Origin of the sequence: Bradyrhizobium sp. CCBAU 45321, from assembly GCF_028128975.1 — a bacterium.
GTDB classification, from domain to species: domain Bacteria; phylum Pseudomonadota; class Alphaproteobacteria; order Rhizobiales; family Xanthobacteraceae; genus Bradyrhizobium; species Bradyrhizobium yuanmingense.
The window spans coordinates 344,601-458,900 of record NZ_LFKZ01000129.1 but is presented as its reverse complement, the minus strand read 5'-3'; the positions used below and the strand labels follow the sequence as shown (position 1 = coordinate 458,900).

The following is a 114,300-nucleotide window of genomic DNA, read 5'->3' as shown; positions in this document are numbered from 1 at the left end:
CCTTAAGGAGATCGGCGCCGCCGTCTCCGACGAGATGGGCGCGCCGCTGCCGATGGCGGAGAAGCTGCAGGCCGGCGCCGGCCTCGGCCATCTCATGACCACGCTCGACGTGCTCAAGAACTATCATTTCGAGGAGCCGGTCGGCACCGCCATGGTGCTGCGCGAGCCGATCGGCGTGGTCGGCATGATCACGCCCTGGAACTGGCCGCTGAACCAGATCGCCTGCAAGGTCGCGCCCGCGCTCGCCGCCGGCTGCACCATGATCCTGAAGCCCAGCGAGTTCACGCCGACCTCTGCGCTGATCTTCGCGGAGATCCTGCATGAAGCTGGCGTGCCCAAGGGCGTGTTCAACCTCGTCAACGGCCTCGGCCCCGAGGTCGGCGCCGCCATGAGCGAGCACCCCGACATCGACATGATCTCATTCACCGGCTCGACCCGCGCCGGCATCGACGTTGCGAAGCGCGCAGCGCCGACCGTCAAGCGCGTCAGCCAGGAGCTTGGCGGCAAGTCGCCGAACGTCATCCTCGAAGGCGCCGACCTCACGAAGGCGGTGACCGGCGGCGTGATGCACATGTTCAACAATTCCGGTCAGTCCTGCAACGCGCCCTCGCGCATGATCGTGCCGCTGTCGAAGATGAAGGAAGTCGCCGCGATCGCGAAGGCCGTCGCCGACAAGACCAAGGCCGGTGATCCCCGCGCCGAAGGCACCACCATCGGCCCGGTGGTCAATCGCGGTCAGTGGGACAAGATCCAGGGGCTGATCAAGAAGGGCATCGACGAGGGCGCAACGCTCGTCGCCGGCGGCCCGGGCCTGCCCGAAGGCGTCAACAAGGGCTTCTATGTCCGCCCGACCATCTTCGCCGACGTCACCCCTGACATGACGATCGCTCGCGAGGAGATCTTCGGGCCGGTGCTGACCATCATCGGCGCCAAGGACGAAGCCGACGCGGTCAAGATCGCCAACGATACGCCGTATGGCCTCGCCGGTTACGTCACCGGCCCGACGGTCGAGGACGCCAAGCGCGTCGGCCGCCAGATCCGCGCCGGCAATGTCAACCTGCAGGGCGTACCCAACGACCGCACCGCGCCGTTCGGCGGCTACAAGCAGTCCGGTAACGGCCGCGAGTGGGGCAAGTTCGGCCTCGAGGACTTCCTCGAAGTGAAGGCGGTCGCCGGCTTCAACGCGGCGTAGTTCATACGGCGCTTGCGCCCCGAGGGGATGCCGGCTTCCAGGGAAGCCGGCATCTTTGCTGTGAGACCAGCCGCTTCACGGCGACAACAGCCCGTCAAATCAATAAAAGCAAAGGGACGGAACGTGAGAAAACTGATCATCGCATTCGTTGCGCTGCTGACGCTGTCAGGCGCTGCGCAGGCCCAGACGGTGAAGGGTCTGCTCAACACGCTCAGGGCGAAATGGAACGAACCGACCGAGCCGTTCAAGATCGTCGACAACGTCTACTATGTCGGCACTAACGGCCTTGCGTCCTACCTGATCACGTCGCCACAGGGGCATATTCTGGTCGATACCGTGATGCCGGAATCGACGTCCCAGATCACGACGAGCATCGAGAAGCTCGGCTTCAAGATCAGCGACATCAAGTATCTCATCAACACCCACGCCCATATCGACCACACCGGCGGCTTTGCCGAGTTGAAGCAGGCGAGCGGCGCGCAGATGGTCGCGGGCGAGGCCGACAAGCCGTTGCTCGAAGGCGGCTATTATCCGGGTGCGCAGGAGGAGAAGGCGCTCGACTTTCCGCCGGTGAAAGTCGACCGCACGGTGCGTGAGGGCGACACCGTCGCGGTCGGCAGCGTCACGCTAACGGCGCGCGAGACGCCCGGCCATTCGCCGGGCTGCACCAGCTGGGCCTTCTCGGTGAAGGATGGCGATGCAACACGCTCGGTGTTGATCTTCTGCAGCGGCACCGTCGCGCTGAACCGGCTTGTCGGCAGCCCGACCTATGCCGGCATCGTCGACGACTATCGCAAGACCTTTGCGCGTGCCAAGGACATGAAGGTCGACATCCTGCTGGCTCCCCATCCCGAGATGTACAAGATGGCCGAGAAGCGCGCCAAGCTCGCCGGCGGCGGGCCCAGTCCGTTCGTCGACCCGGGCGAGTTCAAGGTCTATGCGGCATCGCTGGAAAAGGCGTTCGAAGAGGCGCTCGTCAAGCAGACCGCGACGGCACAGGAGAAGAAGGGGTAGAGACGGTCGGTGGTTGGGCGCGCTGTGGAGCCTATCCCCCTACCGCACCCTGCGTGTTCACATACAGCGCGTAGATCGACTGGCTCGCGGCCATGAACAGGCGGTTGCGCTTGACGCCGCCGAAGCAGACATTGGCGCAGCGCTCGGGCAGGGCGATGCGGCCGATCATGACGCCGTCGGGTGCGAACACCACCACGCCGTCGAGCTCGGGATCGCCCATGCCCCAGCCGCACCAGAGATTGCCGTCGATGTCGCAGCGCATGCCGTCGGGCGTGCCCGGGCCGGCATCGATATGGACGCGCTTGTTTGCGATCGTGGTGCCCTCGGGCGAAACGTCATAGGCGAGGATTTTTCGGTTCGGCACGCCCCGCGATTCCACGACATACAGAATTTTCTCGTCCGGCGAGAAGCACAACCCGTTCGGTCCGAGCACGCCTTCGGCGACGATGGTCGCCTTGCCGGTCTCGGGATCGAGTCGATAGACGTTGGGCTCGATCTCGGGCTCGGCCTTGTAGCCCTCGTAATTGCCGAGCAGGCCGAAGGTCGGATCGGTGAACCAGATCGAGCCGTCCGATTTAACAACGACATCGTTCGGCGAGTTCAACCGCTTGCCGTTGAATTGATCCATCAGCACGGTGATGCTGCCGTCATACTCGGTGCGCACCACGCGCCGGCCGCCGTGCTCGCAGGTGATCAGCCGGCCCTGCCGGTCACGCGTGTTGCCGTTGGCGAAATTTGAGGGCTTGCGGAACACGCTGACCGCACCGGTCTCTTCCTCCCATTTGAGGATGCGCTGGTTCGGGATGTCGCTGCACAGGAGATAACGCCCATCGCCGAACCACACCGGCCCCTCGGCCCAGCGCAGGCCGGTCGCCAGCCGCTCCACCGCCGAAAGCTTCAGCCAGTATTTTTCGAAGCGAGGATCGAGTGCCCTAATCGCGGGATCGGGGTAATAGGTCGCCGGCTGCCAGCCTGGCCGTTCCTCCGTGTGGGACGATGCCTCATTCATGCCGGTTCTCTCGTTTCGTTCCCTCTGGACAATCCTGCTATCATTAGAGACACGTGATCGCAAATTCGGTCACCAACGGCGAGGGACGACATGCCGCGTATTCTGATGACGGGAGCTTCGGGCGGGATCGGCACCAGCCTGCGGAAGCTGTTGCCGCCGATCTACTCGGATCTCCTACTGTCCGATATCAAGCCGCCGGCTGATCTCGGCTCCGATGAAAAATTCAAGGCCGCAGACCTCGCCGATCTCGCGCAATGCGAGGCGATCTGCGAGGGCGTCGACGGCATCCTGCATTTCGGCGGCTATTCGGTCGAAGGCACCTGGGATCAGATCCTCCAGGCCAACATCATCGGCGGTTACAATCTGTTCGAGGCGGCCTACCGCAAGGGCGTCAAGCGCGTGGTGTTCGCCTCGTCGAACCACGCCGTCGGCTTCTATCCGCGCCACCACAAGATCGGCACCGACGTCACCCCGCGCCCTGACGGCCGCTATGGCGTCAGCAAGGTGTTCGGCGAGGCCGTCGGCGCGCTCTACGCCGACAAGCACGGGATGAAGGTGACCTGCCTGCGCATCGGCAATTTCGGCGACATGCCGCTGGACAAGCGCCGGCTCTCGATCTGGCTCAAGCCCGATGACCTCGTGCAGCTCTGCCGCATCGGGCTCGAGCATCCCGACATCCATTTCGAGATCTTCTACGGCGCCTCCTTCAACGAGCGCGCCTGGTGGGACAACCACCGCGCCTACGAATTCGGCTATCGCCCGACAGGCCGCGCCGAAGATTTCCGCGAGCACGCCATGGCCGAGCAGGCCAAGCTGAAGCCGGATCCGGTTGGCGATTATTTCCAGGGCGGCACGTTCTGCAGCATGGAGTTCGATGCTGATCCGAGCCGGATCATCGACTGGAATAAGCGGTAGTGATCGTTCACCGGCCGAGCGTCAACAGCGGCTTGCCGGTCTCGACAATGTAGGTCGCAAGCTCCGCGGCGTTGCCGCTGCCGACATTCTTCACTGCATGATGCACTCCGTGAGGAATGAGCAGCACGTCGCCGGCCTTCAGGATCAGCGGCGGCCTGCCGTCGAGCCGATATTCCAGCTCGCCTTCGATCAGATAGACGAGCTCTTCGCCCGGGTGACTGTGCCTGGCGGCAACGACGCCCGGAGGAAAGTCGACGCGAACCTGGACGACCTCGCGCCCGGGCGCGCTCAGTGCTTCCTTCATGAGATGTGTGCGCTTGATGTCTCCCAGTCGTGGCTCTTCGGATCGTGCCGAGAGCGAAGCTAGGCTGGTTGCGACGATCAGCGCCGCCGCAACCACGATCCCACGTTTAGTCATGTGAATGTCCTTTCGAGTTATGCAGGATGTTGTGGGGGAGCATCAGCCGGCGGCAGCCGCCGGGGTTGCGCGAAAGCTGATGGCCATGCGGTTGTAGGCGTTCATCAGGCTGATCGCGATCGTGAGGTCGACGAGCTCGCGCTCCTCGAACACGACCCTTGCGGCCTGGTATGCCTCGTCCGGCACGCCCGTCTCGGCAACCCGCGTCACCGTCTCTGCCCAGGCCAGCGCAGCCCGTTCGCGTTCGTCGAAGAGATTGCCGGCCTCGCGCCATGCCTGCAGCAGCGCGATCTTCTCGACCTTCTCTCCCTTCTTGAGCAGGTCGCGGGTGTGCATGTCCAGGCAGTAGGCGCAATTGTTGATCTGGGAGATCCGCAGATAGACCAGCTCGATCAGCGTGGCAGAAAGCCGGCTTTGCAGGACGTAGCCGTAGACGCCGCCGAGCGCCTTGATGCCGGCCGGCGCGATCTGGTTGTAGTCGAGACGCTTACTCATGTTTCTCTCCTTGATGGTGTTTCTGCTGGACGGCAGTGGTCAGTTCCTTCTCGCCGCTGTCGACGACGAATACTGCGAGCAGGCTTGCGGGCTCGGACCGGCTCGCATTGCGGCTGACAGGATGCTTGGAGCCCGGCGGCTCGTAAAAGCTCTCGCCGGCGCGATAGACCCGCCTAGGTCCATCGTTCACCTGTGACTCGATTGCGCCTGACAGCACGTAACCAAAGATGAAGGCCGACTTTGCGTGGATGTGCGAAGGCGATCTTCCGCCGGGTTCATAGTTCACAACCAGGGCCACAAGTGACTTGCCCGGGATGTTGGGGATCGATTGCTCGAAATGGGGCGTGACCGTTTCGCCGATGCCGTGGGCGGCGCTGGGCGCCGCACTCGCAATGGAAATGGCAACGCAAGCCGCAGCGAGAATGGATGGCACTTTCATGGAGGATCTCCTGTTTAGAGTTCGTGTCTGTTGTGCTGTGGTGCCTTTGTTCAGCTGCGGATGACGGCCTTCAGCGAGTCCGTGAACACCCAGAAGGAAGCGGCGAGCAGGCCGACGTCCTTCAGCAGGAACTGTCCCGGAGCGACCGTGATCGCGGGGGCCCCGAGCTCCGGCACGACGACGCCGGGCGTCGAGATCATGAAGCTCAGCGTGGTGACGAACAGCCCGGCCGACAACAGGCCGCCGGCCGCGGAGTAGATCGGGCTGGACAGGCGGAGCGCGATCAGAACCCCGATGCTGAGTTCGACGAAACCGAGAAAGGTCGAGAAGCCGCGGACCGAGAACAGCGTGTAGAACCATCGCAGCAGCGGGCTGTTCTCGACCAGGGGCACCAGCCCCTGTGCTTCGTAATCGGTGAATTTCATGCCGCCGAACCAGGCGTAGATGATTGCGAGCGACGCGTAGAGACCGATTCGGCTGATCGGTTCGGCGTAAGCAAGCAGGCGTTCAGACTGTTCGCGCCAACTGATCGTGCGGCGCAGGGCGATGGTTGAGGTGGACGCATGGCTGATGATGCGTGACATGGTGATCTCCGTTTGATGCCGGTTGTTCGCTCACGCACTCACGTGCGTGTGCAGGTTGTAGCGAGGGGCGGGAATGGTGCTCGAGAGCTTGTTCGTCATGGCAAGCCGCGCGCTCTCGTGGCGATCCCACTCCGACTTGTCGGCCAGCGCCGGGATCGTCACGACTTCGCCGAGGTCGAGACCGGCGAGGGCGGCGTCGACCAGGTCGTCGGCCGACATGACGATCTCTGCCGGCAGCTGGTGAACCGGCGTGCCCGCGATGTCCCAAAACTCCGTCGCAGTGGCGCCCGGCAGCACGGCCTGAATGCGGATGCCCTTCCCGGCGAGCTCGTGAACGAGTGACTGGGTGAATGCGAGCACGAAAGCTTTCGAGCCGCCGTAGACGCCGTTGAGCAGCTCCGGCGCGATCGCGACGATGGAAGCGATGTTGATGATCGTGCCGTGGCCGCGGGCGATGAATCCGGGCACCGCTGCGTAGGTCAGGCGCGTCAGTGCACCGACGTTGAGACGGATCATGTCCTCCATCTTGTCGATGTCGGAATCGATCAGCGGGGCCGAGGCGCCGACGCCGGCGTTGTTGACCAGCACCGAAATGTTGCCGTTGGTTCTGATGAGTTGCTCGACGCGGCGGAGGTCGGCAGGGGATGTGAGATCGGCTTCCACCGTTTCCACCTTGCGGCCAGTTTCGTTGCCGAGCCTGCGCGCGAGCGATGCGAGCCGCTGCCTGTTGCGCGCAACGAGGATGAGGTCGTGGCCGCGCTTCGCCAGGCGATCGGCGTAGATCGCGCCGATTCCGGTCGAAGCTCCGGTGATGAGGGCAGTGCCTTTTCTGGTCTGGGTCATTTTCGTCTCTCCTTCGGTTGGGTGCGGAGAGGAATAGGCACTTCCGGAAATGGTGGGTATCTGGCAAAATCGGGATCTTTCCTTCCAGAATATGGAAGTGTCCTATGGATCGTCTCGAAAGCATGTCGGTGGTCTTGGCGGTGGCGGAGGCGGGCAGCCTGTCTGCTGCCGCGCGCCGTCAGAAAATGCCGTTGGCAACGGTGAGCCGGAAGGTTTCGGAGCTCGAGGAGCACCTCCAGACCAAGCTGTTTCATCGCTCGAGCCGCGCGCTCGTCCCAACGGACGCCGGCCGCTCCTACATCGCCGCGGCCAAGCGAATTCTCGCCGATCTCACCGAAGCCGAGCGCGTTGCCTCCGGCGAATACACCACGCCGCGTGGCGATCTCAGCATCACGACGCTGGTCGCGCTCGGTCGGCTATGCTTGCAGCCGATCCTTGCCGAGTTCCTTGCGGCATTTCCGGAAGTGGATGTTCAGCTCATCTTGCAGGACCGGACGCTCAACCTTCTGGACGAGAACATTGACGTCGCGCTTCGTGTCGGCGATCTCGCCGACAGCGGCCTGATCGCCGTGCGCGTGGGGGAAATTCACCGCGTCGCCTGCGCCAGCCCGTCCTATCTGAAGCTACGGGGAACGCCGAAGGCTCCCGATGATGTCTCCGCCCACGACTGCATCAGCTATCCTCCGCTTCAATCGCCGGGCACGTGGAGATTCAAGCGAGGGCAGACCGAGTATGCAGTGCCGGTTCGGTCGCGCTTCATTGCGAGCAATCTGGAATCGGCCATCGATGCCGCGCGCGCAGGCATCGGGATCACCGTCGTGTTCTCCTATCTGGCGTCGGATGCGCTGAGGTCTGGAGAGCTCGTTGCGGTCCTGCAGGACTTTCAACCGCCGCCGCAGCCGGTCAGCTTCGTCTACTCGCCCAACCGCTTCATGCCGGCGAAGCTGCGCGCGTTTCTCGACTTCGCAGGGCCGCGCCTGAGGGCGCGCTTGGCCGACAGTCCCGGAAACGTTGCGCCGCGGAGGCCGCGGGCGTAGCTGCGGGCCCGCACATCAGAAATGCAGGTTGAGCCGCAACAGCGCCTGGTGCCGCTCGAACTGATCGAGGTTGAGGCTGCGAACGTCGCCGATCGCCTGGCCGGCAACCTGCATCTGCCAGGTGCCGGAGATGCCGACCTCCTTCGAGATGTTGTAGGAGAAGGTTGGGCCAGCAAAGACTGCGTCTCCCAGAAAGCGGTCGAGGCCGCCGCCGTCATAGGCCCGCGCGTAGCGTACGCCGAGGCCAAACACGAGGTCGGGCTGCACTGCGTACGAGATCGCGGCCTGTAGCTGCATCTCGGAATCGTGTCGCCAAAGATTGGTCGAGATCTCGCGGGTTCCGCCGGTCCCGTACCAGACGTTGAAGGCGGCGAACAGCCTGTCCTTGACGAGCTCGCTGTCGAACAGCGCGGCAAACTCTGCGCCATATTGCGCGATATGCATGCCGCTGGCGTCGTCGATCCGGCTCCAGCCGGGCTGGGCATGGAGTGTCAACCCGAAGGGCGCGACGGCACGATCGATCAGCTTGTAGCGCAGTTCGAGCGCGACGCCGCCGAAAGCGAGGTCGCGATGATCGGCAAGACCCGGAACGCCACTGATGTGCTGTCCGGTCAGTGCAAATCCGGGTGCTATCCGGAAGTTGTCCGAGACCGTGTATTTGACCTGATTGAGATTGGCCCAGGCTGCGTAAGTGCCGGAGCGCTTGCCGAACGCGCCGACATTCTCGAACTCGATCTCCATTTCGCCGGGCTTGCCGATGTCGGAGCCCATGCTGAAACCGAAGATGTGCTCGGTGTCGATCTCCGAATGAGCCGACGGCAAACCTCCCGTCAGCTTGCTGACGACGGGGGCCGGTGCGGAGCCAGCCCAGGCATAGGCGAGGCCGCGTGGACCGTCGTCGGCAGAGGCGGAGACGCAACTCGCCAGATGACCGGCGACGACAATTGCAGCCGCTGTTGCGCCCCGGAAGTTCGACTTTCTCAGCACGACATCCACCAACCCACGCGAACCAAGGGCACTAATCGAGCAAGGAGCTTAGTTCACGCGCAGCCCCTGCGATTGCAAGTCATTCGCAACAAAGATTCCACAGAATGACCGGCTGTGCAACTACTTGCTAATCATTCTTAGTTGCGTTCAATGGAGTTACGGCGGGCTGGCGGGCCGGAGACGCCCGCGCCGCAGAGCTGGAAGCGGGAGATGCCGTGCGCGTCGGGCGCCGTCGCGTGCGGCAAGGCCGTGCGATGCTCGGGACCGCCCCGAAAACCAAGCGTCAGGCCTGCAAGTCGAGTTATTGACAATCAGGGGGCTGGCCTTACCACCACGACAAAAGCTGAAGGGAGCGCCCTGATGACGAGTGGCTTGCGCAAGGGTCTGACGAGCTATGGCGATGCCGGCTTCTCGCTGTTCCTGCGCAAGGCGTTCATCAAGGCCATGGGCTATTCCGACGACGCGGTGGAGCGCCCGATCGTCGGCATCACCAACACCTATAGCGACTACAATCCCTGCCACGGCAACGTCCCGCAGATCATCGAAGCCGCCAAGCGCGGCGTGATGCTGTCGGGCGCGATGCCGTTCGTGTTCCCGACCATCTCGATCGCCGAGAGCTTTGCGCATCCGACCTCGATGTACCTGCGCAATCTGATGGCGATGGACACCGAGGAGATGATCCGCGCCCAGCCGATGGATGCGGTGATCGTGATCGGCGGCTGCGACAAGACGCTGCCGGCGCAGGTGATGGCCGCGATCAGCGCCGACCTGCCGACTGTGGTCATCCCTGTCGGGCCGATGGTGGTCGGTCATCACAAGGGCGAGGTGCTGGGGGCCTGCACCGATTGCCGTCGTCTCTGGGCGAAATATCGCGCCGGCGACATGGACGATGCCGAAATCGAAGCGGTGAACGGCCGGCTGGCGCCATCGGTCGGCACCTGCATGGTGATGGGCACGGCCTCGACCATGGCCTGCATGATCGAGGCCATGGGCCTGTCGCTGCCGATGAGCGCGACGATTCCCGCGCCGCATGCCGAGCGTTTCCGTCTCGCCGAGGCCAGCGGCAAGGCTGCCGCGGAGATGGCCAAGGCCAAGGGCCCGAAGCCGAGCGAAGTGTTGACGCCGGCCTCGTTTAGGAACGCGCAAGTCGTGCTGCAGGCGATCGGCGGCTCGACCAACGGCTTGATCCATCTGACCGCGATGGCGCATCGCTCGCCGCACCGGCTCGACCTCGCAGCGTTCGACCAGATCGGCCGCGAGGTGCCGGTGCTGGTCGATCTCAAGCCATCCGGCGAGCACTATATGGAGCACTTCCACCACGCCGGCGGCGTGCCGAAGCTGCTGGCGCAGCTCGGCGATCTCGTCGATCTCGATGCCAGGACCATCAGTGGCCAGACGCTGCGTGAGATTGCGGCGAATGCGGAGGACGTGCCGGGCCAGGATGCCATCCGCTCGCGCGACAATCCGATCAAGAAGGAGGGCGGCCTCGCGATCCTGCACGGCAATCTCGCCCCGCGCGGCGCGGTCATCAAGCAATCGGCCGCGAGCCCGAAGCTGCTGCAGCACACCGGGCGCGCCGTCGTGTTCGAATCCGTCGAGGACATGACCTTGCGGGTCGACGATCCCGATCTCGACGTCACGGCAGAGGACGTGCTGGTGCTGCGCAACGCCGGCCCGAAGGGCGCGCCGGGCATGCCGGAAGCCGGTTATCTGCCGATCCCGAAGAAGCTCGCGCGCGGCGGCACCAAGGACATGGTGCGCATCTCGGATGCGCGCATGAGCGGCACCGCGTTCGGCACCATCGTGCTGCACATCACCCCGGAATCCGCCGTCGGCGGACCGCTGGCGCTGGTTGAGAACGGCGACATGATCCGCCTCGACGTGGCCAAGCGCAGCATCGAGCTCTTGATTGACGCCGCCGAGCTGGAGCGGCGCCGCGCTGCGTTGAAGCCGGTGGCCGCGCCGGAGGAGGCACGGCGGGGCTACGCCTGGCTGTTCAACGAGACCATCCTGCAGGCCGACGAGGGCTGCGACTTCGACTTCATGCAGAGGACGGGCCCCGCGAAGGGCTGAGTCACCGACCGCAGGGCTATCGCCATTTGAGAGCCTTCCCTGCGGCCATCCTTCGAGACGCCCGCTCTAGGCGGGCTCCTCAGGATGAGGACGGAGTGCGGCAGCAGTTTCAACGGGCACTGACGCTGATGAGCCTCATCCTGAGGAGGCGCGTTTGCGCCGTCTCGAAGGACGAGGCGTGCGCGCAGACCGCCGCCACGGGTCATATGCGATAGACCTGTGACCGGTCATGTGGCCGCTACTTTCCCTTGCTCGTGAACTTCTTCACGGCGGTGCGGAACGCTTCTGTGTTCATCGCCATGATGATCTTGTGCTCCTCGGCATCGAGCTGCTGCTTCACCGGCGTGGTCGCCGCTTGATAGACCAGCTGCTTGGTGCTGGCGATCGAAGCCGGCGGGTTCTGCGCGAGACGCTCGGCAAGTTTTCGCGTCGCGGTCTTCAGCTCGGCGGCAGGAGCGACCTTCGCGACCAGGCCCCATTCATAGGCCTGCTGCGCGGTAAAATTGTCCTCGGACAGAAAGATCTGCAGCGCCCGGCGGGAGCCGACCGTGCCGACGATGCCGACCGTCGAGCCGCCGTCCGGCGACACCCCGATCTTGGCATAGGCCGGCGTGAACTTGGCATCGTCAGCGGCGATGCAGAGATCGGTGACGAAGGCGAGGCCCATGCCGGCGCCGGCGGCCGAGCCGTGCACGCTCGACAGCGAGATCTTCGGCATGCGCCTGATGATCTCGATGAAGGCGTGATAGTGCTTCAATAGCTCGCCGACGACGGGCGTCACCGTGCCGGCTTCGGCGGCGGCCCCGATCGTCTGCAGATCACCGCCGGCGCAGAACGCGCGGCCTTCACCCTCGAGCACGACGACGCGGATGTCGTCGGCGCCTTCGAGATAGGCCGCGAGCTGCTCGAGCTTCTGCGCAATTGCAAGGTCGATTGCGTTGAACGCGGCAGGGCGGTTCAGCGTGATGGTCGCGATCGGGCCGTCGATCCGCAGCAGGGCGGGATCGTCGGGCTTTGAGACGGGAGCGGTCATCTGGATTTCTCCGGCAGGAGGTCGAGGCTCGAACTAAATCGCAGAAGGGCAGGGGTGACAATCCCCGAACCACCGCTCTTGCGCCGGGCGGAATGATAGGCTCAAATGGAGCCGCTTTCGCCAAGGGACGGACACGAGCGCCGGCTCCTCGCAAGGCCAGCAAGCAAAATCAGCGAGAGAGGAGGCGGCATGGGTCACGCTCGTGTCTTCCGGAAATGGGCTGTCCGATGACTGGCCCGGTGATCATCGTCGGTGCCGGCCATGGCGGCTACCAGATCGCGGCATCGCTGCGCCAGGCCGGCTTTGCCGAGCGCATCTGCCTGATCAATGACGAGCCGCATCTGCCCTATCAGCGGCCGCCGCTGTCCAAGGCCTACATCAAGGGCTCCGCGGGTCCGGAGAGCCTGATGTTCCGGCCTGAGAAGTTTTACCAGGACCAGACCATCGAGCTGATCGCGGGCCGCGCCGCCTCGATCGACCGCTCCGCGCGTAAGGTGCATCTCGCATCCGGCGAGACGCTGGACTATTGGCACCTCGTGCTGGCGACCGGCGCGCGCAATCGCCTGCTCGATCTGCCCAATGCCAATCTGCCCGACGTGAAATATTTGCGTATCCTCGACGACAGCGAGGCGCTGCGCGCGATCATGCCGTCGAAGACGCGCGCCGTGATCATCGGCGCCGGCTTCATCGGCCTCGAATTCGCCGCGACCGCCCGCATCAAGGGCCTCGAGGTCGACGTGCTCGAACTCGCCCCGCGCGTGATGGCGCGCGCGGTGACGGCGGAGGTCTCCGAATATTTTCAGGCGCGCCACCGCGAAGCCGGCATCCGTATCCATCTCGGCGTGCAGGCCACCGCGATCGAGGCGGAGGGCGGCAAGGTCACCGGCGTGTCCTTGAGCGACGGGCGGCATCTGCCGGCCGACCTCGTCGTGGTCGGCGTCGGCGTGCTGCCGAACATCGAGCTCGCGGCCGAGGCGGGGCTGCCGGTCGCCGCCGGCATCATCGTCGATGAATATCTGTCGACGGCTGATCCCAACATTTCGGCGATCGGCGATTGCGCGCTGTTCGCAAGCCCGCGCTTCGGCGGATCGCTGCGGCTGGAATCGGTGCAGAACGCCACCGACCAGGCCCGCTGTCTCGCCGCAAAGCTGACCGGCGACAAGAAGCCGTACGACAGCCATCCCTGGTTCTGGAGCGACCAGGGCGACGACAAGCTCCAGATCGCAGGTCTCACCACGGGCTACGACCGCGTCGTGCTGCGCGGCGATCCCGCCAAGAAGGCGTTTTCGGCGTTCTGCTATCACGGCGACAAGCTGCTCGGCATCGAATCGATCAACCGCGCCGGCGATCACATGTTCGGCCGCCGCTTGCAGAGCATGGACCGCACGATCACGCCGGAGCAGGCCGCGGACGAGAGCTTCGACCTCAAGAGCGCGCTGGCGTGAAGTTCTTCTCCCTCTCCTCGTTCTTACGGGGAGAGGGTCGGGGTGAGGGGCTTTCTCTGCGCATACGATGGCAGTCGGACTCGCGGAGAGTCCCCCTCACCCGGAATTTGCTCTCGCAAAATTCCGACCTCTCCCCGCAAGCGGGGAGAGGCGAAGAGGCCTCTACAGCACCGCCGTCACTTCGGCCGCCGTCGGCATCGACGGTCCGGCGCCCATCCGCTGCACGCTGATCGAGGCGGCGGCGTTGGCGAATCTCAGCGCGTCGCGCAAGGCTGCGCCGTCCGCGAGTTGCGCGGCGAGCGCGCCGACGAAGCAGTCGCCGGCGCCGGTGGTGTCGAGTGCCTTCACCACACGGCCGGCAACCGAGATCTCCTCGCGCCCGGCGAGCGCGAGCACGCCGCGCTTGCCGAGCGTGACGCAGATGGTCTGGTCCTCGCGCGCCTGAAGTTTTCGCGCGACGTCGATGATCTTCGCGGCCTCATCGTCGTCCGACAGCTCGCTGCCTGCGAGAAAACCGAGCTCGGTCTCGTTCAGGACGAGGATGTCAACCAGCGCCAGCAGCTCGACCGGCATCTTCTGCGCGGGCGCCGGGTTCAGCACTGTCACCGCCCCCGCCGCGCGGGCGCGGTGGAAGAACGCAGCGATCGTCGGCAGCGGAATCTCGAACTGGCTGACGGCGACGTCGCCCTTCAGCAGCGGCACGACGCTGACGTCATCGGCGCCGACCAGCCCGTTCGCCCCGGGCACGACGACGATGGTATTGTCGGCCTCGGCCACCGTGATGATGGCCGTCCCGGTGTGCGCCTCGGCCGTCTCCACGACATAGCCGAGGTCGATGCCCTGCGCGCCGAGAAAGGCCTTCAGCTCGGCGCCGAACGAATCCCCGCCCAGCCGTCCGATCAGCGTGGTCCGTGCGCCGAGCCGTGACGCCGCCACGGCCTGGTTCGCACCCTTGCCGCCCGGAAAATACAGTACCTGGCGGCCGGCGACGGTCTCGCCGATTCGTGGATGGCGATCGGCCGTGGCCACCACATCCATGTTGATGCTGCCGGCGACGAAGACGCGCCCCATCTCTTTCTAGACCCTGACCTCGAACTCGTGCCTGACCTTGGCGATATCGACCAGCGTCGGCAAGCCGGCCTCGTTGCCGAGGCGCTGGATCTTGAAGGTGGAAGCGGCGCGGGCAAAGTCGAAATGCTCGCGCCAGCTTTTGCCGGGATGCGCGAGGTAGGAATAGACATAGGCGCCGTGGAAGACGTCGCCGGCGCCGTTGGTGTCGATGACGCGCTCGCGCGGGATCGGCATCGCCGGCATCACCTGCACCGTGCCGGTTTCGTCGTACCAGAACAGGCCCTTCTCGCCCATGGTGACGCCGCCGATCTTGCAGCCGCGGCTCTTGAGATAGTCGAGCATCTTCTCCGGCGTCAGATCCATCTGCTCGCACAGGCGCTCGGCGACGATGGCGACGTCGATGAATTCCAGCAGCTCATGGGTGTTGGTGCGCAGGCCGCCGCCGTCGAGCGAGGTCAGGATGCCGGCCTCGCGGCACACCTTGGCGTAGTGGATGGCGGCATCCGGCTGGTGGCCGTCGACATGCAGCGCGCGGCAGCCGCCGAGATTGAGCATCGGAAAGGGGTGGATGTGCTCGTCGTCGCGGCAGCGGACGATGGCGCGCTTGCCGTCCTTGGGCATGATGAAGGAGAGCGAGGACTGGTTGACCTTGCGCCCATGCAGCGAGATGCCGTACTTCGCGCACATGTCCTGGAACATGCGCCCCAGCCAGTCATTGGCTGCGGTCGCGATCAGGTCCGGCACGATGCCGAGCTTGGCGCAGCAGAACGCCGCCGTCACCGCATTGCCGCCGAAGGAGACCGCGTAGTCACGCGCCACGTGCTTCTCGTCGCCGGTCGGCATGTGGTCGGTGATGAAGACGACGTCGATATAGGTCTGTCCGATGAAGAGAGCCTGCATTGCTTGTCCGTGATGCGCTTGTGGTCCCGGCCGGCGAGATTACTCTAGCACCGGTTCCGCTCCGGAGGGACGCTGAAATTATTCGCAAAACTGCCGCCCGAAGCGCTTGAGGTCAGCATGGTCCGGGAATACGACCATCACTGGCCCATGCCAAGCCCGGACAAACGCCGTCTTCCGCTCCCGGGGTTCCCGGTCCACAAAAAGGGGTGCAGAATGATCACCGGCCTCGATCACATCGTCGTTCTCGTAGGCGATATCGGCGCGGCCAAGGCGGCCTATCAGACGCTGCTCGCCCGCGCGCCGGCCTGGCAGAACTCGGGCGAGGGCGCCGACCGGGTGCTGTTCACCCTCTACAATATGACCATCGAGCTGATGGCCCCTCACGGCTTCAGCGTCACCGCCGACCGCATGCGCGCACTGCTCGGCGACCAGGAGGGCGTGCTTGCCAGCCTGTGCTTTCGCGTCGCCGACATCGGCAAGATGCACCGCCGGCTGGAGCGGGTGGCCCTGAGGCCGGACCCGGTCGCGGAGGTCGAGAGCAGCGACGCCGGCACCGACGCCGTGCTGCACTGGAAGCGCACGCGGGCCGCCACCGAGCTGACGCGCGGCGTGCGCATGTTCTTCCTGGAGCTGGCCGACGAGCGTCCGAAGTCCGCCGTGACCGACATCGCGCCGATCGAGGGGCTCGACCACGTCGTCGTCACCACGGAGGATTCCGAGCGCGCCGCCGCGCTCTACGGCGCCCGGCTCGGCCTTGATCTCGCGCTCGACCGCTCGCACCAGGACTGGGGCCAGCTGATGTTCTTCCGCTGCGGCGACCTCATCGTCGAGGTGGTGCGCCGCCCGGTCGCGGGCGGCGATCCCGCGCATGACCGGCTCTGGGGCCTGAGCTGGCGGGTCGGCGACATCGACGCCACCCGCGCCCGCCTGATCGCGAGCGGACTCGACGTTTCAGAGGTCCGCACCGGCCGCAAGCCGGGCACGCGCATCATGACCGTGCGGAGCGGCACCTGCGGGATTCAGACCGTGCTGCTGGAGCGCTCGCCGAAGCCGGTGGATTGATTCTGTCATTCCGGGGCGATGCGTAGCATCGAACCCGGAATCCATTTCGCGACTGACTCTGCCGCCAAATGGATTCCGGGCTCGCGCCAAGAGGCGCGCCCCGGAATGACGAGACGTTCTCAAACGCACGCTCGCGTGCTACACGCGTCTTGTCAGCACCCAGCGAGCACCCGGTTTGGCGAAGGCAAAGCGAACTCTGAAATGGCAGCGCGACCCCGAGGGGATGCGGCTGCGCATTCTCGAAGCCGCCAAGCAGGAGTTTTCCGCCCATGGTCTTGCCGGCGCACGCGTCGACCGCATCGCGGCCAAGGCCGGCGCCAACAAGCGCATGCTCTACTATCACGTCGGCAACAAGGACGAGCTCTATCTCGCCGTGCTCGAAGGCGCCTATGACAAGATCCGCAGCGAGGAGCGGGGGCTCGACCTCGAACATCTCGATCCCCCCGAGGCGATCCGCCGCCTGATCGAGTTCACCTGGAACTACTTCCTGCGCAATCCCGAATTCCTGTCGCTGCTGCAGACCGAGAACCTCGCGCGCGCAAAGCACCTGAAGAAATCGACCAAGGTCAAGTCGATGCACTCGCCCTTCGTCGAGATGATCCGCACCGTGGTGCGCCGCGGTGTCGAGAGCGGCGATTTCCAGGTCGCGGTCGATCCGGTGCAGCTCTACATCTCCATCGCGGCGCTCAGCTTCTTCTATCTCTCCAATTCGGCAACGCTCAGCGTGATCTTCGGCCGCGACTTGCTGGACAAGAAAGCCAAGGACGAGCGGCTGGCGCATATGGTGGGCCTTGTGCTGGCCGCGCTGACGGGGCAATCCGCGGCGCTGTTCGAGATCGCGAAGACGCCGAAGTCGCGCGCCGCGATCGTGCAGGCGGTGTAGCTCGTAGCCATGATGGGGCGCCTTGCTCCGTCATTGCGAGCGCAGCGAAGCAATCCAGACTGTCTCCGCGGAAAGTTTCTGGATTGCTTCGCTGCGCTCGCAATGACCACGTGGAAGCGGCGTGCACCTCACTCCGCCCCCGTGCCCCGGACGCAGCGCAGCAACGCTTACATTGCAGCGCGTCCGGGACACGGAAGGCGATAGTCCGGTCCCCAAAAGCTCCCGGAACCTCGAGCACAAAACGTCACAGGGAAAGCTCTGGACAGTATTTATCCAACGGGTTAATTTCTCCCCATAATGAAGAAGACTGCCGGGAGTGAAAATTGGCCGAGCCGAAGCCGCAAAACGCTGTTTCCAAGCTGCTGAATGCAGCCTGGGTTCGGCCGTTCTTGTTCCTGGTCTTCATCGTCGTCGCCTGGGATCTCGCGATCCGGCTGTTCAGAATCCCCGCGTACCAGATCCCGGCGCCGCTCGACGTCGTCGCCGTGCTGCGCACCGAATGGCCGGAGCTGCTGCGCCAGTCCTGGCCGACCACTTATGCGACCGTCTGCGGCTTCCTGCTGTCGGCGCTGTTCGGCATTCCCGTCGCGATGCTGATCGCGGGCTCGAAGACGGTGGAGAGCTATATCTATCCACTGCTGGTGTTCTCGCAATCGGTGCCGAAGATCGCGATCGCACCGCTGTTCGTGGTCTGGTTCGGCTTCGGCATCATTCCGAAGGTGATCTCGGCGTTCCTGCTCGGCTTCTTCCCGGTGGTGGTCTCCGCGGTGCAAGGCTTCAAATCGGTCGATCCCGATATGGTCGATCTCGCCCGCGCCATGCAGGGCAGCCGCTTGCAGGTGTTCCGCGCGGTGAACCTGCCGCATGCGCTGCCGGCGATCTTCTCCGGCCTCAAAGTGTCGGTGACGCTGGCCGTGGTCGGCGCGGTGGTCGGCGAGTTCGTCGGCTCCAATTCCGGCATCGGCTACGTGATGCAGCGCTCGATCGGCACCTTCGACCTGCCGACGATGTTCGCGGCGCTGGTGATCCTGGCGCTGCTCGGCGTGGTCCTGTTCTGGATCGTCGACCGCATCGAGAAGCTGGTCATTCCCTGGCATGTCAGCCAGCGCGAGGACGTGATCTTTGCATCCTGACTAAAGCAACGAGCGGCCGCCAACGGCCGACGCAACAACGGCAAGGGAGAGAAACGATGAAGCGGTTGATTGGAGCTGCATCCGTAGCACTGATGGCGTTCGCAGCCATGCCGGCGCAGGCAGCCGACAAGGTCGTGCTGATGCTGAACTGGTACGTCTATGGCGAGCACGCGCCGTTCTATTACGGCAAGGCCAAGGGCATCTACGCCGCCGAAGGCATCGAGCTCGAGATCCAGGAAGGCCGCGGCTCGGCTGCGACCACGCAGGCGGTTGCCGCCAAGACCGCGGACTTCGGCTATGTCGACGTCCCCACCATGATGCGCGCCGCGATCAAGGGCGCGCCCGTGGTTGCAACCGGCGTGCTGCTGCAGACCTCGCCGATGTCCGCCATGGGCTTCGCCGACAAGAACATCAGGAAGCCCGAGGACATCAAGGGCAAGACGGTGGCGATCACGCCCGCGGACTCCATGACCCAGATCTGGCCGCTGTTCCTGAAGAAGACGGGCCTGAAGGAGAGCGACTTCAAGACCGTCGCCGGCGACGGTCAGACCAAGCTCAACGCCGTCATCAACGGCCAGGCCGATCTTCTGCTCGGCTACGTCATGGACCAGTCGATGAAGATCAAGGACGCGACGGGCAAGGAGGTCTACCCCATCAAGTTCGCCGATTACGGCATCAACATGGTCTCCTCGGGCGTCATCGCCAATACCGACTATGTGAAGGCCAATGCCGATCTCGTCCGCCGCTTCATGTCAGCGACCACGAAAGCGGTCGAGGCCGCCGAGAAGGAGCCGAAGGCGGCGGCGCAGTCGATCCTCGATGCCAACCCCAAGGGCGGCAAGATCGACACGCTGACGCAGGGTTTTGAGCTGACCATCCCGCTGTACCGGACCGCGGAGACCAAGGGCAAGCGTCCGTTCCAGGTCACCGACCAGAACATGACCGAGACCGTCAACCTGCTGGTCGAATATGGCGGCCTCGACGCCAAGGCCAAGGAGAACCCGAAGGCTTTCTACACCAGCGATTACCTGCCGAAGAGCGGCTCGTGAAACCTGCGACTGTCATGAGTGAAACCGCGCAGTCGGCCGCTCATCTGAGACTGGTGAGCGACCGGGCTGCCGGCGATGCGTCGGGCATCAAGCTGTCGGGCGTGTCGAAGACCTACCGGACGCGCGACGGCGATGTGCCGTCGCTGCGGCCGCTCGACTTCCACATCAATGACGGCGAGTTCTTCGTCGTGGTCGGACCAAGCGGCTGCGGCAAGTCCACGCTGCTCAAATTGATCTCGGGCCTGCTGGCGCCGACCACGGGCGAGATCCTGGTCGAGGGCCAGAAGGTGACGACGCCGCACGGCAATGTCGGCATCGTGTTCCAGAACGCGCTGCTCTTGCCCTGGCGCAACATCCTGGGCAACGTGATGCTGCCGATCGACATGAAGCGGCTGCCGCGGCAGGAATATCTCGACCGCGCCAAGTCGCTGCTGAAGCTGGTCGGCCTCGAAGGCTTCGAGAAGAAGCTGCCCTGGCAGCTCTCCGGCGGCATGCAGCAGCGCGCCTCGATCTGCCGCGCGCTGGTGCACGACCCGAAAATCATGCTGATGGACGAGCCGTTCGGCGCGCTCGACGCGCTGACACGCGAGCGCATGAATGTCGAATTGATGCGGATCCAGCGTGAGACGAAGAAGACCGTGCTCCTGATCACGCATTCGATTCCGGAAGCCGTGTTCCTCGCCGACCGCGTGCTGGTCATGACCGAGCGCCCCGGCGCGATCGCCGCGATCTACGACGTGCCGCTGCCGCGTCCGCGCTCGCTCGACGCGATGGCAGACCCGGTGTTCACCGAGCTCGTGCAGCGCATCCGCAAGCATTTCTTCTCGCAAGGGGCGTTGGATTGACGGCCGTGGGACTCTCGTCGATTGCGGCAAGCACAGTGCGCTTCCTCCCCCGCCTGCGGGGGAGGGCTGGTGAGAGGGTGTCTCCACATCGGGACACTCCCCCAGAGGAGAAAACCCTCACCCGGCGCTGCACGCCGACCTCTCCCGCAAGCGGGAGAGGTGCACCGCCGCCTGCGCGACATCTCGGAAGCCAGTTAACACCATGTCCTCCCGCCTGAAGCTGCGAGACATCGCCTTCTTCGAACGTCCCGTGCAGTTCGCGCGGCCGTTCCGCTTCGGTGCGATCACGATCAACGCGACGCCGCAGCTGTTCGTGCGGGCCGAGATCGAGGTCGAGGGCAGGGGAACCGCGGTCGGTGCCAGCGCCGAACTGCTGGTGCCAAAATGGTTCGACAAGCGGCCGGAGCTGTCGCCGGCGCAGACGGTGGACGGTCTGCGACGCTCGCTTCAGATCGCGCGAGGGCTCTATCTGGCACGGACCGGATTCCAGACGGCGTTCGATCTGCATGCCTCATGCATCGGTGCCCAGGTCGCAATCTGTGCGAAGGAGAACATTCCGGCCCTTGCGGCGGCTTATGGCCCCGCTGAGATCGACAAGGCGATCCTCGACGCGCTGCTGCGCGGTGCGGAGGCCAACTTCTTCGACGGCATGGCCGGCAACATCGCCGGCATCGATGCGCGACTATCTCCTGACGTGAGCGAGAGGGACATCCGGACGTTCCTCGCCGGCCGGGGGGCGCTGGCGCGCGTTGCCGTCAGGCACACCGTCGGCCTCGATGATGTCGTGGAAGGGACCGGCGGCGTTGCCGATCGCAGCGAGAACGGCGGTGCGCGCTATTTCAAGCTCAAACTATCGGGCGATCCCGCAGCCGATGCGGCACGGCTTGCCCGCATCGGCAAGGAGCTCGCGACGCTCGAAGACGACACCAGGGTGACGCTCGACGCCAACGAGCAATATGCGGACCTCGCCGCGTTACAGGCGCTGATGGACGGGCTCAATCGCGACGCCGCGCTACGCCCGATTGCCGCGCGCCTGCTCTATGTCGAGCAGCCGATGCCGCGCGACATCACGCGGCGATCGCCGCTCGGCGCGCTGGGCACACGTGGCTTCATCATCGACGAAGCCGACGATTCCTACGACGCGTTCCCGGCAGCACGGGCGCTCGGCTATCGCGGCATCTCCTCGAAATCCTGCAAGGGATTTTACAAGTCCATCATCAACGCCACGCGCGCAGCGAAATGGACCGCGGAGGGCGAGACCTTTTTCGTCACCGGCGAGGATCTCACCTGCCAGGCGGGCCTTGCCCTGCAGCAGGATCTTGCGCTCGGCGCCTTCCTTGGCGTTCCCCATGCCGAACGCAACGGCCACCACTACGTCGATGGCTTTGGTGAAACGCCCATAGCAGAAGCTCAGGCCTACGCCGCCGCGCATCCCGATCTCTATGCCGATGCCGGGCGGGGCATCCGCCTCTCCATTCACGACGGCGATCTCCTGACGGGATCGCTTCATTGCGCGGGCTTCGCCTCGTCGGTCCATCCGGACTGGTCGGCATTGCGCCCGCTCGCCCAGCCAAGATCTCAGGAGCAATTGGCATGACCACGCAACGCCTCGGCCTCATCATGAACGGCGTCACCGGCCGCATGGGGCTCAACCAGCATCTGATCCGCTCGATCGTCGCGATCCGCGACCAGGGTGGCGTCCGCTTGAAGAACGGCGACCGCGTCATGCCCGATCCGATCCTGGTCGGCCGCAGCGCCGACAAGGTCGAGGCGCTCGCCAAGCGCTTCAACATCACGCGCTGGACCACCGATCTCGATGCCGCGCTCGCCGACAAGAACGACACCATGTTCTTCGACGCCGCGACCACGCAGGCGCGGCCCGGCCTGTTGACCCAGGCCATCAACGCCGGCAAGCATGTCTATTGCGAGAAGCCGATCGCGACCAATTTCGAGGAAGCCGTCAAGGTCGTGAAGCTCGCCAATGCCAAGGGCGTCAAGCACGGCACGGTGCAGGACAAGCTGTTTCTGCCGGGCCTGAAGAAGATTGCCTTCCTGCGCGATTCTGGCTTCTTCGGCCGCATCCTCTCGGTGCGCGGCGAGTTCGGCTATTGGGTATTCGAGGGCGGCTGGCAGGAGGCGCAGCGGCCGTCCTGGAACTATCGCGATGAGGATGGCGGCGGCATCATCCTCGACATGGTCTGCCATTGGCGCTACGTGCTGGACAACCTCTTCGGCAACGTCCAGAGCGTGAGCTGCATCGGCAACACCGATATCCCCGAGCGCTATGACGAGCAGGGCCAGAAGTACAAGGCGACCGCGGACGATTCCGCCTACGCCACGTTCCAGCTCGAAGGCGGAATCATCGCCCACATCAACATGTCCTGGGTCACGCGCGTCTATCGCGACGACCTCGTCACCTTCCAGGTTGACGGTACGCTCGGCTCGGCGGTCGCGGGACTCACCGATTGCATGATCCAGGCGCGGCAGGCGACACCGCGCCCGGTGTGGAATCCCGACGAGAAGCGGCTGCACGATTTCTACGGCGACTGGCAGAAGCTGCCCGATAACGTCACCTACGACAACGGCTTCAAAGAGCAGTGGGAAATGTTCATCCGCCACGTCTACGAGGACGCTCCTTACAAGTTCACGCTGCTCGAAGGCGCCAAGGGCGTGCAGCTCGCCGAATGCGCGCTGAAGAGCTGGAAGGAGCGGCGTTGGATCGACGTCGCCCCCATCAAGGTTTGAGGTCAGTCGGATAATCCCGATGTCTACTGAGCCGTCATTGCGAGCGAAGCGAAGCAATCCAGAATCTTTCCGCGGAGGCAGTCTGGATTGCTTCGCTTCGCTCGCAATGACGAGGAGAGGTTCGAAATCATGAACAAGCCAGTCCAACCGATGTCGTCTTTGTCGCTGAAGCTCCCCAAGCCCGATCGCTCGATCGAGACCTATCGGCTCGCGGCCTCGCGCACCTTTCCCGCAAAGCTCGAAGGGCCGCTGAACCGCATCGCCTTCTCGGCCGTGCACACCGTTGCCGATCCCTTCGCCGACAACGATCCCTGGCTGTCGGCCGCGGTCGACTGGGACAGGACCATCGCCTTCCGCGAGCACGTCTGGGACCTCGGTCTCGGCGTTGCCGAAGCCATGGACACCGCGCAGCGCGGCATGGGGCTGGACTGGCCGACCTCGCTGGAGCTGATCACGCGCTCCGTCGCCGCCGCCAAGCGCCGCAACGCGCTGGTGTTCTCCGGTGCAGGCACGGATCATCTCGCAGTGGAGGACGCGAGAAACCTCGACGACGTCATCCGCGCCTATGAAGAGCAGATCTCGGCGGTGGAGAAAGTCGGCGGCCGCATCATCCTGATGGCCTCGCGGGCCCTCGCAAAACTCGGTCGCAATGCCGACGACTACGCCAAAGTCTATGATCGCGTGCTTTCGCAGGTCCGTGAGCCCGTCATCATCCACTGGCTCGGCGACATGTTCGATCCGGCGCTGGCGGGATATTGGGGCACGAGGGATCTCGACAAGGCCATGGACATTGCCGTCGCCATCATCAACGGCAACGCCGCCAAGGTCGACGGCGTCAAGGTTTCGCTGCTCGACAAGCAGCGCGAGATTGACATGCGTCGCCGGCTCGACAAGCGCATCAAGATGTACACCGGCGACGATTTCAACTACGCGGAGCTGATCGCCGGCGACAGCGAAGGCTTTTCGCACGCGCTGCTCGGCATCTTCGATGCCATCGCGCCGGCGGCGTCCTACGCGCTGTCGCGGCTGGCGGCCGGCGACGAGGCTGGCTTCCATGACGTGCTGGGCCCGACGGTGCCGCTGTCGCGTCATATCTTCAAGGCGCCGACGCGGTTCTACAAGACCGGCGTCGTCTTCATGGCCTACCTCAACGGCCACCAGGATCATTTCACCATGGTCGGCGGACAGGAGAGCACCCGCTCCACGCTGCATCTCGCCGAGCTGTTCCGTCTCGCCGACAAGGCCGGCCTGCTCGCCAATCCTGAACTCGCGACGCAACGGATGAAGACCGTGCTCGCCACCCACGGTATCGAATCCTGATGCGCGCTTTTTCGTCCGATCACCGCTGGCTGTCGCTGAACACGGCGACGGTCCGCAAGCAGGGTGACCTCATCGAGATTATCGATGCCTGCGCACGTCACGGCATCCGAGCCATCGATCCCTGGCGTGACCAGGTCGCGAACGTCGGTCTCGACCGCGCCGCGCGCGCGGTGCGCGAGACTGGCCTTGATCTCTCAGGCTATTGCCGCGGCGGCATGTTCACCTCGGATGTCTCGCGCCGGGGCGAAGTGCGCGACGATAACAGGCGCTGTGTCGATGAAGCCAAGGCACTAGGCGCGCCCTGCATCGTCCTCGTCGTCGGCGGCCTGCCGCAATATTCGCGGCCGGGCAGTGAGGCTTCGAAGGATCTGGTGGCAGCGCGCGGGCAAGTCGAGGAAGCGCTCGCTGACATGCTCGACTACGCGAGGCAAGCCAAGCTGCCGCTGGCGATCGAGCCGTTGCATCCGGCCTATGCGGCCGACCGCGCCTGCGTGAACACAACCAAGCAGGCGCTCGATATCTGCGACCGGCTCGATCCCGGCCGCACCGGCATGCTCGGCGTCGCGCTCGATGTCTATCACATCTGGTGGGATCCGGAGCTGATGGACCAGATCGCACGCGCCGGCCGGGACCGCCTGCTGGCGTTCCATGTCTGCGACTGGCTGGTGCCGACAAAAGACATCCTCAACGACCGCGGCATGATGGGCGACGGCGTCATCGACATCAAATCGGTGCGCGCGGCCGTCGAAGCGCAGGGCTTTGCCGGCTATTCCGAGATCGAGATTTTCTCCAACGACTGGTGGGGCAAGCCGATGGACGAGGTGCTTCGCACCTGCATCACGCGGCATAGAACGGTGGTGTAGTTGCCTCGAGTGTCTCGTGAAAAGTCAGACGATTGCGCTATCATCGATTTTTCCGTTGAATCCCGAACTATCACTCGTCAATTCGATCTGCGAAGCTCTGACGACACAAATGCGCTTGCAACCAAGCAGGCGCGGAGGGAGGTTCGCAGTGGAGAAAGTGCGACGCTTGCGTGCGATGAGCTCACTGTGCCGTCAACAGGCCGCGTACAACAGCATGAACAAATGGAAGCTGCTCGCAGAGGCAGAATACTGGGATCATCTGGCTGACCTCGAGCTATCTTCCCATTTCCAACAATGCAACGCCATCGTCTTGAATGAGGTAGAGCAGCCTCAAGCGATCACAGATGCGAAGTGCTGAGCGGAAGACGATTTCCGCCGCGTGAGGAAAGGCCGTGTACTCATAAAATCACGCAAGTAGAGGGTTGCCGTATCACCCGTGTGCTCGCTGTACGGCAACGTCTGAAGCTTGAAAAGGCGCGCGATCATGATTGGGAAAGCTCCTCCATGAGCGCCTTGGCGGAACGAAGGTCCGGCGTTTCGAAGCCTTCCGTAAACCAGCCGTAAACCGAGCCAAGAAGGCACCGCGCGTCGGCTATCCTACCCTGGTCGCGCCAAAGCCGAGCCAAATGCATTGCGGCACGTAATTCAAAGGACTTTGCGCTCTGGCTTTGGGCGACCTTGAGTGCAGTTTGCAAATACCCCTCGACCTCGTCAGCTGGAGCACCGCGAATTCGGTGCAGTTCGCCATCGATGCATGCAAGTTCTGCCTCCCACATATGCTCGTCGCTGCGGGCGGCAAGGACCTTTGCTTCGGCAAGGGCAGCGACGCCGTTGTCGTGGTCACCTAAGTGGAGGTAGGTGGCCGCGAGCATCCATAAGTACCGAACCTGGTACCAACTGGCTCCGAGCCTGTTCCGCTCGTTGAGACTGAGGCGCATGAGCGCCAGGCCGCCCTCCACGTTGCCCTCTTGGGCCATGGCCCAGCCCCGCAGGATGAGGCCGCTCTCGCGCCAATAGTTCAAGCTGTTCTGATCGGCGAGATCGATGATGGCCTCGGCGTGCGCTTTGACGGCCGCCACGTCACCCATTAGCTCCGCAGTGGCCGCCCCGCCATAGACCTGCACATGCGCGGTAAGGTTCGTCTGATTCAACTCAATAGCGTATTGAGATGCGGCACGGCTAGTCCGCTGAGCCTGTTCGGGGTAACCCAGAACCCAAAGCACAATCGCCAAGTAGGGTAGCGCCGAGGCCTTTGGGTCATGTACGTAGTGCACAGGTGGCGGCCGATGCGCCTCCGGCTGATAGCGACTCAAGATCGTTTCGAACTCCGAGCGTGCGGTCAGAAAATCACCGGCATGCATGGCGGTGAGCGCGGCCAGACGATGCACAGCTAGTTCCAGCGCTGTGTCACTGGTGCGCTCGGCGGCGCGCTGCGCCTCGGCAACGAGGCTCTGCATGGCAGCAAAGTCGCCGCGCACGAAGTGGAAGATGAATTTGCCGCTAAGGGTGGAAAACAAGGCGCCCGTGTCGTCGAGTTCATAGCAGAGCGCATGAGCCCTGCTGAAGGCTGTGCCAAGCTGCGGAGCCGTGTATCCGTGAATGGCAATCAGTGGACCTCCGATTGCTGTTTGCAGAGCGAGCTCCTGGCGATCGCGCTCCGGCCCTTGTGGATTGGACCTGAGTGCCTCCAGCCCCCTTGTGAGATGAGTGATCGCTTCGAGATTTGCGGAACGCCCGGCCGCAATGCGGCCGGCCCGCAGCCAATAATCCACCGCCTTTCCTGCCAGTCCACCCTCGGTGAGATGCAGAGCGATTGTCTCCGGCTCCGCCTCCGCACGGGCAGGGTAATGTTGTTCGAGAGCTGCAGCTATGCGGGCATGGATCTGCTGCCGCTTGCTCTTTAGAAGACTCTCGTGCGCGATGTCCTGCACCAGCGCATGTTTGAAGCTGTAGCCGACATTCGGAGGTACGCCACGACGGAATATCAGTTCCGCGGCCAATAGGTCATTGAGAGCATGCTGGAGCGCGTGCTCGTCGAGCGCCGTTACAAGGCGCAGAAGATCGTGTCCGAATTCGCGTCCGATGCAAGCTGCAATCTGGGCAACTTCCTTGACCGGCGCCAATCGATCAAGCCGGGCCATCAAGGAGTCCTGCAGCGTCGTCGGGATCGCCAGCGGCGGTAATGGGCCGATCAGCTCATAACGGCTGCCGTGGTCTTTGAGCAGACCGGATTCGACGACGGCTTTGGTGAGCTCCTCGACGAACAACGGCACGCCGTCGGTCTTGGCCAGAATCTGCTCAAGCACCTCCTGAGGGAGTGTTTTGCCGCCCGTGATCCGGTCAACGACTGCCGCCCCTTGCCGACGTCCCAGCCGGCTTAGAAAGAGCGCTGTCACGTGTCCATGACCCGTCCAGCGCGGAATGAACTCGGGCCGGAAGGTAACGATCATCAAAATCGGAAGTCGCTGCACCTCGTCGACAAGCCGATCGAGGAATTCGAGCATAGTAGGGTCCGCCCAATGGACGTCCTCGTAGACGGCAAGCACTGGCTGTCTTGCCGCTAAGCCTTGTATCTGTTCCAGAAGGGCCTGGAAGGTTCGCTCCTTCTTCTGGTGCGGACTGAGTGCGAGGGGCGGGTATCTCTCCCCGGTCGGGATTGCCAAGAGATCCGCGAGAACCGGCGCGCTCTCATGCACATCGTCCGCACCAAGCGCGAGCATGGCCTCGAGTTTATCGAGCTGTTCGTCGGAAGCGTCCTCCCGCCGTATTGCCGCTGCCCGTTCAAGAAGGCCAACGACGGGATACAGAGCGGTGTTGGTATGAAATGGTGAACAGAAATGGCTCAGCGGCGTGTGCGGCACACGGGCGACCTGGTCGCGTAAGGCTCGCACGAGCCGCGACTTGCCAATGCCGGCTTCGCCGCCGAGCAGGACGATCTGTCCTTCCCGCTCTTTCGCCCGCTCCCAGCGATCCAGGAGCAATGCAAGTTCTTCATTCCGTCCGACCAGTGCGGTCGTTGCCAAGCCATGCCGGGCCTCGAACCTGCTCTCTGCCGCGCCTTCACCAATGACAAGCCACGCCTGCACCAGTTCCGGGAAACCTTTGAGAGGCACCGTGCCGAGGTCGTGGTACGTGAAAGCTTCGCCGAGTAGGCGGCGGGTCGATTCCGCAATCACCACATCACTTGGGTTGGCCAGATCTTGCAGTCGGGCGGCTAGGTTTGGTGTTTCGCCGATGACTGCGCGCTCGCGAGCCTCTCCCTCGCCAATCAGCTCGCCGACCACGACCAGACCGGTTGCGATGCCGACGCGAGCGGCGAGCGCTGCACCACCCGGTTCGGTAAGGGATGCGACCGCCTTGGTCACTCGAAGCCCGGCGCGAACGGCGCGCTCCGCCTCATCTTCGTGCGCCCGCGGCCAGCCGAAATAAGCGAGAACGCCATCGCCCAGGAATTTGGCTATGTGGCCTTCGAATCGGTCGATCTCGCCCACCACGGTGTTATGGTAGGCCTGCAAGAGGTCACGCAACTCCTCGGGATCCCGCCCTGAAGCAAGTGCCGTCGAGCCGACCAGGTCGACGAACATGACTGTGAGCTGTCGACGCTCCGCGTCCGAAGGGATCGATGGCTTCGCGTAGTCGGCAGGTCCATTGGCGTTGACAGCCACCGGGGCGATCGGCGGAGCGAGTGCATGGATTGCCTTTAGCACAGCCTTGCGTGGGCCGAGTGGCAAGCCAAGCTCCCGCAGGTCGGCTTCGGTCAGTTCTGGCAAAATTTCGGACGTGATTTCAGCGTCACAAAAGGTCTTTATGTAGCGCTCCAGCCCGAGACCGCAAAGCCATTGCGCGATATCCACGACAAGCCTCCTCGTGCCGCATCAGGCAACGGTCAGCTCAATTGAACGTATGCAACTTCAGCTTCAGCGAACCATCTGCCTGACGCTCAAACACGTGGGTTGCGATCCCGCCTGCAGGTTGGCTGGCGCCATCCGCTGTCTTACCGTTGGCGCTCCAATGGGCCGTGCCGTAGACGATCTTCTCATCTCCGCCGGCGTCGATGACGACCAACCTGTGATCGGTGAATCCGCTTGAAAACAGCCCAGCAAAGAAGCTCTCGATCTCTGTCGGACCGGATATCACTTGATGCGTTGGCGGCAACAATTTGGCGTCTGGCACGTAAGTCGCCGCGATAGCCCTGGCATCTGCCTTGTTGAATGCTGAATCCCACGCGGCGTACGCCGCAGCAATGTCGTGTTTTATGGAGGAAGCTAAGGCTGTCATGATCCCTCCCTCAATCGCGGGCTTGCTTTCGTTGGAGAACGATTGCGTCACCCCGCTTGGTCGACCGCTGCGTAAATTGAACCGAGAGAACGCGACGCCCTCATTGGCCTGCGACCTGTTGCAGCCTGTTGAAGCGCGCCTTCTGCTCGCTGCTCAGCGTGGCATAGAACTCGTCCAGGGCGGGTTCGACCAGCTTGGCGGCGGTCAACATGGCCTCGAGCCGATGCTGCATCGTCTCCAGCCGTCCGACAGGTGTCAGCGGGGCATCGTTCGGACAGGCTGCCTGTAGGCTTTCAACGCCCTTCGCCGTCGCTTCACTGAGGCGGTCGAGCGCCTCCTTCTGCTTGCCGGCCGGGTGGAGCACAGCCTCGATCCTCTGGATCGGCAACTGCGTGAGCCCGGACTTCGGATCGCCACAGCCCTCGCTACTCGCCTCCTGCTGCTGCGGCGAGCGCTCGCCGACATTGGGGCCAAGCGCGTTGAAGCGGGCCTGCTGCTCGTCACTGAGCGAGTTGTAGAAATTCTCCAGTGCCGGACGAACGATCTTGACGGCTTCAAGCGTCGCGCTGATGCGGTTCATCATCGCGCGCAAGCGGCCAGGGGGAGTCAGTGCATAAGTCTCCGCGCAGGAATCCTTGAACACACCGGCAGCGTTGGCCGCCGCCGTCTTCAGCTCATCCAACAATGCGCGTTGCTCCGGCGTCGGCCGCACCGCCTGTGCGATATCGGCAAGCGGCCAGGCGGTCACGCCCTTGTCCGGCGTGGCACACAATTGCTGAAGCGTCTGCGGGCTCACGCTGGCACGCTGGCGCGCGCGGTAGCCGCCGCCGGCTTGCGGAGTGTCATACGGGTTGGTGCTAGCATAAGCGGAGTAAGGGCCGTCACCGCCCCAGAACACGGTGTCGACGAAGTCGTCATAGGCGTACGCCCAATATCCGGGCTCGTAGCCATAGGACCAGAACGTGTAGTTGAAGATGTCGGAATAGGCGTAAGGCCAGAACACGGGCCCAAGCCAAGCCACGAACACCGCGGGATGACGGTGACGCCAGGCCTGCCGGGGTGCCCAGCCGCTTTGGCGCGTGACGAGAGCCGCTTGGGTCAGCGCAGTGGACTGCTCGCGGAAGCGTTCCGCGAACCGTCCGCGCTCGGCGGCCTGCGCAGCGGCTGCAAGTGCCGGAGCGCGCTCCGCCGGAGCCTGCAGCCCAAGCCGCTGCTGGCGCGCCAGGTCAATTTGCTGCGCGCGCTGCTCTCGGCCAAGCAAGCGGTTTTGCGCCTGGAGCATTCGCTGCTGCGCCCGTTGCGCTTGCACGCCTTCCGGCTTTTGCGACTGCAATTGCTGCACCCGCTGCTGCAGGCGTTCGATGCGGGCCTGGCGCTCCGTTGTTTGGCGCGACAGCATGTCGCGCTGCCGTTGCTCCACCTGCTGCGAACGCTGTTGCACGCGTTGCTCGCGCTCCAGAAGACGGCTCTGCGACTGCAGCAACCGTTGCTGCTGTTGCTGCGCCCTTGCGCCTTCCGGCTTCTGCGATTGCAATTGCTGCACGCGCTGCTGCAAGCGGTCGATGCGGTCTTGGCGTTCCGCGGATTGGCGCGAAAGCATCTCACGCGGCGGTCCCGATCGCTCGCTCACGGCCGGGGGGGCACTTGGGCGCGAAGGGGCGGCGATATGCGGCGCCGGCTGCGGCGCCATCGCCGGACGTTGCGGCGCTGCCGGCGGGCGCTGGAATTCGCGCCGGGGCGCTGCCACCTGCGGGGCGGCTCGGGGGGCACTGATTTGTGGGGTCGGACGCGGTGGCGGTGAGGCGATGTGCGGCGCCGGACGTGGCGCCATCGCCGGTCGCTGCGGCATGGCTGGCGGCGCGGCCGGACGCGCCATGGCTGGCGGAGCCGCCGGACGCGCCATGGCTGGCGGAGCGGCCGGACGTGCCATCGCTGGCGGTGCTGCTGGCGGTGCGGCTGGACGAGCCATAGCCGGTGGTGCTGCCGGGCGTGCCATGGCCGGTGGTGCTGATGGCGGCGCTGCGGCTGGTCCTGGTGGTCCTCCACCCCGTCCGTGTCCGTGAGGTCCCTGAGCCGACGCGCTCGTCGTCAGCATCGAGACGCCAACCAAAACAGCCGTCAGGCAAACGCCACGCGGAAGCATGATCCTAGCTCCCAACTCGTAATGGCCCACGACTTTCAACGCACAGACCGTGGAATCGTTCGTCCTTGGCCACGGCTGGCATTGCGATCTTCCGACGCAGCCAGTCTCAAGAGAAATCCTGCGTCAGGATCGCGGCGAACCGCTCCAGCGCCCAGTCGACCTGGTCGCCGGTGATCACCAGCGGCGGGGCGATGCGGATCGTATGCTCATGGGTATCCTTGGCGAGGATGCCCTTGGCCTGGAGCGCCTCGCAATAGCGGCGTGCCCGTCCGGCCTCGGGATGCAGCTCGACCGCCAGCATCAGGCCGCGCCCGCGCACGTCGCGGATCGTATTGGCGCGAATGTCCTTCAAGCCCTCCAGAAAGCGCGCGCCTTGCCTCGCCGCGTTCTCGATCATGCCTTCCTCGACCAGCACGCGCATCGCCGCGCGAGCTACGGCGCAGGCAAGCGGGTTGCCGCCGAAGGTCGAGCCATGCTGCCCGGGCCGCAAAGTCCCGAGCACGTCGTTGTTCGAGAGCACGGCCGAGACCGGATAGAAGCCGCCGGACAGGGCCTTGCCGAGCAGCGTCACGTCCGCCTCAATTCCCTCGTGCTGTTCGGCGAGCAGCTTGCCGGTGCGGCCGAGCCCTGTCTGGATCTCGTCGAGCACCAGCATCACGTTGTTGGCGGTGCAGAGCTCCCGGACCTCAGTGAAATAGCCGGCCGGAGGAATGACGACACCGGCTTCGCCCTGGATCGGCTCGACCAGAAAGGCGACCGTGTTTGGGTTGATTGCTTCCGCAAGCGCCGGGGCGTCGCCGAACGGGATGACCTTGAAGCCCGGCGCGAACGGCCCGAAGTGTCCGCGTGTCTCGGGGTCGGTTGAAAAGCCGACGACGCCGAGCGTGCGTCCGTGAAAATTGTTGGCACAGACGATGATTTCGGCCTGGCCGTCCGGCACGCCTTTCACCTCGTAGCCCCATTTGCGGACCGACTTGATCGCGCTTTCGACCGCCTCGGCGCCGCTGTTCATCGGCAGTACCTTGTGGGAACCGGTGAGCGCGGCGATCTCCTCGTAGAACAAGGCGAGCTGGTCGTTGTGGAAAGCCCTCGAGGTGAGCGTCAACCTGTGCGCCTGTTCGACCATCGCCGCCAGGATCTTGGGGTGGCAGTGGCCCTGGCTGACCGCCGAATAGGCGGACAGGCAATCGAGGTACCGGTTGCCTTCAGTATCCCAGACCCAGACACCTTCGCCACGCGACAGGACGACCCCGATCGGCTCGTAATTACGGGCCCCGAAGCGTGCTTCTGTTGCGATGAAATCAATGACCGACGCGCTCATCTGTCGTCACTCCATTGCAGCGTGGGGGGCGTCAATCGACTGCACCGGCGGGTCGCGCCCAAATGAATGTGGGTATCAGTTTGTCAGCTCGGAAGCCTTGATGCGCCGATGGCGCGGCGCGGCCTGATAGTCCCGAAATGTCAGGTGGTTCTGCCGGGCCACAGGGCACCGTTCCGCGACCCAGGCTCTACTGTGCATGGGGTTGTTTTCGCAATTTGGTTGCCGGCCCCTCAGCCAAGCGCGCAGGGCACGCTCAAGAAGCCGCGGAACCGGACCCGTCCGCCGCGCACGGGCGGGCCGCTCACGGCATAGTTCGGAAAGCGCGCCAGGAAGCGCGAGATCGCAATCGCCCCTTCCAGCCGCGCCAGGGCCATGCCTGCGCATTGATGCGCGCCTGTGGCGAACGCGAGGTGCCGGTTCGGCGTGCGCGCGATGTCGAAACGCTCAGGGTCGGGAAACTGCGCGGGGTCGCGGTTGGCTGCGCCAATGCACAGCGTCACCGACGTGCCGGCATCGAGCATGACGCCGCCGAGCTCGACCTTCTCGGTGGTCATGCGGTTGCCGAGCTGGTTCGAGCTCTCGTAGCGCAGCACCTCCTCGATCGTGGTCTTGATCATGTCCGGGTTCTCGATCAGGCGCTGCTTCTGGTCGGGATGCCGGTCGAGCGCCACGAGGCCGTTGCCGATCAAATTGGTGGTGGTCTCGTGGCCGGCATTGAGCAGGAAGATGCAATTGTGCAGCAGCTCCTTCTCGGTTAGCCGCTCGCCGTTCTCTTCCCCCTGGATCAAACGCGTCAGCACGTCGCGCTCGGGATTGCCCGGCTTTGCGCGCCGCCGCGACACCAGCGTCTGCAGATAAGCGAGGAAGTCCGCCACCGCCTTGTTGCCGCGCGCAGCTACTTCGGGCGACACCACGGGTTCGAGAGCACCCAGGATCGCCAGCGACCAGTCGCGCAGCGGCCCGCGCTCCTCGTGAGGCACGTCGAGCAGATTGCCGATCACCTCGATGGGAATCGAAGCGGCAAAATCCTCGATCAGTTCGCAAGCGCCCTTGGCTTCGATGGCATCGAGCAGGCCGTCGACCAGCTTGATGAGGTCCCCCTCCATGCTGGCGATCGCGCGCGGCGACAGCGCGCCCATGATGAGGCGGCGCACGCGAGTGTGCGACGGCGGGTCGTTGAAGACGAGGCTGGTGGTGTGGTGCTCGTAGAGCGGGGTGTCGCCGTATTTCGGCGCGAACTCGCGCTTCTTGTCCGAGCTGAACGACTTCGTGTTCTTGTAGGTGGTGACGAGATCGTCGTAGCGGGTCAGGAACACGGTGCCGCTGCGCAGGCGCTTGACCGGCTCGTTCTCCCGCAGTGCACGATAGGTCGGGTAGGGGTTGTCGTAGAACTCCGGCGTCAGCTTCTCGAGGTCGAAGCTTGCCGCCAGCGCCTTCGCATCTGCGTTCATCCCGTTATACTCGCCGGTTAAAGCCGATATGCCGTTTTTGTTGTTCTGGTAGGCGCATGCCTGCGTCTACAGTCTTTGCAGCTTTAGTCTTGGCACACTGCTAGCCGACCGGACAGGAAAATGCACGCACGCGCTGACGCTGCCGACACGGCGCCGAACTGGCCCGACGATATTTTCGCGACCTTGCAGCGCTTCGACGTCCGGCAGGTGCCTTATGTGCCGGACGCCGGTCATTCCACGCTGATCCAGCGCGTGCTGGGCTCCTCCACCATGCGTGGCATCGCGCTGACGACGGAGGAGGAGGGCGTGGCGCTGCTCGCCGGCGCCTGGGCCGGCGGACAGCGCGGCGTGCTGCTGATGCAGTCGAGCGGCGTCGGCAATTGCATCAACATGCTGTCGCTGATCCCGATCCTGCGCTTTCCGTTCCTCACGCTGGTGACGATGCGTGGCGAGTGGGGCGAGTTCAATCCATGGCAGGTGCCGATGGGCTCGACCACGCAAGGCGTGTTCGAGCTCTCCGGCGTCAAGGTGCTGCGCGCATCGCACGCAGCCGAGGTGCCGGCCGTGCTGGAGGCCGCCGCAGCCCAGGCCTACAACGCGCTGACGCCCACCGCCGTCCTTCTGTCGCAGCGCCTGATCGGCGCCAAGGTTTTCACCAAATGAGCAAGGCCAATCTCCTCGACCGCCGGAAGGTGGTGTCCACGCTGCTGGCGAACCGCAAGGACGTCGTCGCGATCGGCGGCCTCGGTGCGTCCACCAACGACATGTGCGCCGCCGGCGACCACGCCCGGAACTTCTACCTCTGGGGCGGCATGGGCGGTGCCGCGATGATCGGGCTGGGTCTGGCGCTGGCGCAGCCGAAGCTGCCGGTATTGGTCATTACCGGCGACGGTGAGATGCTGATGGGCATGGGCAGCCTTGCCACCATCGGCCTGCAGAAGCCGGCCAACCTCTCGATCGCAGTGCTCGACAACGAGGCCTATGGCGAGACCGGCGGCCAGACCAGCCACACCTCCGCCGCCGCCGACCTCGTCGGCATCGCCAAGGCTTGCGGCATTAACGACAGCCGGGCCGTCACGACCATGGCCGAGGTCGAGGCCTTCGCCAAAGTCGTCCATGACGTCTCCGCGGGTCCGCGCTTTGCCAATGTGAAGATCGACAGCGCCGGCCTGGAGCGGATTCTGCCGACGCGGGACGGGACCTACATCGTCAACCGGATCCGTGCTGACCTCGGCTTCCAGCCGATCTAGGCGGTCCCTCAATCCCTTGCCGAACGCCTGCACGCGGGCCGTGCAGGCTCGACCAATTTCCATTGATTCTAGGTCGCATGCAGGTTGCGATGCAACATAGTGCTTGACTCCTGCGTGGGTGAGTGCTTACTCACCCAGCATGAGCTCATTGCGTATGACGAGCGACCTGAGGCGTCAATTGATCCTCGGCGCCGCAAAGCGCTGCTTTGCCCGACACGGCTATAACGGCACCACGACCAAGAGCGTGGCGGCCGCCGCTGCCATTTCTGAAGCGCTGCTGTTCAAGCATTTCCCGTCCAAGGCGGCGCTCTACGCCGAGATCCTCAGCGACGAATGCGAGGCGGATCCCGCTCTGATGGAGCTGCTCGAGCGCGAGCCGTCGACGGCTACGCTGGTCGAGGTGATCCGCGGCATGGTCGAACACTTCCTCCAGATCGCCGACGGTCCCGATCAGGAAGAGGCCCAGCGCCTGCGGCTAATGGCCACGAGCCATTTGGATGACGGCGAATTCGCCCGATTGCTGTATGCCAAGATCGAGACGCTGATCGGCGCTGTCTTCGTCGCCTCGCTCGAGCGTGCGGTTGCGAGCGGTGACGCGCGGCCCTGCTCTGGCGATCCGCTCAACCTGTTCTGGTTCGCGCATCATGCGGTGATGACCGCGGCGCTGACCAGGCTGCCGGCCACGCCCTGTCTTGCTTATGGCAGGGCGACCGACCTGGAGCGGCAGCTCTGTGAGTTTCTCCTGAGGGGTATCGGACTTAACGACGCCGCAATTGCTTCGCATCTGGGCCGCAATCAGGCCGCGGATGCGAACCGGGCGGCGATTGCAGAAAGTGCATGACATGAACATCGTGGCCGAAAACAAGATTTCGGGGCAACCGATCGACAACAAGGCTCCCAAGCGTCCGGTCCGGCCAGTGCGCTGGTTCATCATCGTTGGCACGCTTCTGGCCGTGCTCGTCGGAGGGCTCGTCTGGTTCAATTACTTCCGCGGCCAGATGATCAAGCAATTCTTCGCCAACAACAAGCCGCCGCCGACCGCTGTCAGCGCGGCCGAGGCGAAGTCCGAGGTGGTGCCGAACCTGCTCACCGCGGTCGGCAGCCTCGTCGCCGTGCATCAGGTCGACGTCAGCGCCGACGTCAACGGCCGTGTCACCGCGATCAAGTTCGAGCCGGGCACGCGCGTCGAGGCCGGCACGCCGCTGGTGCAACTGTTCGACGCGCCCGAGCAGGGCGATCTCGCCAATTACAAGGCGCAAGCGACCGTCGCGCAGCTGTCGCTTGAACGCGCCAAGCAGCTGGCCTCGCGCCAGTTCGGTCCGCAGGCGACCGTCGATACCGCGCAGGCTGCCTATGACCAGGCGCAGGCGGGCATCGCCAAGACCGAGGCGTTGATCTCGCAGAAGCTGGTGCGCGCGCCGTTCGCCGGCGATCTCGGCATGCGCAAGGTCGAGGTCGGCCAGTATCTGACCGCCGGCACGGCGATCGTGTCGCTGACCGATCTGTCCGAGCTGTGGGCCAACTTCACGGTGACGGAAAAGGATTCCGGCAGCCTCAAGGTCGGCCAGGTCGTGCGGTTGAAGGTCGACGCCTATCCGGGCCGCACCTTCGAGGGCAAGATCACCACGATCGAGCCCCAGATCTCGACCGATACTCGCAACATCCGCGTGCAGGCCACGATTGCCAATCCGGAGAAGATCCTGAAGCCCGGCATGTTTGTCACCACGACCGTGGTGCTGCCGGAGAAGCCGGCCGTGATCACGGTGCCTGAAACGGCAGTCGATTACACGCTGTACGGCGACTCGGTGTTCGTGATCACCGAGAAGAAGGAAGAAGACGGCAAGACCAGCCTGTCGGCGGTGCGCACCTTCGTGCAGACCGGCAACCGGGTCGAGGGTCGCGTCGAAATCGTCAAGGGCCTGAAGGTAGGCGACAAGGTCGTCGCTCTCGGCCAGCTCAAGCTGCAATCAGGCGCGCCGGTATCGATCTCGACCGATCCGGCCCCGCAGATCCCGGCGCAGCCGCCGCGCTACTGACAATATCCTCGCGTGATCCGGCCCGGCCGGATCACGCGTCTTGAAAAAAGAAATCGAGATCGCCCGCGATGGCCTTTACCGACATTTTCATCAAACGACCGGTCCTGTCCGTCGTCGTCAGCCTGCTGATCCTGCTGATCGGCCTGCGCGCGGCAATGGTGCTGCCGATCCGGCAATATCCGAAGCTGTCGAATACGGTCATCAACATCACGACCGTCTATCCGGGCGCGTCCGCAGACCTGATCCAGGGCTTCATCACCACGCCGATCGAGCAGGCGGTCGCGTCCGCCGAAGGCGTCGACTACATCACCTCGTCCTCGGTGCTCGGCACCTCGACGATCCAGGTCTACATCAAGCTGAACTTCGATCCGAACCAGGCGCTCACCGAGGTGCTGGCGAAGACCAATTCGGTGAAGTATCTGATTCCGAAGGAATCCAACGACCCGATCGTCACCAAGACCACCGGCCAGACCACGGCCGTGATGTATCTCGGCTTCTCCTCGGACGAGCTGTCGGGCTCGGCCATCTCCGACTATCTGACGCGCGTGGTGCAGCCGGTGCTGTCGACCGTCGACGGCGTCGCCTCGGCCGACATTCTGGGCGGCCAGACCTTTGCCATGCGGCTGTGGCTCGATCCGGTGAAGATGGCGGGCCGCAACGTATCGCCGGCTGACGTTGCGGCGGCGATCCAGGCCAACAACTTCCAGTCCGCGGCGGGTCAGACCAAGGGCTATCTGATCGTCTCGAACGTCTCGACCAACACGGGCCTGACCAACGTCGATCAGTTCAAGAAGATGATCGTCAAGGCCAAGGACGGCGGCTTCGTGCGGATGGAGGACATCGCCACCGTCGAGCTTGCAGCCCAGAGCACGGATGCCAGCGTCGCCTTTAACGGCGAGCGCGCGATCTTCATTGGCGTGCAGGCGACGCCACAGGGAAATCCGCTGACGCTGGTCAAGGGTGTGCGCGCGCTGTTCCCCGAGCTCGAACGCAACCTCCCGCCCTCGATGAAGATGAAGGTCGCCTACGACTCGACCAAGTTCATCCAATCTTCGATCGACGAGGTGCGGAATACATTGGGCGAAGCCGTCATCATCGTGATCGTGGTCATTTTCCTGTTCCTGGCCTCGCTGCGCTCCGTCATCATTCCCGTCGTCACCATTCCGTTGTCGATGATCGGCGTCTGCACGATGATGTTGGCGCTGGGCTTCAGCTTCAACCTGCTGACCCTGCTCGCGATGGTCCTGGCGATCGGCCTCGTCGTCGACGATGCCATCGTCGTGGTGGAGAACATCCATCGCCATCTGGAGGAGGGCAAGACGCCGGTCCAGGCCTCGCTACAAGGCGCGCGCGAAATCGTCGGGCCGGTCATCTCTATGACCATCACGCTCGCCGCCGTGTACGCGCCGATCGGGTTCCTCGGTGGCCTCACCGGGTCGCTGTTCCGCGAATTTGCCTTTACCCTCGCAGGCTCGGTCATCGTATCAGGCGTGATCGCGCTGACGCTGTCGCCCATGATGTGCTCGGTGCTGCTGAAGAACACCGAAGAGGGCCGCTTCGCCAAGTTGGTGAACCGGGTGTTCGGCGCCATGACGCGGTGGTATGGCCGCAAGCTCGACCGCTCGCTCGACTACAAGGCCATCACCGGCCTGTTCGCCGTGACGATCCTGGGACTCGTCGGCTTCCTCTACATGAACACTTCGAAGGAGCTGGCGCCCGAGGAAGATCAGGGCATCGTGTTCGCGGTGACCAAGGCGCCGAAATACGCCAACATCGACTATGTCGATTTCTACGGCGAGAAGCTCGACAAGGAATTCCAGAAATTTCCCGAGACCGATCTGCGTTTCGTGCTGAACGGCATCAACGGCCCGCAAGGCGGCATTGCCGGCATGCTCTTGAAGCCCTGGGACGAGCGCACACGCTCGTCGATCGCCTTGAAGCCGCTGGTGCAGGCCGAGCTCTCCAAGATCGAGGGCGTGCAGGCGTTCGCGTTCAACCTGCCGCCATTGCCGGGCGGACCCGGCGGTCTGCCGATCCAGATGGTGATCAATTCCACGGCCAGCTTCCAGACCGTCTATGAGCAGATGGAGAAGCTGAAGGAGGCTGCACGCAAGAGCGGCATGTTCATCGTCTCCGATAGCGACCTCGCCTACAACCAGCCGAACGTCGAGGTGACGATCGACCGCACCAAGGCTCAGGACCTCGGCGTCAACATGCAGAACCTCGGCTCGACGCTCGCGGTGCTGCTCGGCGGCAATTACATCAACCGGTTCAACCTCGAGGGCCGCTCCTATCAGGTGATTCCGCAGGTGCCGCGCGGCAAGCGGCTGTCCCCGGAATCGCTCGGTGGCTACTATGTGACGACCAACACCGGGCAGCAGCTTCCGTTGTCGACCGTGGTCTCGATCAGGACCAAGACCGATCCGAATTCGCTGACGCACTACAACCAGCTCAATTCGGCGACGTTCTCCGCCGTGCCGATGCCCGGCGTGACCGTCGGCGCTGCGGTCGACTTCCTCGAAGGCGAGGCCAAGAAGCTGCCGCAAGGCTTCAGCCACGACTATCTGGCTGACTCCCGGCAATACGTGCAGGAAGGCAATCAGCTTGCCATCACCTTCGGCTTCGCGCTGATCATCATCTTCCTGGTGCTGGCGGCCCAGTTCGAGAGCTTGCGCGACCCGCTGGTCATCATGATCTCGGTGCCGATGGCGATCGTCGGTGCGCTGATCCCGCTGTTCTTCGGCATGGCAACCATAAACATCTACACCCAGGTCGGTCTGCTCACCCTGGTCGGCCTGATCACCAAGCACGGCATCCTGATGGTGGAGTTCGCCAACGAGCTCCAGGTTAACGAGCGGCTCGACCGCCGCTCGGCCATCGAGATGTCGGCCCGCATCCGTCTGCGGCCGATCCTGATGACCACGGCCGCGATGGTGACCGGCCTGATCCCGCTCCTGACCGCGACCGGCGCGGGCGCGGCCAGCCGCTTCTCGATCGGTCTCGTTGTCGTCGCCGGCATGTCGATCGGCACGCTGTTCACGCTGTTCGTGCTGCCGGCAGTCTATGTGGTGCTGGCGACCGACCATCGCGCGGCGGCCGATTCGGAGCGGAACAAGCAGATCGGCGAGCTGGACCTCGATTCAAAGGCGCTACGGCCGACCTGAGGCCGTTGGCAGGCTAGTCCCGAAAGGGCGGCAGCGGTGATCCGCTGCCGCCCTTTTCGTTGGGTCTCGGGCGAGCTCCTTGCCGCGCTTGCGAGAGACAAGGTCCGGTCTTCTTGCTAGGTTCCGTGGAATGAGCCTGTCCCTCCACCCCGATACACCTCGAGCCGGGACATTGCCGAGCGCGGCCCCAGGCGAGGTCGCCTCCGGCGACACGGCGGGGCGCGGAATCCGGACCCGGCTCTTCGCCAAATACGTCGCGCTTTTCGTGGCGGTCGTCGCCATTGCGCTGCTCGCCAATGGCCTGTTCGAGGTCTACTTCTATTATCGCGAGCACAAGGCCTCTCTGATCCGGGTCCAGCACGAGCAGGCCGAGGCGGCCGCTGCCAAGATCGGCCGGTTCGTCAAGGAGATCGAGAGCCAGCTCGGCTGGACCACGCAGCTGCCCTGGTCGGGCGGCTCGATCGAGCAGCGCCGGTTCGACGCGCTGCGCCTGTTGCGCCAGGTCCCTGCGATCACCGAGCTGGCCCAGGTGGATTCGACTGGCAAGGAGCGGCTGCGGGTCTCGCGGCTGGCGATGGACGTGCTCGACAGCGGGATCGACCTGTCGAGCGATCGGAAGTTCACCGAAGCGGTCGCGCGCAAGGTCTATTACGGGCCGGTCTATTTTCGCCGGGAGTCCGAGCCCTACATGACGCTGGGGCTGGCGGGCGCACGCAAGGATGCCGGCGTCAGCATCGCCGAGGTCAATCTCAAGCTGATCTGGGACGTCGTGTCCCAGATCAAGGTCGGCGAGCGCGGTAACGCCTACGTGGTCGGCCCGGAGGGCCGCTTGATCGCGCATCCCGACATCAGTCTCGTGCTGCGCAACACCGACATGTCCGGCCTTGCGCAGGTACGCGCCGTGCAGGCCGGCGGCGCCATGCCTGACGTGCTTTCCGAGGCCCACAACATCCAGGGGCAGAAGGTGCTGACCGCATCGGCCCCGATCGAGCCGCTGCGCTGGACCATGTTCGTCGAGCTGCCGGTCGAGGAAGCCTATGCCGCGCTCTATGCTTCGCTGCAGCGCCTTGCAATCGTGCTGCTCGCGGCATCCATCTTCGCGGTGCTGGCCGGGATCTTCCTGGCGCGTCGCATGGTCGGGCCGATTCAGGCGCTGCGGAGCGGCGCGGAACGAATGGGCGGTGGTGATTTCTCCCAGCGCATCTCGATCAATACCGGCGACGAGCTCGAAGGTCTCGCCGACCAGTTCAACGACATGAGCGCGTGCCTGCAGGAATCCTATGCGGACCTCGAGAACAAGGTCGAGCAGCGGACAGCCGAATTGCGGGAGTCGCTCGAGCAACAAACGGCGACGTCGGAGGTGCTCGAAGTCATTAGCTCCTCTCCGGGAGAGTTAGAGCCGGTGTTTCAGAAGATGTTGGAGAATGCTACCCGCGTCTGCGGTGCGAATTTCGGCACGATGAATCTGTGGGACGGCCAGAAATTCAACATCGTCACCGACTACAACATTCCGCCCGATTTCTCCGCCTTCCGTAAGCGGACTCCGATCTTCCCACATCCAGGAACGACGCTGGCTGCAATCATCGCGACGCATCAGCCCGCGCAGATCAACGACTTGAGGGAAAGTCCCGGGTACAAGGCCGGTGTTCCCTTTGTCGTCGGAATGGCCGACGTTGCCGGCGCCCGAACCCTTCTCTCCGTACCCATGCTGAAAGAGGATGATCTGATCGGCGCGATGACGATTTTTCGACAAGAGATTCGCGGCTTCACGGACAAACAAGTCGCGCTGGTGGAGAACTTTACCAAGCAAGCCGTCATCGCGATCGAGAATACGCGCCTGCTGAAGCAATTGCGCGAGCGTACGACCGAGCTATCGCAATCGCTCGACAATCTGCGCACCGCGCAGGACCGCCTGATTCAGACCGAGAAGCTCGCTTCCCTCGGCCAGCTCACCGCCGGCATCGCCCACGAGATCAAGAACCCGCTCAACTTCGTCAACAACTTCTCCGCGGTCTCGACCGAGCTGATCGACGAGCTCAACGAGATCCTGCAATCGGCCGCGCTCGACGGCAAGACGAAGGAGGAGGTCGACGAGCTGACCGGCATGCTCAGGGCCAATCTCGACAAGGTGGTGCAGCACGGCAAGCGCGCCGATTCCATCGTCAGGAACATGCTGCTGCATTCGCGTCAGGGTTCCGGCGAGCATCGCGCCGTCGACATCAATGCGGTGGTCGAGGAGAGTCTCAATCTCGCCTATCACGGCGCGCGCGCCGAAAGGCCTGCCTTCAACGTCACGCTCCAGCGCGATTTCGACCCGGCTGCCGGCATGATCGACGTCTATCCGCAGGAGATTACGCGCGTCTTGCTGAACCTGATCTCGAACGGCTTCTATGCCGCGGCCAAGCGCAAGGAGAGCGAGGGCGATGCGTTCGAGCCCACCTTGCGCGCGGCAACGAAGAATCTCGGAGACAGGGTCCAGATCCGGATTCGCGACAACGGCACCGGGATTCCAGCCGAGGTGAAGGAAAAGATGTTCAATCCCTTCTTCACCACCAAGCCGGCCGGCGAGGGCACGGGACTCGGCCTTTCCATGAGCCACGACATCGTGGTGAAACAACACGGCGGCACGATCGACGTGAACACCACACAAGGTGTATTCACCGAGTTCATCATCACGCTGCCGCGGACGATGGCAGCGGGCGACACTTCCGGAGGAAAGTCTTGAACGTTTACATCCTGGTCGTCGATGACGAGCCCGACGTCGAGGCACTGTTTCGGCAGCAGTTCCGGCGCGACCTGCGCGCCGGCCGGTTTCAGATGGAGTTTGCGCTCTCGGCCCCCGAGGCGCTCGAGCGCGCTGCCGAGGTTCGTGATCCCTCGCTGATCCTGATCCTGTCCGACATCAACATGCCCGGCATGAGCGGGCTCGACATGCTGCCGAAGGTGCGTGCCGCGCATCCCGATGTTCCCGTCATCATGATCACGGCCTATGGCGATGCCGAGACGCGCCGCAAGGCGATCGAACGCGGCGCCGTCGGGCTCCTCACCAAGCCGATCGACTTTGCGCTGCTGCGCCAGGAGATCGATACGAGGCTCGAGCAAGCCGCATGACTGCGACCATCCTCTTCGTCGACGACGAGCCGGATCTCGAGGCGCTGATCCTGCAGAAATTCCGCAGGCAAATCCGCGATGGGCGGCTCGCGCTGATCTTTGCGCGCGACGGCCTGGAGGCGCTGGAAGCGCTGGAGCAGAATCCGCATGTCGACATGGTGGTCTCCGACATCAACATGCCGCGGATGGACGGCCTGTCGCTGCTCGCGAAGCTCCAGGAGGCCGAGGAGAAGAAGTCGATCATCATCGTCTCGGCGTACGGCGACATGAGCAACATCCGCACCGCCATGAACCGCGGTGCGTTCGACTTCCTGACCAAGCCGATCGACTTCGCCGACCTCGAAGCCACGATCGAGAAGACCGTCCGCCACGTGGAGATGCTGCGCGAGGTGCGGCGGCGCCAGATGGAAGCCGAGCGCGCCCATGCCTCGCTGTCGCGCTTCTTCTCGCCGGAGATCGCAAGGCGGCTGGCCGCGAACGTCGATGGCGACGGCATCGAGGTGCAGTGGCGCGATGTCGCCACCCTGTTCACCGACATTACCGGATTCACCTCGCTGGTCGAGACCGCGCCTCCGCAGACGCTGGGCGAGCTCCTCAACGAATATGTCGGCGGCATGACCGAGATCGTCTTCGCCCATGAGGGGACGGTGGCCAAGATCATCGGCGATGCGATCCAGGTGCTGTTCAACGCCCCCGGCGACCAGCCGGACTATGCAACGCGTGCGGTCGCCTGTGCCCATGCCCTCGACGCCTGGGCAGAGGATTTTTCGGCGCGCTGGAAGGCAAGAGGCGTGAACTTCGGAGCCACCCGCATCGGTGCCCATGCCGGTCCGGCACTGGTCGGCAATTTCGGCGGCAACCGCTTCTTCGATTACACCGCCTATGGCGACACCATCAATATTGCGGCCCGGCTTGAGGCGGCGAACAAGCATCTGGGGACGCGCATTTGCGTCAGTGTCAGCGTGGCAGAAGCCGCTGCAAACTTCCACGGCCGCCCCGTGGGCGACCTGATGCTGCGCGGACGCAGCGAGCCGCTGCGTGCGTTCGAACCGCTACCGCAGGCGAGGTTCGAAGCGCCGGCGACCGCGCAATATGCCGAGGCCTTTGCCAAGATGGAGGCCGGCGACGCCGCCGCCATGCCGTCGTTCGCCGCGCTGGTCGGCATGCACGCCGAAGATCCGCTGGCCGGTTTTCACCTGAAGCGCCTGCTCAACGGCGCCAAGGGCACTCGCATGCAACTGGAATAGGAGTCCGTCATGACGCGCGAATTCTCGGCCGGCAATTATCGTTTCATTCCGTCCGTGTTCCAATATTCCGCCGGTGCTGCCGCGGATGAGGGCTACGAGATCGAGCGGGTTCGGTTCGACCGCCTGGTGCCGCTCGCGGAAGGATTTGCGCTGGCGGCAAAGTTCATCCAGGAGGCGGGCCGCCCGCTGACGGCGTTCTGCGCCTGCGAGCTGCGCTCGCCCGCGGCCTTCAGCGAGGAAGGCTTTCGCGCGTTCAATCTGCACTATGTGAAGACGCTGTCCGAATGGGGCATCTTCGACGGCACCACCAATCCGGTGGCGCGCAGCAATGTCTGTCCGGAGATCGATCCGTCGTCGGAGCCGTCGTTCTATGCGTTCTCCTTCACGCGTCCGGCGCGGTCAAATTTGCCGAGCTTCGTCATCGCCGGCGGCGCCGAGGCGCGCGAGGGCAGCGGCACCTATGTCGAGCGCACGGTGCGCTACCGCGACCTCAGCCCGGAGGGGCTGCGCGAGAAGGTGCGCTTCACCACCACGTCGCAGATGGAAAACCGGATGGCGGCCTTCGGCTTCGGCTGGAAGGATACGACCGGCGTGCAGGCCTATTCCGTGCACGACTTTCACCACGCGCTGGTGGACGAGCTGGTCCGCCGCGGCGCGCTCCGTTCCGGGCTGACCTGGCATTTCGCCCGCCCGCCGGTGGTCGATCTGGAATTCGAGATGGATTGCCGCCGCGTGCTGCGGGAAGTGGTGATCTGAGGCTCGACGCTCGTCCTTCGGCTATTGTTATCGCCTCAGCGCTGCCTAGGGTCGAGTGCGTCGCGCAGCCCGTCGCCGAGCAGGTTCAGCGACAGCACGACGAGGAAGATCGCAAGGCCCGGCCAGATTGCCATCCAGGGCGCCTGGGTCAGGAAGCGTTGTGCCGCGTTGAGCATGCTGCCCCACGACGGCGCCGGCGGCTGCTGGCCGAGGCCGAGGAAGGAGAGGGCGGCTTCGGCGATGATGGCCGCAGCGATCGAGAGCGTCGCCTGCACCAGAAGTGCCGGCAGGATGTTCGGCAGGATGTGCGAGAGCGCGATCCGCCACGGCGGATTGCCGAGTGCGCGCGCGGCCTCGACATAGTCTTCGGCTTTGACGACGAGCACCTGGCCGCGGGTCAGGCGGATGAAGATCGGCGTCGCCGAGATGCCGATCGCGATCATGGCATTGCCGAGGCTCGGGCCGAGGAACGCGGCGAGTGCGATCGCCAGGATCAGGAACGGGCAGGCCAGCATCGCATCTGTAATGCGGCTGATCAGCGCGTCGGTGAAGCCGCCGCGGTAGCCGGCAAGGAGACCGAGCGGCACACCGATGCCGAGCGCGATCGCGACCGAGATCAGGCCTGCGAGCAGCGAGGCGCGCGCGCCGTAGACGACGCGGCTGAGGATGTCGCGGCCGAGCTCGTCGGTGCCGAACCAGTGGGCCGAGGTCGGCGGTTTGCGCACCAGGCTCCAGCTCGTCGCGATGGGATCATAGGGCACGATGAGCGGAGCGAGCACGGCAAGGACGATGAATATCGTGAGCACGACGAGCCCGAACACCGCCGCCTTGCGCTTGAACAGCCGCCGACGCGCGCGGCGGGCCGGGCTATCCAGCTCGTCGGCTCGCGTGAGAGGGCTCGGCAGCGCGGCGTCGGTCATGGATCAGCCCCGGAGCCGCGGATTGACGAGGATGTATGCGATGTCGGCCACCAGATTCAGCGTGATGTAGACCGTGGCCGTGACCAGGACGACGCCCTGAACCACGGCATAATCGCGGTTGAATACGGCATCCACGATCAGCTTGCCGAAGCCGGGAATGGAGAAGATCTGCTCGGTCAGGACCGCGCCGGAGAGAAGCGTACCGAGCTCGAGCGCGCCGAGCGTGATGACGGGGGTCAGCGCATTGCGCATGGCATGCTTGAGGATCACCGTGCGCTCCAACAGCCCTTTGGCGCGCGCGGTGCGCACGTAGTCGCTTTCCAGCACCTGAAGCATGGCGCTTCGCGTATGCCGCATCAGGATCGCGGCGATCGCATTGCCGAGCACGAAAGCCGGCATGATGGTGACGGCCAGGCTTGCGCGCCAGTTCTCGGTGAGCGGCACGTAGCCGGAAGCCGGCAGCCATCCAAGCTCGATCGAGAACAGGAAGATCAGCATGATCCCGAGCCAGAAGTTCGGCGTCGAGATGCCCCACAGCGCAAAGAGATTGGCGCCATAGTCCCAGGCGGAACCCTTCTTCACGGCCGCGACGATGCCCGCGGGAATGCCGATCAGCAGCGCGATCAGGATCGCCATCGAGCCGAGCTGCAGCGTCACCGGCAGCTTCTGCGCGATCAGCTCGCGCACCGGCATCTTGTTGCGCAGCGACTCGCCGAAATCGCCCGAGAGCACGCCCTTGATCCAGTAGGCGTACTGCACCGGGACGGGCTGATCGAGCCGGTACTGGCGGCGGATCTGCTCGATCACGGCGGGATCGCGCTCCTCGCCCGCCATCACCAGCGCGGGGTCACCCGGCAGCAATTGCTGCAGCGAGAAGATCAGCACCGAGACGAAGAACAGCGTCGGCACGATCTGCACAAGGCGGCGGGCGAGGAAGTTCAGCATGGTCCCACTCGTGTCCCGGGCGAAGCGCAACATGCAATGTTGCGCTGCTGAACCGGGACCCAGTCACGGTTCGTTGTTGCCATGGGTCCCGGCTCTGCGGAGCAGCGCTTGCGCGCTGCACCGCGTCCGGGACACGGACTGAATGTCGGGCCGATCACTTCAGCTTGAGGCCGACAACGCGGACGAGGCCGTCCGGCATTTGCCTATAGCCTTCGAGCTTGGTCGTGTGCGCGATGATGATGCGGCGGTGGTAGAGGTAGAGGATGGCGTGATCTTCCAGCTCCAGCTTCGCAAGTCTCTCGTAGGCGGCCTTGCGCTGAGCCATGTCCGACGTACGGCGGGCATCGTCGAGCGCCTTGTCCGCGTCGGCATTGGCCCAGGCGCTGTAGTTCTGCGGCGCATCCTTGCGCAGGAACACGTAGGAATTCCCATCGGGATCGATGCGTCCGCTCCATGCGAGCATGAAGGCCTGGTATTCGCCGGACTCGGCCTGCTTCAGCGACGTCGCAAACTCGGTGACGCGGATCTTCATATCGAAGCCCGCCTCGCTCGCCATGGATTGCACCACCTGAGCCACCGCTTCGGTCTCGGCACCCTTTGGTACCAGGAAGTCAACGCTGACTGGCCCAGTGACGCCGGCTTCCTTCAGGAGCGCCTTGGCTTTGGCGATGTCGCGGCCGTGGATCGGAAATGCGCCCTGATAATAGGGGTGATCGGGATTGACCCATTGGTTGCCCGGCTTGAATTCGCCGTTGAACACCACCTGGTTGATCGCCTCGCGATCGATCGACCAGTCGAGTGCCTGCCGCACCTTGGCGGATTGGCTGAGCGGGCCCTTGGCCTTGTCCTTGCCGATGTTGAGCGTGATGCCCTGATAGCCCAGCTCGATGGCGGTCGCGACCTTCAACCGCGAGTCGGCGCGCACCTCCTTGAGGTCGGTGGCGAGCACGCGCTCGATCAGATCGAGGCCGCCGGATTTCAGGTTTGCGAGCCGCACGGTGGCGTCGACAATCGGCTGGAACACGATCTTGTCGATGAAGACGTTGTCCTTGTTCCAGTAGTCGGCGAATTTCTCGAACACGATGCGGTCCTGCTGCACGCGCTCGACGAACTTGTAGGGGCCGGCGCAGATCGGGCGGAGGCCGAACTTGTCGCCGGCCTCCTTGGCCGCCTTCGGCGACATCATCATGCCGGCGCGGTCGGTGAGTTGAGCGAGCAGCGGCGAGAACGGCGACTTCAACACAAGCTTGATCGTGAGGGGATCGACGATTTCGACGTGATCGACCGAGGCGAGCTCCGGCTTGCGGAACGAGCCGGGGAACGTCAGATGCCGCTCCAGCGAGAATTTTGCGGCCTCGGCATCGAACGGCTCACCGTCGTGGAATTTCACGCCGGGCCGCAGCTTGATGACCAGCGCCTTGCCGTCGTCGGCGGTTTCGCTCGAGAGCGCCAGCTGCGGCACGATGTTGAGCTTCTCGTCGATGTCGAACAGCTTGTCGCAGAAGGAGGAGAACACGATGCGGCCGACATAGGTGCGCGCCATCGTGGGGTCGAGGATATCGGGGTCTTCGGCGAGGCCGATGCGCAACGTGGTCTGGGCCTGCGCGGCCCCGATCGACACCAGCACAGCGGCGGCTGTTGCGGCCAGGCGAAACATCTTCATCGGTCAATCCCCATTGCTTCGGCTATTTCGTTGCGGACGCGGCGTACTGTATACCAGCCCCGGCGGGGCTGCTGCCCTCCGCCTTTCGGCTGAAGGCCGCGACCAGTTTTGTAAGCGCCGGCGAAAACCCGCCGGCGGTGGGTAGAATGGCGTCTCCAGACGGCAGCTCCGCGGTGCGGTGACAGGCGGTGGCGTGGCCCGTGCGGTCGGCTAGAAGCGCAGGCGCCTCGCTGCGGCAGCGCTCGATCACGAACGGGCAGCGGGTGTGAAAGCGGCAGCCGGCGGGCGGATTGAGGGCGCTCGGGATTTCGCCCTCCAGCAGCACCGTCGTTCGTTTCGCCTTCGGCTGTGGCAGCGGGATCGCCGACAGCAGTGCGCGGCTGTAGGGGTGGCGCGGCGCGGCGAACAGCGCGTCGGCTTCCGCGGTCTCGACGATCTGGCCAAGATTCATCACCGCGACGTGGTCGGCGATGTGCTTGACCACCGCGAGGTCGTGCGAGACGAAAATGTAGGCGAGCCCGAGCCGGTCCTGCAGCTCGCGCAGCAGGTTCAGGATCTGGGAGCGGATCGAGACGTCGAGCGCCGAGACCGGCTCGTCGCAGATGATGAGCTTCGGCTCGACCGCGAGTGCGCGGGCGATGGCGATGCGTTGGCGCTGGCCGCCGGAGAATTCATGCGGATAGCGGCGGGCGAGGCGCGGCTCCAGCCCGACCAGCCGCAGCAGTTCGGCAACGCGCTCGGCCCGCCGCGCCGGCGGCACCAGATCGTGCAACGCCAGCGGCTCGGTCAGGATCTGGCCGACCGTCATGCGCGGATTGAGCGAGGCGTAGGGGTCTTGGAAGATGATCTGCGCCTCGCGGCGGAAGGCGCGCAAGGTCCCGGCGTCGAGCGCGAGCAGGTCGCGGCCGTCGAAGCGGATCGTGCCGGCATCCGGCTCGATCAGCCGCAGCACCAGGCGGCTGACGGTGGACTTGCCGCAGCCGGATTCGCCGACGAGCGCCAGCGTCTTGCCGGCCTCCAGCGAGAAGGACACGCCATCGACGGCCTTGACGTGCGCCAGCGCGCGGCCGAGCAGCGACCGCTGAGCGACGAAATGCTTGACCAGGCCTTCAACCTCGAGCAGCGCCATCACGACACCAGCAATTCGAGCGGCGCGCGGATGCAGCGCGAGAGATGGCCGACGCTGACTTCGACCAGCGGCGGCGGCGCCCTGGTGCAGGCGTCGAGCACGAAGGGACAACGCGGGGCGAAGCGGCAACCGGCGGGCGGCTGTGCCATGTTCGGCACCATGCCTTCGATCGTCGCAAGCTGCTCGGCGCGGTGGTCGAGCCGCGGGATCGAGCCGAGCAGGCCGACCGTGTAGGGATGCTGCGGCGCGGAGAACAATTCATCGACCGGCGCACGCTCGACGATCTCGCCGGCATACATCACCGCGACCTCGTCGCAGACCTCGGCGACGACGCCGAGATCGTGGGTGATCAGGATGATCGCGGCGCCGCTCGCGGCCTTCAGCTCGCGCATCAGCTCAAGGATCTGGGCCTGCAGGGTGACGTCGAGTGCGGTGGTCGGCTCGTCCGCGATCAGCAGCCGCGGGTCGCAGGCGAGTGCCATCGCGATCATGACGCGCTGGCGCATGCCGCCGGAGAGCTTGTGCGGGTAATCGTCGATGCGACGCTCGGGCGAAGGGATATGGACGCGGCGCAACAGCCCGATCGCGCGCTCGCGCGCGCTCTTGCGCGAGCCGCCCCGGTGACGCAGGATTGTCTCGATGATCTGGTCGCCGATCGTGAAGCTCGGATTGAGCGAGGTCATCGGCTCCTGGAAGATCATCGCCAGCCGGTTGCCGCGCAGATCGCGCAGCGTCTGGTCCGGCGTGGTCAGCAGGTCGAAACCGTCGAAGCGGATCGCGCCGGATATTTCCGCGCTCTGCTTCGGCAGCAGGCCCATGATCGCCAGCGACGTCACGCTCTTGCCACAGCCGGATTCGCCGACCAGGCCCAGCGTCGCGCCATTGGCGACACTGAGATCGACGCTGTCGACCGCGTGGGTGATGCGGCCGTCGTCGCCATGGAAGCGGATACGCAGGTCCTTGATCTCGATGAGGGGGCTGGCGCTCATGATCGTCTCGCGCGCGCCGCTTCGATGCTGGCGTCGATGACGCTACGATCGGTGTTGCCGGCCGGGTTCTGCCGCGTCGGCATGGAGGCGCGGAAATGCACCCAGAGCTCGTGGCTGACGCGCTCGAGCCGTTCGAGCTCACCGATCGGATCGGGATGGTCGTCGGCGCGAATGTCGAGGGCCGGCCATTCCTCCTCGCCGTGGATCACGAGCGCGGCCGACTGCTTGCCGCGCTTGTCGCCGCCGGCGGCTTCGCCGGCGCGCATCGCCGCGAGCAGGCGGCGCGGGAACGGCAGGCTGTCGCTGGCGATATAGGTCTTTGCGGTCTCGTCGAGCACGTCGGCCCCGGCGAGCATGTTGCCGGCGATCGAGAAGCCGCTGCCCGCGACGTGGCCGCACCAATCAACGCAGTCGCGCCCGGTATGCGCGGCGATTGCGCCGCTGGCATCCATGATATGGACCTGGCGGCTCTCGCGGCCGTCATCGGCCGCCAGCAGGGTGGCGAGCACGTCGTGGGCGTTGAGGCCCTCACGCAACAGCTTGACGCCGTCGATGCCGTAATAGGGATTGACGAAGGCCTGCGTCGCGATGGCGCCGAGGCCGGCGGCGACGTAGGGCACGCGCGCGCCGACGGCGAAGAAGCGGGTCGCAACCGCGATGCCGAACTGGCCGGTGGCAGGATCGCGCGCGATGATCGACCAGGTCATGTGCTGCCTTCAGCGTCCCGCCGCGTAGCCCTGCATGCCGCGCGGATTGGCGGCGGCGCGCCGGCGCGAACCCACGCGTGAGGCCGCGGTGAGGCGGCCTTCGGACCAGTCGGGGCCGACCTCGACGATATGTCCGCGCTCGCGCAGGTTCTCGATGGTTGCCTTCGGCACGCGGTTCTCGACCACGAGCACCCCGGGACGCGCGGTGCGAGGCCAGAACGAGATCGGGAAATGCTCGGAATGCCAGGCCGGCGCGTCGATCGCTTCCTGGAGATTGAGGTTGCAATGGACGTGGCGCAGGAAGAATTGCGTGATCCACTGGTCCTGCTGATCGCCGCCGGGCGAGCCCCAGGCGAGGTAAGGCTCGCCGTCGCGCAGCGCCATGCTCGGAGAGAGGGTGGTGCGCGGCCGCTTGCCCGGCGCGAGCGCGGCGGGATGACCTTCCTCCAGCCAGAACATCTGGGCGCGGCTGCCGAGGCAAAAGCCGAGCTCGGGAATGATCGGTGAGGATTGCAGCCAGCCGCCCGACGGCGTCGACGACACCATGTTGCCGTCCCTGTCAATGATGTCGAAATGCACGGTGTCGCCGCGGACCTCGCCGAAGCGGCCCACAGTCGGCTCGCCGGCGCCGAGCGCGCCGACCGCCTCGCGCTGGCCCTCGGCGCGACGCAGCTTGACGACACCGCCGAAGCCCTCGACCGAGCCCGGAATGAAATCGAGCGAAGCCTTGTCGGTGACGAGCTTGCGGCGCTCGTCGTTGTAGGTATCCGACAGCAGCGTTTCGATCGGGATCTCGTTGAACTTGGGATCGCCGTAGAATTTTTCACGGTCGGCAAAGGCGAGCTTGGCGCATTCGATCTGGAGATGGATGAACTCCGGCCCTGTCGGGTCGAGGCCGTCGAGCGCAAAGCCCTTCAGCAGCGCGAGCTGCTGCAGGGTGACCGGGCCCTGGCTCCAGACGCCGGCCTTGCAGACCGTGTAGCGGCCGTAATCATAGGTGAGCGGCGCTTCGACGGTCGGCTGCCAGCGCGCCATGTCGTCGGCGGAGAGCACGCCGCGATGCGGCGAGCCGCTGACGTCCATCACCTCCTCCGTCCGGCAGAACTTGTCGATAGCTTCCGCGACGAAGCCTTGCGACCACGCTTTGCGCGCGCGCTCGATCTCGGCATCGCGGCCGCCGGCGCCGCTTTCCGCTTCGCTCAGGATCCGGGCGTAGGTCGCAGCCAGCGTCTTGTTGGTGAACAGCGTGCCGGGCTTCGGCACTTCGCCGTTCGGCAGGTAGACGGCGGCCGAGGTCGGCCAATGCTTGCGGAACAATTGTTCGACCGTCTGGATCGTGGCGCAGGCGCGCTCGACCAGCGGATAACCGTCGCGGGCGTAGGAGATCGCGGGCTCCAGCACGTCGCGCACGCGCATCGTGCCGTAGTCGCGCAGCAGCATCATCCAGGATTCGAAGGTGCCGGGAACGCAGGCGGCGAGGAGGCCCGTGCCCGGCACCATGTCGAGGCCCTCGCTTCTGTAATGCGCGATGGTGGCCCGCGCCGGCGCCGGGCCCTGGCCGCAGATCACCTCGGTGCGGCCGCGCTTGACGTCATGCACGATGATGGGCACGTCGCCGCCGGGACCGTTCAGATGCGGCTCGACCACCTGGAGCGTGAAGGCGGTGGCGACGCCGGCATCGAAGGCATTGCCGCCCTTTTCCAGGATGGCCATGCCCACGGCCGTCGCAATCCAGTGCGTCGAGGCGACGACCCCGAACGTGCCCTCGATCTCGGGCCTCGTCGTGAACGGATCGGGATTGATATTACTGCCCATGGGAGTTCACCACCTTATTTCCGGCGCGCGCAATTGATCACAGGGCCACGCCGCCGCCAAATGCACAGGCTGCATGGCACGCGCGCGTCACGCCGGGACCGGCGCGGTGTTGACCGCATGGCAGGCGACGCCGCCGATCAATTCCGGCGTCTCCTTGCGGCAGAGATCGAACGCCAGCGGGCAGCGCGGATTGAAGGCGCAACCGGAGGGCGGGTTGATCGGGTTCGGGATCTCGCCCTTGACCGGAACGCGCTGGCGGCCGCTCATGGCAAGATCAGGCACGGCGCCGAGCAGCATCTTGGTGTAAGGCATGCGCGGATTGGCGAACAGCGCGCGTCCGTCCGCGATCTCGACGATGCGGCCGAGATACATCACGCCGACGCGGCTCGCCATGTGGCGCACCACGGCGAGGTTGTGGCTGATGAACATGTAGGTCAGGCCGAGCTTGTCCTGGAGGTCGCGCATCAGGTTCAGGATCTGCGCCTGCACGGAGACGTCGAGCGCCGAGGTCGGCTCGTCGCAGACGATGAATTCGGCGTCGGAGGCGAGCGCGCGCGCGATCGCGATGCGCTGGCGTTGGCCGCCGGAGAATTCGTGCGGATATTTCAGCCGGTCGTCCGGATGCAGGCCGACGAGGCTGAGCAGCTCGCCGACGCGAGCCTGGATGTCGCGCTCGCCCTGGATCAGGTCGAAGGCACGGATCGGCTCGGAGATGATGGCATCGACGCGGAAGCGCGGGTTCAGGCTCGCATAGGGATCCTGGAAGATCATCTGGATGCGCCGGCGCAGCTTCCGCCGCGCTGGCGCCTGCCGTGGGTCGGTCATCGAGATGCCGTCGATCAGCACGTCGCCTGCGCTTGGCGGCAGCAGGCCGACGACCATCCGTGCCACCGTGGTCTTGCCGGAGCCGGACTCGCCAACCAGGGCAAACGTCTCGCCCTTCCTGATGTCAAAGGTGACGTGATCGACTGCCTTGAGGTATTCGAGATGTCCGCCTTCGAGTACGCGGTTGAGCCAGGGTTTCGAGACGTCGAAGACGCGGCGCAGGTTTGTGGCCTGGACGAAGGGAGCGCTCATGCCACGCTCTCCGCCGGCACGTCGTCATAGAGGTGGCAGGCCACCGATTGCGCGCCGCGCGGCAGCGGCTCCGGCCGCTCGACACGGCAACGATCGAAGGCGAAGGCGCAGCGCGGATTGAACGAGCAGCCGCGCGGAATCGCCGACAGGCGCGGCATAGAGCCCGGGATCTGCACCAGGCGCTTGTCCTCGCCCGCAAGTGTCGGGATCGCGCCCATCAGGCCCTTGGCATAAGGATGCAGCGGATTCTTCACGATGTCCTGCACCGGGCCGATCTCGGCGACACGGCCAGCATACATCACGGCGACGCGGTCCGAGGTCTCGGCGATCACGCCCATGTCGTGCGTCACCAGCATCACCGCGGTGCCGTGGTCGCGCCCGAGGCGCTTGATCAACGAGATGATCTGCGCCTGCACGGAGACGTCGAGCGCGGTGGTCGGCTCGTCGGCGATGATCAGCTCGGGCTCGGCACAGATCGCGAGCGCGATCACGACGCGCTGACGCATGCCACCGGAAAACTCGTGGGGATAGCCGTCGATACGCTTTTCCGGCGCGGGAATGCCGACTTCGGCCAGGAGGTCGATGGCGCGGCGGCGGGCGGCCGACTCGGACAGATTGAGGTGGGTGCGGATCGTCTCCACGATCTGGTCGCCTACCTTGTAGAGCGGATTGAGCGACGTCAGCGGATCCTGGAAGATCATGCCGATGCGCTTGCCCCTGATGCGGCGAATCTCCTCCGGCGGCAGATTGTCGATGCGCAGGCCCGCGAGACGAATCTCGCCGCCGGCAATGCGGCCGGGCGGATCGATCAGGCCGATCACCGCGAGGCCGGTGACGGACTTTCCGGCTCCGGACTCGCCGACGACGCCGAGCACCTCGCCCTTGGCGATGTCGAAGGAGACGCCGTCGATGGCGCGCAGCGTGCCGCGGCGGGAGGCAAACTCCACGTGAAGATCGCGCACGGAAAGGACGGGTTCGGTCATGGACGAGGCGTATTCATCGAAGCTTCGGATTGAGCGCGTCGCGCAGCCAGTCGCCGAGCAGATTGATCGACAGGATCAGCGCCGCGAGCGCGAGCCCCGGGAAGGCGACGATCCACCATTCGCCGGCGAACAGATAATTGTTGCCGATGCGGATCAGCGTGCCGAGCGAGGGCATGGTGTCGGGCAGGCCGACGCCGAGGAAGGACAGCGTCGCCTCGGTGATGATGGCGAGCGCAAGGTTGATGGTGGCGATGACCAGGATCGGGCCCATCGTGTTCGGCAGCACGTGCCGCAGCATGATCTTCGGCGCCGGCAGGCCGATCAGCTGCGCGGCGGCGACGTAGTCCTTGTTCTTCTCGACCATCACGGAGCTGCGCACCGTCCGGGCATAGCCGACCCAGAAGCTCAGGCCGATCGAGATCACCAGCACCACCAGCATGCTGGTGGCGTCCAGCCGGTTGCCGAGGATTGATTTCGCGATGCCGTTGACCAGCAGCGCGATCAGGATCGCAGGGAATGTCAGCTGCACGTCGGCGATCCGCATGATCACGCCGTCCACTGCGCCGCCGAAATAGCCGGCGATCAGGCCGAGGGCGATGCCGAGCGCGCCGGCGAAGATCACGCCGGCGACGCCCACGGCGAGCGAGATGCGCATGCCATAGAGAATCGCGGAGAACACATCGCGGCCTTGCTCGTCGGTGCCGAGCAGGAACGGGCTCTGACCGTCCGCGGTCCACAGCGGTGAAATCCGCGAATTCATCAATTGCAGCTGTGCCGGATCGAACGGGTTCTGCACCGCGAGCACGGATGCAAAGATCGCAAGCAGGAAGAACAGGACCGTGATGGCCGCAGCCACCATGGTGAGCTTGGAGCGGCGGAACGAATAGAACAAGTCGCTGTCGAGCGTGCGGCTGAACCAGCCCTGGGCGGCCTGCACCGGCTGCGCGCTCTGCTTGTCGGAATTGGAGACGATTGCGTCGGACATGCAGGCTGCCCTATGCGGCGCGACCGACGGTCGAGCGCAGGCGCGGATCGACCACCGTGTAGAGGATGTCGACCACCAGATTGATGGTGACGAAGATCAGTGAAACCATCAGCAGGTAGGCGGCCATGATCGGAATGTCGACGTTCTGCACGGCCTGGACGAACAGAAGCCCCATGCCCGGCCATTGGAACACGGTTTCGGTGATGATCGAAAATGCAATAACCGAGCCAAACTGAAGCCCTGCTACGGTGATCACCGGAATCAGCGTGTTCTTCAGCGCGTGGCCGAAATGGATCGCACGCGTAGTCAGCCCCCTCGCGCGGGCGAAGCGGATATAGTCGGTCCGCAACACTTCCAGCATCTCCGCGCGCACCAGCCGCATGATCAGGGTCATCTGGAACAGGCCGAGCGTGATCGAAGGCATGATCAGCGCCTTCAGTCCCGACACCGTGAGCAGGCCGGTCGTCCACCAGCCGAGCTTGACCACCTCGCCGCGGCCGAACGAGGGCAACCAGCCCAATGTCACGGCGAACAGGTAGATCAGGAGAATGCCGATCAGGAAGGTCGGCAGCGAGATGCCGATCAGCGAGACCGCCTGGAATAGTTTGGCCAGCACGGTATCGCGCTTGAGCGCCGAATAGACGCCCATCAGGATGCCGAACACCATTGCAAACACGGTCGCACAGATCGCAAGTTCCAGCGTCGCGGGCATGCGCTCCATCAACAGCGTCGCGACCGGCTGGCGGAACTGGTAGGAGACGCCGAACTTGAACTGCGCCGCATCGGCAAAATAGCGCACGAACTGCACCGGCACGGGGTCATCGAGGCCGAGCGACTTGCGCACGATCGCGCGTTCGGCGGCCGAGGTGTCGATCGAGACGATCTGGTTGACGGGGTCGCCGGCGAAGCGGAACATCGAGAACGCGATGATGCCGACGGCGAACATGACGCCGATGGCCTGAACGGCGCGGCGAAGCGTGAAAGCGAGCATGCCTTCCACTGTCCTTGGGTGAGCGTACGGCCGACGTCCTTGGCGGCCGGAAAAGAAAGGTCCCGGAAGGCGGATGCCGCCGGGACCTCGTGTTCAACCGATCCTATTCCTTCTTGGTTGCCCAGTGGAACATGACGAGATTGTCGGCGCGCTGCGGCAGGTTCACCTTCTTCGATACGCCCCAGGCCAGCGCCTGCTGGTGCAGCGGGATGTAGGACCAGTCCTTCATGCCGATTTCGTAGGCCTGCTTGATCAGCTGGTTGCGCTTGGCGGTGTCGGTTTCGACCAGCACCTTGTCGGTGATGGCATCGAACTCCTTGTTGCAATAACCGCCGAGATTGGCCTCGCCGCGCGAGGATTTCGCATCGTCGCGGCAGCCCATGATGTCGTAGAGCACGTTGTGGGAGTCCATCGTGCTCGGGGTCCAGCCCAGCAGGTAGAACGAGGTCTGGTAGCCGCCCTGCTTCAGCACCTTGGCGAAGTACTGCGCCTTCGGTTGCGCCAGGAGATTGATCTTGACGCCGATGCGGGCGAGCATGCCGACCACGGCCTGGCAGATCGCGGCGTCGTTGACGTAGCGATCGTTCGGGCAGTCCATGGTGACCTCGAAGCCGTCGGGGTAACCGGCTTCTGTCAGGAGCTTCTTGGCGCCGTCAGGATCGAATTTCGGCCGCGTGAACTCCTTGGACAGCACGAACAGTTCCGGTGCGATCATCAGCGCCGACGGCGTCGACAGCCCGCGCATCACGCGCGTCTTGATCAGCTCGATGTCGATCGCCTTGTAGAAGGCCTCGCGGACGCGGACGTCCTTGAACGGGTTCTTGCCCTTGATGTTGGAGTAGAGCAGCTCGTCACGCATCTGGTCAAAGCCGAGGAAGATGGTGCGCAGCTCCGGTCCCTTCAGCACCTGGGCGTTCGGGCTGGAATCGACGCGAGAGATGTCCTGGATCGGAACCGGCTCGATGACGTCGACTTCGCCCGAGAGCAGGGCGGCGACGCGGGTGGCGTCGGAAGCGATCGGGGTGAAGATGATCTCCTTGAGATTGCCCTCGACCTTGCCCCAGTAATTGGGATTGGCCTTGAACACCGTCTTCACGCCGGGCTGATGGCTTTCAATGATGAAGGGACCGGTGCCGTTCTCGTTCAGTGAGGCATAGCTCGGCGTGGTCGCCGCCACCGGCGTCGGATCGACGACGTTGTTCTCCTCGGCCCATTTCTTGTTCATGATGTACCAGACATCCCACGCGTTATGCAGAATGGGATTTGGCGAGGGCAGGACGAAGTCGACGGTGTAGTCGTCGACCTTGACCACCTTGACGTCCGGCGCAAGGCGGGTCTGCATGTTCGACCCCTTCTTGCGGACGCGATCGGCCGAGAACACCACGTCGTCGGCGGTGAAGGGGTTGCCGTTGTGGAATTTCACGCCCTTGCGCAAATGGAAGCGCCAGCGCGTCGGCTCCGGGGTTTCCCAGCTTTCCGCCAGCGCCGGAATGATCTTGAGATCCTTGTCGCGCGCGGTGAGGCCCTGATAGACGTGGCCGAGATGAGCGTGGGTGGTGCTCTCGTTCAGGGTATAGGGATCGAGCGACTTCAGGTCACCCTGGTTGGCATAACGTAGCGTCTGGCTGGACGCTGGCGAGACCGCCAACGCAAGCGTGCCGGCGAGCGTCGCCGCAAACAGACTTTGACCGATCGACATTCTTGACCCTCTCCACACTGCTACGCCGGTGATTTTTGATTGTTCGGCGGGCTGACTGATCCATGTTGCCCAGAGTTCTCGACCCGTGCAAGCGTCATTCCAGCAAGGAACGCGCCAAGTTGCACCGCTGTGCAGCAATGCTGCCCGGCGATCCCAGGGCCGGCAGGCGTCCTTCTGCGCGGGTTGCGGGCCGGTCGATTTGATTGACCATACCCGTCGATTGGGAAAGCCGGTCTTTGCAGCTTCCTTTCAGGTCGCTTGCGTTGCAGACCTTCTCGCGGTGATACTCCGACAGGCCGCTCGAATCTCATCCGGAGGGGACATGAAGGTTAACATCGAAATCGACTGCACCCCCCTCGAAGCCCGCCAGTTCTTTGGTCTGCCCGACGTGGCGCCGATGCAGACGGCGGTGATGGACAAGCTGCAGCAGCAGGTGCTCAGCAATATCGAGAAGGTCTCGCCGGAATCGCTGATCCAGAGCTGGTTCACCTTCGATCCCAAGATCGCCGAGCGGTTTCAGGACATGTTCGTCGCGATGGCCGGTCTCGGCGGCACGCGCAGCGGCGACAAGAAGAAATAGTGTCGCCCGGGCCGGACGGGGCGCTGCAAGAAGGCCGGCTTCGTCCGCCGGGTCTCGGCCTGCTGCTCGCCGAGGCCCGTGGGCTGTTCGAGTTGAATGCGAGCCTGATGCTGTCGCCGCTCCTGATGCGGGCGCCGCGGGGCGACGGCCATCCGGTGCTGGCGCTGCCGGGCTTTCTCGCCAGCGACCTCTCGATGGTGCCGATACGGCGCTATCTCAGCGAGCTCGGTTATGCGGCGCATGCCTGGCGGATGGGCCGCAATCTCGGCGGGCTCGGGCGAATGCGGGATTCGCTGCGCAGCCGCTTGGCCGAGATCCATGCCGCCACGGGACGCAAGGTCAGCCTGGTCGGTTGGAGTCTCGGCGGCGTCTATGCCCGCGATCTCGCGCTTTGGGCGCCGGACAAGGTCCGCTACGTCGTCACGCTCGGCAGCCCTTTCGCCAACGATGTGCGGGCGACCCACGCGACGCGGCTCTATGAGACGCTATCCGGCGAGAAGGTGGAGGACTATGCGGAAGCGCGCGAGGCGATTGCCGGCGATCTGCCGGTGCCGGCAACGTCGATCTATTCGCGCGCCGACGGCGTCGTGAACTGGCGGACCTGTCTGCTGCGCCCCTCCGACCGTGCCGAGAACATCGAGGTGCACCTGGCGAGCCATATTGGGCTCGGCGTGAACCCGGCGGTGCTGTGGGCCGTGGCGGATCGCCTGGCGCAACCGGAGGGAGACTTCCGGCCATTTGACCGGGCGGGGCCGTTTGCCATTGCATATGCCCCGCCGGACCGGGCAGTATCGGCCTGACGAGAAGCGCCGCCAAGGCGCCCGTCGAATACTCGGGAGGGAACCATGGCTGACGGTAAGAAGCTGTCGTCGCTTGACGCGTCGTTTCTCTATCTGGAAACACCGGAGATGCCGATGCATGTCGGCAGCATGGCGATCTTCCGCCTGCCTGACGACTACAAGGGCGATTTCTTCGAAGACTTCAAGGCGATGATCGTCTCGCGCCTGCACATCGCGCCGATTCTCAAGGCGCGGCTGGAGAAGGCGCCGCTCGACATCGATCATCCATCCTGGGTCGAGGACGATCAGTTCGACATCGACCGCCACATCTTCCGGGCAAGCCTGCCGCAGCCGCGCGACCGCGCCACGCTCGAGCGCATCGTCGGCTGGATGCATGCCAAGCTGCTCAACCGCGCCCGCCCGCTCTGGGAGTTCTACGTGTTCGAGGGCATGAAGGACAACGAGGTTGGGCTCTATTCCAAGATGCACCATGCCGCGATCGATGGCGGCGCCGGTGCGGCGCTGACCAACATGATCTACGACATCTCGCCGATCCCGCGGAAGGTCGATCCGCCGACCGCGGGCAGCAAGCCCGGGCAGGAGCCGCGCGACATCGCCGCCAACCTGCTCGACTCCTATCAGCAGCTGTTCAGCCAGCCGCTGGAGGCTTCGCAAGCGGCGAAGAACCTGCAGCTGCCCCGCACCGGCAAGAGCGATATCGGCTCGATCCTGTTCGACAACGCTATGTACCAGATCGAGAGCGCGGTGCGCTTCGCCGGCAACATCCCGACCGTGCTCAAGAGCGTCTCCGAAGTGCTCGGCAAGATCGCCGATCCCAAGTCGCGCGAGAGCCTTGCCAGCATGGTGTCGCCGCCGACCATGCTCAACAAGACGATCTCGTCTGAGCGGAGCTTTGCCGGCGTGTCGATCCCGCTGTCGCGGGCCAAGGCGCTGGCCAAGCAGGCCGGCGGCAAGCTCAACGACGTGGTGCTGGCGCTCGCCTCCGGCGTCGTCCGCCGCTATCTCCTGCGATATGGCACGCTGCCGGCGAAATCCCTGACCGCAGCGGTGCCGATCTCGCTGCGGGAGGAGGGCAACACCGAGGCCAACAACCAGGTGTTCGGCATGATCTGCTCGATCGCCACCAACATCGAGGATCCCAAGGCGCGGCTGGAAGCGATCATCGCGCAATCAACCAAGTCCAAGGAGATGTCGCATCCTTTGCGGGCCTTGATGCCGCAGGTCTCCAACATCTCGATGCTGGGCGCGCCGATCATGGTGCAGATTCTGGCGCTGCTCTATAGCCGCTCGAACCTCTCCGACGTGCTGCCGCCCGCGGCCAACATCACCGTGTCCAACGTGCCCGGGCCGCGGCAGACGCTCTATGCCGCCGGTGCCGAGCTCTTGCACATCTTCCCGGTGTCTATCTCGACCCACGGGCAGGCACTCAACATCACCGTGCAGAGCTATCGCGACCAGCTCGATTTCGGCTTTATCGTCGGTGCCAACATCATCCCGCATGTGCAGGTGATGTGCGACATGCTGCCCGAGGAGTTCGCTGCGCTGGAGGCGGCCTACGCGCCGCCCGCCACCGATATCAAGGGCGCTGCGGAGTAAGGAATTTGCTATGATTGAAATGCCGCAGCTCAAGTTCGCGACGACGAACGGAATCCGCATGGGCTTCTACGAGGCGGGCCCGGCCGACGACAAGCCGCCGGTCGTGCTGTGCCACGGCTGGCCCGAACTCGCCTTCTCCTGGCGCCACCAGATCAAGGCCCTGAGCGCGGCCGGCATCCGGGTGATCGCGCCCGACCAGCGCGGCTACGGCGCGACCGACCGGCCCGAGCCGGTCGAAGCCTATGACATGGAGCACTTGACCGGCGATCTCGTCGGTCTGCTCGATCATCTCGGGATCGACAAGGCGATTTTCGTCGGTCACGACTGGGGCGGCTTCGTCGTCTGGCAGATGCCGCTGCGGCATCCCACGCGCGTCGCCGGCGTCGTCGGCGTCAACACCCCGCATTGGGACCGCGCGCCGATCGACCCGATCGCGCTGTTCCGCCAGCGTTTCGGCGACCAGATGTACATCGTCCAGTTCCAGGACCCCGCGCGCGGACCGGACAAAATATTCAGCAGCCGTGTCGAGCAGACCTTTGACGCCTTCATGCGCAAGCCGGCCGCGCGCCCTCCGGGTGCGCCTCAGGAACAGCCGATTGCTGGCATTGGTGCTTCGCCGCGCATCAACCTGGCGTTCCCGCAGATGATCGCGAATTACGACGCCAGACATGATCCGCGCACGCCGATCCTGTCGGCTGACGAGAAGAAGGTGTTCGTCGACACGTTCACGAAGACCGGCTTCACCGGCGGCATCAACTGGTACCGCAACTTCACCCGCAACTGGGAGCGCGCGAAAGGGCTGGACCACCACATCCACGTGCCCTCGTTGATGATCATGGCCGAGAACGATGCCGTGCTGCCGCCCTCGGCGGCCGACGGCATGGAGAAGCTGGTCGATGACCTCGAGAAGTATCTGGTGAAGGACAGCGGCCATTGGACGCAGCAGGAGAAGCCGGAAGAGGTCAGCGCCAAGCTGATCGAATGGCGCAGAAGGCGGTTTGGCTAGCGCTCGTCATTGTGAACTCGTCATTGCGAGGAGCGAAGCGACGAAGCAATCCAGACTGCCTCCGCGGATATATTTCCGGATTTCTTCGCTTCGCTCGCAATGACGACATTGAGGCAGGGGGACTACATTTCGATGTCATCCAAGAACCGTCTGGACCCGATCCCGCAGCCGGCGACCAAGCCGGTAGTCGGCAACATGCTGTCGCTGGACGCGGCCGCTCCCGTGCAGCACCTGACGCGGCTTGCCAAGGAGCTCGGTCCGATCTTCTGGCTCGACATGATGGGCTCGCCGATCGTCGTCGTCTCCGGCCACGATCTCGTCGACGAGCTCTCGGACGAGAAGCGGTTCGACAAGACGGTGCGCGGCGCGCTGCGGCGCGTGCGTGCGGTCGGCGGCGACGGCCTCTTCACCGCCGACACCCGTGAGCCGAACTGGAGCAAGGCGCACAACATTCTGCTGCAACCGTTCGGCAACCGCGCCATGCAGTCCTATCACCCGAGCATGGTCGATATCGCCGAGCAGCTCGTCCAGAAATGGGAGCGGCTCAACGCCGACGACGAGATTGACGTCGTTCACGACATGACCGCGCTGACGTTGGATACGATCGGCCTGTGCGGCTTTGACTACCGCTTCAACTCGTTCTACCGGCGCGACTACCATCCCTTCGTCGAGTCGTTGGTGCGCTCGCTCGAAACCATCATGATGACGCGCGGCCTGCCGTTCGAGCAGCTCTGGATGCAGAAGCGGCGCAAGACGTTGGCCGAAGACGTCGCCTTCATGAACAAGATGGTCGACGAGATCATCGCCGAGCGGCGCAAGAGCGCGGAAGGCATCGACGACAAGAAGGACATGCTCGCCGCGATGATGACCGGCGTCGACCGCTCCACCGGCGAGCAGCTCGACGACGTCAATATCCGCTATCAGATCAACACCTTCCTGATCGCAGGGCACGAGACCACCAGCGGTCTGTTGTCCTACACGCTCTACGCGCTGCTCAAGCACCCGGAGATTCTCAAGAAGGCCTATGACGAGGTCGATCGCGTCTTCGGCCCCGACGTCAACGCCAAGCCGACCTATCAGCAGGTGACGCAGCTCACCTACATCACGCAGATCCTCAAGGAGTCGTTGCGGCTGTGGCCGCCGGCGCCGGCCTACGGCATCTCGCCGCTGAACGACGAGGCGATCGGCGGCGGCAAGTACAAGCTCAGGAAAGGAACGTTCGTCACCATTCTGGTGACGGCGCTGCATCGTGATCCAAGCGTGTGGGGTCCCAACCCCGACGCGTTCGACCCCGAGAATTTCAGCCGCGAGGCGGAGGCAAAACGGCCGATCAATGCCTGGAAGCCGTTCGGCAACGGCCAGCGTGCCTGCATCGGCCGCGGCTTCGCCATGCACGAGGCAGCGCTCGCGCTCGGCATGATCCTGCAGCGCTTCAAGCTGATCGACCACCAGCGCTACCAGATGCACCTGAAGGAGACGCTGACCATCAAGCCGGAAGGCTTCAAGATCAAGGTGCGGCCGCGTGCCGATCGCGAGCGCGGCGCCTATGGCGGGCCCGTTGCGGCTGCGTCCTCGGCACCAAAGGCGCAGCGTCAGCCCACCACGCGGCCCGGCCACAACACGCCGATGCTGGTGCTCTACGGCTCCAATCTCGGCACCGCCGAGGAGCTCGCAACGCGCATGGCCGATCTTGCCGAGATCAACGGTTTTGCCGTGCATCTCGGCCCGCTCGACGACTATGTCGGCAAGCTGCCGCAGCAGGGCGGGGTGCTGATCATCTGCGCCTCCTATAACGGCGCGCCGCCGGACAATGCGACGCAGTTCGTCAAATGGCTCGGTGAGGATCTGCCGAGGGATGCCTTCGCCGGTGTGCGCTACGCCGTGTTCGGCTGCGGCAACAGCGACTGGGCCGCGACCTATCAATCGGTGCCGCGCTTCATCGACGAGCAATTGTCGAAGCATGGTGCGCGCGCGGTCTATCCGCGCGGCGAGGGCGATGCGCGCAGCGATCTCGACGGCCAGTTCCAGAAATGGTTCCCCGCCGCCGCGCAAGTCGCGACCAAGGAGTTCGGCATCGACTGGAATTTCACCCGCACCGCCGAGGACGATCCGCTCTATGCGATCGAGCCTGTCGCGGTGACCGCCGTCAACACCATCGTCGCCCAGGGCGGTGCAGTGGCGATGAAGGTGCTGGTCAATGACGAGCTCCAGAACAAGTCCGGCGCGAATCCTTCCGAGCGCTCGACGCGCCACATCGAGGTGCAGCTGCCGGCCAACCTCAGCTATCGCGTCGGCGATCACCTCAGCGTCGTTCCGCGCAACGATCCTACGCTGGTTGATTCGGTTGCCCGCCGCTTCGGCTTTTTGCCGGCCGATCAGATCAGGCTCCAGGTGGCCGAAGGCCGGCGCGCGCAATTGCCGGTCGGCGCTGCCGTGTCGGTCGGCCGCCTGCTCAGCGAGTTCGTCGAGCTGCAGCAGCTCGCGACGCGCAAGCAGATCCAGATCATGGCCGAGCACACCCGCTGCCCCCTCACCAAGCCGAAGCTGCTGGCCTTCGTCGGGGAGGAGGCGGAACCGCTCGAGCGCTATCGCTCCGAGATCCTCGCCAAGCGCAAATCGGTGTTCGACCTGCTGCTCGAATATCCGGCTTGCGAACTACCGTTCCACGTCTATCTCGAGATGCTCTCGCTGCTGGCGCCGCGCTATTACTCGATCTCGTCCTCGCCGTCGGTCGACCCGGCGCGTTGCAGCGTCACGGTCGGCGTGGTCGAAGGTCCGGCCGCCTCCGGCCGCGGCACCTACAAGGGTATCTGCTCGAACTATCTCGCCAATCGGCGGGCGGGCGATACGATCTACGCAACCGTGCGCGAGACCAAGGCGGGCTTCTGCCTGCCGGATGATCCATCCGTGCCGCTCATCATGATCGGTCCGGGCACGGGACTTGCGCCGTTCCGCGGCTTCCTCCAGGAGCGCGCCGCGCGCAAGGCGAAAGGGGCCGCGCTCGGCCCGGCCATGCTGTTCTTCGGCTGCCGCCATCCCGACCAGGATTTTCTTTACGCGGAAGAGCTGAAGGCGCTGGCGGCGAGCGGCATCACCGAGCTGTTCACGGCGTTCTCGCGCGCGGACGGGCCGAAGACCTATGTGCAGCACGTGATCGCGGCGCAGAAGGACAAGGTCTGGCCGCTGATCGAGCGGGGCGCGATCGTCTATGTTTGCGGCGATGGCGCGAAGATGGAGCCGGACGTGAAGGCTGCGCTGGTCGCGATCCACCGCGAGAAGAGCGGCAGCGATGCTGCGGCAAGCGCGCGCTGGATCGAGGAGATGGGCGCGAACAACCGGTATGTGCTGGACGTCTGGGCGGGCGGGTAGCGCGAGACGTGGTCTGTAGCCCGGATGGAGCGCAGCGAAATCCGGGGCGATCTTTCTCACGAGAGTGTTTCCCGGATTGCGCTTCGCTCCATCCGGGCTACGAGCCAAATCGTGCTAAACGTCGCCCATGATTCCCTGGGAAAAGATTGACACCGCCAAAATCCCCGGTTCCGACGAGGAGCTCCGCCTGATGCGGCGGGGCAAGGAGTTCTCCATCAAGCTCGGCACCAACGAGTTGATGAACAGCCGCCTGTCGGGGTCGGAAGCAGCGCTCGCAACCCTTGCCGCGAAGCAGATTGAGAAAGTCGCAAAGCCCGTCGTTCTCATCGGCGGTCTCGGCATGGGTTTTACGCTACGCGCGGCGCTGGCCGTGCTCGGACCCCAAGCGAAGATCGTGGTCTCCGAGTTGGTGCCGTCGGTGGTCGCCTGGGCACGAGGCCCGATGGCGGAGGTCTTCGGCGATAGTCTCGATGATGCCAGGGTGAGCATTCGCGAGATCGATGTCGGTGAAATCATCCGGGCGAAGCGTTCGGCCTTCGACGCCATCCTGCTCGACGTGGACAACGGGCCCGAAGGGCTGACTCGGAAGGGCAATGACGCGCTCTACGATGCGAGCGGGCTGCAGGTTGCGAAGACGGCGCTGCGGCCGGGAGGCGTGCTGGCCGTCTGGTCGTCTGGACCCAATCCGCCGTTCACAGGGCGTCTCAAGCGCGTAGGCTTCGACGTCAACGAAGTCAACGTTCGCGCCACCGGCAGGGGCGGCGGCGCCCGCCACGTGATCTGGATCGCGCGGAAAGGCTAGGCGCGCCTCGAGGCTAGAACATCGTGTTGTCGTTCGCGGGATTTTCCGGAATCTCCTGAATGACGTCCCAATGCTCGACGATCTTGCCGTTCTCCAGCTTGAAGATGTCCACGATCGCGCGGCCCCTTGTGCCGGGCTCGCGAACCGAATGAACGTGCAGGATGACGAAGTCGCCCTCCGCGAAGCTGCGCTTGATCTCGCTGCGCGAGTTCGGAAACTTCTCGCGCAGGAAGCCGACGAATTTCCGGAAGCCGTCGGGGCCATCGGGAGCGGTTGGATTGTGCTGGACGTAACGGTTGCCGACATAGGCGAGGGCGGCGTCGGCGTCCTTCTGGTTGAGGCCCTTCTCATAGAAGGCCAGTACGGTTTGGCGGTTGGCTTCTTCCTGCGCGCTGGCGGCCATCGCGGCGTCGCCAGCGAGAAACAACATGAGAATGGAAGCGGCCATTGCCGCGGATCGGATGATGAAATGCATGTGAGCTCCGAGAGGCCGCAGCCTCTGTTTGGCGTCTGAGACGGCCTGTATAGCCTTCATAGGAACTCCCGTTAAGACAGGCACCGGCAGCTCACATGGTCACCGAGAGGAGACCGGCCGGCCTAAGCCGCCTGCGCCGCCGCGCCATGCGCGTGCTTGTCGATCGCGTCGATGATTTCCGGCCAGAAGCGCATCGGCAGCGCGTGGCCCATGCCCTCGATCATCAGCAGCTTTGCGTTCGGGATCGACGCGGCCGTGTCCTTGCCGCCTTCGGGGCGGACCAACGGATCGACGGTGCCGTGGATCACGAGCGTCGGAGCCTTCACGGCGTGCAGCCGTTCCTTGCGGCTGCCGGAGGCAAGCACGGCGCGGAGCTGGCGGCCGACGCCGGCCGGATTGAGCCCGCGTGCAAACACGCGCTCGGCGCGGCCAGGGTCGAGCGCTTCCTCTTCCGGGAAATGCCCGGCGCGCAGCACCTTCCAGGTCTGGCCGTAGCGGTCGATGAACTCCTCCTTGCTGCGCGGCGGCGGCGCCATCAGCACCGCGGCGGCCTCGCGGGTCGGGGGCGGCACGCGCGGATTGCCCGTCGTCGACATGATCGAGGTCAGCGAGCGCACGCGGTGCGGAAACGACAGCGTCACCTCCTGCGCGATCATGCCGCCCATAGACGCTCCGACGAGATGCGCCGACTTGATGCCGAGCGCATCCATCAGCCCGACCGTGTCCTTTGCCATGTCGATCAGCTTGTAGGTTGCGGCCACCGGGATCCGCAACAAGCGCAACTTCAGCAGCTCGAACGGCGTCAGCCGCTTGCCGCCGGTGAGATGGCTCGACTTGCCGATGTCACGGTTGTCGAAACGGATCACGCGGAAGCCGCGCGCGGCGAGCTGCTCGCAGAACGCATCGTCCCAATGGATCATCTGCGCCCCGAGGCCCATGATCAGCAGCAGCGGCTCGGCATTGTCGTTGCCGAAGATCTCGTAGCAGATGTCGATGCCGTTGGCGCGGACGGTCTGGGGCGGTTGATGGGCGGTCACGGGTTCCTCCTGCTGACCGACGCTGTATCGCACGGTTTCATTCCACGAAGAAGCCGCGTCTCCGACGTTGCGTCGGTTGCTTGCCGGTTGACCGGCACCGCGCAACGGTGTGGTATGGCGGGACAAGAAGGGTGCAAAGCCCTCCGCATTGGGAGGACGCCGATGACCGACAAGATCACCGATCCGGTCGCCTTGTGGCAGAAGATGGTTGGCGAAATGGAGAAGGGTTTCAACTCCTTCGCGACCAAGGCGATGGAGACGCCCGAATTCTCGCAGGCCATGAACCGCGCCGGCGGCGTTGCTGCAGGTGCTCAGAAGCAATTCGGCGATCTCATGGAGAGGTACCTGATCTCGATGAACCTGCCGAGCCGCGAGCAGATGACCGGCATCGCGGAACGGCTCCAGTCGATCGAAGGCCAGCTCGGCGAGATCAAGTCGATGCTGAGCCAGATGTCGGCCACTTCGGGCGCGCCGCAACCCGGCGCCGCGCCGCGGCCACCGCGAACCAAGCGTCCGCCGTCCGAAGGCGGAGACCAAAAATGAACGCGCCGGCGGGACTTGATCTTGCCTCGATCCCGGAGCGCATCCAGTCCGAGGTGCAGCGCGCGATTCAGCGCAGCATCAAGGGCGTTGAATACTTCTCGAGCTCAGGCCCCTCGCTCGGCTCGACGCCAAAGGACGTGCTGCACTCGCGCGGGACCATGAGCCTCTATCACTACCGGCCGATGTCGGACGAGATCTACCGCGTGCCGGTGCTGATCGTGATGGCAACCACCAATCGCGGCTACATCCTCGATCTCGTGCCCGGCCAGAGCTTCATCGAGTTCCTGCTGAAACGCGGCTACGATGTCTACATGCTGGACTGGAGCGCGCCGAGGCCGGAGGAGAAGAGCCTGCGCATGGAGGACTATGTCCTCGACTTCATTCCGGACTGCGTCCGCCGCGTGCAAGCCGACTCCGGCGAGCAGGACGTCTCCGTCATCGGCTATTGCTTTGGCGGCGTGCTGTCGCTGCTCTACGGCTCGATCCACAAGGACGGGCCGATGAAGAACCTGATCTGCTTCACCACGCCGATCGACTTCCGGGAGATGAAGCTGTTCTCGAACTTCTCCGACCGCCGCTATTTCGACGTCGACCACCTCGTCGACAGCGTCGGCAACGTGCCGCCGGAGATGATCCTGTCCTCGTTCGAGATGCTGCGGCCGGCCTCGCGTACGGTGAGTCAGATCCAGCTCTGGGAGAACATCTGGAACGACGAGTTCGTGAAGTCGTACCGCATGTTCGACCGCTGGGCGACCGACACGCTGCCGCTCGCCGGGGAATATTTCCGCGCCATCACCAAGGACCTGATGTGGGACAACAAGCTGTTCGACGGCACCATGTCGGTCGGCGGCCGGCCGGCGAAGCTCGAGAACATCACGGTGCCGATCCTGCACGCGGTCGCCGAGCACGATCACATCGTGCCCTATGAGGCCGCCAAGCACCTGATCGCCAAGATCGGCTCGACCGACAAGGAAGAGGTGATCCTGAAGGGCGGTCACGTCTCGCTCGTCGCCGGCGCCAACGCGGTGAAGCGGCTGTGGCCGAAACTGGATTCCTGGCTGGGAAAGAGATCGACATGAGCGAGCAGCGTTCCTATCCGCGCCACGTCACAACCGACGCCGGCGCTATCGAGATCCGCCTGATGTCGCCCGCCGACGAGGCCGCGGTGCTGGCTTTTGGCAAGGGCCTGCCGACCCATGACCTGTTGTTCCTGCCACGCAACATCAGCGAGCCGAAGGTGCTGTCGGCCTGGGTCAAGGAAATCGAGCGCGGAGCTATTCAGAGCCTGCTCGCGGTGAGAGAGGGCAGGGTCGTTGGTTGCGGCACGCTGGTGCGCGATCCCCATTCCTGGTCGCCTCATGTCGGTGAGATCCGGATGGTGGTTTCGCCCGAGGTCCGCGGCAAGGGCGTGGGCAAGGCGCTGTCGCAGGAGACCTTTGCGCTCGCGCTCGGAGCGGGCCTGGAAAAGCTCTCGGTCCAGATGACGGTGGATCAGCAGGCAGCGATCGCCCTCTTCGAGAGCCTCGGCTTCAAGGCTGAGGCCCTGCTGCGGGACCATGTCCGGGACGTCGACGGCAAAACCCACGACATCGTCGTGCTCGGCCATAACATCGCGCAGGTCCAGGCTCAGATGGAGGCCTACGGCCTGCCTGGCGCCGTCCAGCACTAGAAGGCGCCGTCCAACACTAGAAGGCGCCGTCCCAACACTAAGGGAGCGCCACCCTGCAATCAAAAACTCGAAAAACAACCCCATGCACAGTAGGCGGCTGGCTAGGAAGGCAGCCATCTGCCTTCAGATGAGGCTGATCACGATTTCGTGATATCGCAGTGCAATACGAATATTGCATCGCACAATTAACCGTGGCATATAAGCCGTGCCCCGGGCCATCGAGGACGGGGTGAGCCCATAGCTCAAACCATTGAGGATGGAGAGAACCCCATGACCACTGAAACCAATACCGCTTTCGAGGGCTTCAAGGACGCTTTCAAGAACATCCAGAACCTGGAAGTTCCCGAGGCCGCCCGCGAATTCGTCAAGAAGACTGCCAACACCGCCAAGGACCGTGCTGCCGAGGTGTTCGCTGGCTCCGAGCGAGTGACCGCCGCCGTCGAGAACGCGGTGACCGAGTCCATCACCGAGGCCGGCAAGATCAGCCGCAACATCCAGCAGGCGATCTACGAGGACGCCGAGGCGTTCTTCTCGGGCATCGACAAGCTCGCGTCGGCCAAGTCGGTCAGCGAAGCCGTCGAGATCCAGTCGAGCCTGCTCCGCTCCCGCGGCGAAGTGTTCGTCTCGCGCGCCAAGGCGACCGCCGACTATCTCGGGAAGCTCGCCGCCAACGGTGCGAAGTCCGCTCAGGACAATTTCGCCAAGGTCTACAGCAAGACCGCCTGATCTGGCGCCTGAGCACAACTGAATTTCAGGCCCGCTTCGGCGGGCCTTTTGTTTTCGCGCCACCGTCATTGCGAGGCGCTCTTGCGACGAAGCAATCCAGAGTCTTTCCTCTGAAAGATTCTGGATTGCTTCGCTTCGCTCGCAATGACGAGTACTGTGATGCCGTCATGGACTCGTCTGTTACCTTCTCCTTCGATGCCCCCGGCGATGCCGCACGCGCGGCCGAGCTCCGCCGCGTCAAGGCGCTGGCGACTTTGGTGCTGGCCTCGACGCTGGCACTGTTCATCGTCGCAAAGTGGCTGCTGCCCGTGCATCCCGTGTTCGGCTTCATTGCCGCCTTTGCGGAAGCTGCCACGATCGGCGGGCTCGCCGACTGGTATGCCGTGGTGGCCCTGTTCAAGCGCCCGCTCGGCCTGCCGATCCCGCACACCGCGATCATCCAGAGCAACCAAGCCCGCATCGCCGACAAGCTCGGCGAATTCATCCAGGTGCATTTCCTCGAGGCGGCTCCGGTCGAGGCCAAGCTGAAGGAAATCGATTTCGGCTCCTTCGTCGCCGACTGGCTGCGTGACCGCAAGCGCAGCGACGACCTCGCGCGCTTTACGCTGCGTCTGTTGCCGGAAGCCGTGTCCGCGACCGAAAGCTCCGGATTGATGACCTTCATCGTCCGCCGCATGTCCTCGCAGCTCCAGGCGATCGACCTCGCACCGCTCGCGGCCGGCACGCTGCGCGGCTTCGTCGCGGAGGGACGGCACCAGATCCTGTTCGACGATCTGCTGCGCGTGATGCACGAGACCTTGAATCAGACAGAGACGATGGCGATGATCCGCGAGAAGGTGCGCGCGGAATTGCCGACCCTGCTCAAGCTCTATCGCGCTGACAAGTTTCTGGTGAACAAGATCGTGGCGTCCGCCACCGCCTTCTTCAACGAAGTGCGCAGCGATCCCAAACATCCGTTCCGCGGCGAGTTCGACCGCATGGTGCTGAACTTCGTCGACAGGCTCGGCACCGATCAAGCGTATATCGACCGCATCGACGGCCTGAAACGCGATCTCCTGGCGCGGCCGGAGCTTGCCGATCTCGCCCGCACCGTCTGGGCCAACACGCGCTCCTTCATCGAGCGCAGCGCGAGCGGCGAGACGCAGGTGCTGCAACATCATCTCGCCGGGATGTTCGTCTCGGCCGGCGAGGCGCTCGCCGGCGATGCCGAGCTGCGCGGCGAGATCAACAAGGGTCTCGTCACCGTGCTACGCAGCTTCGTCGCGGACCAGAAGAGCGGCGTCTCGACCTTCATCTCCGATCAGGTCAAGGCGTGGAATATGACGCAGCTGATTTCGCTGATCGAAATCAACATCGGCCGCGACCTGCAATACATCCGCTTCAACGGCTCATTGATCGGTGGGCTCGCCGGGCTCGCGCTCTACACCGTAGAATCCCTGCTTCGATGGTTGTGACTTTTGCGTCACGGCCGTTAGCATTAACGCGCGGACCTATTGTCGCCCCGCGTCTCTCCCGCTTGAATGTCGGGAACCGGCCGCCTAGCTGATTCATGTTGCGCTGCGGAACGATCAAGAAGCCGGTGCATTGGAATTCATGCCGATTTGCCGGTCTCGCTGCCGGCGGCCTTTCCAGGAATTCTTCCCAGGGGAAACATTGATGACCGCAACTGCCCAGACGCTGCGCCCGCCGTCCCGCACCTTGATGTTTCTGGAGGGGCGCGCGATCCACGAGTTCGGCGCATTCCTCGGCGCGCTGCCGCTGCTCAGCCTTGCGCCGCGCGGCGATGGGCATCCGGTGCTGGTGCTGCCGGGCCTTGTGGCTTCCGATGTCTCCACACGTGCGCTGCGCGCGTTTCTGACGAGCAAGGGCTATGCGGTGAGCGGCTGGCGCCAGGGGCGCAATTATGGCCTGCGCGATGGCGTTCAGGACGCCATGGTCGATCTGGTCCATGAGCTCAGTGACACGCACGGCCGCAAGATCAGCCTGGTCGGCTGGAGCCTTGGCGGCCTCTACGCGCGCCAGCTCGCCAAGATGATGCCGGAGCGCGTGCGCCAGGTGATCACGCTCGGCAGCCCCTTCGCCGGCGATCCGCGCTCGACCAACGCCTGGCGCGTCTATGAATGGGCGAGCGGGCGCAAGGCCGACGAGGTCGATCCGCGTTTTGGCGGCGAGCTCGCCGTGCCGCCGCCGGTGCCGACCACCGCCATCTTCAGCCGCAGCGACGGCGTCTGCGCCTGGCAGGGCTGCATGGAAAAGTCGGGCGCACAGACCGAGAGCATCGAGGTCGAAAGCAGCCATTGCGGCATGGGGCACCATCCCGCCGCGGTCTATGCCGTGGCCGATCGCCTCGCGCAGAAGGAAGGCCAATGGCGCCCGTTCGATCGCAGCGGCTGGCGCAGCCTGGCCTATCCCGATCCGCATCGGTGATGTCTTGCCTCTCCCCGCCTGCGGGGAGAGGCCGCCACGCGCCGAGCGATGCGGAGCATCGTCCGAAGCGTGGCGGGTGAGGGGGGCTCTCCGCGAGTCTGTCTGTCACTGATTTTGAGGATGCAGCCCCTCACCCCTTCCTTCTCCCTGTAAGAACGGGGAGAGGGAAGATCAAGAGCTCTCCGCGAAAGCGTCGACCCCTCCATTGTCGCGCCTGCACCAAACGCGCTAAGCCTGCCGCATGGCGCATCCGCTTTCCCGTATCATCGACCAGCTCAAGCGCGAGCCCTCGCGCACCGGCTCCATCGTCATCACCGTGTTCGGCGATGCCATCGTGCCGCGTGGTGGCTCGGTGTGGCTCGGCACGCTTCTGGAATTCTTCGAAAGCCTCGACATCGACAGCGGCGTGGTGCGCACCGCGATGTCGCGGCTTGCCGCCGATGGCTGGCTGACGCGCGAGAAGGTCGGCCGCAACAGTTTCTATCGCCTGGCCGACAAGGGCCGCCAGACCTTCGAGGCCGCGACGCGCCACATCTACGATCCGCCGCCGTCCGACTGGACCGGACGCTTCGAACTGCTGCTGATCGGCAATGGCGAGGATCGCGACGCTTCGCGCGAAGCGCTCCGCAATGCCGGCTTCGGCAGCCCGCTGCCGGGCGTATGGGTCGCACCATCGGGCGTTCCGGTGCCGGATGAGGCCGCGAGCGCGATCCGCCTCGAAGTCTCGGCGGAAGACGACAGCGGCCGCCGTCTGCTCAGCGCGAGCTGGCCGCTCGATCGCACCGCCGATGCCTATCTGAAATTCATGAAGACGTTCGAGCCGCTGCGCGCTGCGATCGCGCGCGGCACGGATCTGTCCGAGGCCGACGCCTTCACCGCGCGGATCCTCTTGATCCACCATTACCGCCGCGTCGTGCTGCGCGACCCGCTGCTGCCCGAGAGCCTGCTGCCGCCGGATTGGCCGGGCAGGGCGGCCCGCGAACTCTGCGGCGAGATCTATCGCGCGCTGCTCGCTCCGTCCGAACAATGGCTCGACAGCCATGGAACCAATGAAAAAGGGCCGTTGCCGGCCGCGCGAAAGCTGCTGGAACGAAGGTTCGGCGGTTGACCATTATGTTACAGTAATATCTTGCATGATGTAAATCTTGTTATATATTCCCTCCCAATAAACGGGAGGATGCGCATGTACACCCAGGCGCTGAACACGGCCGAGACCGCTGATCGCGATCTCGAGGACGCAGGCAAAGCCGCGCAATTCCAGGCCCGCGTCGATGCCGAGGAGCGCATCGAGCCGAACGACTGGATGCCGGCGGCCTATCGCAAGACGCTCACCCGCCAGATCTCCCAGCACGCGCATTCCGAAATCGTCGGCATGCTGCCCGAAGGCAACTGGATCACGCGCGCGCCGACCTTGCGCCGCAAGGCCGCGCTGCTCGCCAAGGTGCAGGATGAATGCGGCCACGGCCTCTATCTCTACGCCGCCGCCGAGACGCTCGGGTCCTCGCGCGAGGAGCTGGTCGACGCCATGCTCGCCGGCAAGGCCAAATATTCCTCGATCTTCAACTATCCGACGCTGACCTGGGCCGACATCGGCACGATCGGCTGGCTGGTCGACGGTGCTGCGATCATGAACCAGATCCCGCTGTGCCGCTGCTCCTACGGGCCCTATGCGCGCGCGATGATCCGCGTCTGCAAGGAGGAGTCCTTCCACCAGCGCCAGGGTTACGAGATCATGGTGACGCTGTGCCGCGGCTCGGAGGAGCAGAAGGCGATGGCGCAGGACGCGCTGAACCGCTGGTGGTGGCCGGTGCTGATGATGTTCGGCCCGCCGGATGCGAAGAGCCAGCACAGCGACACCTCGACGAAGTGGAAGATCAAGCGCTTCTCCAATGACGAGCTGCGCCAGAAGTTCGTCGATGCCACCGTGCCGCAGGCGCAGTATCTCGGCCTCACCATTCCCGATCCCGGCATGACGCAGGACGCCGACGGCCACTGGCGCTACAGCGAGATCGACTGGACCGAATTCAAGCAGGTGTTGGCCGGCAACGGCCCCTGCAATCGCGACCGCATGGCCGCGCGCCGCAAGGCGCACGAGGAGGGCGCCTGGGTGCGCGAGGCGGCAGCTAGCTATGCCGCCAAGCGCGCCCAGCGTCAGACCGCCCAGGCTGCCGAATAGGAGACCGATATGGCCACGCCGAACACGCCGCTGTGGGAAGTCTTCATTCGCAGCCGCAACGGGCTCGCACACAAGCATGTGGGATCGCTGCATGCGAGCGATGCGACCATGGCGCTGCAGGCCGCCCGCGACATCTACACCCGGCGCGGCGAGGGCCTGTCGATCTGGGTCGTGCCCTCGAGCGCGATCACCGCGAGCGATCCCGCCGAGAAGGGCATGATGTTCGAGCCGGCGGAATCCAAGATCTACCGGCACCCGACGTTCTACGAGGTGCCGGATGAAGTGGGGCACATGTGATGGTGGTCGCCAACATCCAGGTCTCCGAAACCCCGCTGGTGCTCTACGCGCTGCGCCGCGCCGACGATGCGCTGATCCTCGGTCACAGGCTGTCGGAATGGTGCGGGCACGCGCCGATGCTGGAAGAGGACATGGCGCTCTCCAACATCGCGCTCGACCTGATCGGCCAGGCGCGGGAGCTCTACACCTTTGCCGCCAAGGTCGAAGGCAGGGACAACGACGAGGACAAGCTCGCTTACCTGCGCGACGTGCGGCAGTACCTTAATCTTCTCCTAGTCGAGCAGCCCAACGGCGATTTTGCCCAGACCTTGGTGCGGCAATTCTTCTATTCCGCCTTCGCCGATCTCTATTGGCGTGCGATGATGAATTCGCGCGATGGGACGCTGGCTGCGATTGCTGCGAAATCGGAGAAGGAGAGCGCCTACCATCTGCGCCATGCCTCGGAATGGATCATCCGGCTCGGCGACGGCACTGAGGAGAGCCACACGCGCACGCAAGCAGCGATCGATCATCTCTGGGCCTTTACCGGCGAGATGTTTGCCGTCGACGACGGCGAACGCGCGCTGATCCATGCTGGCATTGCTGTGGATCCCGCAAGCTTGCGCGGGCGCTGGCTGGCGACGCTCTCGGACGTCACGCGTGAAGCAACGCTCGCGCTGCCGCAGAACGACTGGATGCAGCAGGGCGGCCGCGCCGGTCGCCACAGCGAGCATCTCGGCCACCTCCTGTCGGAGCTGCAATCGCTGCAGCGGACTTTTCCGGGGCTGACATGGTGACGGTGACCGATGACGCTGCGCTGCGCCAGCGCGCCCGGGACGCCGCCGCAAGCGTGGTCGATCCGGAAATTCCGGTGCTGAGCATTGCCGATCTCGGCGTGCTGCGCGACGTCGTTCTCGACGGTGATCATGTCGAGGTCGCGATCACACCGACCTATTCGGGTTGCCCGGCCATGAACATGATCGCGCTCGAAATCGAGGTCGCGCTGGAGCGCGCCGGTTTCCATCGTCCGAAGGTGCGGACCGTGCTGTCGCCGGCCTGGACCACGGACTGGATGACCGAGGACGGACGCAAGAAGCTGCGCGCCTACGGCATCGCGCCGCCGCAAGCTTCAAACTCGCGCCGCGCGCTGTTCGGCGAACAGACTGTCGCATGCCCGCAATGCGGCTCGGACAAGACTGAGCTGCTGTCCGAATTCGGCTCGACCTCCTGCAAGGCGCTCTGGCGCTGCAAGGCCTGCCGCGAACCCTTCGACTACTTCAAGTGCCATTGACCATGTCCGCAGCCGCACCGCGCTTCCATCGTCTCGCCGTCAGGGACCTCCGTCGCGAGGCTACGGACGCCGTGTCGATGACCTTCGCCATCCCCAATGAACTCGCCGGCGATTACGCCTTTACGCCCGGCCAGTATCTGACGTTGCGCGCCACGCTCGACGGCGAAGAGGTGCGCCGCTCCTATTCGATCTGCTCCGGCCCCGACGACGGCGAGATCCGTATCGCGGTGAAGAAGGTCGATGGCGGGGCGTTTTCGAGCTGGGCCGCCGAAGATCTCAAATGCGGCGACGAGCTCGACGTGATGACGCCGACGGGCCGTTTCGGCGTCGTCCCCCCGGCAGATCGTGCGCGTGTTCATGTCGGCTTCGCCGCCGGCTCCGGCATCACGCCGATCCTGTCGATCGTCAAGGGCGTGCTCGCGCGCGAGCCGGGCAGCCGCTTCTTTCTGTTCTACGGCAACCGCACCACCGACAACATCATGTTCCTCGAAGCGCTCGAGGAGCTGAAGGACCGCTTCATCGATCGCCTTTCGATCTTTTACGTGCTCTCCGGCGAGGAGCAGGACATCCCGATCCTGCATGGCCGGCTCGACGGCGACAAGGTGAGGGTGCTGCTCCGCGCGCTGGTGCCGGCGTCAAGCGTCGATCACGTCTTCATCTGCGGTCCTCTTGGCATGAGCGAGGAGATCGAGGCGACCTGCCGCGATCTCGGCATCGCGGACGAGCGCATCCATGTCGAGCGCTTCGTCTCCGAGTTCGGCGGCAAGCCGCGGCCGAAGCGGGCGGTTGCGCCCGACGCGCCGCCGAAGGCGGTCGCCTCGCTGATCATCGACGGCAAGCGCCGCGACGTGCCGGTCGCCGAGGACGAGGCCATCCTCGATGCCGCCCTGCGCGCCGGTGTCGATCTGCCCTTTGCCTGCAAGGGCGGCATGTGCTCGACCTGCCGCGCAAAACTGGTCGAGGGCGAGGCGCCGATGGACATCAACTATTCGCTGGAACCGTGGGAGCTCGAGGCCGGCTTTGTTCTCACCTGCCAGGCCAAGCCGTCCACAGAGCGGGTCGTGGTCGACTATGATCATGTCTGATCGGGCGTTCCGCGGCTCCGCAATGCAAACGCGTCGCATTATTTGACAGTTTTGGCCAAGCAGCAGAACATCATGAGCAACCGTCTGGCCGGGAGAAGCGCGTGAACGTCAAAGCCGCCCTGTCGCCTGAGGATATTGCCCGTGCCTGCGCCGATGCGATGTGGGCCGAGGACGATGCCTCCAAAGGTCTCGGTATGGAGATCGTCGAGATCGGCCCGGGCTTTGCGACGCTCGCCATGACGGTGCGGCCTGATATGGTCAATGGCCAGCGCATCGCCCATGGCGGCTTTATCTTCACGCTGGCCGATTCCGCTTTTGCGTTCGCCTGCAACTCGCACAATGAGCGCGTCGTCGCGGCACAGGGCCAGATCACGTTCATCAAGCCGGGCAAGCTTGGCGATCGTCTCATTGCCAAGGCGCGGGAGATCACGCGCGGCGGCCGCTCCGGCATCTACGATGTGCGTGTCACGGCGGGCGAGGTCGTCATCGCGGAATTCCGCGGACATTCGCGGGTCATTCCCGGCAATTGGCTGCCGGCGCAAGATCAATAAGAACAAACACAAAAGAACAGACAATGTGGGGAAACGAGGATGGCTCTGACGAGGCTCAAGGAAGGTGGCAACGCCTATAGCGCCGAGATGGATGCGCATGAGCGCGCCTCGCGCGGCGAGATCATGGCGCTGCAGAAGCAGCGGTTGGCGTGGTCGCTGAAGCACGCCTACGACAACGTCGCGCATTACCGCAAGGCTTTCGACAAAGCGGGCGTGCATCCGTCCGACTTTCGCGAGCTCTCTGATCTCGCCAAATTCCCGTTCACGGTCAAGACGGACCTGCGCGACAATTATCCCTTCAACATGTTCGCCGTGCCGCGCGAGAAGCTCGTGCGGGTGCATGCTTCATCCGGAACGACCGGAAAGCCGATCGTGGTCGGCTATACGCAGCGCGATATCGACACCTGGTCCGAGGTGATGGCGCGCTCGATCCGCGCCGCCGGCGGCCGCACCGGCATGATCATCCACAATGCGTATGGCTATGGACTCTTCACCGGCGGTCTCGGCGTGCACTACGGCGCCGAGAAGCTTGGCTGCACCGTAGTGCCGATCTCCGGGGGCATGACCGAGCGGCAGGTGCAGCTCATCAACGATTTCCGGCCCGACATCATCACGGTGACGCCGAGCTACATGTTGGCGATCCTCGACGAGTTCAAGCGCCAGAAGCTTGATCCGCGCCAGTGTTCGCTCAAGATCGGCATCTTCGGCGCGGAACCCTGGACCAACGCGATGCGCGCCGAGATCGAGGACGCCTTCGACATGGATGCGACCGACATCTATGGCCTGTCCGAGGTGATCGGCCCGGGCGTCGCTCAGGAATGCATCGAGACCAAGGACGGCCTGCACATCTGGGAGGATCATTTCTACCCGGAAGTGATCGACCCCGAGACCGGCGCGGTGCTGCCCGACGGCGAGAAGGGCGAGCTGGTCTTCACCTCGCTCACCAAGGAAGCCTTTCCGGTGATCCGCTATCGCACCCGCGACCTGACGCGGCTGCTGCCGGGCACGGCACGGCCGGGCATGCGGCGGATGGAGAAGGTGACCGGGCGCTCGGACGACATGATCATCCTGCGCGGCGTCAATCTGTTCCCGACCCAGATCGAGGAGGTGCTGCTCGCGACCGACTGGTGCGGCGGCCATTTCATCCTCGAGCTCACCCGGGAAGGCCGCATGGACGAGCTCACCATCATCGCCGAGGCGCGGCCCGAGAGCTGGGACGGCCGCGGCCTCGTCGACCATGCGGATCGGATTTCGACTCACATCAAGAATACGATCGGCGTCAGCTCCAGGGTGCAGGTGGTTGCGCCGGCCACGCTGGAGCGCTCGCTCGGCAAGGCCAAGCGGCTCTTCGACAAGCGGCCAAAGGACTGACCGGACGGATTGACTCGACCGGCCCCAGGGGCGACAAGGCCCGCGGGAAATCGCGGGTCTTTTCATGTCAGCCGATGCCAAAACCGTCGAAGCACGCTGTGTGCGCCTCAGCGCCAAAGCTGAAAATGCCGCTGCGCTTGCGCCGACAATTGAGCGGCAGATGCTTGCGCGCGGGCCGAACGATCTTCTGATCGAGGTGAAGGCTGCCGCGGTCAATCCGTCCGACGTCAAGGCCGCGACCGGGCTGATGCCCTATGCGGTGTTCCCGCGGACTCCCGGCCGCGACTATGCCGGCGTGGTGATCGACGGGCCCGCGGGCACAATGGGGCGCGAAGTGTTCGGCTCGTCCGGCGATCTCGGTATCCGCCGTGACGGCACCCATGCGAGCCATCTCATGGTCGAAGCCGATGCGGTCGTGGAGAAGCCCAAGACACTGTCCTGGGAGGAGGCCGCCGGCATCGGCGTGCCCTTCGTCACCGCGATGGAAGGCTTTCGCCGCGCCGGCTTGCCGAAGAGCGGCGAGACCGTTCTGGTGTTCGGCGTCAACGGCAAGGTCGGCCAGGCCGCGGTGCAGATCGCCACCTGGCAGGGCGCGCGCGTGGTCGGCGTGGTGCGCAGGGCGGAAGCCTATGAAGGCCACACCAACGCGCCCATCGAGGTGATCGACGCCTCCGTCATCGACGTTGCCGCGCGCGTGCGCGAATTGACCGGCGGCAAGGGTGCCGACATCGTCTTCAATACGGTCGGCGATCCCTATTTCCAGGCCGCGCACAAATCGCTCGCGCTTCGCGGCCGCCAGATCCTGATCGCCGCGATCGACCGCATCGTGCAGTTCAACATCCTCGAATTCTATCGGGGTCAGCACACTTATGTCGGCATCGACACGCTGGGTCTATCGTCGGCTGCGACGGGCGCGGTGCTGCGCGATCTCGGGCCGGGTTTTGCCAGCGGCCATCTGAAGCCGTTTCCGATCAAGGCGAATGCGATCTATCCGCTGGAGCGCGCGAAGGAAGCGTATGTTGCGGTCGCCGGCTCGTCACGTGACCGGGTGATCCTGAAGCCGTAACCATGGAATCCACGCAACTCGTTATCCTCGCCGGCCTTGCCATCGGTCTCGTCTACGGCGCCGTTGGCCTGCTCAGTGGTTTCTGCCTGATGAGCAGCATGCGCGGGTTTCTGGCGGAGGGCGACGTGCGGCTGGTGCGGACCTACGCGCTCGCAATCGCTGTTGCGATCGCTGCGAGCCAGTTCCTCGCCAGCAGCGGCACGGTCGATCTCGGCAAGTCGATCTATTTGCAGCAATCGTTTTCGCCGGCGGTGCTGTTCCTCGGCGGCCTGCTGTTCGGCTACGGCATGGTGCTTTCGAACGGCTGCGGCTCGCGGGCGCTGGTGCTGCTCGGCCGCGGCAATCTCCGCTCCTTCGTCGTCGTGATCGTGCTCGCGATTGCCGCGCAGATGACGCTGAAGGGCCTCATCGCACCGGCGCGCATTGCGCTGGTGCAGGCAACGCAAGTCACGGCTCCTGCCAACTCGCTGCCGTCCTTGCTGGCGACGCTCGGCTTCACGGAATCGCTTTCGCGCGCGCTCGCCGCGGCCGCGACAACCGTCGCGTTGAGCCTGTTCGCTTTCGCGCATCCTGCGTTCCGTCGCTCGCCCGGCCAGGTCGTAGCGGGCATCATCGTGGGCCTCCTCGTCGCCGGCGGCTGGCTGGCCACCGGCTATCTCGGTGCCGACGACTTCAATCCGGTCCCCGTGACCTCCCTTACGTTCGTCGCGCCGATCGCCGATAGCCTGCAATACGCCATGCTCTCGACCGGGCTGACGCTCAACTTCGGCATCGCGACGGTGGCCGGCGTCTTCGCCGGCAGTCTGGTTACGGCACTCGCAACAGGCCGCTTCAAGCTCGAAGGCTATTCCTCGCCGCGCCACATGCTCCGCTCAGGGACCGGTGCCGCGCTGATGGGGATCGGCGGCGTGATGGCGTTCGGCTGCTCGATCGGGCAGGGGCTCACGGGCGTGTCTACGCTCGCGCTGGGCTCGTTTGTCGCGGTCGCCGGCATCCTGCTCGGCACCGCGGCGGGCCTGCGCGGGTTTCTGCGGGTTCAGCCTCTCGCGGTGGCCTGACTGCGCAATAACCGATCGCCTAGCGTCGCAAGGCCGATGCCGGAGACGATCAGCGCGGCCGCGACGGCAAGGCTCGCGTCGATGGGTTCACCCAGAAGGATCGCAGCGCTGGCGATGCCGACCAGCGGTGTCCCGGTGGTGCCGAGCGACGTCGTCAGGGCTGAGATGCTCTTGTTGACCATCGACATCGCCCAATAAGCCAGGACCGTTCCGACCAGGCCCGAATAGAGAAACAACAGTACGAGCCTCCACGACCACTCCACATGCGGGAGGCCATCCACAGCTGCCGCGCCGACCGACAGCACGATCGTTGCCACGAGCACCTGCCAAAGCAAAAGCTGAAGCGGAGATCCGATCCAGCGATGCGCGCGGATATAGATGATGTTCGCAGCCCAAGAGATCGCGGCCAGGATGACCATGCCGGCGCCGAGCAGCACGTTTGGGTTGGTCCAGTCGATCGAGGATGGATTCAGGATGACGGCAAGGCCGATCAGCCCGAGCAGAGCGCCGGCGAGCTTCGGCGCCGTCAGCGTGTCCTTGCCGAAAAGGGGCGCGGCGAGTGCGACCCAGAGCGGCGTGGTGTAGCCGAGCACGATCCCCTTGCTTGCGGGCAGGAAGCGAAGGCCGCTGGCAACCAGGATCGAGAACAGCGTCATATGCAGCAGCGCCACGCTCAGAATCACGGGAAAGTCGCGTCGCTCCGGGATCACGAGATTGTTGCTCAGTCCGAGCAGCACGAACAATCCAGCCAGCGCGATCCAACTCCGGATTGCCGCGCTCCACAACGGCGGGACGAACTGCACGAGCTGCTTGGTCACCGACCAATTCACGCCCCAGGCCAGCACCACGATGAGGAACAGGCCGATGGCCGCACGGGGTGACAGGGTGTTCATGTCGCAGGTCCTTGAAGCAGTCCGAGCCGCCGGATAGCATCCCGACTGGCATTTGAAAAAGTGCCAGATTGGAGAAGAAGAGAGTGCCAGTATCCGACACCACGATCTCCGCGTTGATCGAGCTGAAACGGACCGATGGCCAGGGGCTGGTGGCGCAACTGACGAGCCAGCTGCGAGGCCTGATCGCGACCGGCCGCCTCGGCAAAGGCCGCGTGCTGCCGTCGAGCCGACAGCTTGCGAGCGATCTCGGCGTCTCGCGCAACACCGTCACATACGCGTTCGAGCAGCTCGCGGCCGAGGGATATGTCGCAGCGTCTCATGGCCGCCGTCCCGTGGTCATGATCGACGGCCACGAACGCATCGAACGGGGCGCCGTCGCAGCGGGCGAATGCGTCGGCAAACTGCAGCTCTCGCCTTGGGCTACGAAGCTCCAGCAGGCCGACTGGCCGATGTCTTACCGGGGGGAGCTCAAACCGCTGCGCCCGGGGCTGGGCGATTTCAGGGAGTTTCCGAACGAGGTCTGGGCACGCTGCCTGCGCCGCAGTGCCGTGCATGCAGGCAGGCGCGAGCTGGGACCGGTCAACCGGCTGCGCCTGCGGGAGGCGCTGACGCATTATCTGGCGACGAACCGGGACGTCCGCGCCACGGCGGAGCAGATCATGATCCTGCCGAGCGCGCAGGCCGCGCTGACCTTGATTGCTGCCACACTCATTTCGCCGGGCGATCATGTATGGGTTGAAGACCCAGGCTATCCCGGGGCGGCGGCTGCCTTTCACGCATCCGGCGCGCGCCTGACCGGCATCAGGCTGGACGAACAGGGCATGCAGCGAATGCCAGGCCTTGGAGCTCCTAGGCTGATCTTCATGACGCCCTCGCATCAGCACCCAACCGGCCGATTGATGTCGTTAGCCCGCCGAACCGAGTTTCTCGCGGCAAGCCGGCCCGGCAGGACCTGGATCGTCGAGGACGATTACGACGGCGAATTCCACTACGACAGCCGGCCGGTGCCGGCCTTGCAGGGGTTAGATGCCCATGGCCGTGTGTTCTATGTCGGCACATTCTCGAAGGCGATGAGGTCGGACATCCGGCTCGGCTATCTGGTCGCGCCGGCGGCGCTGGTCAGCACCTTGGAGATTGCGCAGCAGCACATGGGACTGATCGCCGCCAGCCACATCCAGGAGGCACTGGCCGAATTCATCGCCGATGGGCACTTCCTCGCGCATCTGCGCCGGATGCGCCGGCTCTATCACGCGCGCCGCGATCACCTCGTCGAGGAGCTGCAGCGGCATCTCGGTGGCATGCTCTCGGTCGAGGTGCCCCCCGGCGGTATCCAACTCGTCGCCCGCCTCAAGCGCGGTCGGGCCGATCAGGCTGCAGTCAAGCGACTGGTCGCTGCGGGCGTCGAAACGCGAGCTCTGTCCAGCCTTGCGCTCGGCCGCCCGCGCGATCACGGCCTGCTGCTCGGCTTTGCGGCGTGGCGCGAAAACGAGATCAGCGCGGCCGTGCGCACGATGGCGTCGTGCTTTTAGAGCATGGAGATAAGGCTCGATGCGGCAACGAAGGAGGTGCGCTCCCTCTCCCGCTTGCGGGAGAGGGGTGGGGAGAGGGTGTCTCCGCAAGCGAGAATCCCCATGTGGAGAGAACCCTCACCCGGCGCTTCGCGCCGACCTCTCCCGCAAGCGGGAGAGGTTCGAACGAGCCCGCGGGCGGTCTATTCAACTTAAAGCCAATCCGCTTAGGCGCTACCCGACGGCCTTCGTCACGATCCGGATCTCCGACGTCAGCGTCCGGTGCACCGGGCATTTGTCGGCGATCTCCATCAGCTTCTTGCGCTGCTCGGCATCGAGCGCGCCGTCGATCGCGATGTCGCGCTCGATCTGGTCGAGCATGCCCTCGCGTGTCTCGCACTCCGCACAATCCTTGGCGTAGATCTTGGAATGCTTCAGCGTGACCGTGACGCGGTCGAGCGGCAGCGACTTGCGGTCGGCATAGAGACGCATAGTCATCGAGGTGCAGGCACCTAAGCCGGCGAGCAGGAAATCGTACGGGCCGGGCCCGGCATCCGCGCCGCCGGCCGCAATGGGCTCGTCCGCCACCAGATGATGCGGGCCGACAATGATGGTCTGGTTGAACGTGCTCTTGCGGGTCTCCTGCACGACGACCTTGCGCGGCTCCTCCGGCAGATCCATCGCCTTCGCGGGCGTCGCTGCATCGACGTAACGGCTGGCCCAGGCCACGATCATGTCGGCCGTGTAGAGCGCGTCGGCAGGCTTGGTCAGAAGATGATCGGCGTGGTCGAGCGAGACGAAGCTCTTGGGATGTCTTGCCGCGACGAAGAGCTTCGTTGCGTTGTCGATGCCGACGGTGTCGTCAACGGGCGAATGCATCACCAGCAGCGCCTTGTGCAGGCCGGTGACGTCCTTCATCAGCTCGTGCTCGGCGATGTCGTCGAGGAATTCGCGCTTGATCCGGAACGGGCGTCCCGCGAGCGACACTTCGACCTCGCCCTGCGCGCGGATGTTGTCGAGATGCTCCCGGAACAGGCCGGTGACGTGAGCGGGATCCGAGGGCGCCGCGATGGTGGCCACCGCTCTCGCCTCGGGAATCCGTCCGGCAGCGGCGAGGATCGCGGCGCCACCCAGGCTATGGCCGATCAGGATCGAGGGTGCCTTGCGGGTCTCGCGCAAATGATCGGCGGCGCGGACGAGATCGGCGACGTTGGAGGAGAACGTCGAATTGGCGAAATCGCCGCCACTGGAACCAAGCCCGGTGAAGTCGAAGCGCAGCACCGCGATGCCCTTGGCAGCGAGCGCGACCGAGATGCGCTTGGCGGCCAGCGTGTCCTTGCCGCAGGTGAAGCAGTGCGCGAACAGCGCGAACGCCGCGGGCTCGCCGTCAGGCAGCTCCAGCGCGGCCGCGAGCTGGTGGCCGCCTTCGCCGGTGAATTGAAAGCGTTCCGTCGGCATGGGCTTCCCCCCGTCTTGCTCGAACCTAATCGCCCGAATAGCGCTGCTCGGCCCAGGGATCACCGCGGTTATGATAGCCGCGGACTTCCCAGAAGCCCGGCGCGTCCTCGGTCAGGAATTCGATGGCCTGGAGCCATTTCGCGCTCTTCCAGAAATAGAGGTGCGGTACGACCAGTCGCACCGGGCCGCCATGCTCGTCCGTCAGCGGCTGGCCGGACCAGGTGTGGGCGAGCAGCGCGTCCTCGGCGGCAAAATCCTCCAGCGCGAGATTGGTGGTGTAACCGTCATAGGAATGCAGCACGACGAAGCGGGCATCCTCGCGCGGCTGGCAGGCCGCCAGCAGCTCACGCGTGGCGAGCCCTTCCCATTCGTTGTCATAGCGCGACCAGGTCGTGACGCAATGGATGTCCGAGGTGAACTGGGACTGCTTCTGCGCGGCGAATTCGGCAAAGGTCCAGAAAACGGGGGTCTCGACCGCGCCATAGACGTCGAGCCGCCAGCGCTCGCGCGAGACCGGCGGCGTGACCCCGAGATCAAGCACCGGCCAGTCCTTGGTGAGATGCTGCCCGGGTGGAAGCCTTTGATCCTCCGGGCGTGTAATCTTGCCGGTGAGAAAGCGGCCCTCGCGCGCCCACTTCTCCTTGGTGCGCGTCAGCTTGCTGTCGGATGGCGTCTCGTCGGTCATGGCCTGTGCTGGTGGCGATGCATGGCTGAGGCGTGCTTGGTGTTGCGCACGCCATGAAAGGCCTGTCCGCTTCCTTTGGGAAGGCCTTACATCGCCTTTCCGAGCAAAAATGGCAACTGGCGGGGGCCGCGCACCGTTCCTTGCGACCAAGTCACCGTACCTGCCGGATCGAGCCGGAAGTCGGGAATCCGCTTCAGCCATTCCTCCAGCGCCACCTGCATTTCCATGCGCGCGAGGTTGGAACCGACGCAGCGGTGGATGCCGAGGCCGAAGGCCGCATGGCGGTTCTCGCGCCGGTCGATCACGACTTTGTCAGCGTCCGGAAACATCTTGGGGTCGCGGTTGGCTGCCGGGAACGACAGCAGCACCATGTTGCCCGGCTTGACCGGACAGCCGGATACCGTGGTCTCCTTGACCACTTCACGCGCCATCGTCACCGGCGAATAGGCGCGCAGCAGCTCCTCCACGGCTGTCGGGATCAGTCCGGGCTCGGCGATCAGCCGCTCGCGGTCGGCCGGCGTCTTCGCAAGATGCCAGAGCGAGGAGCCGATCGCGCTCCAGGTGGTGTCGATGCCGGCGATCAGCAGCAGGCGCAGCGAGCCCATCACATGGGTGTCCTCGAGCGGATTGCCGTTCTTGTCCCTGGCGTTCATCAGGTAGGAGATCAGATCGTCGGTGGGCTTGCTCTTGCGCGCTTCGATATGGCCGCCGAAATAGGCCGTCATCTCCTGCACGGCCTGGAGCAGCTTGCTCTCGTCCCTGATGCCGAGCTCGAGGATCATGTGGATCCAATTGATGAAAAGGTCGCTGTCGCTCTCGGGGATGCCGAGCATGTGCGCGATCGCCCGGACCGGGATGTGCTTGGTGTAGCGCGCCGCAGCGTCCACCCTCTGCTCGGCGATGAAGTCGTCGATCAGCTCGTTGCAGATGGCGCGGACGCGCGGCTCGAGCTTCTTCATCGCGTCCGGGGTGAACGGCGGCAGCAGCAATTGCTTGGCCGGTTTGTGCTCGGGCGGATCGGAGGTGATCGGCGGGGCTGCGTTCCGGCTGGTGATTTCCGGCCGTACGTCGCGGACGATGATGCGGCGGGAGGAGAAGTGCTCGGTGTCGTTGGCGATCTCGCGCACGGCCTCATAGGTCGTCGGCAAATAGCAGCCGAGGAAGCGTTCGGTGTGCACCACGGGACTTATGGCCCGCAGCTCGTCCCAGATCGGGAACGGGTCCTCGGTCCATTGCGGATCGGTGTGGTCGAAATCATGGACCCAGTCGGTGACGGGCGGATGGGCGACAGGCTGGTCGACGTCGGACATGCTGGGAATCCCTTGGCTCGTATTCGCTGAACGCATGCGGGGCGGCAACGGCCGCACTATTCCTCGATCACATCGATTGCGATTTCCGGGCAGTTGGATTTCGCAAGCCAGGCCTTGTCCTCGAGTCCTGGCGGGACGGTGCCGTCACCAGCTTCGTGCGCGTTGCCGTATTCGTCGAGTTCGAAAAGCTCCGGCGCGAGCGCCTTGCAGCGGGCATGACCCTGGCATTTGTCGGGATCGACGTGAACCTTCAGTCGCTCTGCCATTCTCGGCTTCCTTGGTCGTGTGCGCGCGAGGGCCCGAAGGCGGCGCGTTTCCTCATCCCAGCTTTATTTAAGTTATATGCTATTACATTCGCGGCGGGCTTCCCCTGTCAAGCGCAAACTTATAGGCTTCGCCCCGACATGCGCTCACGACCAGCCCGCAAGCCCGAGAAGACCTACCACCATGGCGATCTCCGCGATGCGTTGATCGAGGCCGCGCTGCAAGAGGCAGAGCGGGGCGGCGCGGAGGCCATCAGCATCAAGGCGCTTGCCAAGAAGCTCGGGGTCTCGCAGCCGGCGCCATACCGGCATTTTGCCGACCGCGAGGCGCTGCTCGCCGCCGTCACCGCGCAAGCATTCCGGCAGCTCTCGGCGCTCTTGCGCGAAGCGATGGCAAAGCCGTCGCAGCAATCGAAGCTCTCGCGGCTCGCACAGGCGACGCTCAATTTCGGCTTGCGCCGGAATGGCATCTACCGCCTGATGTTCGCCTCGCGCACGGTGTCCTGCGCGGTCAAGGGCAGCGAGCTGCACGAGGCGACGCGGGAGACCTTTGCGCTCGTCATCGAAGCTCTGGAAGCGCCCGCCGTGGGTTATTTGCGCGAACGGCAGGCGCTCAAGATCTGGGCGGCGCTGCATGGGGTGGTGATGCTGGCCGAGCAGGGCCTCTTCACCGGCGAGGCGGCGCATGCCACGCGCGAGGAACTGGTCGAGGATTTCGTCAACGAGACGAAGGCTGCGCTTGCGATCGCGATCAAGGATGCGCGGCGTCGGACCAAGGCCGGCGCTTAGGGCTTCGCCTTCAGCAGCTTCATCAGCTTTTCGACCGCGCTGTCCGGCGTGGTCACGACAGGGCGGCCGGTGGCCTCCGCGACCAGCGGCGCCGTCGCGGCGATGCTGAATTGCGCCAGCGCGATGACGTCGCAATCGCGCAAGCTCCGTGAGGCCTCCGCGATCAGCTGGTCATGCGTGGCGCGGTCGCCGCGGTCGAGCGCGGCCAGCGCGCCGTCGGCGAGCTTCGGCACCACCTCGACGGAGGCGGGAAACTCGGGCGGCATCGACGCCAGCGTCGGCGGAAAGCTCGAGAGCAGGCCGATGCGTCGGCCCATGGTCACCGCCCTCTCAATCATGGCCTCGTTCGGCTTCAGCACGGGCATCGGCGCATGCGCGCGCGCGACGGCCTCGATGCACGGGCCGAAGGCGGAGCAGGTGAACAGGATTCCATCCGCTCCCGTCGCCGCCGCGTAGTCGCCGAGCGCGAGGAACCGTTCCGTCATGGCATTGTTGAGTTGCCCGTCGCGGGCGAGATCCGCCGAGAGACTGTCGTCAAGCAGGTTCATCAGTCGCGCCTCGGGCCACGCCTGCGCAAACGCTGCCTCGATCGGGGCGATGGAATGCTTGAGGGCGTGGATAAGGGCGATGCGAGGGGGCGTCGTCATGGAACGTCATTGCGCATGGAAGGTCTCGCACTTTTGAGACGCTGTGCATCGCGAAGTGCTACGTTCCGGTCGACGAAACGGTGCGCGCCGCCCCTCATTCGTCGACACTGCGTAATACGTTATCGACGGCGGTTCCCAGCTTGTCGACGATCAGGTCGATCTCGCGAGCCGAGGTGATGTAGGGCGGCGCCAGCAGCACGTGATCGCCGCGGACACCGTCCACGGTGCCACCCCCGGGATAGCAGCCGAGCCCATGCGCAAACGCCTCGGCCTTGATCTTCTGGTTCAGCTTGAGCGCCGGATCGAACGAGGTTCGGTCGGCGCGGTCGGCGACGAGCTCGATTGCCCAGAACAGGCCGCGTCCCCTGATGTCGCCGACATGGCGATGATTGCCGAAGCGCTCGATCAGGCGCTGCTCGAGCTGCTTGCCGCGCTCCTTCACGCGGGCGAGCAGGCCGTCCTCCCGGATGACGTCCTGCACCGCGAGCGCGGCCGCGCAGGCGAGGGGGTGTGCGAGATAGGTGTGACCGTGCAGGAACGCGCCCGAGCCCGCGCGGATGGTGTCGATGATCCTGCCGCTGACGAGCATGGCACCGATCGGCTGATAGCCGCCGCCAAGCCCCTTGGCGATCGCCTGAATATCGGGCGCGACGCGCTCCTGCTCCCAGGCATGCGTCGTGCCGGTGCGGCCCATGCCGCACATGACCTCGTCGAGAATGAGCAGTGCACCGTGGCGGTCGCAGACCTCGCGCACCGCTTTGAAGTAGCCGTCCGGTGCGGTCACGGCGCCGGCGGTGGCGCCGACGACGGGCTCGGCGAGGAAGGCCGCGACGGTGTCGGGGCCGAGCCGCTGGAACTCGGCTTCGAGCTCGGTGGCGAGGCGCGCCACAAACTGCGCATCCGACTCGCCCTCGCGCTTCTCGTGATAGGTGAAGGCCGGCGTGACGTGGCTGAAAGCGGTCGACAGCAGCGGCGCATAGGGCGCGCGGCGCCAGGCGTTGCCGCCGGCGGCAAGCGCGCCGAGCGTGTTGCCGTGATAGCTCTGTCGCCGCGCGATGAAATGCTGCCGCTGCGGCTCGCCGCGCTCGATGAAATATTGCCGCGCCAGCTTGATGCTGGCTTCGATTGCCTCCGATCCGCCGCTGACGAAATAGGCGTAGGCGAGCCCGCCGGGCTCGTGTCCGACCAGCTTTTCGGCCAGTGCTTCAGCCGGCTCGGAGGAGAAGAAAGCCGTGTGCGCGTAGGCGAGGGTGGACGCCTGATTTGCCATCGCCGCGATGACGCGCGGGTGCTGGTGGCCGAGGCAGGAGACCGCCGCGCCACCGGAGGCATCGATGATGCGGCGTCCGTCCTCGGCGAAGAGATAAATGCCCTCGCCGCCGATCGCCTTGGGTGGCGTTTCGCGCAGTGAGCGATGTAGCACACGGCTGGTGCGAGTGCTCATGGATCAACCTTTCTCCGAGACGCAGGTCGGCCGCGGCAAGCCGCGCCTCGGTATGTTGCCGCCGCCGAGCGAGAACGCCCCTCCGGCGAACGACTGCGCAGGCGCGGAGCTCAGTCCTTCACCTTCGGATAGATCGGCGTCGTGCCGCGCAGGCCCAGAATGTCTTCCAGCACCTTCGCTCCGGCGATCACCTGCGCGTCGGCGCGCGGCGCGCCGACTACCTGCACGCCGACCGGCAGGCCCGAAGCCGTGAAGCCGCAGGGCAGGGAGAGAGACGGGCAGCAGGCCAGCGTGATGGCGTAGACGATGCCGAGCCACTCGACGTAGTTTTCGAACCTCTTGCCGGCGCATTCGGCGACATAGCGATGCTCGATCGGGAAGGGCGGAACGATCGTGGTCGGCGTCAGCAACAGATCGTAGCTCTTGAAGAACTCGATCGCCCGCGCCGTCATGCCGACGCGCTGCGCCTCGGCGCGCGCGAGCTGCTCGACCGTGAGCTTGAGGCCTTCCTCGATGTTCCAGATCACCTCGGGCTTGAGCAGGTCGCGCTTGGTGCGCAGCAGATTGGCCTTGGTGATCGCAAAATCGAAGGCGCGCAGCACGTGGAAGCATTCATGCGCCTCGCGCCAGTCCGGATGCGCCTCCTCGACGATGGCGCCGGCTTCGGCGAAACGTTCGGCGGCCTTTCGTGTGATCGCCTTCACTTCGGGATCGACCGGGGTGATGCCTAGATCGGGCGAATAGGCGATGCGCCTCGGCCGCTTGCCCGCCTGGGCCGCCGACAGGAACGAGGTTGCGGGAGCCGGCAGCGACAACGGATCGTCGGCATAGTCGCCGCTCATGGCATCCAGCAGCAGCGCGAGATCCTCGACGTTGCGCGCCATCGGGCCGACCACGCCGAGATTGCGATCGATGCCGGACTTTGGGGTATGCGCGACGCGGCCGATGCTCGGCCGCATGCCAACGACGCCGCAGAAGGCCGCGGGGCTGCGCAAGGATCCGCCCATGTCGGAGCCTTGGGCGAGCCAGGCCATGCCGGTCGCCAGCGCCACCGCCGCGCCGCCGGAGGAGCCCGCGGCCGATTTCGTCGTGTCCCAGGGATTGAGCGTCGCGCCGAACACCTCGTTGAACGTGTTGGCACCGGCCCCGAACTCCGGCGTGTTCGACTTGGCGTAGACGACCGCGCCGTTGGCCTCGAGGTTCTCGACCATGAGGTCGGACTTCGCGGGGATGTTGTCCTTGAAGATCGGCGAGCCCTGCGTGTTCAACACGCCTGCAACGTCGGTCAGATCCTTGATTGGCACCGGCAGGCCGGCGAGCAGCCCGCGCGCGCCGGCCGGCTTCTGCATCAATGTCTTCGCACTCTCCCGAGCGCGATCGAAGCACAGCGTCGGCAGCGCGTTGACCTTGCCGTCGACCTCCTTGATGCGCTTCTCCAGCACGTCCAAGAGCTCGAGCGGCGAGACGTCGCCGGAGCGCAGCTTGTCGACGACGGTGCAGGCGGTTTCGCGGATCAGGTCTTGAGACAACTATCTTACTCCAGTGCTTGTTGTGTCGTCATTGCGAGCGCAGCGAAGCAATCCAGACTGTCACTGCGGCAAGATCCTGGATTGCTTCGCTGCGCTCGCAATGACGAGAATAGAGTTAACCCCACCCGGCGCTGATGCCGCCGTCAACGGTATAGATCACCCCCGACGTATAGCCGGCGCGATCCGAGGCCAGGAACGCCATGAGGTCGCCGATCTCGCGCGCATGCGCGGGACGGCCGAGCGGCAGGCTCTTCTGGAATTCCTTGTAGCGGCTCTCGTCGCCGAACTGGTGCTTGGCCCGCGTCTTCAGCAGGGTGACGTGGCGGTCGGTGCCGACGGGGCCGGGATTGATGCCGACCACGCGGATGTTGTCGGCCAGGCTCTTGCCGCCGAGCGCCCGTGTGAACGCCATCAGCGCGGCATTGCCGGCGCTGCCGCAGATGTAGTTGGCGTCGAACTTCTCGCCGGCCGCGCCGATGTCGTTGACGATGACGCCGCCACCCCTGGCTTTCATCTGGGCGTAGATGTAGCGCGTCAGGTTGATATAGCCGAACACCTTCAATTCCCAGGCGTGCCGCCAGGTCGCCTCGTCGATCTTGTCGATCGAGCCGCCGGGGATGTCGCCGGCGTTGTTGACGAGCACGTCGATGTCGGCGGCTTCCTTCGCCAGCCGGGCCACGTCCTCCTCCTTGCGCAGATCGACGATGCTCGTTGTGGCGTCGATCTGGTGCGCGGCGCGCAAACGGTCGGCCAGCGCCTTGAGTTGATCGCCGCTACGCGCCGCGAGGAGGAGATGCGCGCCTTCCTCGGCGAAGGCCTCGGCGGCGGCTGCGCCAATGCCCTTGGACGCGCCGGTGATCAGGACGCGCTTGCCGCGCAGATGCAGATCCATGAGGGTACTCGTTCGTGGGAATAGGATCAAATCAGTAGGCGCTTGGCCGCGCCATGGTCAACATTGCAGTGCAGCGTTGCACTGCCGCCGCGTTTGGTCCATTGCAGTGCAGTCAGAAGGCGGCGACTGCCGGACCAACCAAGGACGTTCTCGATGAGCAAGAAACAATACCGGATCGCGGTCATTCCCGGCGACGGCATCGGCAAGGAGGTGATGCCCGAGGGCCTGCGCGTTTTGGAGGCGGCGGCGAAGAAGCACAACGTCTCGCTGCATTTCGACCATTTCGACTTCTCCTCTTACGACTATTACGAGAAGCACGGCCAAATGATGCCCGACGACTGGAAGGAGAGGATCGGCAAGCACGATGCGATCTATTTCGGTGCGGTCGGCTGGCCGGCCAAGATCCCGGACCACGTCTCGCTGTGGGGCTCGCTGATCAAGTTCCGCCGCGAGTTCGACCAGTACGTGAACCTGCGCCCGGTGCGGCTGATGCCCGGCGTGCCGTCGCCGCTGGCGGGGCGCAAGCCCGGCGATATCGATTTCTGGGTGGTGCGCGAGAACACCGAAGGCGAATATTCCTCGGTCGGCGGCCGCATGTTCCCGGACACCGACCGCGAGTTCGTGACGCAGCAGACGGTGATGACCCGCACCGGCGTCGACCGCATCCTGAAATTCGCCTTCGAGCTCGCGCAGTCGCGGCCCAAGAAGCACCTGACCTCGGCGACCAAGTCCAACGGAATCTCGATCACCATGCCCTATTGGGACGAGCGCGTGGAGGCGATGGCCAAGAAGTTTCCAGGCGTGAAGTGGGACAAGTACCACATCGACATTCTCACCGCGAACTTCGTGCTGCATCCGGACTGGTTCGACGTCGTGGTCGGCTCCAACCTGTTCGGCGACATCCTCTCCGACCTCGGCCCGGCCTGCACCGGCACCATCGGCATCGCTCCGTCCGGCAACATCAACCCCGAGGGCGATTTCCCATCCGTGTTCGAACCGGTGCACGGCTCGGCGCCCGACATCGCAGGCCAGGGCATCGCCAACCCGATCGGCATGATCTGGTCCGGCGCGATGATGTTCGAGCATCTCGGTGAGAAGGAAGCCGGCAAGTCGATCGTCGAGGCGATCGAGCGCACGCTCGCCGAACGCACGCTGCGCACCAAGGATCTCGGCGGCAATGCCGACACGACGGCGTGCGGCAAGGCGGTTGCGGATATGGTGGATTGAGGCGGGGCACCCTGCGTAGGGTGGGTTAGCCCTGCGGCCGCGCGAAGCGTGGTCCGCTGGGCGTAACCCGCCACTGTTCGTATCCGCAGAGACAGAAGTGGTGGGTTGCGCCAAGCAGATGCGCTTCGCGCATCCGCTCGGCTAACCCACCCTACGACTACACATACGACTTCCGCGCCGGATCGAAGATCGGCGGGTAGTCGTTGTCATCGAGCAGATCGAGGAAGGGATCCAGCCCCCTGGACTTGATCAGCCCGAGCTCCTGATGCGAGATCAGGTTCACGGTCAGGATCTCCACCGGATCGCCCGCAATCTCCAGCGCTTCGGCGATCTCCTTGTCGGGGCCGATGATCGGTGTGAGCAACAGGAACGTCTGGAAGTCCGTTCCTGCAACCGGCGGCCACGGAAGCGCGACGCGATGGCCGAAGCCGAACCAGGTCGTGTCGATGAACGGCAGATTGGCCAGCCAGCGCAGATTGGCGCAAACGTCCTGCGTCGGCTCGCGGACGTACCAGCTCGGCCCGGGGCTTTGCGTCCCCGGGGACGCCGTGCATCCGTTGCTCGCTCATGCCGTTGGTGAGAAGGACATAGCCTTCGTCGGAGCCCTCCTGGCAGACCGGGACGAAATCGCGGCCGAAGGCGTGGATGTCGATGCGGCGCTCCGCGTAGTCCGTGAATGTGCGCTCGGGCTCGCCAAGCTCGCTCTCGTAGATGGCGAGCCGTTGCCGGTAGAGATCGGATCCGGGCGACGGAAGGTTTGAGCCGGACACGAATTTTGCGAGACGGGAGAGCATGCGAACCTCGGGCGGATGCAATCGGATATCCGCATTGTCGCAAGGTCATGCGGGGCGGTTCAAACCTGTGCCGCGAGCACGTCGATATCTTCGCCGCCGTCCAGTCTCTCTTGCGCGATTGGTCATGAGGCGCGAGGCGACGCCGAGGAACGCGCCTCGCTCCGATCAGCTCGCGATCTTCTCGATCGCCGTCTGTTCCAGCCCGAACTTCTTCCCGGCATCCAGGATCTCCTGCCAGGTGGTTGGGTCGACCGGGATTCCCTCGGCGAGACGTTTCTTCTTGCTCTCGCGCTCCGGCTCGCCCGCGATTCTGACCTTGTCGACGCCGGGGGCAGGCGGCGAGCCGGTGTGCCAGCTCACGAAGCTCTCAACTTCGCGTGCAAGGTTCTCGCCGGTGCCGAGCTTGCCGGGGTCGATGACGATCGAGAGCATGCCGTTGAGGACGTTGTACTTGCCATCGGACGGGCCCTTGACCACCTGCCCGCCGGAGAGCGCGCCGCCGAGGATCTCGCACACCAGGGCGAGCCCCGAACCCTTGTGCTCGCCGAACGGCAGGATCGCGCCGTACGGCGGAATCACGGTGTAGCGCGGGTTTGTCGTCTGCTTGCCTTCATTGTCGATGACCGTGCCGGGCTCGAGCGCGACGCCTTTGTTGTGCGCGACGCGGGTCTTGCCCTGCGCGATCCTGCTGGTGGCGAAGTCGAGCACAATGGGATCCTTGCCGGCGCGCGGGATGCCGACGCAGAACGGGTTGGTGCCGTGGCGTGCGTCGCTGCCGCCCCAGGGCGCCACGATCGGCCGCGAGATCACGTTGACGAAGTGGATCGAGACCAGGCCGTGGTCGATGCACTGCTCGGCCCAGTGGCCGATGCGGCCGATGTGATGCGAATTTGAGAGGCCGACAAGGCAAACACCGTTCTTCTTTGCGCGCTCGGCCGCGAGCTCCATCGCTTCATGGCCGATCACCTGGCCGTAGCCGGTGAGGCCGTCGAGGGTGAGAAGCGGGCCGGTGTCGAGCACGATCTTGACGTGTGAGTTCACGGCGAGGCCGCCATTGGTGACGCTCTGGACGTAGCGCGGAATCATGCCGACGCCGTGTGAGTCGTGTCCCTTCAGATTAGCTTCGACGAGATTGGTGGCCACGAGCTCGGCCTCGCGGTCCGAGGAGCCGCCGGCCCTGACGATGGCATGGATGGCCTTGGTGAGCGGCTCAGCCTTGATGATGCGATAGTCGGCCATTGTTGTTGCTCTTATCCCTTCACGATCCGGCGGCAATGGACCAACGCCGCTTCAATCAGGTTCTCGCTCGCCTCCGGTGTGCGGAAGGCCGAATGCGCCGACAACGTCACGTTCGGCAGCTTCGTCAGCGGATGATCGCCGGGCAGCGGCTCGATGTTGAAGACATCGAGGCCGGCGTGGCGGATATGGCCGGACTTCAGCGCCTCGATCATGGCGGCCTCGTCGACAACAGCGGCGCGGGCGGTGTTGATGAGGATGACGCCGCGCTTCATTGCGAAAATTTTCTCGCGCGTGATCATGCCGCGCGTCTCGTCGTTGAGCAGCAGGTGCAGCGACACCACATCGCTTCTCGCCAGCACGCTGTCGAGGTCGGTGAACTCGACGCTCGCGTGGCTCTTCGGCGAGCGATTCCAGGCGATCACCTTCATGCCGCTGCCGGACGCGATGCGCGCGACCTCCGCGGCGATGCCGCCGAAGCCGATCAGGCCGAGCGTCTTGCCGGTGAGCTGCATGCCGTCCTCGCGCAGCCAGTTGCCGGCCCGCATCTCGCGGTCCATCATCGCAATGACGCGGGCCGACGCCCACATCAGCGCGATCGCGGATTCCGCAACCGCGGTGTCGCCGTAGCCCTTGATCAGATGCACGGAAATGCCGAGCTCGGCGAGCTCTTCCGGATTCATGTAGCTGCGCGCGCCGGTGCCGAGGAACACGACGTGCTTCAGGCCGGTGCATTTCTTCGCGACCTCGGTCGGCAGCGCGGTGTGGTCGACGATCGCGATCTCTGCGCCGTCGAGCACTTCCGGATATTGCTCGGGCGTGATGTCGGGATTCCTGTTGATCCGCACCTTGGGATCACCGGGCTTCTCCAGCCGCTCCATGATCACGGCAAGCGATTCATTGGCGTCGACGAAAACTCCGCGCATGGTTCTCTCCGCTCAGGATGCGACGCCGGCGATCGCCAGCACGGTATGCATGAGGACGTTGGTGCCCGCGGCGCAGTCGCCCTGCGTCGCATCCTCCAGCTCGTTGTGGCTGATGCCGTCCTTGCAGGGCACGAACACCATCGCCGCCGGCATGATCGTGTTGAGGTTGCAGGCGTCGTGGCCGGCGCCGGAGGTGATGCGGCGCGAGGAATAGCCGAGCGTCTTGGCGGCGTTCTCGACGGCAGCAATCAGCTTCGGATCGAAATGCGTCGGCGGCTTGCGCCAGACCAGATCGATCTTGACCTCGACCTTGCGGCGAGCCGCGATCTCGGCAATCGCGGCTCGCAGATCGCGGTCGAGCGCGTCCATGATGGCGCCGTCGGCACTGCGGCAGTCCATGGTGAAGGCGATCTCGCCGGGAATGACGTTGCGCGAGGGATTGGCGATGACGGCCTCGCCGATGGTGCCGACTGCGTTCGGTCCGTGCTTCCTCGCAATCGACTCCATCGCCAGCACGATTTCGGACAAGGTCGCCAGCGCATCGCGCCGCAGCGGCATCGGCGTGGAGCCCGCATGGCTCTCGAAGCCGGAGATCTTGCCGTCGTACCAGAGCACGCCCTGGCCGGAATCGACCACGCCGATGGTTTTGCCTTCCGCTTCGAGGATCGGCCCCTGCTCGATGTGCAGCTCGACGAAGCAGCCGAGCTTCTGGAAGCCGACCGGCTTGTCGCCGCGATAGCCGATGCCGTCGAGCGCCTGGCCGACGGTGGTGCCCTCGGCGTCCTTGCGCGACAAAATGTCGTCGGTGGTGAAGTCGCCGACATAGGCGGCAGAGGCCATCATCGCAGGTGCGAAGCGCGAGCCTTCCTCGTTGGTCCAGTTCACGATGCAGATCGGCGCCTCGGTCTCGATGCCGGCATCATTCAGCGTGCGGATCACCTCCAGCGCGCCGAGCGTCCCCAGGATGCCGTCATACTTGCCGCCGGTCGGCTGGGTGTCGAGATGCGAGCCGATGCCGACGGGCAGCTTCGACATGTCGCGGCCTTTGCGCAGGCCGAACTGTGATCCGAGCGCGTCGACGTGGACTTCCAGTCCGGCATCCTCGCAGGCCTTGCGGAACCAATCGCGCACCTGCTTGTCTTCACGGCTCAACGTCAGCCGCCGCACGCCGCCCTTGGCCGTCGCGCCGAATTGCGCGGTCTCGTGGATGGAGCCCCACAGGCGGGCAGAATCGATTTGCAGGTTGGTCGCGGCTCGGCTCATGCGGTCGTTTCCATTTGTCGCTGTCATTCCGGGGCGCCCGAAGGGCGAACCCGGAATCTCGAGATTCCGGGTCTGGTGCTTACGCACCATCCCGGAATGACGGGAGAAAGGTCCGGCGCCTTTTTCAATGACGCGCCTGTGCGGGCGCGTCAACCGCGAGGCTGCTCTGCGCAATTTGCCGTGCAAGCTCGGCGACGCGCTGCACGGCGACGACATCGGGCGAGGCCAGCCAGCTCGCGGTGAAGGTCAGCGGCGCGATGGAAAGATCGGTGTCGAGCAGCTGCAGGCGTCCGTCGGCAAGCTCGTTTTCGACGATGGCGTCGGGGATCACGGCAATGCCGAGTCCCTCGACCGCCATGTGGATGACGGTCGCCAGCGAAGCGGACGCATGCAGGCGGATCGGCGGCAGCTCCGGCCGGTCGAACACCTCGCGCACGACCTCGTAGGGCTTGGTCTTGCGCGGGAAGGTGATGATCGGAAACCGTGCGAGCTCTGCTGGCGTCACCGGGCCCTTGCCGAGCCCGAGCGACGGACTTGCGAGGAAGCCGATCGGATAATCGGCGAGCACGCGGTTGTGCACGCCGGAGGCGGACAGCGGTCCGACCACGAAGGCGAGCTCGATCTCCTGCGCGAGCAGGCGCGCGGTGAGGTTCGGCGTGATGTCGACCTCGATCTCCAGCGACAGGTTCGGATAGACCTCGTTGACGCTCTTGACGAGCCGCGGCAGCCAGGTGTGCACGATGGTCTCGGCGACGCCGAGCCGCATCACGCCGCGCATCGCGGAAGCATCTCCGATCTCCGCCATCATCGCCGCGCGCAGGCCGATCAGCTTCTCCGCATAGACCATCATCTGCCGGCCGCTCGGGGTCGGGGAGGCGATGCGATGATCGCGGTTCAAGAGCTTCACGCCTATCTCGCGCTCGAGCTGGGCGATGCGCTGGGAGATCGCCGGCTGGGTGGTATTGAGCCGTTGCGCGGCGCCACGGAAGCTGCCGAGCTTCACAACCCAAAGGAACGTCTCGATCGACCTGAAGTCCAGCATTGGAAGGATTTTCCCGATCGATAAATCAGATTTATCGAGATTGATTAGAAACGAAGATTAGACTTTATAGCACGCTTGGTGTTGGCTTGTCTTTGTCGAGTTTATAGGCAGGTCGATCACATGACTGTTTTGGTGGCAGCGCAGCAAACTGAAACACCCGACGCCCTCCCGAGCCGCAAGGCCCGGCTCGCCTACCGCGAGGGGCTGGTCGCCTCCACCGCCGGCGCCGCCCCCGGATATGTCCAGGGCAATCTGGCGATCCTGCCGGCGGAATATGCCGGAGCCTTCCACCGCTTCTGCCAGCTCAATCCCAAGCCGTGCCCGATCATCGGCATGTCCGATGTCGGCAGCCCTTACATCCCCTCGCTCGGCGCCGATCTCGACATCCGCACCGACGTGCCGCGCTACCGCGTCTGGCGCGATGGCGACGTCGTGGACGAGCCGACCGACGTGACGAGCTATTGGCGCGACGACCTCGTCACCTTCGTGCTCGGCTGCTCGTTCTCGTTCGAGGAGGCGCTGCTCGAGGAGGGCCTGCCGATCCGCCACATCGAGAAGAACGTGCGCGTGCCGATGTACCGCACCAACATCGCCTGCGGTGTATCAGGTCCGTTCGCCGGCCCGATGGTGGTGTCGATGCGTCCGTTCAAGCCGGCCGATGCGATCCGCGCGGTGCAGATCACCTCGCGCTATCCGGCCGTGCACGGCGCGCCCGTGCATCTCGGCCATCCGCATCTGATCGGCATCAAGGATATCGCCAAGCCCGATTACGGCGATCCGGTGCCGGTCGCCGACGACGAGATCCCGGTGTTCTGGGCCTGTGGGGTGACGCCGCAATCGGTCATCAACGCCGCGAAGCTGCCGTTCGCTATCACGCATTCGCCCGGCCTGATGCTGGTGACCGATCTCAAGAACAGAAACATGGCCGTGATTTAGTGGGCAGCGTCTGCTGCTTCTTCAGGCTTTACCGCATCCACCAATCGCTTCATTCGATCAGCCGAAATTCAGGAACAGGGGACTTTGCCATGACGATCACTCGCCGCGACGTGTTGTTGGGAGCCACCGCCAGTGCCGCTCTCGTGCCGCTGGCAGCGCGCGCACAAACGACGGAAGTTGTGATCGGCGTGATCTATCCGTTCTCCGGCGGCAGCGCGCAGCAGGGCGTCGACGCGCAGAAGGCCTATGAGACCGCGCTCGAAGTCATCAACAAGGACAGCGATTTCGACCTGCCGCTGGCAAAGGGCGAAGGCCTCCCGGGTCTCGGCGGCGCCAAGATCCGCCTCGTGTTCGCCGACCATCAGGCCGATCCGCAGAAGGGCCGCGCCGAGGCCGAGCGCCTGATCACGCAGGAGAAGGTTTGCGCGATCATCGGCACTTACCAGAGCGCGGTGGCCGTCACCGTCAGCCAGATATGCGAACGCTATCAGGTCCCGTTCCTGTCCGCCGACAATTCCTCCCCGAGCCTGCACCGCCGCGGCCTGAAATATTACTTCCGCGCCTCGCCGCACGACGAGATGTACTCGGCCGCGATGTTCGACTTCTTCGATGCGATGAAGAAGAAGGGCACCAAGATCGAGACGCTGTCGCTGTTCCACGAGGACACCATCTTCGGCACCGATTCCGGCAATGCCCAGACCAAGATTGCCGGCGAGCGCGGCTACAAGATCGTCACCGACATCAAGTATCGCGCCAACTCGCCCTCGCTCTCGGCCGAGGTGCAGCAGCTCAAGACCGCCAATGCCGACGTGCTGATGCCGTCGAGCTACACCACTGACGGCATCCTCCTGGTCAAGACTATGGCCGAGCTCGGCTACAAGCCGAATGCGATCGTGGCGCAGGATGCCGGCTTCTCCGAGAAGGCGCTTTACGACGCCGTCGGCGACAAGCTCGAAGGCGTGATCTCGCGCGGCACCTTCTCGCTCGATCTCGCGCAGAAGCGGCCGATGGTCGGCAAGATCAACGAGATGTTCAAGGCGAGGTCCGGCAAGGATTTCAACGACCTCACTTCGCGCCAGTTCATGGGCCTGATCATCCTCGCCGACGCCATCAGCCGCGCCAAGTCGACCGACGGCGAGAAGATCCGCGATGCGCTCGCGGCGACCGACATCCCGGGCGAGAAGACCATCATGCCCTGGAAGCGCGTCAAGTTCGACGAGATGGGCCAGAACAACGACGCCGATCCGGTGCTGCTGCAGTATGTCGGCGGCAAGTTCGTCACCATCTTCCCGCCGCAGGCTGCGATCGCCGAGGCGATCTGGCCGATGAAGTAAAAGCTGCGGAGGGCAGCGGGGCAGGCGGGGTGGGAGCAAACTGCTCCCACCGTCATTGCGAGGAGCCCGCGACAAAATTGCGTAGCAATTTTGCGCTGGCGACGAAGCAATCCAGACTGCTTCCCTGGAAACATTTCTGGATTGCTTCGCTTCGCTCGCAATGACGAAGCCTGTCGTGACGTTTCGAACGGGGGACCAGAGTTGACAGCCCAAGCCATTATCCAGAGTCTCGCGAGCGGCCTTCTGATGGGCCTGCTCTACGGATTGATCGCGGTCGGCCTCGCGCTGATCTTCGGCCTGATGGACGTCACGAACTTCGCCCATGGCGAATTCCTGATGATCGCGATGTATCTGTCCTTCTTCCTGTTCGCCTTCTTCGCGATCGACCCGTTGCTGTCGGCGCCGCTCGTCGCCGCGGCACTCTTCATATTCGGAGCGGTCGTCTATCTGCTCCTTGTCCGCTTCGCCATGCGGGCCAAGGCCAATGCCGGCATGGTGCAGATCTTTACCACTTTTGGCCTTGCCATCGTCATGCGCGGCCTCGCGCAGTACTTCTTCACGCCGGACTATCGCAGCATTCCGCAGTCCTGGCTCGGCGGCAAGACCATCTCGATTGCCGGGATCTTCCTGCCGGAGCCGCAACTGGTCGGCGCGCTGGTCTCGATCGCGGCTTTTGCAGGTCTCTACTTCTTCATCCACAAAACTGATTTCGGCCGCGCAATCGAAGCGACCCGCGAGGATCCCGGTGCAGTCGCCCTCGTCGGCATCGACAAGAACCGCGTGTTCGCCTTCGGCTGGGGCCTCGGTGCCGCGCTGGTCGGCCTCGCCGGCGCGATCATGGCGGTGTTCTTCTACATCTATCCCGACGTCGGCGCCTCCTTTGCGCTGATTGCCTACGTCACGGTGGCGCTCGGCGGCTTCGGCAGCGTGTTCGGCGCCTTCGCCGGTGGCATCATCGTCGGTCTCGTCGAGGCAATCACCGCGCTGGTGCTGCCGCCGTCGCTGAAATCGGTCGGCATCTACTCGGTCTATCTGCTGGTCGTCTTCATCCGGCCGCGCGGCCTGTTCGGATCGATCTGATGGACAAGGATTTTGCAGCGCGGCGCCGCCGCGACCTCATCATCGCCGCAGCGCTCGCTGCCATTGCCGCGCTGACGCCGTTGTTCGTGAAGGACGTCGTCGTCCAGAACATCCTGATCCTGACGCTGATGTATGCGGGATTGTCGCAGAGCTGGAATATCCTGTCCGGCTATTGCGGGCAGATCTCGCTCGGCCACGCGCTGTACTTTGGCCTCGGTGCTTACACCACCGAGCTGCTGTTCACGAAGTTCGGCGTGCTGCCCTGGTTCGGCATGCTGGCGGGCGGGGTGGTGTCGGCGCTGATCGCGATGGGGCTCGGCTATCCCTTCTTCCGCCTGCGCGGCCATTACTTCGTGATCGCAACCATCGTCATCGCCGAAATCGGCTTGCTTCTGTTCCACAACTGGGAATGGGCAGGCGCCGCGATGGGTATCACCATTCCGATCCGCGGCGACAGCTGGCTGAAATTCCAGTTTCTGCGCACCAAGCTGCCCTACTTCTATTTCGCGCTGGCGCTGTGCTGCCTCGCCTGGTTCGTGACATGGTGGCTGGAAAACTCCAAATGGGGATTTTGGTGGCGCGCGGTCAAGGACAACCCGGAGGCGGCCGAGAGCCTCGGTGTCGACGTGTTCAATTCCAAGATGGGTGCGGCCGCGGTTTCCGCCTTCCTTGTCGCCGTGGGCGGCAGCTTCTACGCCCAGTTCGTCTCCTATATCGATCCGGAAAGCGTCATGGGCTTTCAGTTCTCGCTGCTGATGGCGCTGCCGGCCGTGCTCGGCGGCATCGGCACCCTGTGGGGGCCGGTGTTAGGGGCGGCCATCCTGATCCCGCTGACTGAGCTGACGCGCTTCAAGTTCGGCGGCTCGGGGCGGGGTGTCGACCTCATTGTCTACGGCACGCTGATCGTTCTGATCTCGCTGGCCCTGCCGCGCGGCCTGCTGAGCCTGTTTTCACGCCCGAAGAAGACGGGAGCTGCCCGATGAGCGCGCTGCTCGAAACCCGCGGCGTCTGGCAGCGCTTCGGCGGCCTCGTCGCCAACAGCGACGTCTCGATCTCGGTCGGCCGCGGCGAGATCGTCGGCCTGATCGGCCCGAACGGTGCCGGCAAGTCGACGCTGTTCAATCTCATCGCCGGTGTTCTGCCGCCGACGCAAGGCTCGATTCTATTCGACGGCGAGGACGTCACCAAACTGCCGGCGGCCGAACGCTGCCGGCGGGGCATCGGCCGCACCTTTCAGGTCGTGAAGAGCTTCGAGACCATGACTGTCATCGACAACGTCATCGTCGGCGCCCTCGTGCGTACCACCGTGATGCGCGAGGCGCGCCGCAAGGCGCATGAAGTGCTGGAGTTCACCGGCCTTGCCGCGCGCGCCGACGTGCTCGCCAGCGACCTCGTGCCGGCCGAGAAGCGCCGCCTCGAAGTCGCGCGGGCGCTTGCGACCGAGCCGAAGCTGCTGCTGCTCGACGAGGTCCTCACTGGCCTCACGCCGACCGAGGCGCAGACCGGCGTCGCGCTGGTGCGCAAGGTGCGCGATGCCGGCATCACGGTCTTGATGGTCGAGCATGTCATGGAGATCGTGATGCCGCTGGTGGACCGCGCCATCGTGCTCGACCTCGGCAAGGTCCTGGTCGAGGGCAAGCCCGCCGACGTCGTGCGCGATCCCAAGGTGATCAAGGCATATCTGGGAGATCGTCATGTTGTCGGTGCGTGAAGTCACGACCGCCTATCAGGGCCTGGTTGCGATCTCCGCGGTCTCGATCGAGGTCCAGAAGGGCGAGATCGTCTGCGTCGCCGGCGCCAACGGCGCGGGCAAGTCGACGCTGCTGAAGTCGATCGCCGGCGCCGAGCGTCCGCGCTCGGGCAGCGTGACCTTCGACGGCAAGCGCCTCGACGGCATGGCGCAGCATCACATCACGGCCACCGGCATCGCGTATGTGCCGGAAAACCGCCGTTTGTTTCCGCGCCTGTCGGTGCGCGACAACCTTCGCCTCGGCAGCTATCTCTACAGGGGCGAAGCGAACCGCGAAGAGCCGCTCGATCTCGTCTTCAAGCTGTTCCCGCGCCTCCAGGAACGTCTGGAGCAGCGCGCCGAGACGCTCTCCGGCGGCGAGCAGCAGATGCTCGCGATCGGCCGCGCGCTGATGACGCGTCCACGCCTGTTGATGCTGGACGAGCCCTCGCAGGGCATCATGCCGAAACTGGTCGACGAGATCTTCCAGGCCGTGAAGCTCATCCGCGACTCCGGCATGACCGTCCTCATCGTCGAGCAGCGCATGGCCGAATGCCTCGAGATCGCCGACCGCGCCTACATCCTGCAAACGGGCCGCGTGCTGATGCAGGGCTCGTCCGCGGAGATCAAGGGCAATCCGGACGTGAGGAAGGCGTATCTGGGGCTGTAGCCGAATAGTATCGGGCACGCCCGCGCAACATACCCGGTGTCATCGCCCGACTTGATCGGGCGATCCAGTACTCCGAGACGTCAGAGATATGCGGAGAAGCCGCGGCGTACTGGATTCCCCGCTTTCGCGGGGAATGACAGCGGTGGTGAGGCGACGCTCGTCCACCCCTTACCGCAAGTCGCTAATGCTCGTACCCGTGCTCCGGCAACGTCACCCCGAACACCTTCACCAGATCCGTCACCTGCTCCGGAGACAAATACCGCGGGTTCATCCCGCGCAGCAGCAGATACAGCTTCGCCGTCTCCTCCAGCTCTTCCGTCGCGAACACCGCCGCCTCCAGCGTATCGCCGGCGACGACAGGGCCGTGATTGGCGAGCAGCACGGATGAATATTTCCCCGCCAGCCCCTTGATCGCATCTGCGACCGCGGGGTCGCCGGGGCGGTAATAGGGCACGAGCGCGGTGGCGCCGCATTTCATCAAATAATAGGCCGTCATCGGCGGCAGCGCGGCGCGCGGATCGATCTCGGGCAGCATCGAGAGCGCCACCGAATGCGTGGAGTGGAGATGCACGATGGCACGAGCACTGCCGCGCGTGTCGTAAAGCGCCGTGTGCAGCGGAACTTCTTTCGTCGGGGCATCGCCCGAAACCAGCCGGCCCCGGCTATCCAGCCGCGACAGCTTCGCCGGGTCGAGGAAGCCGAGCGAGGCATTGGTCGGGGTCACCAGCCAGCCGCCATCGTCCAGCTTGACGCTGATATTGCCGGAGGAGCCCGGCGTCAGCCCGCGCTCGAACAGGGATCGTCCGAAGCGGCAGATGTCCTCGCGCAGCCGTGTCTCGTTGCTCGTTTCGGTTCTCATGGCCGTCATGCCTGCTTGTCTCACGCTTTGGCAGCGCGGCCAAGCCGTGTTATTCGGTTGCCAAGCTGCCGCAAAGGGCGGCTATTTGGGAAACGTTCGCAAGGGTCAGTTGCATATGTCCGCCTCCACGTCACAAAGTCAGCGTATCGCCGTTGTCGGGCTCGGCTCGATGGGCTTTGGCATGGCGACCTCGCTCAGGCGCGCCGGCCATGCCGTGACCGGCTGCGACGTCTCGGCGGATGCCGTCGCACGTTTCGTGAAGGACGGCGGCACCGGCGCCAAAACGCCGGCCGAGGCGGCCACGAATGCCGACATCGTCGTCAGCGTCGTCGTCAACGCCGGCCAGACCGAGGCGATCCTGTTCGGCAAGGACGGCACCGCCGAGACCATGCCGAAGGACAGCGTGTTCGTCTCCTCGGCGACCATGGACCCGGACGTGGCGCGGCGCCTGGCCAAGCAGCTGGAGGCGACCGGCCGGCACTATCTGGATGCGCCGATCTCCGGCGGGGCGCAGCGCGCCGCGCAAGGTGAATTGACGATCCTTGCTTCCGGCAGCTCCGCGGCTTTTGCGAGGGCGCGGCCGGCGCTCGATGCCATGGCTGCAAAGCTCTACGAGCTCGGCGATGCCGCCGGGCAGGGCGCTGCGTTCAAGATGATCAATCAGCTGCTAGCCGGCGTCCACATCGCCGCCGCCAGCGAAGCCATGGCGTTCGCGGCCAAGCAGGGCCTCGACATCCGCAAGGTCTACGAGGTGATCACGGCCTCCGCCGGCAATTCATGGATGTTCGAGAACCGCATGCCGCATGTGCTCGACGGCGACTACACGCCGCGAAGCGCGGTGGAGATCTTCGTCAAGGACCTCGGCATCATCCAGGACATGGCGCGCAGCGCCCGATTCCCCGTGCCGGTCTCCGCCGCCGCGCTCCAGATGTTCCTGATGACATCGGCCGCCGGCATGGGCCGCGACGACGACGCATCGGTCGCGCGCATGTATGCGCAGGTCACCGGCGTCAAGCTGCCCGGCGACAAGTAACAGAGGATTTCCAATGCCCCGTTTCGCCGCCAATCTCTCGATGATGTTCACCGAGGTGCCGTTCCTCGACCGCTTCGATGCCGCCGCGCAAGCGGGCTTCACCGCGGTGGAATTTCTGTTTCCGTACGAGCATCCCGCCGAGGCGGTCGGCGAGCGGCTCAAGCGCAACGGCCTGACCCAGGCGCTGTTCAACCTGCCGCCGGGCGACTGGAACGCCGGCGAGAAGGGCTTTGCCGCGCTGCCATCGCGCTTTTCCGATCTCAAGGCGAGCCTGGAGACGGCGCTGCCTTATGCCAAGGCGACCGGCGTCAAGCGCCTGCACCTGATGGCCGGCATCGCCAACCGCGGCGAGCGCGCCGCGATCGAGGCCTTCTACAAATCTGTGGCCTGGGCTGCCGAGTTCTTTGCGCCGCACGGCATCGATATCGTGATCGAACCGATCAACGCGCGCAACGTGCCCGGCTACTTCCTCAATGATTTCGGCTTCGCGCGGGATCTGATCCAGGAGCTGAGGCTTGCGAACCTGAAGCTCCAGTTCGACATCTATCACTGCCAGATCATCCATGGCGACGTCACCATGCGGCTGCGCGAGATGATGCCGATCATCGGCCACATCCAGATCGCCAGCATTCCCTCGCGCAACGAGCCCGATGGCGAGGAGCTGAACTATCCGTTCCTGTTCGAAGAGCTCGATCGGCTCGGCTATGCCGGCTTCGTCGGCTGCGAATACAATCCCCGCGGCAAGACCACCGATGGGCTTGCCTGGTTCAAGCCCTATGCGGGAGTGAAGCCGTGACCCCAGCGTTAGGCTGCATCGCCGACGACTACACCGGCGCCTCCGACCTCGCCAACACGCTGACGCGCGCCGGCCTGCGCACCGTCCAGACCATCGGCATCCCTGCCGACGATCTGGCGCTGCCCGAGGTCGATGCCGTCGTGGTGTCGTTGAAGAGCCGCTCGATCGAGGCCGGCCTTGCCGTGTCGCGCTCGCGCGCGGCGGACAAATGGCTGCGCGGCCGCGGCGCGGGCCACGTGCTGTTCAAGATCTGCTCGACCTTCGATTCCACCGACGCCGGCAATATCGGCCCGGTCATGGATGCGCTGCGCGCCGATTGCGGCGAGGGAGCCGTGCTGGTGACGCCAGCCTTTCCGGAGACCGGGCGCACCGTCTTTCAGGGCAATCTGTTCGTCGGCGCCGTGCCGCTCAGCGAGAGCCCGCTGAAGGACCATCCACTCAACCCGATGCATGATTCCAACTTGGTGCGCGTGCTGGCGCGCCAGAGCAGCACGCAGATCGGCCTCGTCGATCTCGCCACCGTCGCGCGCGGCGCGGAGGCCGTGCGGGCACGGCTGGCCGAGCTCGCCGCCAGGGGCATCGGTGCTGCGATCATCGACGCCGTGTTCGACCGCGACCTCGAGACCATCGGGCTCGTGGCCGCCGAACATCTTCTGTCGGTCGGCGCGTCCGGCATGGGCCTGGGACTTGCGCGCGCGCTGGTGTCGACGGGCAAGGTGAAGCCGGCACTGAGCAGCGAAACCGGCGCGGCCGTCGGCGGCCTGGCGGCATGCCTTGCCGGCAGCTGCTCGCAGGCGACGCTTCAGCAGATCGCGTATGCCGCGGGTGTCATGCCGGTGTTACATCTCGATCCGGAGCGTATCATTACGGGGGCGGGCGAAGCCGAGCGTGCGCTGGACTGGGCAAGGCCGCGACTGGCCGAAGGTCCGGTGCTGATCGCATCGAGCTCGACGCCCGATCAGGTCGCCGCGCTGCAGGCGCGCCACGGTCGCGACGCCGCCGGTCATGCGATCGAGCAGGCCATGGCCGATATTGCAGAAAACCTTGTAAAATCAGGCGTGCGGCGACTGATCGTTGCCGGTGGCGAGACATCCGGCGCCGTTGTCGATCGGTTGAAGATTCCCGGATTTCTCGTAGGAGTAGAGATCGCGGCTGGCGTTCCGGTGCTGCGCGCGGTCGGCGCCGAAAGCGACATGCTGCTCGCTCTGAAGTCGGGAAATTTCGGCGGCGGAGAGTTCTTCTCCGATGCGCTTAGGCTCATGCGCTGAGCGCAGGACGTTTTTAGCTGCCTGTTCATTTCTTTCAGGCTCCGTACTCGCACGGAGTCGCAGTTGCCATCCGCGCAGATGCTCTGGCGTTGGATGCCGGCGCTGCTCCCCTTTGGTTGATTTTTAGAGCTTTGACGCGCGCTCGCGCCAGCACAACGAGACCCGATTATGTTTGCCAAGCTTTCCATCCGCGCCAAGATCATCAGTGTCGTGGCGTTCCTGCTGGTCGCGATGACCGGCATGGGCCTGCTCGCCGTCATGAAGATGCGGACGATGAATGCCAACACCGTCGACATCACCACCAACTGGATGCCGAGCGTCAGGGTGATCGGCGACCTGCGCGCCGCAGTCATCACCTATCGGAACGTGGTGCGCCAGCACATGCTGGCCGAAGCTCTGGACGACAAGCTCGCGGTGGAGAAGACCGCTGCTACGGTGACCGAGGCGCTCGCCAAGACGCGCAGCAGGTACGAGCCCATGATCAGCTCCCCGGAAGAGCGGGCGCTCTACGGCCAGTGGTCCAAGCTCTGGGATGAGTACAAGAAGGGCACCGAGGAGGTGATGGCCTTGTCACGCAAGGAGGCCGGCAAGTTCCCGCGCGAGGCGCAGGAGCTCAACTCCAAGACGGTCAACAAGATCGGCCTTCAGGCAGACGAAGTCCTCAACAAGGACATCGAGCTCAACACCAAGGGCGGCGAACAGGCGGCTCATGATGCCGCCGACAGCTACGCCTATGCCTTCATGCTGGTTTCGGTCATTCTCGGCGCCGCCGTCCTGATCGGCATTGCTCTCAGCTTCTATCTCGTCCGCGACGTCTCGAACGGCATTAATTCCATCACCCAGCCGATGCAGGCGCTGGGCAACGGCGACCTTTCCGCCGAGGTCCCGCATCGCGGCGAGAAAACCGAGATCGGCGCCATGGCCGACGTGCTCCAGATCTTCAAGGAGGCGTTGATCGCCAAGAAGGCCGCCGACGAAGCCGCCGCGGCCGACGCCGAAGCCAAGATCGAGCGCGGCCGCCGCGTCGATAACATCACCCGCGAATTCGAAACGATGATCGGCGAGATCGTCCAGACCGTGTCATCGGCTTCGACCCAGTTAGAGGCCTCCGCATCGACCCTGACGGCGACCGCCGAGCGGTCCCAGAAGCTCGCGACCACGGTGGCCGGCGCCTCGGAGGAAGCCTCCACCAACGTGCAATCGGTGGCCTCGGCGACCGAAGAGATGGCCTCGTCGGTCGGCGAGATCAGCCGCCAGGTGCAGGAATCGGCGCGGATGGCGGGCGATGCCGTAGGCCAGGCGCGCGCCACCACCGAGCGCGTCAGCGAACTATCCAAGGCCGCCGCGCGCATCGGCGATGTCGTCGAGCTGATCAACACCATTGCCGGCCAGACCAACCTGCTGGCGCTGAATGCCACCATCGAGGCGGCGCGCGCGGGCGAAGCCGGCCGCGGCTTCGCCGTCGTCGCTTCCGAGGTGAAGGCGCTCGCGGAGCAGACTGCGAAGGCGACCGGTGAGATCGGCCAGCAGATCTCCGGCATCCAGGCCGCGACCAATGATTCGGTCGGCGCGATCAAGGAGATCTCCTCGACCATCGAGCGCCTGTCGGAGATCTCGTCGGCCATCGCGGCTGCGGTGGAAGAGCAGGGCGCGGCGACGCAGGAGATCGCCCGCAACGTTCAGCAGGCGGCGCATGGCACCCAGCAGGTGTCGTCCAACATCACCGACGTGCAGCGCGGCGCGACCGAGACTGGCACGGCCTCCTCGCAGGTGCTGTCGGCGGCGCAGATGCTGTCGAACGATTCCGGCCGGCTGAAGAATGAGGTCAGCAAGTTCCTGACCAACGTCCGCGCCGCGTGAGGTGCGCGATCGCTAGGCCACCCGCCACTCCGGCACGTCATCCGCTGCCATAGCGATTTCGCCGAGCGAGCCGACCGGGGTGCGATCCATGGCGAGCAGATGCGCCAGCGTCGCGCCATCGCTGGCCGGGATCCGCGCCAGCGTGCGGCGATCGTCCTCTGTCCGCAGCATCACGACGCCATGCTCGATATTGCCGCCGCGACCGTAAAGCACGGTGAAGCTCTCGACCTTGCCCTTGCCAGTGGCCTCCGCGACGAACTCCGGCACCGCGCGCTTGTTGCGGTCCGCATCGGCCTGCACGCTCGTTTCCTGCACCAGCGCCTCGCGCGGCGCCGTCTTCGACACTACCAGCGCGTGGTGCTTGGTGACGAAGCCGCCCTGGCCGTAGAGCAGGCCGAGCCTGGCGCCGTCGCGCAAACGGCGCACCATCGCGCAGGCCGCGTGCGTCATGTAGGTGTTGAGCGGCGCGCCGAAAAAGGTGAGGCCGCCGGTCACGGTCGGCTGCACGTCGGCACCTAAGCCCAGCGTCCGCCGCGCCATTTTGGGCACGCAGGGGAAGCAACTGTAGAGCTCGATCGCGTCGAACTTGTTGCCGTCGCCGCCGGCGAGGTCCATCGCCGCTTTCAGCACGGCGTTCTGCGGGTGGCTCTCGTAAAACTGGTCGCGCAGCAGATAGTCGCGCGGCTCTTCCGCGGAGGCGCCGCCGAGCGGGTAGACCAGTTTGTCTTCGGCGATCCCGGCCGCGCGTGCCTTGGCGAGACTGGTGAGCAGCAGCGCGCCGCCCATGTTGACGCTGGGGTTGGCCACCATCAGCTTGTTGTAGGGCCAGGCGATCAGGCGGTTGTCCGCGGTCGGCGTCGTGATCTCCTCCGGCGCATAACGCCGCTTCAGCCAGGCATTTGGATTCTGC

At 64.8% G+C, this 114,300-nt stretch carries 106 protein-coding genes (2 of these 106 running past the window's edge); 61 read left to right on the top strand and 45 right to left on the bottom strand.

The window, feature by feature from the left end; translation table 11 throughout:
• Together ACM43_RS31920 and bla are read left to right on the top strand one after the other, a co-directional pair.
• Window positions 1–1,192: the 3' portion of an aldehyde dehydrogenase family protein gene (locus ACM43_RS31920; RefSeq protein WP_271545442.1), read on the top strand. Its footprint begins 239 nt before the window's first position; the window shows 1,192 of its 1,431 coding nt (coding positions 240–1,431); its start codon lies beyond the left edge, outside the window; its stop codon occupies window positions 1,190–1,192.
• Between the two features lie 123 nt (window positions 1,193–1,315).
• Entirely contained in the window at window positions 1,316–2,206 is an 891-nt protein-coding gene (gene bla, locus ACM43_RS31915) for a subclass B3 metallo-beta-lactamase (RefSeq protein ID WP_271545440.1), read from the top strand.
• A 31-nt stretch (window positions 2,207–2,237) separates the two neighbouring features.
• On the opposite strand, the gene ACM43_RS31910 is transcribed toward bla, so the two are convergent.
• On the bottom strand, window positions 2,238–3,215 hold the full coding sequence (locus ACM43_RS31910; protein ID WP_271545438.1) for an SMP-30/gluconolactonase/LRE family protein: 978 nt from the start codon (window positions 3,213–3,215) through the stop codon (window positions 2,238–2,240).
• Window positions 3,216–3,305: 90 nt separating this feature from the next.
• Between ACM43_RS31910 and ACM43_RS31905 the strand changes: the two genes are divergently transcribed.
• Window positions 3,306–4,130 carry an NAD-dependent epimerase/dehydratase family protein gene (locus ACM43_RS31905; protein WP_271545436.1) on the top strand — a complete coding sequence of 275 codons (825 nt, stop codon included), beginning with the start codon at window positions 3,306–3,308 and terminating at the stop codon, window positions 4,128–4,130.
• Window positions 4,131–4,137: 7 nt separating this feature from the next.
• Here the strand turns inward: ACM43_RS31905 and ACM43_RS31900 are convergent, their stop codons facing one another.
• From ACM43_RS31900 to ACM43_RS31880, 5 genes are read right to left on the bottom strand one after another with little or no spacing between them, the layout of a single operon-like run.
• The gene (locus ACM43_RS31900) at window positions 4,138–4,548 is read right to left on the bottom strand and encodes a cupin domain-containing protein (protein WP_271545434.1); all 411 of its coding nucleotides are present in this window, start codon (window positions 4,546–4,548) and stop codon (window positions 4,138–4,140) included.
• A gap of 42 nt (window positions 4,549–4,590) precedes the next feature.
• A complete protein-coding gene (locus ACM43_RS31895; RefSeq protein WP_157281058.1) occupies window positions 4,591–5,043 on the bottom strand; it encodes a carboxymuconolactone decarboxylase family protein in 453 nt (150 codons plus the stop codon).
• The gene (locus ACM43_RS31890) at window positions 5,036–5,482 is read right to left on the bottom strand and encodes a cupin domain-containing protein (RefSeq protein ID WP_271545432.1); all 447 of its coding nucleotides are present in this window, start codon (window positions 5,480–5,482) and stop codon (window positions 5,036–5,038) included. The genes ACM43_RS31895 and ACM43_RS31890 overlap by 8 nt, the downstream gene beginning before the upstream one ends.
• A gap of 50 nt (window positions 5,483–5,532) precedes the next feature.
• Window positions 5,533–6,066 carry a YkgB family protein gene (locus tag ACM43_RS31885; protein WP_271545430.1) on the bottom strand — a complete coding sequence of 178 codons (534 nt, stop codon included), beginning with the start codon at window positions 6,064–6,066 and terminating at the stop codon, window positions 5,533–5,535.
• A gap of 30 nt (window positions 6,067–6,096) precedes the next feature.
• Window positions 6,097–6,909 (bottom strand): SDR family NAD(P)-dependent oxidoreductase, encoded by an 813-nt coding sequence (locus ACM43_RS31880; RefSeq protein WP_271545428.1) that lies wholly within the window; start codon window positions 6,907–6,909, stop codon window positions 6,097–6,099.
• 104 nt (window positions 6,910–7,013) lie between these two features.
• Between ACM43_RS31880 and ACM43_RS31875 the strand changes: the two genes are divergently transcribed.
• Complete coding sequence (locus tag ACM43_RS31875; protein ID WP_109144533.1) at window positions 7,014–7,946, top strand: LysR family transcriptional regulator; 933 nt, start codon at window positions 7,014–7,016, stop codon at window positions 7,944–7,946.
• Between the two features lie 15 nt (window positions 7,947–7,961).
• On the opposite strand, the gene ACM43_RS31870 is transcribed toward ACM43_RS31875, so the two are convergent.
• Window positions 7,962–8,933: a hypothetical protein gene (locus tag ACM43_RS31870; RefSeq protein WP_271545426.1), complete on the bottom strand. Its 972-nt coding sequence runs from the start codon at window positions 8,931–8,933 to the stop codon at window positions 7,962–7,964.
• Window positions 8,934–9,293: 360 nt separating this feature from the next.
• Between ACM43_RS31870 and ACM43_RS31865 the strand changes: the two genes are divergently transcribed.
• Window positions 9,294–11,006: an IlvD/Edd family dehydratase gene (locus tag ACM43_RS31865; protein ID WP_271545424.1), complete on the top strand. Its 1,713-nt coding sequence runs from the start codon at window positions 9,294–9,296 to the stop codon at window positions 11,004–11,006.
• Window positions 11,007–11,244: 238 nt separating this feature from the next.
• Here ACM43_RS31865 and ACM43_RS31860 read toward each other — a convergent pair whose 3' ends face one another.
• Window positions 11,245–12,039, bottom strand: coding sequence for an enoyl-CoA hydratase/isomerase family protein (locus ACM43_RS31860; protein WP_271545422.1), 795 nt, complete (start codon window positions 12,037–12,039; stop codon window positions 11,245–11,247).
• Window positions 12,040–12,266: 227 nt separating this feature from the next.
• Between ACM43_RS31860 and ACM43_RS31855 the strand changes: the two genes are divergently transcribed.
• Window positions 12,267–13,484, top strand: coding sequence for an NAD(P)/FAD-dependent oxidoreductase (locus ACM43_RS31855; RefSeq protein ID WP_157281068.1), 1,218 nt, complete (start codon window positions 12,267–12,269; stop codon window positions 13,482–13,484).
• Window positions 13,485–13,646: 162 nt separating this feature from the next.
• On the opposite strand, the gene ACM43_RS31850 is transcribed toward ACM43_RS31855, so the two are convergent.
• Window positions 13,647–14,555, bottom strand: coding sequence for a ribokinase (locus tag ACM43_RS31850; protein ID WP_271545420.1), 909 nt, complete (start codon window positions 14,553–14,555; stop codon window positions 13,647–13,649).
• 6 nt (window positions 14,556–14,561) lie between these two features.
• A complete protein-coding gene (locus ACM43_RS31845; RefSeq protein ID WP_157281072.1) occupies window positions 14,562–15,455 on the bottom strand; it encodes a sugar kinase in 894 nt (297 codons plus the stop codon).
• Window positions 15,456–15,668: 213 nt separating this feature from the next.
• Here ACM43_RS31845 and ACM43_RS31840 point away from each other — a divergent pair, with 213 nt between their 5' ends.
• The 10 genes from ACM43_RS31840 (at window position 15,669) to ACM43_RS38670 (ending at window position 25,713) form a co-directional block, all read left to right on the top strand.
• Entirely contained in the window at window positions 15,669–16,517 is an 849-nt protein-coding gene (locus tag ACM43_RS31840) for a VOC family protein (protein ID WP_271545419.1), read from the top strand.
• A gap of 175 nt (window positions 16,518–16,692) precedes the next feature.
• On the top strand, window positions 16,693–17,400 hold the full coding sequence (locus ACM43_RS31835; protein ID WP_271545416.1) for a TetR/AcrR family transcriptional regulator: 708 nt from the start codon (window positions 16,693–16,695) through the stop codon (window positions 17,398–17,400).
• Window positions 17,401–17,723: 323 nt separating this feature from the next.
• Window positions 17,724–18,533, top strand: a complete 810-nt coding sequence (locus tag ACM43_RS31830; RefSeq protein ID WP_128263494.1) for an ABC transporter permease — start codon at window positions 17,724–17,726, stop codon at window positions 18,531–18,533.
• Between the two features lie 56 nt (window positions 18,534–18,589).
• Window positions 18,590–19,582: an ABC transporter substrate-binding protein gene (locus ACM43_RS31825; protein ID WP_271545413.1), complete on the top strand. Its 993-nt coding sequence runs from the start codon at window positions 18,590–18,592 to the stop codon at window positions 19,580–19,582.
• A gap of 14 nt (window positions 19,583–19,596) precedes the next feature.
• Window positions 19,597–20,427 carry an ABC transporter ATP-binding protein gene (locus ACM43_RS31820; RefSeq protein ID WP_271545667.1) on the top strand — a complete coding sequence of 277 codons (831 nt, stop codon included), beginning with the start codon at window positions 19,597–19,599 and terminating at the stop codon, window positions 20,425–20,427.
• A gap of 202 nt (window positions 20,428–20,629) precedes the next feature.
• On the top strand, window positions 20,630–22,024 hold the full coding sequence (locus ACM43_RS31815; protein ID WP_271545412.1) for a hypothetical protein: 1,395 nt from the start codon (window positions 20,630–20,632) through the stop codon (window positions 22,022–22,024).
• A complete protein-coding gene (locus ACM43_RS31810; protein ID WP_271545410.1) occupies window positions 22,021–23,172 on the top strand; it encodes a Gfo/Idh/MocA family protein in 1,152 nt (383 codons plus the stop codon). The genes ACM43_RS31815 and ACM43_RS31810 overlap by 4 nt, the downstream gene beginning before the upstream one ends.
• 129 nt (window positions 23,173–23,301) lie before the next feature.
• Window positions 23,302–24,492: a dihydrodipicolinate synthase family protein gene (locus tag ACM43_RS31805; protein WP_271545409.1), complete on the top strand. Its 1,191-nt coding sequence runs from the start codon at window positions 23,302–23,304 to the stop codon at window positions 24,490–24,492.
• Window positions 24,492–25,355, top strand: coding sequence for a sugar phosphate isomerase/epimerase family protein (locus tag ACM43_RS31800; RefSeq protein ID WP_271545407.1), 864 nt, complete (start codon window positions 24,492–24,494; stop codon window positions 25,353–25,355). Before ACM43_RS31805 ends, ACM43_RS31800 begins: the two co-directional genes overlap by 1 nt.
• A gap of 16 nt (window positions 25,356–25,371) precedes the next feature.
• Entirely contained in the window at window positions 25,372–25,713 is a 342-nt protein-coding gene (locus ACM43_RS38670) for a hypothetical protein (RefSeq protein ID WP_333919950.1), read from the top strand.
• A 124-nt stretch (window positions 25,714–25,837) separates the two neighbouring features.
• Here the strand turns inward: ACM43_RS38670 and ACM43_RS31790 are convergent, their stop codons facing one another.
• The 3 genes from ACM43_RS31790 to ACM43_RS31780 all read right to left on the bottom strand — a co-directional run bounded on the left by ACM43_RS31790 (window position 25,838) and on the right by ACM43_RS31780 (window position 31,188).
• Entirely contained in the window at window positions 25,838–29,209 is a 3,372-nt protein-coding gene (locus tag ACM43_RS31790) for an AAA family ATPase (RefSeq protein ID WP_271545405.1), read from the bottom strand.
• Window positions 29,210–29,246: 37 nt separating this feature from the next.
• The gene (locus ACM43_RS31785) at window positions 29,247–29,633 is read right to left on the bottom strand and encodes a YybH family protein (RefSeq protein WP_271545403.1); all 387 of its coding nucleotides are present in this window, start codon (window positions 29,631–29,633) and stop codon (window positions 29,247–29,249) included.
• A 100-nt stretch (window positions 29,634–29,733) separates the two neighbouring features.
• Window positions 29,734–31,188 (bottom strand): Spy/CpxP family protein refolding chaperone, encoded by a 1,455-nt coding sequence (locus tag ACM43_RS31780; protein ID WP_271545401.1) that lies wholly within the window; start codon window positions 31,186–31,188, stop codon window positions 29,734–29,736.
• A 266-nt stretch (window positions 31,189–31,454) separates the two neighbouring features.
• Between ACM43_RS31780 and ACM43_RS31775 the strand changes: the two genes are divergently transcribed.
• Window positions 31,455–31,604: a hypothetical protein gene (locus ACM43_RS31775; protein ID WP_271545399.1), complete on the top strand. Its 150-nt coding sequence runs from the start codon at window positions 31,455–31,457 to the stop codon at window positions 31,602–31,604.
• A 278-nt stretch (window positions 31,605–31,882) separates the two neighbouring features.
• Here the strand turns inward: ACM43_RS31775 and rocD are convergent, their stop codons facing one another.
• Window positions 31,883–33,097 carry an ornithine--oxo-acid transaminase gene (rocD, locus tag ACM43_RS31770; protein WP_271545397.1) on the bottom strand — a complete coding sequence of 405 codons (1,215 nt, stop codon included), beginning with the start codon at window positions 33,095–33,097 and terminating at the stop codon, window positions 31,883–31,885.
• Window positions 33,098–33,327: 230 nt separating this feature from the next.
• Window positions 33,328–34,548: a cytochrome P450 gene (locus ACM43_RS31765; RefSeq protein WP_271545395.1), complete on the bottom strand. Its 1,221-nt coding sequence runs from the start codon at window positions 34,546–34,548 to the stop codon at window positions 33,328–33,330.
• 120 nt (window positions 34,549–34,668) lie between these two features.
• Between ACM43_RS31765 and ACM43_RS31760 the strand changes: the two genes are divergently transcribed.
• The 9 genes from ACM43_RS31760 to cnbZ all read left to right on the top strand — a co-directional run bounded on the left by ACM43_RS31760 (window position 34,669) and on the right by cnbZ (window position 46,112).
• Window positions 34,669–35,211 carry a phosphonopyruvate decarboxylase gene (locus ACM43_RS31760; RefSeq protein ID WP_157281094.1) on the top strand — a complete coding sequence of 181 codons (543 nt, stop codon included), beginning with the start codon at window positions 34,669–34,671 and terminating at the stop codon, window positions 35,209–35,211.
• Complete coding sequence (locus ACM43_RS31755; RefSeq protein ID WP_157281096.1) at window positions 35,208–35,798, top strand: thiamine pyrophosphate-dependent enzyme; 591 nt, start codon at window positions 35,208–35,210, stop codon at window positions 35,796–35,798. Before ACM43_RS31760 ends, ACM43_RS31755 begins: the two co-directional genes overlap by 4 nt.
• A gap of 139 nt (window positions 35,799–35,937) precedes the next feature.
• Window positions 35,938–36,639 carry a TetR/AcrR family transcriptional regulator gene (locus ACM43_RS31750; RefSeq protein WP_157281098.1) on the top strand — a complete coding sequence of 234 codons (702 nt, stop codon included), beginning with the start codon at window positions 35,938–35,940 and terminating at the stop codon, window positions 36,637–36,639.
• Window position 36,640: 1 nt separating this feature from the next.
• The gene (locus tag ACM43_RS31745; protein ID WP_036004727.1) at window positions 36,641–37,834 is read left to right on the top strand and encodes an efflux RND transporter periplasmic adaptor subunit; all 1,194 of its coding nucleotides are present in this window, start codon (window positions 36,641–36,643) and stop codon (window positions 37,832–37,834) included.
• 68 nt (window positions 37,835–37,902) lie between these two features.
• Window positions 37,903–40,998, top strand: a complete 3,096-nt coding sequence (locus ACM43_RS31740; protein WP_036025801.1) for a MexW/MexI family multidrug efflux RND transporter permease subunit — start codon at window positions 37,903–37,905, stop codon at window positions 40,996–40,998.
• Between the two features lie 130 nt (window positions 40,999–41,128).
• Window positions 41,129–43,723, top strand: coding sequence for an ATP-binding protein (locus ACM43_RS31735; RefSeq protein ID WP_271545390.1), 2,595 nt, complete (start codon window positions 41,129–41,131; stop codon window positions 43,721–43,723).
• Window positions 43,720–44,109, top strand: coding sequence for a response regulator (locus ACM43_RS31730; protein WP_025034870.1), 390 nt, complete (start codon window positions 43,720–43,722; stop codon window positions 44,107–44,109). The genes ACM43_RS31735 and ACM43_RS31730 overlap by 4 nt, the downstream gene beginning before the upstream one ends.
• Window positions 44,106–45,356, top strand: a complete 1,251-nt coding sequence (locus ACM43_RS31725) for an adenylate/guanylate cyclase domain-containing protein (protein ID WP_271545389.1) — start codon at window positions 44,106–44,108, stop codon at window positions 45,354–45,356. The genes ACM43_RS31730 and ACM43_RS31725 overlap by 4 nt, the downstream gene beginning before the upstream one ends.
• Window positions 45,357–45,365: 9 nt before the next feature.
• On the top strand, window positions 45,366–46,112 hold the full coding sequence (gene cnbZ, locus ACM43_RS31720) for a 2-amino-5-chloromuconate deaminase CnbZ (protein WP_271545387.1): 747 nt from the start codon (window positions 45,366–45,368) through the stop codon (window positions 46,110–46,112).
• Between the two features lie 35 nt (window positions 46,113–46,147).
• Here the strand turns inward: cnbZ and ACM43_RS31715 are convergent, their stop codons facing one another.
• The 12 genes from ACM43_RS31715 to ACM43_RS31660 form a co-directional block, all read right to left on the bottom strand.
• Complete coding sequence (locus tag ACM43_RS31715; RefSeq protein ID WP_271545385.1) at window positions 46,148–47,032, bottom strand: ABC transporter permease; 885 nt, start codon at window positions 47,030–47,032, stop codon at window positions 46,148–46,150.
• Between the two features lie 3 nt (window positions 47,033–47,035).
• Window positions 47,036–47,977: an ABC transporter permease gene (locus ACM43_RS31710; protein WP_025034874.1), complete on the bottom strand. Its 942-nt coding sequence runs from the start codon at window positions 47,975–47,977 to the stop codon at window positions 47,036–47,038.
• 154 nt (window positions 47,978–48,131) lie between these two features.
• A complete protein-coding gene (locus ACM43_RS31705; RefSeq protein ID WP_271545382.1) occupies window positions 48,132–49,640 on the bottom strand; it encodes an ABC transporter substrate-binding protein in 1,509 nt (502 codons plus the stop codon).
• 22 nt (window positions 49,641–49,662) lie between these two features.
• Window positions 49,663–50,769, bottom strand: coding sequence for an ABC transporter ATP-binding protein (locus ACM43_RS31700; protein WP_271545380.1), 1,107 nt, complete (start codon window positions 50,767–50,769; stop codon window positions 49,663–49,665).
• Window positions 50,769–51,758, bottom strand: coding sequence for an ABC transporter ATP-binding protein (locus ACM43_RS31695; protein WP_271545379.1), 990 nt, complete (start codon window positions 51,756–51,758; stop codon window positions 50,769–50,771). The genes ACM43_RS31700 and ACM43_RS31695 overlap by 1 nt, the downstream gene beginning before the upstream one ends.
• Window positions 51,755–52,465 (bottom strand): DUF1028 domain-containing protein, encoded by a 711-nt coding sequence (locus tag ACM43_RS31690; RefSeq protein ID WP_271545378.1) that lies wholly within the window; start codon window positions 52,463–52,465, stop codon window positions 51,755–51,757. The genes ACM43_RS31695 and ACM43_RS31690 overlap by 4 nt, the downstream gene beginning before the upstream one ends.
• A gap of 9 nt (window positions 52,466–52,474) precedes the next feature.
• Window positions 52,475–54,280 carry a gamma-glutamyltransferase family protein gene (locus ACM43_RS31685; protein WP_271545377.1) on the bottom strand — a complete coding sequence of 602 codons (1,806 nt, stop codon included), beginning with the start codon at window positions 54,278–54,280 and terminating at the stop codon, window positions 52,475–52,477.
• A gap of 87 nt (window positions 54,281–54,367) precedes the next feature.
• On the bottom strand, window positions 54,368–55,357 hold the full coding sequence (locus ACM43_RS31680; protein ID WP_271545376.1) for an ABC transporter ATP-binding protein: 990 nt from the start codon (window positions 55,355–55,357) through the stop codon (window positions 54,368–54,370).
• Entirely contained in the window at window positions 55,354–56,340 is a 987-nt protein-coding gene (locus ACM43_RS31675; protein WP_271545375.1) for an ABC transporter ATP-binding protein, read from the bottom strand. Before ACM43_RS31675 ends, ACM43_RS31680 begins: the two co-directional genes overlap by 4 nt.
• Window positions 56,341–56,353: 13 nt before the next feature.
• Complete coding sequence (locus ACM43_RS31670) at window positions 56,354–57,325, bottom strand: ABC transporter permease (protein WP_157281122.1); 972 nt, start codon at window positions 57,323–57,325, stop codon at window positions 56,354–56,356.
• A gap of 10 nt (window positions 57,326–57,335) precedes the next feature.
• Entirely contained in the window at window positions 57,336–58,316 is a 981-nt protein-coding gene (locus ACM43_RS31665) for an ABC transporter permease (RefSeq protein ID WP_036025775.1), read from the bottom strand.
• A gap of 103 nt (window positions 58,317–58,419) precedes the next feature.
• Complete coding sequence (locus ACM43_RS31660; RefSeq protein ID WP_157281124.1) at window positions 58,420–60,015, bottom strand: ABC transporter substrate-binding protein; 1,596 nt, start codon at window positions 60,013–60,015, stop codon at window positions 58,420–58,422.
• 322 nt (window positions 60,016–60,337) lie between these two features.
• On the opposite strand from ACM43_RS31660, the gene ACM43_RS31655 reads away from it, so the two are divergent.
• From ACM43_RS31655 to ACM43_RS31630, 6 genes are all read left to right on the top strand, one after another.
• Complete coding sequence (locus ACM43_RS31655; protein ID WP_035710680.1) at window positions 60,338–60,595, top strand: DUF6489 family protein; 258 nt, start codon at window positions 60,338–60,340, stop codon at window positions 60,593–60,595.
• On the top strand, window positions 60,595–61,395 hold the full coding sequence (locus tag ACM43_RS31650) for an esterase/lipase family protein (RefSeq protein ID WP_271545374.1): 801 nt from the start codon (window positions 60,595–60,597) through the stop codon (window positions 61,393–61,395). The genes ACM43_RS31655 and ACM43_RS31650 overlap by 1 nt, the downstream gene beginning before the upstream one ends.
• Window positions 61,396–61,440: 45 nt before the next feature.
• Complete coding sequence (locus ACM43_RS31645) at window positions 61,441–62,991, top strand: WS/DGAT/MGAT family O-acyltransferase (RefSeq protein ID WP_271545373.1); 1,551 nt, start codon at window positions 61,441–61,443, stop codon at window positions 62,989–62,991.
• Window positions 62,992–63,001: 10 nt separating this feature from the next.
• Entirely contained in the window at window positions 63,002–63,997 is a 996-nt protein-coding gene (locus ACM43_RS31640) for an alpha/beta fold hydrolase (protein ID WP_271545372.1), read from the top strand.
• Window positions 63,998–64,129: 132 nt separating this feature from the next.
• Window positions 64,130–67,366, top strand: a complete 3,237-nt coding sequence (locus ACM43_RS31635) for a bifunctional cytochrome P450/NADPH--P450 reductase (RefSeq protein ID WP_271545371.1) — start codon at window positions 64,130–64,132, stop codon at window positions 67,364–67,366.
• 127 nt (window positions 67,367–67,493) lie between these two features.
• Window positions 67,494–68,168: a spermidine synthase gene (locus tag ACM43_RS31630; RefSeq protein WP_271545370.1), complete on the top strand. Its 675-nt coding sequence runs from the start codon at window positions 67,494–67,496 to the stop codon at window positions 68,166–68,168.
• Window positions 68,169–68,181: 13 nt separating this feature from the next.
• Here the strand turns inward: ACM43_RS31630 and ACM43_RS31625 are convergent, their stop codons facing one another.
• A complete protein-coding gene (locus ACM43_RS31625) occupies window positions 68,182–68,643 on the bottom strand; it encodes a nuclear transport factor 2 family protein (protein WP_271545369.1) in 462 nt (153 codons plus the stop codon).
• A 122-nt stretch (window positions 68,644–68,765) separates the two neighbouring features.
• Window positions 68,766–69,680, bottom strand: a complete 915-nt coding sequence (locus ACM43_RS31620; protein WP_271545368.1) for an alpha/beta fold hydrolase — start codon at window positions 69,678–69,680, stop codon at window positions 68,766–68,768.
• Window positions 69,681–69,842: 162 nt separating this feature from the next.
• Here ACM43_RS31620 and ACM43_RS31615 point away from each other — a divergent pair, with 162 nt between their 5' ends.
• The 16 genes from ACM43_RS31615 to ACM43_RS31540 all read left to right on the top strand — a co-directional run bounded on the left by ACM43_RS31615 (window position 69,843) and on the right by ACM43_RS31540 (window position 83,919).
• Window positions 69,843–70,223 (top strand): hypothetical protein, encoded by a 381-nt coding sequence (locus tag ACM43_RS31615; RefSeq protein ID WP_036004795.1) that lies wholly within the window; start codon window positions 69,843–69,845, stop codon window positions 70,221–70,223.
• On the top strand, window positions 70,220–71,302 hold the full coding sequence (locus ACM43_RS31610) for a PHA/PHB synthase family protein (RefSeq protein WP_271545367.1): 1,083 nt from the start codon (window positions 70,220–70,222) through the stop codon (window positions 71,300–71,302). Before ACM43_RS31615 ends, ACM43_RS31610 begins: the two co-directional genes overlap by 4 nt.
• Entirely contained in the window at window positions 71,299–71,892 is a 594-nt protein-coding gene (locus ACM43_RS31605) for a GNAT family N-acetyltransferase (protein WP_157281140.1), read from the top strand. The genes ACM43_RS31610 and ACM43_RS31605 overlap by 4 nt, the downstream gene beginning before the upstream one ends.
• A gap of 270 nt (window positions 71,893–72,162) precedes the next feature.
• Window positions 72,163–72,618, top strand: a complete 456-nt coding sequence (locus tag ACM43_RS31600; RefSeq protein WP_036004804.1) for a phasin — start codon at window positions 72,163–72,165, stop codon at window positions 72,616–72,618.
• 167 nt (window positions 72,619–72,785) lie between these two features.
• The gene (locus ACM43_RS31595; RefSeq protein ID WP_271545366.1) at window positions 72,786–74,072 is read left to right on the top strand and encodes a DUF445 domain-containing protein; all 1,287 of its coding nucleotides are present in this window, start codon (window positions 72,786–72,788) and stop codon (window positions 74,070–74,072) included.
• A gap of 202 nt (window positions 74,073–74,274) precedes the next feature.
• Window positions 74,275–75,045, top strand: coding sequence for an esterase/lipase family protein (locus ACM43_RS31590; protein WP_271545365.1), 771 nt, complete (start codon window positions 74,275–74,277; stop codon window positions 75,043–75,045).
• A gap of 241 nt (window positions 75,046–75,286) precedes the next feature.
• Window positions 75,287–76,153 carry a phenylacetic acid degradation operon negative regulatory protein PaaX gene (gene paaX, locus ACM43_RS31585; protein ID WP_271545364.1) on the top strand — a complete coding sequence of 289 codons (867 nt, stop codon included), beginning with the start codon at window positions 75,287–75,289 and terminating at the stop codon, window positions 76,151–76,153.
• Between the two features lie 75 nt (window positions 76,154–76,228).
• Entirely contained in the window at window positions 76,229–77,221 is a 993-nt protein-coding gene (gene paaA, locus ACM43_RS31580) for a 1,2-phenylacetyl-CoA epoxidase subunit PaaA (RefSeq protein ID WP_271545363.1), read from the top strand.
• A gap of 9 nt (window positions 77,222–77,230) precedes the next feature.
• Entirely contained in the window at window positions 77,231–77,518 is a 288-nt protein-coding gene (paaB, locus tag ACM43_RS31575) for a 1,2-phenylacetyl-CoA epoxidase subunit PaaB (protein WP_109144501.1), read from the top strand.
• Window positions 77,518–78,294, top strand: coding sequence for a 1,2-phenylacetyl-CoA epoxidase subunit PaaC (paaC, locus tag ACM43_RS31570; RefSeq protein WP_271545362.1), 777 nt, complete (start codon window positions 77,518–77,520; stop codon window positions 78,292–78,294). The genes paaB and paaC overlap by 1 nt, the downstream gene beginning before the upstream one ends.
• A complete protein-coding gene (gene paaD, locus ACM43_RS31565; protein ID WP_271545361.1) occupies window positions 78,288–78,788 on the top strand; it encodes a 1,2-phenylacetyl-CoA epoxidase subunit PaaD in 501 nt (166 codons plus the stop codon). Before paaC ends, paaD begins: the two co-directional genes overlap by 7 nt.
• A 2-nt stretch (window positions 78,789–78,790) precedes the next feature.
• Window positions 78,791–79,873: a 1,2-phenylacetyl-CoA epoxidase subunit PaaE gene (gene paaE, locus ACM43_RS31560; protein WP_271545360.1), complete on the top strand. Its 1,083-nt coding sequence runs from the start codon at window positions 78,791–78,793 to the stop codon at window positions 79,871–79,873.
• A gap of 101 nt (window positions 79,874–79,974) precedes the next feature.
• Entirely contained in the window at window positions 79,975–80,424 is a 450-nt protein-coding gene (paaI, locus tag ACM43_RS31555; RefSeq protein WP_271545359.1) for a hydroxyphenylacetyl-CoA thioesterase PaaI, read from the top strand.
• Between the two features lie 39 nt (window positions 80,425–80,463).
• Window positions 80,464–81,795, top strand: coding sequence for a phenylacetate--CoA ligase PaaK (paaK, locus tag ACM43_RS31550; RefSeq protein ID WP_271545358.1), 1,332 nt, complete (start codon window positions 80,464–80,466; stop codon window positions 81,793–81,795).
• A 64-nt stretch (window positions 81,796–81,859) separates the two neighbouring features.
• Complete coding sequence (locus ACM43_RS31545; protein WP_271545357.1) at window positions 81,860–82,861, top strand: quinone oxidoreductase family protein; 1,002 nt, start codon at window positions 81,860–81,862, stop codon at window positions 82,859–82,861.
• 2 nt (window positions 82,862–82,863) lie between these two features.
• On the top strand, window positions 82,864–83,919 hold the full coding sequence (locus ACM43_RS31540; protein WP_271545356.1) for a YeeE/YedE family protein: 1,056 nt from the start codon (window positions 82,864–82,866) through the stop codon (window positions 83,917–83,919).
• On the opposite strand, the gene ACM43_RS31535 is transcribed toward ACM43_RS31540, so the two are convergent.
• The gene (locus ACM43_RS31535; RefSeq protein ID WP_271545355.1) at window positions 83,898–84,812 is read right to left on the bottom strand and encodes a DMT family transporter; all 915 of its coding nucleotides are present in this window, start codon (window positions 84,810–84,812) and stop codon (window positions 83,898–83,900) included. The genes ACM43_RS31540 and ACM43_RS31535 overlap by 22 nt on opposite strands.
• 83 nt (window positions 84,813–84,895) lie before the next feature.
• On the opposite strand from ACM43_RS31535, the gene pdxR reads away from it, so the two are divergent.
• A complete protein-coding gene (gene pdxR / locus ACM43_RS31530) occupies window positions 84,896–86,341 on the top strand; it encodes a MocR-like pyridoxine biosynthesis transcription factor PdxR (protein WP_271545354.1) in 1,446 nt (481 codons plus the stop codon).
• A 213-nt stretch (window positions 86,342–86,554) separates the two neighbouring features.
• Here pdxR and ACM43_RS31525 read toward each other — a convergent pair whose 3' ends face one another.
• The 4 genes from ACM43_RS31525 to ACM43_RS31510 all read right to left on the bottom strand — a co-directional run bounded on the left by ACM43_RS31525 (window position 86,555) and on the right by ACM43_RS31510 (window position 90,039).
• Complete coding sequence (locus ACM43_RS31525; RefSeq protein WP_271545353.1) at window positions 86,555–87,778, bottom strand: bifunctional alpha/beta hydrolase/OsmC family protein; 1,224 nt, start codon at window positions 87,776–87,778, stop codon at window positions 86,555–86,557.
• A gap of 25 nt (window positions 87,779–87,803) precedes the next feature.
• On the bottom strand, window positions 87,804–88,463 hold the full coding sequence (locus tag ACM43_RS31520; protein WP_271545352.1) for a sulfite oxidase-like oxidoreductase: 660 nt from the start codon (window positions 88,461–88,463) through the stop codon (window positions 87,804–87,806).
• Window positions 88,464–88,549: 86 nt separating this feature from the next.
• The gene (locus ACM43_RS31515; RefSeq protein WP_271545351.1) at window positions 88,550–89,773 is read right to left on the bottom strand and encodes a cytochrome P450; all 1,224 of its coding nucleotides are present in this window, start codon (window positions 89,771–89,773) and stop codon (window positions 88,550–88,552) included.
• 56 nt (window positions 89,774–89,829) lie between these two features.
• The gene (locus ACM43_RS31510; protein WP_018648108.1) at window positions 89,830–90,039 is read right to left on the bottom strand and encodes a ferredoxin; all 210 of its coding nucleotides are present in this window, start codon (window positions 90,037–90,039) and stop codon (window positions 89,830–89,832) included.
• A gap of 138 nt (window positions 90,040–90,177) precedes the next feature.
• Here ACM43_RS31510 and ACM43_RS31505 point away from each other — a divergent pair, with 138 nt between their 5' ends.
• Window positions 90,178–90,825 (top strand): TetR/AcrR family transcriptional regulator, encoded by a 648-nt coding sequence (locus ACM43_RS31505; RefSeq protein WP_271545350.1) that lies wholly within the window; start codon window positions 90,178–90,180, stop codon window positions 90,823–90,825.
• Here ACM43_RS31505 and ACM43_RS31500 read toward each other — a convergent pair.
• The 4 genes from ACM43_RS31500 to ACM43_RS31485 form a co-directional block, all read right to left on the bottom strand.
• Window positions 90,822–91,472: an aspartate/glutamate racemase family protein gene (locus ACM43_RS31500; RefSeq protein WP_271545349.1), complete on the bottom strand. Its 651-nt coding sequence runs from the start codon at window positions 91,470–91,472 to the stop codon at window positions 90,822–90,824. The genes ACM43_RS31505 and ACM43_RS31500 overlap by 4 nt on opposite strands.
• A gap of 94 nt (window positions 91,473–91,566) precedes the next feature.
• Window positions 91,567–92,916, bottom strand: a complete 1,350-nt coding sequence (locus tag ACM43_RS31495) for an aspartate aminotransferase family protein (protein ID WP_271545348.1) — start codon at window positions 92,914–92,916, stop codon at window positions 91,567–91,569.
• 110 nt (window positions 92,917–93,026) lie between these two features.
• Window positions 93,027–94,445 (bottom strand): amidase, encoded by a 1,419-nt coding sequence (locus ACM43_RS31490; RefSeq protein ID WP_271545347.1) that lies wholly within the window; start codon window positions 94,443–94,445, stop codon window positions 93,027–93,029.
• 115 nt (window positions 94,446–94,560) lie between these two features.
• The gene (locus ACM43_RS31485; protein WP_157281184.1) at window positions 94,561–95,337 is read right to left on the bottom strand and encodes an SDR family oxidoreductase; all 777 of its coding nucleotides are present in this window, start codon (window positions 95,335–95,337) and stop codon (window positions 94,561–94,563) included.
• 153 nt (window positions 95,338–95,490) lie between these two features.
• Here ACM43_RS31485 and ACM43_RS31480 point away from each other — a divergent pair, with 153 nt between their 5' ends.
• Window positions 95,491–96,564: a tartrate dehydrogenase gene (locus tag ACM43_RS31480; protein WP_157281186.1), complete on the top strand. Its 1,074-nt coding sequence runs from the start codon at window positions 95,491–95,493 to the stop codon at window positions 96,562–96,564.
• A gap of 157 nt (window positions 96,565–96,721) precedes the next feature.
• Here ACM43_RS31480 and ACM43_RS31475 read toward each other — a convergent pair whose 3' ends face one another.
• From ACM43_RS31475 to ACM43_RS31455, 5 genes are all read right to left on the bottom strand, one after another.
• On the bottom strand, window positions 96,722–97,012 hold the full coding sequence (locus tag ACM43_RS31475) for a suppressor of fused domain protein (RefSeq protein ID WP_271545664.1): 291 nt from the start codon (window positions 97,010–97,012) through the stop codon (window positions 96,722–96,724).
• A gap of 511 nt (window positions 97,013–97,523) precedes the next feature.
• Window positions 97,524–98,597, bottom strand: coding sequence for a malate/lactate/ureidoglycolate dehydrogenase (locus ACM43_RS31470; protein WP_271545346.1), 1,074 nt, complete (start codon window positions 98,595–98,597; stop codon window positions 97,524–97,526).
• An 11-nt stretch (window positions 98,598–98,608) separates the two neighbouring features.
• Window positions 98,609–99,520, bottom strand: a complete 912-nt coding sequence (locus ACM43_RS31465; protein WP_271545345.1) for an NAD(P)-dependent oxidoreductase — start codon at window positions 99,518–99,520, stop codon at window positions 98,609–98,611.
• A 12-nt stretch (window positions 99,521–99,532) separates the two neighbouring features.
• Entirely contained in the window at window positions 99,533–100,783 is a 1,251-nt protein-coding gene (locus tag ACM43_RS31460; RefSeq protein WP_271545344.1) for a Zn-dependent hydrolase, read from the bottom strand.
• A 124-nt stretch (window positions 100,784–100,907) separates the two neighbouring features.
• Window positions 100,908–101,825 carry a LysR family transcriptional regulator gene (locus tag ACM43_RS31455; RefSeq protein ID WP_271545343.1) on the bottom strand — a complete coding sequence of 306 codons (918 nt, stop codon included), beginning with the start codon at window positions 101,823–101,825 and terminating at the stop codon, window positions 100,908–100,910.
• Window positions 101,826–101,945: 120 nt separating this feature from the next.
• On the opposite strand from ACM43_RS31455, the gene ACM43_RS31450 reads away from it, so the two are divergent.
• The 6 genes from ACM43_RS31450 to ACM43_RS31425 all read left to right on the top strand — a co-directional run bounded on the left by ACM43_RS31450 (window position 101,946) and on the right by ACM43_RS31425 (window position 107,574).
• The gene (locus ACM43_RS31450) at window positions 101,946–102,761 is read left to right on the top strand and encodes a putative hydro-lyase (protein WP_271545342.1); all 816 of its coding nucleotides are present in this window, start codon (window positions 101,946–101,948) and stop codon (window positions 102,759–102,761) included.
• Between the two features lie 89 nt (window positions 102,762–102,850).
• Window positions 102,851–104,095, top strand: coding sequence for an ABC transporter substrate-binding protein (locus ACM43_RS31445; protein WP_271545341.1), 1,245 nt, complete (start codon window positions 102,851–102,853; stop codon window positions 104,093–104,095).
• Window positions 104,096–104,296: 201 nt separating this feature from the next.
• Window positions 104,297–105,175 carry a branched-chain amino acid ABC transporter permease gene (locus ACM43_RS31440; protein WP_271545340.1) on the top strand — a complete coding sequence of 293 codons (879 nt, stop codon included), beginning with the start codon at window positions 104,297–104,299 and terminating at the stop codon, window positions 105,173–105,175.
• A complete protein-coding gene (locus ACM43_RS31435) occupies window positions 105,175–106,158 on the top strand; it encodes a branched-chain amino acid ABC transporter permease (protein WP_271545339.1) in 984 nt (327 codons plus the stop codon). Before ACM43_RS31440 ends, ACM43_RS31435 begins: the two co-directional genes overlap by 1 nt.
• Window positions 106,155–106,886, top strand: coding sequence for an ABC transporter ATP-binding protein (locus ACM43_RS31430; RefSeq protein ID WP_271545338.1), 732 nt, complete (start codon window positions 106,155–106,157; stop codon window positions 106,884–106,886). Before ACM43_RS31435 ends, ACM43_RS31430 begins: the two co-directional genes overlap by 4 nt.
• On the top strand, window positions 106,870–107,574 hold the full coding sequence (locus ACM43_RS31425; RefSeq protein ID WP_271545337.1) for an ABC transporter ATP-binding protein: 705 nt from the start codon (window positions 106,870–106,872) through the stop codon (window positions 107,572–107,574). Before ACM43_RS31430 ends, ACM43_RS31425 begins: the two co-directional genes overlap by 17 nt.
• Window positions 107,575–107,755: 181 nt before the next feature.
• On the opposite strand, the gene otnC is transcribed toward ACM43_RS31425, so the two are convergent.
• Complete coding sequence (gene otnC / locus ACM43_RS31420) at window positions 107,756–108,442, bottom strand: 3-oxo-tetronate 4-phosphate decarboxylase (protein WP_271545336.1); 687 nt, start codon at window positions 108,440–108,442, stop codon at window positions 107,756–107,758.
• Here otnC and ltnD point away from each other — a divergent pair.
• From ltnD to ACM43_RS31400, 4 genes are all read left to right on the top strand, one after another.
• Window positions 108,390–109,466 (top strand): L-threonate dehydrogenase, encoded by a 1,077-nt coding sequence (gene ltnD / locus ACM43_RS31415; protein ID WP_333919949.1) that lies wholly within the window; start codon window positions 108,390–108,392, stop codon window positions 109,464–109,466. The two genes, otnC and ltnD, sit on opposite strands and share 53 nt — an antisense overlap.
• A 13-nt stretch (window positions 109,467–109,479) precedes the next feature.
• Entirely contained in the window at window positions 109,480–110,262 is a 783-nt protein-coding gene (otnI, locus tag ACM43_RS31410) for a 2-oxo-tetronate isomerase (RefSeq protein WP_157281212.1), read from the top strand.
• Window positions 110,259–111,530 (top strand): 3-oxo-tetronate kinase, encoded by a 1,272-nt coding sequence (gene otnK / locus ACM43_RS31405; protein ID WP_271545334.1) that lies wholly within the window; start codon window positions 110,259–110,261, stop codon window positions 111,528–111,530. Before otnI ends, otnK begins: the two co-directional genes overlap by 4 nt.
• Window positions 111,531–111,698: 168 nt before the next feature.
• The gene (locus ACM43_RS31400) at window positions 111,699–113,390 is read left to right on the top strand and encodes a methyl-accepting chemotaxis protein (RefSeq protein WP_271545333.1); all 1,692 of its coding nucleotides are present in this window, start codon (window positions 111,699–111,701) and stop codon (window positions 113,388–113,390) included.
• A 12-nt stretch (window positions 113,391–113,402) separates the two neighbouring features.
• Here ACM43_RS31400 and ACM43_RS31395 read toward each other — a convergent pair whose 3' ends face one another.
• Window positions 113,403–114,300, bottom strand: the 3' portion of a protein-coding gene (locus ACM43_RS31395) for an acetyl-CoA acetyltransferase (RefSeq protein ID WP_271545332.1). The gene runs 611 nt beyond the window's last position; 898 of the gene's 1,509 nt are visible here — the last part of the coding sequence; its start codon lies off the right edge, out of view; its stop codon occupies window positions 113,403–113,405.

Coding starts and splice junctions, on each gene's coding strand:
- ACM43_RS31495 (WP_271545348.1), bottom strand. CDS start 92,916: ATGAGCACTCGCACCAGCCGTGTGCTACATCGCTCACTGCGCGAAACG.
- ltnD (WP_333919949.1), top strand. CDS start 108,390: ATGTCCTCGCGCAGCCGTGTCTCGTTGCTCGTTTCGGTTCTCATGGCC.
- ACM43_RS31485 (WP_157281184.1), bottom strand. CDS start 95,337: ATGGATCTGCATCTGCGCGGCAAGCGCGTCCTGATCACCGGCGCGTCC.
- ACM43_RS31820 (WP_271545667.1), top strand. CDS start 19,597: ATGAGTGAAACCGCGCAGTCGGCCGCTCATCTGAGACTGGTGAGCGAC.
- ACM43_RS31455 (WP_271545343.1), bottom strand. CDS start 101,825: ATGCTGGACTTCAGGTCGATCGAGACGTTCCTTTGGGTTGTGAAGCTC.
- ACM43_RS31860 (WP_271545422.1), bottom strand. CDS start 12,039: ATGACCGCTCCCGTCTCAAAGCCCGACGATCCCGCCCTGCTGCGGATC.
- ACM43_RS31425 (WP_271545337.1), top strand. CDS start 106,870: ATGTTGTCGGTGCGTGAAGTCACGACCGCCTATCAGGGCCTGGTTGCG.
- ACM43_RS31430 (WP_271545338.1), top strand. CDS start 106,155: ATGAGCGCGCTGCTCGAAACCCGCGGCGTCTGGCAGCGCTTCGGCGGC.
- ACM43_RS31845 (WP_157281072.1), bottom strand. CDS start 15,455: ATGCAGGCTCTCTTCATCGGACAGACCTATATCGACGTCGTCTTCATC.
- ACM43_RS31760 (WP_157281094.1), top strand. CDS start 34,669: ATGCACGCACGCGCTGACGCTGCCGACACGGCGCCGAACTGGCCCGAC.
- ACM43_RS31595 (WP_271545366.1), top strand. CDS start 72,786: ATGGACTCGTCTGTTACCTTCTCCTTCGATGCCCCCGGCGATGCCGCA.
- ACM43_RS31710 (WP_025034874.1), bottom strand. CDS start 47,977: ATGCTGAACTTCCTCGCCCGCCGCCTTGTGCAGATCGTGCCGACGCTG.
- ACM43_RS31685 (WP_271545377.1), bottom strand. CDS start 54,280: ATGGGCAGTAATATCAATCCCGATCCGTTCACGACGAGGCCCGAGATC.
- ACM43_RS31505 (WP_271545350.1), top strand. CDS start 90,178: ATGCGCTCACGACCAGCCCGCAAGCCCGAGAAGACCTACCACCATGGC.
- ACM43_RS31745 (WP_036004727.1), top strand. CDS start 36,641: ATGAACATCGTGGCCGAAAACAAGATTTCGGGGCAACCGATCGACAAC.
- ACM43_RS31880 (WP_271545428.1), bottom strand. CDS start 6,909: ATGACCCAGACCAGAAAAGGCACTGCCCTCATCACCGGAGCTTCGACC.
- ACM43_RS31445 (WP_271545341.1), top strand. CDS start 102,851: ATGACGATCACTCGCCGCGACGTGTTGTTGGGAGCCACCGCCAGTGCC.
- ACM43_RS31765 (WP_271545395.1), bottom strand. CDS start 34,548: ATGAACGCAGATGCGAAGGCGCTGGCGGCAAGCTTCGACCTCGAGAAG.
- ACM43_RS31660 (WP_157281124.1), bottom strand. CDS start 60,015: ATGTCGATCGGTCAAAGTCTGTTTGCGGCGACGCTCGCCGGCACGCTT.
- ACM43_RS31655 (WP_035710680.1), top strand. CDS start 60,338: ATGAAGGTTAACATCGAAATCGACTGCACCCCCCTCGAAGCCCGCCAG.
- ACM43_RS31805 (WP_271545409.1), top strand. CDS start 23,302: ATGAACAAGCCAGTCCAACCGATGTCGTCTTTGTCGCTGAAGCTCCCC.
- ACM43_RS31680 (WP_271545376.1), bottom strand. CDS start 55,357: ATGAGCGCTCCCTTCGTCCAGGCCACAAACCTGCGCCGCGTCTTCGAC.
- ACM43_RS31510 (WP_018648108.1), bottom strand. CDS start 90,039: ATGGCAGAGCGACTGAAGGTTCACGTCGATCCCGACAAATGCCAGGGT.
- ACM43_RS31740 (WP_036025801.1), top strand. CDS start 37,903: ATGGCCTTTACCGACATTTTCATCAAACGACCGGTCCTGTCCGTCGTC.
- paaA (WP_271545363.1), top strand. CDS start 76,229: ATGTACACCCAGGCGCTGAACACGGCCGAGACCGCTGATCGCGATCTC.
- ACM43_RS31840 (WP_271545419.1), top strand. CDS start 15,669: ATGATCACCGGCCTCGATCACATCGTCGTTCTCGTAGGCGATATCGGC.
- ACM43_RS31450 (WP_271545342.1), top strand. CDS start 101,946: ATGACTGTTTTGGTGGCAGCGCAGCAAACTGAAACACCCGACGCCCTC.
- ACM43_RS31895 (WP_157281058.1), bottom strand. CDS start 5,043: ATGAGTAAGCGTCTCGACTACAACCAGATCGCGCCGGCCGGCATCAAG.
- ACM43_RS31905 (WP_271545436.1), top strand. CDS start 3,306: ATGCCGCGTATTCTGATGACGGGAGCTTCGGGCGGGATCGGCACCAGC.
- paaD (WP_271545361.1), top strand. CDS start 78,288: ATGGTGACGGTGACCGATGACGCTGCGCTGCGCCAGCGCGCCCGGGAC.
- ACM43_RS31435 (WP_271545339.1), top strand. CDS start 105,175: ATGGACAAGGATTTTGCAGCGCGGCGCCGCCGCGACCTCATCATCGCC.
- ACM43_RS31890 (WP_271545432.1), bottom strand. CDS start 5,482: ATGAAAGTGCCATCCATTCTCGCTGCGGCTTGCGTTGCCATTTCCATT.
- ACM43_RS31695 (WP_271545379.1), bottom strand. CDS start 51,758: ATGAGCGCCAGCCCCCTCATCGAGATCAAGGACCTGCGTATCCGCTTC.
- ACM43_RS31635 (WP_271545371.1), top strand. CDS start 64,130: ATGTCATCCAAGAACCGTCTGGACCCGATCCCGCAGCCGGCGACCAAG.
- ACM43_RS31755 (WP_157281096.1), top strand. CDS start 35,208: ATGAGCAAGGCCAATCTCCTCGACCGCCGGAAGGTGGTGTCCACGCTG.
- ACM43_RS31630 (WP_271545370.1), top strand. CDS start 67,494: ATGATTCCCTGGGAAAAGATTGACACCGCCAAAATCCCCGGTTCCGAC.
- ACM43_RS31540 (WP_271545356.1), top strand. CDS start 82,864: ATGGAATCCACGCAACTCGTTATCCTCGCCGGCCTTGCCATCGGTCTC.
- ACM43_RS31850 (WP_271545420.1), bottom strand. CDS start 14,555: ATGGGGCGCGTCTTCGTCGCCGGCAGCATCAACATGGATGTGGTGGCC.
- ACM43_RS31600 (WP_036004804.1), top strand. CDS start 72,163: ATGACCACTGAAACCAATACCGCTTTCGAGGGCTTCAAGGACGCTTTC.
- ACM43_RS31815 (WP_271545412.1), top strand. CDS start 20,630: ATGTCCTCCCGCCTGAAGCTGCGAGACATCGCCTTCTTCGAACGTCCC.
- ACM43_RS31900 (WP_271545434.1), bottom strand. CDS start 4,548: ATGACTAAACGTGGGATCGTGGTTGCGGCGGCGCTGATCGTCGCAACC.
- cnbZ (WP_271545387.1), top strand. CDS start 45,366: ATGACGCGCGAATTCTCGGCCGGCAATTATCGTTTCATTCCGTCCGTG.
- ACM43_RS31785 (WP_271545403.1), bottom strand. CDS start 29,633: ATGACAGCCTTAGCTTCCTCCATAAAACACGACATTGCTGCGGCGTAC.
- ACM43_RS31690 (WP_271545378.1), bottom strand. CDS start 52,465: ATGACCTGGTCGATCATCGCGCGCGATCCTGCCACCGGCCAGTTCGGC.
- ACM43_RS31535 (WP_271545355.1), bottom strand. CDS start 84,812: ATGAACACCCTGTCACCCCGTGCGGCCATCGGCCTGTTCCTCATCGTG.
- ACM43_RS31885 (WP_271545430.1), bottom strand. CDS start 6,066: ATGTCACGCATCATCAGCCATGCGTCCACCTCAACCATCGCCCTGCGC.
- ACM43_RS31470 (WP_271545346.1), bottom strand. CDS start 98,597: ATGGCCGACTATCGCATCATCAAGGCTGAGCCGCTCACCAAGGCCATC.
- ACM43_RS31705 (WP_271545382.1), bottom strand. CDS start 49,640: ATGAAGATGTTTCGCCTGGCCGCAACAGCCGCCGCTGTGCTGGTGTCG.
- ACM43_RS31810 (WP_271545410.1), top strand. CDS start 22,021: ATGACCACGCAACGCCTCGGCCTCATCATGAACGGCGTCACCGGCCGC.
- ACM43_RS31615 (WP_036004795.1), top strand. CDS start 69,843: ATGACCGACAAGATCACCGATCCGGTCGCCTTGTGGCAGAAGATGGTT.
- otnC (WP_271545336.1), bottom strand. CDS start 108,442: ATGACGGCCATGAGAACCGAAACGAGCAACGAGACACGGCTGCGCGAG.
- ACM43_RS31735 (WP_271545390.1), top strand. CDS start 41,129: ATGAGCCTGTCCCTCCACCCCGATACACCTCGAGCCGGGACATTGCCG.
- ACM43_RS31460 (WP_271545344.1), bottom strand. CDS start 100,783: ATGAGCCGAGCCGCGACCAACCTGCAAATCGATTCTGCCCGCCTGTGG.
- ACM43_RS31750 (WP_157281098.1), top strand. CDS start 35,938: ATGAGCTCATTGCGTATGACGAGCGACCTGAGGCGTCAATTGATCCTC.
- ACM43_RS31515 (WP_271545351.1), bottom strand. CDS start 89,773: ATGTCCGACGTCGACCAGCCTGTCGCCCATCCGCCCGTCACCGACTGG.
- ACM43_RS31865 (WP_271545424.1), top strand. CDS start 9,294: ATGACGAGTGGCTTGCGCAAGGGTCTGACGAGCTATGGCGATGCCGGC.
- ACM43_RS31640 (WP_271545372.1), top strand. CDS start 63,002: ATGATTGAAATGCCGCAGCTCAAGTTCGCGACGACGAACGGAATCCGC.
- paaX (WP_271545364.1), top strand. CDS start 75,287: ATGGCGCATCCGCTTTCCCGTATCATCGACCAGCTCAAGCGCGAGCCC.
- ACM43_RS31800 (WP_271545407.1), top strand. CDS start 24,492: ATGCGCGCTTTTTCGTCCGATCACCGCTGGCTGTCGCTGAACACGGCG.
- ACM43_RS31520 (WP_271545352.1), bottom strand. CDS start 88,463: ATGACCGACGAGACGCCATCCGACAGCAAGCTGACGCGCACCAAGGAG.
- rocD (WP_271545397.1), bottom strand. CDS start 33,097: ATGAGCGCGTCGGTCATTGATTTCATCGCAACAGAAGCACGCTTCGGG.
- paaB (WP_109144501.1), top strand. CDS start 77,231: ATGGCCACGCCGAACACGCCGCTGTGGGAAGTCTTCATTCGCAGCCGC.
- ACM43_RS31700 (WP_271545380.1), bottom strand. CDS start 50,769: ATGGCGCTGCTCGAGGTTGAAGGCCTGGTCAAGCATTTCGTCGCTCAG.
- ACM43_RS31875 (WP_109144533.1), top strand. CDS start 7,014: ATGGATCGTCTCGAAAGCATGTCGGTGGTCTTGGCGGTGGCGGAGGCG.
- ACM43_RS31500 (WP_271545349.1), bottom strand. CDS start 91,472: ATGACGACGCCCCCTCGCATCGCCCTTATCCACGCCCTCAAGCATTCC.
- ACM43_RS31665 (WP_036025775.1), bottom strand. CDS start 58,316: ATGCTCGCTTTCACGCTTCGCCGCGCCGTTCAGGCCATCGGCGTCATG.
- ACM43_RS31610 (WP_271545367.1), top strand. CDS start 70,220: ATGAACGCGCCGGCGGGACTTGATCTTGCCTCGATCCCGGAGCGCATC.
- ACM43_RS31525 (WP_271545353.1), bottom strand. CDS start 87,778: ATGCCGACGGAACGCTTTCAATTCACCGGCGAAGGCGGCCACCAGCTC.
- ACM43_RS31715 (WP_271545385.1), bottom strand. CDS start 47,032: ATGACCGACGCCGCGCTGCCGAGCCCTCTCACGCGAGCCGACGAGCTG.
- paaK (WP_271545358.1), top strand. CDS start 80,464: ATGGCTCTGACGAGGCTCAAGGAAGGTGGCAACGCCTATAGCGCCGAG.
- paaE (WP_271545360.1), top strand. CDS start 78,791: ATGTCCGCAGCCGCACCGCGCTTCCATCGTCTCGCCGTCAGGGACCTC.
- paaC (WP_271545362.1), top strand. CDS start 77,518: ATGGTGGTCGCCAACATCCAGGTCTCCGAAACCCCGCTGGTGCTCTAC.
- ACM43_RS31605 (WP_157281140.1), top strand. CDS start 71,299: ATGAGCGAGCAGCGTTCCTATCCGCGCCACGTCACAACCGACGCCGGC.
- ACM43_RS31625 (WP_271545369.1), bottom strand. CDS start 68,643: ATGCATTTCATCATCCGATCCGCGGCAATGGCCGCTTCCATTCTCATG.
- ACM43_RS31480 (WP_157281186.1), top strand. CDS start 95,491: ATGAGCAAGAAACAATACCGGATCGCGGTCATTCCCGGCGACGGCATC.
- ACM43_RS31675 (WP_271545375.1), bottom strand. CDS start 56,340: ATGACCGAACCCGTCCTTTCCGTGCGCGATCTTCACGTGGAGTTTGCC.
- ACM43_RS31825 (WP_271545413.1), top strand. CDS start 18,590: ATGAAGCGGTTGATTGGAGCTGCATCCGTAGCACTGATGGCGTTCGCA.
- ACM43_RS31545 (WP_271545357.1), top strand. CDS start 81,860: ATGTCAGCCGATGCCAAAACCGTCGAAGCACGCTGTGTGCGCCTCAGC.
- ACM43_RS31645 (WP_271545373.1), top strand. CDS start 61,441: ATGGCTGACGGTAAGAAGCTGTCGTCGCTTGACGCGTCGTTTCTCTAT.
- ACM43_RS31855 (WP_157281068.1), top strand. CDS start 12,267: ATGACTGGCCCGGTGATCATCGTCGGTGCCGGCCATGGCGGCTACCAG.
- ACM43_RS31590 (WP_271545365.1), top strand. CDS start 74,275: ATGACCGCAACTGCCCAGACGCTGCGCCCGCCGTCCCGCACCTTGATG.
- otnI (WP_157281212.1), top strand. CDS start 109,480: ATGCCCCGTTTCGCCGCCAATCTCTCGATGATGTTCACCGAGGTGCCG.
- ACM43_RS31910 (WP_271545438.1), bottom strand. CDS start 3,215: ATGAATGAGGCATCGTCCCACACGGAGGAACGGCCAGGCTGGCAGCCG.
- ACM43_RS31725 (WP_271545389.1), top strand. CDS start 44,106: ATGACTGCGACCATCCTCTTCGTCGACGACGAGCCGGATCTCGAGGCG.
- ACM43_RS31465 (WP_271545345.1), bottom strand. CDS start 99,520: ATGCGCGGAGTTTTCGTCGACGCCAATGAATCGCTTGCCGTGATCATG.
- ACM43_RS31400 (WP_271545333.1), top strand. CDS start 111,699: ATGTTTGCCAAGCTTTCCATCCGCGCCAAGATCATCAGTGTCGTGGCG.
- ACM43_RS31670 (WP_157281122.1), bottom strand. CDS start 57,325: ATGTCCGACGCAATCGTCTCCAATTCCGACAAGCAGAGCGCGCAGCCG.